Below are 114,012 nucleotides of genomic sequence, written 5' to 3'. Positions count from 1 at the left end.
CTCTCGTCTTCCGCGCCAGGGGCATGGACTCCCCCGAAGCCGATGCTCAAGCACATAGGACGATCGCCGCGGCCAAGAACAAGAAGGCACCTCAGCTGCCCAACCTTGATGCAGGAGTCGACCGCGACGAACTGGGCACCGGTCTGGGCGCATCGCTGTCGAGCTTCGGATTCTTCTCCTCGGGCGCGCTCATCCCGATCCTGCCCTATATCTTCGGCATGTCCGGCCTGCCCGCGGTGATTGTCTCTGCGGGCCTCGTCGGCATCGCGCTCCTCTTCACCGGCGGCACCGTCGGCCTGCTCTCAGGAACCGCTCCGGCACCACGTGCGCTGAGGCAGCTTGCGGTGGGATTCGGAGCAGCGGCCGTGACCTACGCTCTCGGGCTCCTCTTCGGTGTCAGCACAGGCTGAGCACAGCCGAGGCTCGGCGAAGGTTTCCCGAGAACCTAGACTGTCGGTATGACCGATGCCCTTGTCCTCATCGACCCTGCCGCGTCCACCGTCGAGGTGGCCGATCTCGGTTCCCCGCAGCTTCCCGTCACGGATCTGTCGGCACATCGTGGCGACGGCATCTTCGAAACCGTTCTCGTACGCATCGGCGGTGGAGTAACCGTGGTGTCTCATGATCGCCATTTCGCGCGATTCCGCGCCTCCGCCTCGGCGCTGGGCCTGCCCGATCCGGAACCGGAATTGTGGGACCGCGGTCTCAACACCGTGATCGCCGAAGTGCTCGCAAACGATCCGACCATCACCGAGTTCGGGGTCCGCTACGCACTTTCACGCGGAACCCAGAACTCAGACGGAAGCCAGAGCCCTCGGGGGTGGGCATTCAACGTTCCCGTCGACGAGAAGATCAGGCGAGCACGAGCACAGGGCATCTCCGCCGTCAGCCTCGATCGTGGCTACGATGCCTACCTTGGAAGTAAGGCACCCTGGCTGCTCATCGGGGCCAAGACCTTGTCCTATGCGGTCAACCAGGCTGCCAGCAGGTATGCGGTGGAGCAGGGTGCAGATGAGGCCCTGTTCGTCTCCCATGATGGCGTCGTCCTCGAGGGTCCGACATCCAACCTCATCATTCGCCGAGGCGAGCGCCTCCTCACACCGCCCCCGGAAGCAGGCCTGCTGTCGGGGACGGCCCAGCGGCTGGTCTTCGACCATGCTGCAGAGCTCGGACTCAGTGCCGAATATGCGGACTTCGGCCTCAACGACGTGATCGAGGCCGATGGCGCTTGGTATGTGTCCTCGATGCGCACGGCCGTGTCACTCACCCAGCTGGACGGGAACCCGATCCCGCGGGACGAGAAGCTGACGGCGGAGCTTCAGAAGCTGATCATGGCCGGTTGACGCCATCGGTCGGATCCGCTGGCGACCGGTCTGCTTCGCGTCGGTTCGCTGTGGGCCGATGAGACGGCACGATCACCGTCAGGACCAACGCGAGGATGCATGCGCCGCAGCCCGCGAACCACAGAATCCAGAAGATCTCAGCGAGCAAGGGGAAAAGCCCCAGAATAAAGCTCAGCGCGCCGAAAACGAACAGCCCGGTGATGACCGTGACTTTCCATTTGCTGAGCATCCCTGCTCCCCTCGTGCACTGAAGCTTCACTCTACCGGTCGCGTGAGCCCCGCACATCCCTCGAAAGTATGAAGTTCTGCCTCCTGCGTATGAGTGGATCGCCTGCGCTAGTGTGGTCACGTACGGATTCGCACCCCAGCGACATCTGCGCGACAGATCATCGTCGCAGGCACAGCGTCTAACGAAAGGACACGAGCATGGGAAAGCTCGCATGGCAGGTCATCGGCGTCGGAGCGCCCATCGTGGCAACATTCGCGGCTCGCAAGGCGTTGACCTTCGCTTGGGAGAAGTCGACCAAACGTCCCGCACCGAACAACCCCGTCGATGACGAGATCTCGATGTCCGAGGCCCTGGCCTGGACCATCGTCTCCGGCGTCGGTGTCGCCGTGGCTCGGCTCGTCGTGCAGCGTATTGCCACCAGCGCAGTGCGCAACAGCTTCGGCGACGAGGCTCTGCCCAAGAAGTTCCGCAAGCCGATCGAAGAAGACGTCGACTGACCAGTCGGCACCACTGATCGTTCAGCACCGCCGACCAGACAGCCTCGCTGATCACTCAGCCGTAGAGCCGGTCGACGATCCCGGCCAGATCCGCAACAGCGATCTGGCCGGGTGCCGACGACTCCCCCAGCTGCGCAAACGTTGCGCAGCTTCCGAAATCCGCGCCCATGACCCGACTGGTTCTGCCCAGCTGACCCATCGAGATTCCGAGTACGGGAACCGCAAGAGCCTCCTCCGCGAGTGCGGTGGCCCTCAGGAGCTCCGCGACATCCGCACGGGTCCCCGGCATCATCGCAATCTTCGCCACATCTGCCCCAGCCGCAGCCATCCTGGTGAATGTGGCACCCAACACCTCGGCCGAGTCCGTTCGGGCGAAATTGTGATGTGAGGCCACCACCGACAGCCCCCGGTCGTGCGCCATGTCGATGAGCTCTGCCGCACCTCTGCGATCGATTTCGACATCGAGTGCCCACGTGGTTCCTGCAGTCGGGATCGCCGGCCCGGACGCTCCAGACAGTCCGGACGATTCAGACAGCCCGGTGATGATTGTCGTGAGAATCTCTGTGTAGACGTCTTCGCTCACATCGGCACTACCGCCCTCGAACCCCGTCCGCAAGGTGATGAGCACCGGAAGCCCTGCCGTGCTCACGTGCGCGGCCAAGCCCAGAACCGCCTCGGCGAACTCCTGGGGAGCAGCCGCGCGGGACCCCGCACAGCACTCTTCCGCGATACTGGCGAGCACGGGATCGATGCGCCATTCGATGACGTCGACGACTCCGGTATCGGTGATGGCCCTGCACTGCCGTGCGATCTCCTCGGGTGCAGTTGCTTGGACAGGAACGATGATGGCCGGGCGCCGCGGATCGACAGCAACCCGGTGGCCTGCGGCATCATTGAGGAACGGCAATTGCTTCATGGCCCAAGCCTAGGTGCTGGGGCCCCGCACCAGTGAAGAGGAACACCACGTGGAGACCAGGGACCATCTCACCATCATCACGCGGGACGGGTTCCCGCTCGCGATCCAGGTCAGCGGCCCACCCGAGGCACCGGCCCTGCTCCTCCTCCAAGGGCAGTCGAACTCTCACGAATGGTGGGACGAATTGCGCTCGGACTTCGAGCCCCAGTTTCGCACCGTCACCTTCGACTACCGCGGCACCGGCGGCAGCCGCGGCGAACTGACCGAACTCTCGACTGCCAGCTTCGCCGCCGATGCCGCCGAGGTTCTTGACCATATGGGCATCACACGCGCTGCCGTCTACGGAACGTCGATGGGTGGGCGCATCGCTCAGATGCTGGCATTGAACTTCCCTGACCGCGTCAGCGCACTGGCCCTGGGGTGCACAACGCCCGGTGGACCGAAGTCCGTCAAACGGCCCCGGGAGGTGGGTCAGTCCTTGGCACGACTGCGCGGTCGTGAACACACCCAATACCTGTTCTCGCTGTTCTACACCCGGAACTGGACTGTGGCCCCGAGGTACAGCAAACTGCTCGGCGATGACACGATGACCACCCAGGAGTCCGCGGCGCATCTGCGCATCAGCGCCGGACACAATGCCTGGGACCACCTGCCGGAGATCGCTGCGCCGACCCTCATCGTCCACGGCGACGAGGACCTGATGAATCCCGTCGAGAACGCACACCTGCTGCATGAGCGCATTCCGGGTTCCCGGATCCTCATCTGCCCCAGTGGTCGGCACGGCTTCTTCGAAGAGTTCGCCGAGGTGGTCAACCCCGAAATCATCGGCTTCCTGGGTGCTGCTTCCTGAGTGCCCCCTGGGCCGCAGCGGGTTCTCTTCGAAGAGCTGACAGCCTTGTTCCACATCAACAGTCGCCATCATGTAACAAATCGGATAAGGCCATACCTATGTGCCTCAAGCACAGTTTGTAACAATCAAGTAACGCCTGTTTGCGCATCATCCCAGGTCAGAGGGGTCGTCAAGTCCGCCACTCCGCGTTCTATCGACAAAACTACTGCCGAAAACTCTGAATATATCTACAATGAGTAGTGAGATATCCGTGTGCGGTGAGGCTAGTGAGCGATCGACCCAGTTCGGACCGACCACAACCGCATCGCAAAACGGGGGTGCAGCCTCTCGTTCTTGCGGAGAGTCAAGAATGTAAGGAGGGAATCACGTGAGCGTTGTCAAAGCGACAAACGTCTACAAGGTCTTCGGCAAGCGCCAGAACGAAGTCGTCAAACGACTCGAACAGGGCGCAGACCGCAAAGACCTCACCAAGCTCGGCACAGCCGCAGTCATCGATGCCAGCTTTGAAGTCGAAGCGGGCGAGATCTTCGTTGTCATGGGTCTGTCCGGTTCAGGCAAATCGACGCTGATCCGCACGCTCAACGGCCTGTGGTCGACCACAGCGGGATCCGTCGAGGTCCTCGGCACCGACCTGGCCAAGGCGGATGCCTCCATGATCCGCGAGGTTCGCGGCAATCATGTGTCGATGGTGTTCCAGCACTTCGCGCTGCTTCCGCACCGTACGGTCCGAGAAAACGCCGCCTATGCCCTCGAAGTCCAAGGCGTGGCGAAGGCGAAGCGCCTGGAGAAGGCCGAAGAATGGCTGAAGACCGTCGGTCTTGACGGTTGGGGAGACAAGTATCCCCAGCAGCTCTCGGGCGGAATGCAGCAGCGCGTGGGCCTGGCCCGCGCACTTGCCGCCGAAACCGACATCCTGCTCATGGACGAAGCGTTCTCCGCTCTCGACCCTCTGATCAGGCGCGAAATGCAAGAACAGCTGGTCGAACTCCAGTCTCGCCTGAGCAAGACCATCATCTTCATCACCCACGACCTCAACGAGGCGATGTTCCTCGGCGATCGGATCGCCGTCATGCGCGATGGTCGGATCGTCCAGATCGGAACCGCGGAAGAGATCCTCACCGAACCAGCCGATGACTACATCGCCGAGTTCGTCCAGGACGTCGACCGCACCCGTGTCCTGACCGCCTCGTCGATCATGCGCGAGACAAAGGCGACGATCAACATCGATTCGGGACCACGTCTGGCGATGAAGACACTGGAGGACAACAACTCCTCCGGTCTCCTCGTCCTCGATGACAGCAGAACGGTGTTGGGGCTGATCAGCGACCGAGCTGTAGTCAAAGCCGTGCGCGAGGGCCACCAGACGATTCATGAGATCGTCGAGAAGACAGACCTGTATACGGTTCGCCCCGACACTCCGATTTCTGAGCTCTTCGCGCCCAGCTCCACGGCCAAGGTGCCGCTGACGGTTGTCGATGACAACAGCCGGCTTCTCGGGATCATCCCCCGCGTCGCACTGCTCAACTCAATGGCCGATCCCGGACCGTCGACGGGCGAGATCCCGACCGTCGCGGATGCGCCTGAGCCGCTCCTCGAATCGCCGACTGCCGGAGCATCGGATAACGACGAAGCTGCAGCATTCGAGAATGAGCAGAACACCCCGAGTGCCGTCGCCGGCGCTGTGGCAGAAGCAGGCAGCGACATCACAGGAGATTCCAACAATCCTGAAGGGAGGAACCTCTGATGGACTTCATGAATCCCCGGCTTCCGCTCGGTAGCTGGGTCAGCAGTTTTCTCGACTGGTTCACGAGCACGTTCCAATGGCTGCTCGATTTCATCAACCTGGTTCTCGGGGGCCTGTACGACTTTCTGTATATGGCCTTCTCTTCGCCCATCTACCTCGTGATGATCCTGATCTTGGCGGTCATCGCCTATTTCTCGGCCGGGTGGAAGGTCGCGGTGTTCACACTCATCGGCTTCTACTTCGTTCGCGCCCTCGATCAGTGGGACAACACGATGTCAACGCTTGCGCTGGTCATCGTCGCAGTCATCGTCGCGCTGCTCATCGCCATCCCTCTCGGCATTTTGTCTGCGAAGGTCAGCTGGGTCTCGACCGTGGTCAAACCCGTCCTCGACTTCATGCAGTCGATGCCTGCCCTGGCCTACCTAGTGCCGGCGATCCTCATGTTCGGCATCGGTCAGACTCCAGGCGCGATCGCGACGATCATCTTCGCGCTGCCGCCCGGCGTCCGCCTCACCGAGCTGGCGATCCGCCAGGTCAACTCCGAAGTGGTCGAGGCCGGCCAGGCCTTCGGTGCATCACCGGGACACATCCTCGGCAAGATTCAGATCCCTCTGGCGATGCCGACGATCATGGCCGGCGTCAACCAGGTCATCATGCTCGCACTGTCGATGGTCGTCCTCGCCGGCATGGTCGGTGCTGGTGGTCTCGGTGGTGCCGTCGTCGGCGGAATCAGCTCACTCAACGTGCCACTCGCCGTCGAAGCAGGCCTGGCAGTGGTCGTCGTAGCAATCTTCCTCGATCGAGTCACGGCCGCGCTCGGGCAGAGAACACCCATTGAACGGGCCCGAAAGGCCGAAGCAGCATCTTCCTGATCCATGCAGTTCAAGCAACAAAGGAGAAACTCATGAAAACGACAACATTGACCAAGCTCGGCGGAATACTCGCCGCCAGCGCCCTCGCTCTTACTGCCTGCGGTGCTTCCAACTCGGGTGGTGAACCTGCCGGCGGCGGCGACGACGAGACCAAGGCAGGGGACCGGGACTGGTCCGACTGCAAACCGGGCGACGGTTCGAAGGACGTCGCTGGAACCAGCGATGACGACAAGGACGTCTCGCTCGGAATCTTCAACGGCTGGGATGAGTCCTATGCCACCATCTACCTGCTCAAGAACGTCCTTGAAGACGACGGTTACAAGGTCAAGACCGATGAACTCGATGCCGGACCGATGTTCACCGGTGTGGCTCAGGGGGATATCGACTTCTTCACCGATGGTTGGCTGCCGCTGACGCACGCCAACTACATCGAGCAGTTCGGCGACGATCTTGTCGATCACGGCTGCTGGTATGACAATGCGAAACTCACCATCGCCGTCAACGAGGACTCACCGGCCAAAACCATCGGTGACCTCAAGGACATGGGAGACGAGTACAACAACACGCTCTATGGAATTGAGGCCGGCGCGGGTCTGACGAAGACCACGAAGGAAAAGGCGATTCCTGAGTACGGTCTCGACAAACTCGATTACAAGATCTCGTCGACTCCAGCCATGTTGGCACAGCTGAAGAAATCGACCGATGCTGACGAGAACGTGGCCGTGACCCTGTGGCGTCCGCACTGGGCCTACGATGCTTTCCCGATTCGTGACCTCGAGGACCCGAAGAATGCCATGGGTGACGCCGAGAGGATCTACAGCTTCTCCGGCAAGGATGCGGCAGATCAGCACCCCTACGTCTCACAGCTGCTGCAGAATCTCGTCCTCGACGATGACCACCTGGCCAGCCTCGAGAACCTCATGTTCTCCGAGGACCACTACAACGGCAAGGACCACGAGAAGGCCGTTGCCGAATGGCTGAAGGACAACCCGGACTTCGTCGACACGTGGAAGAAGGGCGAGCTCGCCAAGTAATTGAGCCATCCGACCGCTGGGTCGAATGACAGTCAAGCAACTGGCTGAGCCTAAAGATAGCGAGATGAGGGAGTGTTGCAGACGGTTGTCTGCGACACTCCCTCATCTTCTGCGCTGAGACTCTTCGTCACAGGCTTCCCAGCAGGCATGCTCACAAGTTGGCTGTCTGGCTCTGAGGGTCCTGTGGCACTCTCGACCGATCCCTACGCGTGCGCTAAGTTGTCTGTGACGGGCTCGGCAGATTCCGGAAGCATTAAGAGCTGATGTTGCTGATTCGACGGGGTGGAGGAGGTGCGTGATGGTCAAGGCCACGGTGACCACACCCGTCGGCCCCATCACCGTCTCCAGCAACGGATTGGCCATCGTCCGCGTCGAGTGGTGTGAACCCGATGCCAGGCCTGTGGGCAACGCCGCTATCGACACCGAACCCGAAATCCGCCCCGGAACCGATATCAGAATCGACTCGAGCACCGATGCCTCCGACCCTCTTCTCACCGAAGCGATTCGACAGCTTCGCGCCTACTTCGACGGAACCCTGAGAGCCTTCGATCTGCCCCTGGATCTGGGCCAGATCTCTGAAACTGCACGCAGGGTGCTGACCACCCTCGATGAAACGGTCGAGCCTGGCACCACCGTGACCTACGGCGAGCTCGCCCGGCGAAGTGGGACAGGAATCCACGCACGAGGGATCGGCAGCATCATGGGAATGAACCCCCTTCCTGTGGTCATCGCCTGCCATCGCGTCGTGGCCAGCGACGGGCTGGGCGGCTATTCCGGCGGCCGCCGAGGCAACGCACTGGACACGAAGCGCTGGCTGCTCGAGTTCGAGAATGCGCTTCCTCCAACACTGTTCTGAGCAAACCCGGCGCAGCCAGCGCTTCGTGAGAATCAGCCTTCGAACAGGCTCTGCCCGATGTACTCCCCCTCTTTGACCCCCGGCGGAATCGCCCACACAGTCGACCCGATCGGCGTGGTCCACTCATTGAGCAGATCCACCTCGGCGAGGCGGCGTTGAATCGGCAGGAACTGCCGGGCGATATCGGCCTGGAACGAGGCGAACAGCAGTCCAGCACCCTCCCCCGCACCTGTTTCATAGTTGAACGTGCGGCGGTGGATCTGCATCTCTGGGTTCAACCCATCGCGGGCCCGGGCCACATGCGCCGCCGCCGAGATCTTCGTCAGACCCCGCTTGTCGACCGCGTCGAAGTCGGGGACATCGAACTCGTCCACACCCGACAGCGGTGCTCCGGAGCCCAGCGTGCGCCCGGTCGCGAACTCCCGAGCCGGTCGGTCGGCCTTGTCCCAGGTATCAAGGTTCATCGCAATATCACGCAGCACCAGGGTCGTTCCCCCGCGCATCCAGTCCGGCAGATGAGCGCCGAGGTCGTCCGGCGGTGCCCCACGCGCAGAGTGCACCGCGTCTGCCCGTCCGGTCCCCTGCCCCCAGACGATACGTGCGAAGTCCTCAGATCCCGGCCCCGGATTGGCCGTCCCATCCAACTGCCCGAAGAGGTTCCGTTGGGTCTTTGCCTCCCCCTGGCTGCCGTAGGAACGGCGGAACCCGTCTCTCTGCCAGGCCACCTCGGCGAAATTCCGAGAATCCTTCCACAGCATCCGCCGGGCGTGAGCCAAGGTCAGCGGATCATCACCGCAGATCTGCAGGAGCAGATCCCCGGTGCACCGGTCAGGATCGAGATCGTCGATCGGGAACTTCTCCAGCGGGCCCAACCACTTCGGCACAGATTCCTCACCCGCCAGCTTGACGAGCCCTCGTCCGAATCCGAACGTGATGGTCAGGCGCGCGGGGTCATGGGCGAGCTCGGGTTCGGAATCGGCCAACGGCCCGCTGCCCTGGGTCAGGGCAGCGGCATCCGCGGTGAGCAGCCTCAGCCAACGCATCACATCGCCGGCCTTGCTACCGGGCTTCAGGGTCAATGCCAGGAAGTGCGCGTGCGCCTGGGGCGTGGTTTCGACCCCCGACTGGTGGGGAGCGTAGAACGGTTCGGTGACCGGACCGTTGGCTCCGCGCAGATCCCGCGACGGCATGGCCTCAGCACGATCTGCGGCACCGGAGCGGCCCGCGCCGAAACCGGCGAAGGCGCCGATGGCTCCAGTTCCCCCAGCCACAGCCGCCGACGCGATGAGACGCCGGCGGCTGAAACCAAGATGTCGAGGTGCGGGATCTGCAGATGGCCTGCCTGTGTTGTCGGGATGGTCATTGTGACCAGAGTGCTCAGGTTGGGGCTCAGTGGTCACCGTGATCCCCATGGTCCATCTCGTCATGATCCTTGTCGCCGTGGTCCATGTCCTTGTGGTCCATGTCCTTGTGGTCGGCGCCGTCGCCTTCGTCGTCGGCCTCGCCCGGAGCGTAATTCTCCTGTGCCCCGGAATAGTCCTTGGCGATGGCGGTCACCGGGATGGTCTGCTGATCGGCGGTAACGAGGTCGAGTGAGATCTCTTCGCCTGGTTTGATCGGCTTCGCCAGACCCATGACCATGATGTGGTCACCACCTGGTTTGAGACTCAGAGACTTTCCCGCAGGGATCGTGAAGCCGCCCTTCTTCTCCTGCATCGACATGCCTCCCGAGTTGTCCTCGAGAGTCTCGTGGAGCTGGACCATGTCGGCGTCATCGTATTTTGCGGCGACGAGGTTGATGTCCTTGTCGCTGTTGTTCGTCAGTTCACCGAAGACCGCGGTCATGCCGTCGTCGGCGGCCTTGACCCAGGCATTGTCGAGGCTGAGGGAATCGGCGCTGGCCTGGGAGCTGCTCGTCTCCTCGGGCTCGCTTGCCGGGCTCTGGCCGCAGGCGCTCAGCCCGATCATGGCGGCAACGGACAGGGTGGTCATCAGGGTGGTGTTCTTTCGCATTTCGTCTGCACTTTCAGCGTGTCGGTGCAGCCGGGCACCGGTCTCGACGAGCGTCGGCGCGGTCGTGTTCAGACACACGGAACGACTCGTCTAGGACAGTGCGTGGCTGTCACCAATGATGAGTGGGGCGGCGGTGTCTCCGCCGCTGGTGAAGTTCTGAGCTCAGACGAGTGCGGGAGGCCCGCGTCGATAGTTGGGCCCGACGACGGCAGAGGTGATGGTCTGCGGCAGGTGGAAGGCGACCTGGACGAGGCGTGCTGGGGACTCAGCCAGTACGCCGACCGCCTCGGCGAGTGCCCGGAGTACGGTGGCGACTGGCCCCAGCGCCAGCTGCAGGATGGTGAGGATGATGTCCTCGCCGCGTTTGAGGGCCACTGCGGTGATGATGACTGCGACGGCGTGAGCGAGCACCATGGCCAGGCTCGCACTCGACCCGTCACCGGCCAAGTGCGACATCGGATGGGACATCGGCGCAGTCTGGTCTAGGTCGAGGGCGCCGGTCCCGTGGTTCATGTGCTGGTGGCCCATGGACGCTCCAGGCGCCGAAGCACCGGCGGAGGCGGGTGCGGCAGTGAACCAGCCCATCGACAGGTGCATGAGGACCTGGCCGAGGCTCAGCAGCGATCCCAGGGCCCAATACCCGAGCCGACGGCCGGCGAGGATCATCGCCGACCACAGGACGAGGATGAAGACGATCCCGATGCCGATGGGAGAGGCCGTGCCGCCGGCACCGACGTGCATGAGCACGGCCAGCAGGGTCGTCATGAGCGCGGCGAAGAAAGCACGAACCGACTTGTTCGACCCGGTCATGCCTCTCCTCTCCTTGGCGTGCTCACGCGAATGGCATCATGGCTGAGTCTCAGGCGACTCAAAACTTCTACTCAGTGTAGAACGAAGATGTCCGGCAACGCCAGAGGGGAACCGGCCATCACCCGAGCTGAGTCGGACGGTGCCGTTTGGTCAGAGTCGTCGGAGGCTACATCCGCAGCCAAGTGTCAGCGGTCTTCTTGATCATGGCACCGGCTTCTTCGGCCTCATCCAGCCAGGTCACCGGCCGGCCGTCGGAGTCGATCACTGCGTCGGAGAGGACGATGACGTCGAAGTTGCAGACGAGTGCGGCCATCGCCGAGGCGCGCACAGATCCCGGCAGCTCACCGGCGCCAGTGACGTCAGACGTACCAGCGCCGTCAGAGGCCTCTGTTGTGTCCACGCCGTCCGCAGTGTCCGGACCGTCTGTGGCGTCCGCCGTGACCGGGCCGTCAGAGGAGTCCACGTCTTCCGGGCCATCCGCGTCGCCGGACGTTCCGACTGTGCTCACGTCCCCACCGGCGATGACGATGCGGTCAACGCCCATGTCGTGGAGGCCCGGGGCCAGGTCGCGGATGCCGTCGAAGACGTCGGGCTTCTCCGAGCGCAGTACGAGGTCTTCCTCGTCGGGCACGAAGATGGACAGTTCCTCATCATCGACGTCGACGAGTTCGTCCTTCGTCGAGGCGAATATGAGAACACCGCCGACTGTGCGAGTGCGGCCGACGATGTCGACTAAGATCTCGGCGTGATCGTCGGAGATGTAACTGGCGTCGTCAGTGTCAATGAGGAGCAGGGCATCCATGTCTCCTATCGTGCCATGTTCTCTGTTCGGATGCTCATATCCGCGTTCAGCAGCAGGTAGTCAGCGGGCGTTCCGACTCGCAGCAGACTGTGCTCGTCTTCGGCGATGAGCCCCAGTGCCCGCAGCGGCACCAGGCTCGCGGCCCGGACCGCTTCAAGCGGGCTCATGCCCACCTCGGTGACTGCCCTCATCACCGCTTCATCCATGGTCAGGGTGGAGCCGGCAATCGATCCGGTCGAACCGTTCTCGCCCAGCAGGCGTGCCACGGAATCGTCGACCTGCACCGGCAGCGAGCCGAGCATGTATCGCCCGTCGGCCATCCCCGTCGCGGCCATGGCATCGGTGATCAGTGCGATCCGCCCGGGCACCAGCCTCGTCAGCATTCGCGCAGGTGGCGCCGCCACATGCACTCCGTCGTTGATGAGTTCGAGCGTGACGTGTCCTGCCTCGATCGCGGCGAGGATCGGACCAGGTGCGCGGTGATGAATGCCGGGCATCGCGTTGAACGTGTGGGTGAGGATGCTCGCGCCCGCGTCGAAGGCCCGTGCCGCTTCCTCATAGCCGGCCGCGGTGTGCCCGATGGCCACGCTCACCCCCGCCGAGGCGAACCGTGAGATCGCGTCGAGTGCACCGGGCAGTTCAGGAGCGATCGTGATCTGGGCCAGCGTTCCGTCAGCAGCCGTGAGTATCGATTCGACCGCCTCCGGGGTGGGCGACGTCAGCACTTCGGGTGCGTGTGCACCCTTGAAGTCCGGGGACAGGAACGGCCCTTCGGCATGCAGTCCAAGCACGCCAGGCCTCTGCCTCACCAGCCTGGCTCCAGTGGTCAGGGATTCACAGAGGCCGGCGATCGTGTCCGAGACGAAGGAGAGTGCGAGCGCCCGGGTTCCGTGTCGACGGTGGACTGCGAGCACCTCATCGAGTCCGGCTTCTCCGTCTTCGGCACTCGACCCTCCGGCCCCATGGCAGTGGATGTCGACATAGGCGGGGGCCAGGTATGCTCCTCCTGCGTCGATGGTCCTCACCCTCGCCGAGGTGCTCAGGTCCTGCCAGCCCGAACCGCGGCCGCGTGCGATGACGACTCCCCCGGCCTCGGCGAGCCAGTCATCGGCCGATTCCCCGGCGAAGCCGACCGGATCGCCGTCGAGGATGATGGTGTTGTGGATGATCGTGTCCGCGGGCGTCGTCGTGTTCACCTGGGTGCTGTCTGTGGTCATCGGTCCGGCTTCCGCCTTCACCCCAGAGTGCGGGCGCGTTGGGCGTCGATGTCGAGGACGTGCCTGTCGAGGAACGCCAGGACCGTGCGGTACCAGACCTCGGCGTTGCCGCGACCGGCCACCCAGTGGCCCTCATCGGGGAAGTACAGGAAGCGGTGCTGTGTGAGCCCCTCTGCGTCCAGGGGTGTCTTCGAGACGGTCAGCAGGTCGTACCAGAGTTCCTGTCCCTGCCCGATCGGCACCCGGTAGTCCTTGTCGCCATGGATGACGAGCATCGGCACCTCGATCCGGTCGGCGAACAGGTGCGGCGAATACGTCCCCGACTGTTTCCGCATGGCCACATCCCAGGAGGCGTTGTCGGTGGTGCGGCCCATCGACGTCGTGTTCCACAGGGAGGCGTGCGTGATGATGCAGGTGAACCGGTCACCGGTGTGCCCGGCCACCCAGTTCGCCATATACCCGCCATAGGATCCGCCGGCCAGCGCGGTGCGCTCTGCGTCGATGTCGGGCCTCTCGATTGCTGCATCGGTGAGTGCGAGGATGTCCGTGAACGGTGCCCCGCCCAGCTCCTGCTGACCGCGGTCGATCATCGACTGACCGTAGCCGGTGGAGATCGCCGGATCCGGCAGCAGCACCGCGTATCCGGCTGCGGTGAAAGGTCCCGGGTTCCACCGATACGTCCAGGAGTTCCAGGATCCCCAAGGCCCGCCGTGGGCGAAGACGACGAGTGGGAACGGTCCTTCCCCGTCGGGCAGAGCCAGCCAGGCTCGCACCTCTGTGCCGTCGTCACCAACGGCGGCCACCTCGGTGAGGGTGCCCGACGCGTCGATGACGCTGCCCGGGTTGGCGAGCTCGCTGATCTGGCCCGAGACCAGGTCGATGGTGATGGGCAGAGGTGCGACGTCGATCGCCGAGGCAATCGCCACGACCGTGAGTCCCTGCACCTGCAGTCCGGCAAAGGCATATTTCTGGCCCGGACCGCCCACCAGCCGCCGAGGCTGTTCATCGGTGACATCACCGATGAAGACACTGCCTCGCCCGTGATCGTCGGCGGTCGCCACGATCGTCGAATCATCGGCCCAGACGGGATCGAACCAGTGGTCGGCCTCGGGCCACACCGTCTTCAATGACCCTGTGTCGAGGTTGAGGAGCGTGAGCGTGGCGCGAAGATTGGTCGTCGGCGTCCAGAACTGCTCCCGTGTGAGCAGCGCACGGGTTCCGTCGGGACTGATGGCATCGATGCTGTATGCGTGATCGGCGGCAGCCTCGACCAGCAGGCGAGGTGCGCCATGCTTGTGCAAGTCGATCTGCCAGATCTCACTGGCCTCGAGCTGACCGGGGATCGGCTTCTCGACCTGGATGAGGACGAATTGCGCTTCCTCGTCGACGGCCCAGTCGACGAGGCGACCGGATGGCAGCTCAAGATAGCGAAAGGTGAGTCCGGTGGACGCCGCGGTCCTCGATGCTTCGCTGGAACTGATGGTGTCGGGAGTGCTCGCATCTGATGTGGTCGTGTCGAAACTGGCAGCGTCTGCCGTGACGTTCGCAGCGAGGTCCTCGTCGAACTCGTCGGTGACCGTGTTCAGGTCTGCGATTGCGAGTCTCTCTCGCCCTGGTCCCAGGTCGTGGTCCCAGCGACGGATGGGGAAGCCGGAGTGCAGGATGCCACTGACCTTTGACTCACTGCGTTCCTGGCTGTATTCCCGGTGCTCGTCTTCGTTCGCGGCCCAGGTGTGGACGGGGAACTGCACGAGCATGGACTGACCTTTCACCTCGATCCGGGTGAACCCACCGTCGTGGTCGGCCAGCTTGCGCGCCTCCCCGGTCTCCGGCAGGGCCCAGAGGCTCGGGCTCGCGGCGTCCTTGCCGTCTTCACCGGTGCGTTTGGCCGCGAAGTAGATCGTTCCGGTCTCACCGATCGCGGCCGCGCCGATGGACTGATCACCACGGGTGATTCGGCGCGGACTCTCCCCGCCGATGTCAGCAAGGTGGGAGAGGTAGGTGCTGCCCTCGGCGTTGAGGAAGGAATACTGGGCGATGACACGGCCGTTCCGGTTCGTCAGGAGGCCTTGTAGTCGGCGGGCATCGAGGAGAGCAGTCACAGCGTCGTTGATCGTCATGATCCCATCCTAGGATCATCGGCGATGTTCGGGCCTGCAAACGTCTATTTGAATCTCGGCGCGGGCACCAACTCATCGTCGATGGTGACCGTGGGCAGCATCTTCTTGAACTCGTCTGCGGCTTCCGTGTCCGATTCGAGAGCGCGCATCTCGACACCGATGTCGACGAGGCGCCCATTGGTCTTGTACCCGATCCGGGCCCCGTACATGACGGTCGGCTCCTGGTTGATCGCGAAGATCTCCGTCGGGCCGAGCACACCTTGGAAGGACCAGTAGGATCCGGCCGCAAGGCTGCCTGTGCGTTGAGAGATCACCGAGGAGTCCGGCTCCGAGAACGTGTATTTCTTCTTCGCATCGACAATCGACTGCGGAGACTCGTCGTAGCCCTTGGTGCAGTTGATGAGGATCGTGTCGCTGTCGGCGATCGAGGTGCCGCGGGAGAACGAGTGGAACTCCTCGCTGGCCGATGCCTCCGACCAGTCATCTGTCATCGCCACGCTGACATCGACCGGGCATTCGGCACCGAGGTTGACCGAGACTTCCTTCATCCCGTCGGGAATTCCGTCATCAGGGGGTGGGGTGGTGGGGTTCTCGCCGGCCTTTTCGTGCACAGCCACGCTCACGGGACCAGAATCCCGTTCCGCAGTGCGAATCTGCAGAGCAGAGCAGCCACTGAGGGCGAGGCTGAGCAGTGCCGCTCCTGTCACGACCGTTCGCGCCTTCGCAGCATGTCTCTTCACCGTTCATTCCTCGACCGCAGCTCACGGCGGCTCTGTGGCTGCTGTGCCGCATCGAGCTCTTGCATCTGCGGTGGGTGCTCCGGGGGGTGCTGCGGTCCCGACTGCGGACCACCGAAACCCTGCACAGGCCCCGACTGGGGTCCAGGGTGGGGGCCTGGCTGCGGAGTCGACGGTGGACTCACCGGTCCGCGACCTACACCTGGCCCCGGCTTGAACTGGGAGTGCTGACCGGAGTCCGGTGGGAACCCGCCGCTCAGCGATTCTCCGGTCGAACGGTGGACGAGGTTGCCGTCGACGCGTTCGAGGCGCCGTTTCGAGGTTCTTCGCGGAGAGCCCAGGATCCGTCCCTGAAGCTCGGCCTCGTTGGGTTGCCTGGGGGGTAGGAATCCGGGGGTCTGCCCCGAAGCGGGGAGCTGCACTGGCTGGACCGGAAGAGATCCGGCCGCGGCATGCCCGACCTGATCGGCCATCGGCGGCACGGTCACCTGCGCGGCGTCGCCGAGCACCGGCAGCACCATGCGCACCGAGGTGCCCACACCCTCCTGGCTGAACAGCTGCACCGCACCGCCGTGGCGGGTCACGATCGCCCTGACCAGTGACAGTCCCATGCCGGAGCCGGCAACCGCACGGACACGGGAACCGCGCGAGAGCTCGTCCCAGACCTGCTCCTGCTCGGTCAGAGGTATGCCGCTGCCTGTGTCGGCCACCTCGACGACGACCCACCGGTGGCTGTCGATGACCTGCTCATTGGCACGCAGTTCGACGACTTCGGCCTGAGAGGAGTACTTGAGCGCATTGCCCAACAGATTGAGGATCGCTGTGAGCAGCAGATCTTCCTCACCGGCGACGTCGGGCAGACGCCAGGGAGCACGGGCGACCGTGGCCACGATCATGCGATCTTCGGCGCCTGGTGCTGTGGAGGCATCCTCGACGGCCTGATGGATGAGCCGATCGAGATCGACTCGAGAGTATTCGATGATGCGGGTCTCGACGTCGGCGAGTTTGCGCAGGTCGGCCAGAAGACGCGCGACTCGCCGCGAGGAGACGTCGACCTGTTTGGCTGATGCTTCGACCTCGGTGATTGAGCCACCCTCGCGGACGACGTCGCGGATGCTCGCGGCGGAGGTACGCAGCGCGGTGAGCGGGTTCTTCAGCTCGTGGTCCAGACGAATGAGCATCCGATTGCGTTTGGCCAGGGAGTCCTCGCTCGCCGCTGTCTCGATTGATTCCCGCAGCGCGGCCTCACGTGTGCGCAGATGTCTCCAGCCGAAGTACGCACCGACGGCCACGCCTGCCAACACGAGGACCAGCAGAAGCAGGAACAGCCAGATCTGGATCTCGAAGACCAGAAAGTTCGTCATAGGGTCCTCTGACCCTCTTCGCCTCGGACCTCACCGACGAATCGGTAACCCCGACCCTGCACGGTGGCGATCCACCGAGGTTCGGCGGCGTCCTCTCCGAGGACACGGCGCAGTTCGGCGACACGGGAATCCACCGCACGGGTGCCCACAGCCTCTTCGAAGCCCCACAGGATCTCGAGCAGACGGGAACGTTCGATGAGTTCGTCCTTGTGGACCATAAGGTATTCCAACAGGGTGAAGCCCTTAGGGGTGATGACCAGTTCGCGAGTGCCCATCCAGGCGCGTCGGCCCACACGATCGACACGCAGACCGAAGCTCGAGGCCAGCACGGGAGCAGTGGCCAGGGGTGGCCCGTCTGTGCGAGTCCGACGCAGCACTGCGCGGATGCGTGCCACGAGCTCGTGCGGATCGAAGGGTTTGTTGAGGTAGTCGTCGGCACCCTCTTCGAGCGCCATTGCCCGCTCGACGGCCTCTCCAACCTGGGTCAGCAGCAGAACCGGGACCCAGTTCTCCTCCTGGCGTAGCCGTCGCAGAACCTGTCTGCCATCGGCACCGGGCATGAGCACGTCGAGGACACAGACGTCGGGATTGTGCCGGTGGATCTCGTCGAGGGCCAGCAGACCATCGCTGGCGGCGAGCACACGGAACCCGGAACGTTCGAGGAAGGGGACAACGGCGCCGAGCACATCGGGTTCGTCATCGGCAACCAGCACCAAGGGCTGGGGTTCTTGCTGATTGTCAGCCGTCATTGTGGTCCGTTCCGATTCCTTTTCTGCGTTCCCATGCGAGTTCTCTGGCCTCTGCCCGATCGACCGCCTCGGCGAGTTCATCTCGGTACAGCATAGAACGACGCAGGTGTTTGGTGCGATAACCGGCGCGCCCCACCATGTGCGTGGCTACGGGGATCGTGACGAGCTGGAAGGAGATGATGATCGCCAGCGTCGTCACCGTCGCCCATGTCGGGTATTGGATCGCGATCGCAACAGCCACCACAATCAGCCCCAGGACCTGGGGCTTTGCACTGGCGTGCATGCGTGAGAGGAGATCGCCGAAGCGCAGCAGACCCAACGCTGCGGCCAGGGACAGCACCCCGCCGAGGAGGATGAGCACCGCAGAGATGATGTCGAGGATCATCGACTTCCCCCTTCTTCGGCGTCGGGATCGGTTCCCTGGTCAAGGCCCACTGTCACGGGCTCTTCGCCTTCTTGCACGGTGATGGCGTCGGGGCCGTCGGCGACATCGGAGATTCCGCGGGCCACGTCATCGGGCCACTCCTCACCGTCCTCGGACTCTTCCTGCCGGCGGGTCCCGGCCTCGCTCTGGCCATCATCGGCTGATTCCTTGGGCATGTGCCAATCGGAGCTGGAGAAGTCACTGAGCGAGCCGACCTCGGCGCCGGGGGTCATGGAATCGGACTTCGACACGTACCGGGAGACGCTGACGGATCCGACGAAACCGAGCATCGCCAGCACGACGAGCACGGGCAGGAGATCCGTACGGCCGGACAACGCCATGAACCCGCCCAGACCGCACATAATCGAGGCCAGAACGACGTCGGTGGCGATCATGCGGTCGAGAATCGAGGGCCCCCGGACAATGCGGTAGAGGGCCATGATCGCCGAGGCGGCCAGCAGCACCGAGGCCACGACGACGAGGGCATCGAGCACGATCTGACTCATCGAGCACCTCCGTCGTCGTCGGCCATCGGGTTGGGGTACGCTTTCAGCGCGGCGAGGTCCCGGTGCGATCCGAGCGCCCGGATGAGCAGCTCTTCGATGTGATAGACCTGCTCCTTGGCAGAGAAGATCTTCTCCTCGGAATCGCAGTCGAGGACGTGCAGGTACAGGATGCCCAGCGCCCGATCGCTGTCGATGATGATCGACCCCGGGATGAGGCTGGCGGTGTCGGCCACGAGCGTCATCAGCAGATCCGAGCTCGTGCGCAGGTCACAGGCGATGACCGATCCGGAGCCCACCGCGCGAGAACGGAAGGCGAACCAGGCGACCTCGACAGAGGCCTGAAAGAGTGAGTACAGGAACCACAGCCCGTAGTTGAGGGCGTGGATGATATTGAAGCGGCCTGACAGCACCACCGGCGGCAGGTAGAACACTCGGGTCACGACAAGGGCGAGGACGACGCCGGTGAGGATGTGCATGATCGACACGGAGTCCCAGAGCATCACCCACAGCACCACGAGGAAGAACACCAGCACGAGCTGCTGGACGAAGCTTCGCCCCTTCGCCATCCGGCGCGGTCTGCCCTTGCTCACGAATCATCACCTCCGAGCACATTCGTCACATAGCTCACCGGTGATTGCAGATTCTCCGCGGCACGGTCCGACAGGTCCCACAGTGGGGCGGCGAAGACCGTGAGAACGATCGAAGCAACTACGACCATCGTGGTGGCCGCGAACATCGATCCCGGCACGCCGATCTGCGACTTCCAGGGCTTGCCCGCGAGCTTGGCCTTCCTGCGTTCGGCGAACTCTGCGACGAGTTCCTCGTTCGGCTCCTCTGCATCCGCGGGGTCGCGCCAGAAGGCCAGGTTGAAGGTACGTCCGATGACGTAGAGGGTGAGCAGGCTGGTCACCGTACCGGCGGCGATGAGGGAGACAGCGAGCCAGTCATGGGCGGAGAAACCGGCGGCGAAGAGCGCGACCTTGCCGATGAACCCGGAGAACGGCGGGATGCCTGAGAGGTTGAGGGCAGGGATGAAGAAGATGATCGACAGTGCCGGTGAGAGCACCATGAGCCCACCCAAAGACCGTGTCGAGGTTGACCCACCTCGCATTTCCACCATTCCTATGGCCAGGAACAGCGCGGTTTGGACGATGATGTGGTGGACCGTGTAGTAGATCGCGGCAGAGAGCCCGACAGTCGTCCCCAGAGCCACGCCGAAGAGCATGTAGCCGATGTGGGAGACGAGGGTGAAGGACACAATCCTCTTGATCTCCGACTGGGCGATGGCGCCTAAGATTCCGACCACCATCGTCAATGCTGCCGCTATCAGGAGCGGCACTCGCAGGGAGGACTCGGCGAACAGAAGTGTCTCGGTGCGGATGATCGCATAGATGCCGACCTTCGTCAGCAGGCCCGCGAAGACCGCGGTCACCGGCGCCGGAGCGGTCGGATAGGAGTCGGGCAACCAGAAGGACAGCGGGAAGATCGCGGCCTTGATGCCGAAGCCGATGAGCAAGAGGACATGCAGGATCATCTGCACATCCAACGGCAGTTCGCTGAGCCGCTCGGACAGCTGCGCGATGTTCACTGTTCCGGTCGCAGAGTAGATGACGCCGATCGCTGCCAGGAAGATGACCGAGGACACGAGGGAGATGACGACGTAGGTCACGCCCGCCCTGATGCGCTCGGCAGTGGCGCCCAGTGTCAGCAGCACGTAGGAGGCGACGAGGAACATTTCGAAGCCGACGTAGAGGTTGAACAGGTCACCGGCGAGAAAGGCGTTGGCGACACCCGCGCACAGCACCAGATAGCTGGGGTTGAACACGGAGATCGGGGTCTCGTTCGAGTCGTCGTTGGCGTCCTGGCTCAGTGCGTAGACGAGCACGCACAGGGTGACCAGGGAGGACACGACGAGCATGAGCGAGGAGAGCCTGTCGGCGACGAGCACGATTCCAGCCGGCGGCTGCCACCCGCCGATGGCCACGACCTGCGGACCGTGGGCGTCGATGCCGAAGAGCATGATGAGCGAGATGATCATGACCGCACTGAGGATCAGGATCGACACGATGTTCTGCGCCCGCGAGTACTTCGACAGCACCAGCGCCAGCCCGGCACCGATGAGGGGCAGGAGGACAGGCAGCGGCACAAGCACGGGAAGGAGATCGATCATATGTTCTCCTCTGTCTCGGTTCCATCGGAGCCTTTGCCGCTCTTGTTCGCCGAGGTGGTCCCGGTCCTGCCGATGCGCGCGCTGTTTGCGCCCTTGCTCGCGATGTCCTCGGCGGCCTCACGCTCATGAGGCGTGCCGTCGTCGTCGAGATCGATGGCGCCGGTGATGGGACTCTCGGCCTCATCACCGAACTCGGTGTCGTCGTAGTCCGTGCTCGCCTCCGCCTCGGAGTCGATCATCTTCGTGATCGCCACCTGCAGGTCGGCGGTGTCGTCCTCCAGCGAATCAGCTCGAACCAATCGCCAGGAGCGATAGATCATGGCGAGCAGGAACGCTGTGACGGCGAATGTGATGACGATGGCCGTGAGGATGAGCGCCTGTGGCAGCGGATCGGACATGCCCAATGTGGACAGGTTCTGCCCGTCGGTCAGCGGTGGGGCTCCCCTGCCTGCGGTGAGGATGATGAGGAGGTTGACGCCGTTGCCCAGGAGGATGAAGCCCAGCAGCACACGGGTCAGTGAGCGTTCGAGCATCAGGTAGATGCCGCAGGCGAAGAGGAACCCCATCGCCAGCACCATGATGAAGGGCAGAGTCATAGCCGTCCCCCTTCGGCGCCGTTGTCCACATCGAGGTGGTTGACACGGTCGAGGATCGAGGAGACGGCGTTTTGTTCCGCCTCGGCACTGAAGGTCTCCGACAGGTTATAAGACTGGTTGAGCCGTGTGGTCAGCACCATTTCGTCACGCTCCTGGTGCAGGTCCACCTCTGCGCCCAACGACCTCAGAATGTCGAGCATGAGCCCGACGACGATGAGGTAGACGCCGATGTCGAATAGTGTCGAGGTTCCGAACGACAGATGCCCGAGCACCGGAACGTCGCCTTCGAGGTAGACGGACTTGAACACGGTGTCGCCCCAGATCCAACCGCCGACACCCGTGAGCACGGCCATGATCATTCCGGTTCCCAGCATGCCCGACGGGGTGAAGCGGGCGGCCTCGGCAAGTTCGAACTTGCCACCGGCGAGGTAGCGCACGACCAGCGCCAGACCGGCAACGAGCCCACCGGCGAAACCGCCGCCGGGCTCGTTGTGGCCGGCGAACAGGAGGTAGAGGGAGAAGATGAGGACCGCGTGGAAGATCAGCCGGGCGGTGACCTCGAGGATGATGGATCGGTTGCGGGGGGCCAGTGTGCGTCCGGCGATGAGCCAGGAGATCCGGCGCTGCGTCACATCCTCGCGCCCGGGGTCGTGGAAGTTGCCGACCTCCTCGGGGACCGGTTGGAATCGCACGCGCCCCTGCAGTTCGGTACCGTCGCGGCGGGAGACGAAGCGATGGAGATGTCCTTCGCGTCCGCGGACGAAGATCAGTCCTGCGATTCCGGTGCCGGCTGCGACGAGGACCGAGATCTCTCCGAGGGTGTCCCAGACGCGGATGTCGACGAGGGTCACATTGACGATGTTCTTGCCGTGGCCGACTTCATAGGCGAGCTGGCCGAAGTCCACGGACACCGGGTCGCTGACACGGACGCCGGCGGCGATGAGCACGACGAACATCATGGTCACTCCGACGGCGGCACCGATGATGGCGCGCCAGGCCGGGGTGAAGCGTCCGGTGCTCTGACCGATCCGGGCCGGAAGCCGGCGCAGGACGAGAACGAAGACGACGATCGTGATGGTCTCTACGAGAACCTGGGTCAGAGCCAGGTCCGGTGCGCCGACGAAGGCGAAGTAGGCGACCATGGCATAGCCCGAGATTCCGGTGACGACCACGGCTGTGAAACGCTTCTTGGCCCGGGTCGCTGCGACCGCGACGATGATGAGGACCGCGGCGACAATGAAGTCGAGTGGGGTGTCGACGAGTTTGAATTCGATGTTCCAGGTGTCGTTTGAGATCACCGCGAGGCCGATGCCTGCGACCAGGACGAGGTAGATCACGCTCTGGTAGAACGGCAGCGAGCCCCGCTGGGTGCGGGAGGTGACCCACAGGGCCAGCTTCTCCATCCAGCTGATCAGCTTGCTGTAGAGGTCGTGGAAGTCCAGACCGGAGGGCAGTGTCGATTGGACCTTGGCGAAGGAGTCGCGGACGAAGAAGAGAAGGAGGCCGACGGCGATCGTGACCGCAGACAGCGCCAGCGCCGGTTCGAGTCCGTGCCACAGTGCCAGATGGTAGTCGCCGTCGCGCGAGTCGATGACTGGCAACGTCGAGGTCCAGGCTGCGAAGCAGCCGTCGATGAAGCCGGCTGCGGGGCCCAGCCCCACGGTGAGGGCGGTAAGCACGATCGGGGAGATGATCAGTGTGATCTTCTCGTCGCGGCGGGCGATGTCGTCGACACCGTCTTTACTCGAGAATGCGCCCCAGACGAACCGAGCCGAGTAGGCCACGGTGAGCATCGAGCCGATCATGATGCCGATCAGCGCGATGATCGAGGCCTTGTCTGGTGAGGACAGCAGAGTCGAATAGACGGCTTCCTTGGCGACGAAGCCGAACAGCGGCGGCAGGCCCGCCATCGACGCAGCGGCGATGGTGGCGCAGACGGCCACGATGGGGAATGCCTTCCAGCCTCCGGAGAGCTTCGTCAGGTCACGCGTGCCCGCACGGTGGTCGATGATGCCCACGCAGAGGAACAGGCAGGCTTTGAACAGCGCGTGCGCGATGAGCATCGCCAACGCGGCTTTTGTGATGTCGGGCGTGCCGAAGGAGGCCATCGTCGTGAGGAATCCGAGTTGGGACACCGTGCCGAAGGCGAGCAGGAGTTTGAGGTCGGTCTGTTTGAGGGCCTGCCAGCCGCCGATGAACATGGTGAGCAGACCCAGCGTGAGCAGGGTCTCCGACCATCCGGGCAGCGCGTGGTAGCCCGGTGACAGACGCAGGACGAGGTAGATTCCGGCTTTGACCATCGCTGCCGCATGCAGGTAGGCACTGACCGGGGTCGGTGCGGCCATGGCACCAGGGAGCCAGAAATGGAAGGGAATGAGTGCAGACTTCGAGACTGCGCCGACGAGAATGAGGATCACGGCCGTGACGATGATGGGCCCGGTGTCCAGGCCGAGGCTCGCGCGCTCCATGAGTGCAGAGATCTGGCCCGTTCCGGTCGCTGACATCAGCAGGATCATGCCCACGAGCATGGCGAGTCCGCCGGCTGTGGTCACGATGAGTGCCTGCAGAGCAGCCTGTCGGGAGCGGCGACGGGACTGGCTGTGGCCGATGAGGAGGTAGGAGAAGACCGTGGTGCCCTCCCAGAACAGGTAGAGCATGAGGAGCTCATCGGCGAGGACGAGCCCATACATCATTCCGGCGAAGGCCATGAAGACCCCGGCGAACCGGGCCAACCCCGGCTCATCGGGCGGGAAGTAGCGAGCACAGTAGACGAAGACGAGGGCCCCGACGCCGGTGACCAAGAGACTCATGATCCAGGAGAGTTCGTCGAGGCGGAAGATGCCGTCAAGACCGAGGGCCGGCAGCCAGCCCATGCTCTCGACCCACGGTGAGCCTGCAGACCCGACGATGGCGGGAGCCTTGGCCAGGCTGAGGATCAACCCGGCGAGCGGCACCAACGCAAGAAAGAAGAACCCGTTGCGACCGAGGCGTTTGACCAATGGGAACGCAATGACAGCAGCCCCGAAGAAGGCTCCTGTCATGGCTATCACCGGCGGACACCTCCGTCATTTATATAATTTGCCAAAATGTAGCGGTCACCAGTATTTTCTCATGACAGACTGCGTACCTCCCAATCACCGAGGCCGTTCACGGCAGTCATGCTGAACACATTCTGCTCAGATTCCACCCGAGTTCTGCTCGAATCGGGACACTCGCCGACCCTGGAACAGGGCCCTCGGTGGGGCTGGAATCGATTCTCCGGCGAGCCTCGCCCACAGGCCTGGGCAGGAGCCTGCGTCAGCTGCGGAGTTGGCTGCTCGTGACGAGGAACCCGGTTTCGTCCAAGCCGGTGCCGTCACAGCCGATGAGCAGTTCTGCTCCGATGCTGTCGACGAGGCCGGCGACCTCGTTGCGCATTCGCCGAAACCGTCGAGTCTGGATCGGCTGGTAGCGCTGGGACTTCGCATCCATCCAATGCACGTGGTACTCGATGAGCGGCGTCTGACGATGCTTGGCAATGATCGGCGGCACCCAGTCAGCCTCCGACACCCGCACCTCGATGATGCCGGCCGCCTCACTGATCTCTCCGAGGGGGACGAGGAGCGAATAGCCATCGAGGACGACCGGCGCCGAGGCGTCGAAGAGCGGATCGTCGATCGTGGCCTGGGCGAGGACCGCCTCGTCGGGCGTCGGCAGCGCCTGCTGGAAGGCATGCGGAGCGTGCTTGCGGACAAGCGACAGCGCAACATCGGGCTCGAGCCAATACGACGAATAGAGATAGAGGTCGATCTTCGCTTCCGGGTCAGGCACGATGACCCGAGTCGGCAGGTCCGCCTCGTCGGCGAGGCGAACGCCCGTATGCAGGCGTGACGCGATGGCCAGGATGAGGCTGAGCGTCCGCTCCTCCTCCCGGTCAGGCAGTCCTGCCGGAAACGCCTCATGAAGTCCGTCGGCATCGCTGAACCAGTCCGGCGGCGGGACCGGCTCACGGTCCCGGGGGCAGTCGATGACAACCGCGTGACGAGCCCAGTCGGGCAGCTCGAGCGCGGCGATCGTGGCTGCATCGAGGTCGACCCCCTCACTCAGACGCGAATGCCGGCTCAGCTTCAGCTGACGATTGTCGTCCAGACGGGGAGCGACATCGGGAAGCCTGTTGTGCACGAGCGCGAGCACATCGGAGACCTCGACCCCGTCGCCGAGGAGAAGCAGATGGAAACCGCGCAGGTCCGCCGAGACGTCCGTGTCACTGACGCGCTCGGCAGCCTCACGCTGCATCCGCAGCTCTCGGCGAGTGGTCACACGTCCCTCCGATAGAAATTGAGATGCGAACGGGAGGCGGTGGGGCCCTGTTGGCCCTGATAGCGATTGCCGGTGGCCTGCGAGCCGTAGGGGTTGAGGGCAGCCGAGCTGAGACGGAAGAAGCAGAGCTGGCCGATCTTCATTCCCGGCCACAGAGTGATGGGCAGAGTCGCGACGTTCGACAGTTCCAGTGTCACGTGACCGTTGAACCCGGGATCGATGAAACCGGCCGTGGAGTGGGTCAGCAGCCCGAGGCGTCCCAGTGATGACTTGCCCTCCAACCGCGCGGCCACATCATCGGGCAGGGTGACGAGTTCGTGCGTAGCGGCGAGCACGAATTCGCCCGGGTGCAGCACGAACGGCTCTCCCGGCGCCGCCTCGACGAAGCGGGTGAGTTCGGGCTGATCGAGACTCGGGTCGATGACCGGGTATTTGTGGTTGTCGAACAGACGGAAATAGCGGTCCAGACACATATCGACGCTGGCGGGCTGGATCAGAGAAGGGTCGTAGGGGTCGAGGGCGATGCGTCCGGAGTCGAGCTCGGCGCGAATGTCGCGATCGGAAAGGAGAGTCACGTATCCGATGGTAGTCGCCCAGGGCGCAGGAGTGCAGTGAGCTGCGATTGCGAGGGAGCGAAAAGCCTCACAGTCACCGCAACACGCGGAATTAGGTAACGAATCGGTAACAATACACGCTGTTTTTGCTGGTTTTCTCCCGTGTGTCTCCCCATAGGCATCAGTGAATGCTTTAGAGTTGGGAGCTGTACGAACCCGAGCACGATGGTGCCTTCCTCTTCTTAAGCCAAGGAATGCCGGGAGTTCCATCGCTTTTCGTGGGTTGACAACAATCGAAAGGCATTACTGTGAAGACCTCGCGTCTTGTGCTTGCCCCCGCAGTAGCCGTTGCATTGACAGGTCTTGCTGGCGCTCCCGCGTTCGCAGCGACAGAGTCCGCTACGGTGCCGGCAGGCCCACTCTGTGCGTATGATGACGCGCAGCAATCACCCGACCCCGATTCCAAGGTTCCCGACAGCTCGGACCCGCAGGCGACACTGTCTGATGCACAGGTGACCCGGGCCGACATCGCGGACGACAAGAAGGGCATCGGATTCTCCGGCACCGGCTTCACCCACGACAACAAGGCGACCGTCACGGTCGTCGGCACCGATGGGTCCAAGTACTCGCCGGAGACCAAGCTGACCGTCGACGATAAGGGCAAGGTGTCGGGCACCTACTTCTTCTCCGTCACGGACAACGCCAAGGTCCCTGCGGGCAACTACTCGCTCTACCTCACCGATGAGAAGACCGAGAAGGACTCCTCGAAGGTCTCCTTCGAGGTCGTGCCCACCGCCTCGGACATCGATGAAGACGCCAAGGGCCCCGATTGCACCCCTGCAACCGGACCAGCCCCAGCGCCATCCGAGACCAAGACCGAGGAGCCGTCTGAGACCGCCACCTCGACTCCGACCAAGACTAAGACGGAAGAGCCGAGCGAGACCGCCAAGCCGTCTCCCACCGAGTCGAAAACGGACGAGCCGAGCGAGAAGCCCACGGAGACCAAGCAAGCTCGGAAGCCCGCGGCTCCGAAGCCGGCCGAGACAGAGACCAAAACTCCGGAACCGACGGAAACTGAGACCGAAACTCCGACTCCGGAACCGACGGAAACTGAGACCGAAACTCAGACTCCCGAGCCGACCGAGACGGAATCCGAGACTCCGGAACCGACGGAAACCGACGACTCGAACGACTCGAACGAGTCGACCGACGGCGATTCCGAGTCCGACGAGCCTGAAGACGCGTCCACGTCTCCGACCAACCCCGGCACCGATGAAGGTGAGAAGAAGGGCGCGACCACCGCGACCCAGGCACTCATCATCGATCCGACCGAGATCAGCTCCGAGGACTTCCTCAACGAGGGCATCAAGCTCGGCATCACCGGCGCCCAGCCGGGTGAGAAGATCACGATCACGGTCGAACATGCTCAGGGCAAGGTCGATCGCTACACGATGACCAAGGAAGCCGATTCTGAGGGCAAGGCGACGTTCGGCGTGCAGGCGAAGGTCAAGGCTGTGCTGGGAACATACAATGTGCGGGCCCAGGCCGAGAGCTTCGACAGTCCACAAGGCGGCAACTTCACCGTCGTCACCAACGGCACTTCGGTCGATGAGGGCGGAGAGAGCGGCAGTGACCTGCCCCGCACCGGTACCGAAATGACCGGATTGGCGCTCGGCGTCGGACTCCTCGTCGTGGGTGCCGCAGCTGTCGTCATCACTCGTCGGCGGATGACCGCCTCCGACGATCCTGCGGAGTTCTAAGATCCGTTGAACGATGAATTGTCCCTAGCGGGGCTGCACCTCGGCAGACACCAGATCGATCTTGGTCGTCTCCGAGCAGGGACAATGCTCGGTCTCATGGGCAGCACGGACAGCACCACTGAGGTGGTGCTGTCCGTTGCTGCGCGCTCCGAGGTCGCACCTCCACCGCAGTTCCCGACCGGACTCCGCTCGGGCCTCACGCGTGTGCGCAGGTGGGTCAGAGCATATCTTCGCAAGGCCAATGCCGGATCTGGGGAGGCGGCATTGGCTCTGGCGTGCACGGAGTTCGGGATCAAACCCGAACTGCTGGGGCGCCGGCTCGGCGAACTCGATGCCAGTGAGCGTGCGAAACTCGGCCTGGCCGTGGCATGGGCGAGCGGCTCAACGTGGTTGACCTTCATCGACCCCTTCGCATCTGTCCCCGGCCATGTGCGGGCAGGCCTGCGCGGTCGTCTGGCCGACCTGGCCGCCGCACACGGCCGTGGGATCGTCTTCACCTCGAATACGCTGACCGACTTCACCGTCGCCGAGGCGGGGGTGGCCGATATCGAAAAAGGCGAGCTCGTCGCGTTCGGCACACTGGAACAGGTCGTCACGGAGCCCAGGGGCTCACTGCCGGCCGAGCTCAGCGGGGTCAACGTCTATTCCGGGCTGGCACGCAAGGGCTGGTTGTCGATCGGCCACTCTGCGGTGAAGGCTCGGACCGAACTCGACGGGAAGGTCTTCGTCACCCTCGGGTGGCGCAGTGCGCTCCTGTCATTGGACGAACACGACGCGGCGTTCACCTCGGCGACGGTGTTCGAAGCCATCGTCATCGGACTGCGCGATCGTGGTTCCTGCCTGCAGGCGAAGCTATCACCGGTGGACACGGAGATGGGTCTCGCCCTCGACGTGGACCTGGCCGACTTGGCCGGGGTTTGCGGGGGTGAGAGCGGATTCGGCGTGCTCCATCCCAGCCTCGGCGAGTCGATCGCCGCCCTGCGTGCCGCCGTCAAGGTCGGCACCCATGTGTTCGTCGAGGTCGATACCTCGGCACTGCACGCCTACCCGGTGGAATGATCCCCAACTGCACGCTTCCGACTCCCCTGATCCGTGTGCCGGCAGTTCATGAAGTCGGATGGCGGGCAATTGGCATTACACTGAAATTCCTTCATCCCCCACCGATTCAGGAGAAGCAATGCGAACTTCGCGCAGGCTTCTGATTTCGGCGCTCCTGGTCATCGTCCTCACCGCGGCTGCAGTTCCCCTCCTCAACCTCACCGTCTACACTCCTGCCCGCGCCGCTGAAGCCTATATTTCGGCGATCGAGGACGCCAACGCCGAGCGTGCGTTCTCCTACCTCGCCTCCCCCACCCCGTCGTCGACCCTGGCGCTCAATCATGATGTGCTCGCCGCCGCCCCTGACCTGCCACGGGATGCTGAGGCGACGACGGTCTCGATGGACGGCGACCATGCGAAGGTCTCGCTGAGCTATGTTCTGTCGTCGCAGACGCGGACGGTGGATCTGTCGATGGTGAAGCTGACGGCAACTGCCGGACTGTTCGACCGGTGGGCGATCGAGCAGGAGAAGTGGCCGAGCCTCGACCTGCAGGTCGAAGGGTCATCAACGGCCACGGTCAACGGCTACGGAGTCGCCGCGGGAACGGTTCCCGTACTGTTCCCGGCCACCTATCTCGTCGGCTTCGATGCGACCTACCTCAAGTCGAAGCCAGAACGCGCCGAGGTCACCGCACCGACCGATACCGCCCAGATCGCACTGTCGCCCGAACCCACGGCGAAGCTGGAGCAGGCTGTCACCGAGCAGGTCACCGAGCATCTGCAGAAGTGTGTGAAGTCGAAGACCCTATTCCCCTCAGACTGCGTGTTCGGCTATGAGACAGACAACGAAATCCTCGGGGACGTGAAGTGGTCTCTGGCACGCGAACCTCAAGTCAGCCTGACCGCCTCGGGCAACGATCTCGAACTCACCCCATCCACGGTCGAGGTGCGCATCCAGGGACGCTATCGAGACATCGTCACGGCGGCCGAGTATGACTTCGACGAGACGCTCTCCTTCGTCATGGGAGGCTCCGTCGTCGTCAAGTCCTCGCAGGTCCGCTTCGCTCCGCGCCGCCTCGGCGACGTGACCGTGAAATAGCAGATCAGCCGCGAGCAGGCTGCGGAGGGCACGGCGCCGGGACCTCAGCGCCGGGACGTGCTGACCGCGACCACCGGGCGGGACGAAGCCCCTCGTCAGTGTGGACTTGCGTGCGAGAAGTTCGCGATTTTCGCACGCAAGTCCACAATGACGAGCAGTCTGCGGGCCGCTTCGCAGGCCTTAGGCGCCGCGGAGGTCGAGGGTGAGCTCAGCAGGTGCATCGGCGACGAGGTCGACGGGGATGCCCCAGTCCTGCTGGTACAGATGGCATGCGGCATGCAGGGGGATCTCGCCTCCGGGTTCACCGTCGCAGGCGGCGGCCCGTGCGGTCACGTGCAGGACCCCGGATTCGAGTTCCGGGTTGATGACGATGTCCCGGCTCAGACCCTCTGCGCTTCCGCTGCCGGTCACGATGAGCTCCGGTGGTGTCGACGAGACCTGCAGATACGTGGGGTCTCCCCACCGCTCGTCCAACTTCTGACCTGCTGGAACGGTGAAGCTCACACTCACTGCCACCGGCCCCGAGGCGATTTCGGTCGACGGTCGTTTGCTGGTGAGCGCACCCTCGTCGACTCGCTGGGCGTCCTTGGGCAGCTTCACTCTGGTCAGGGCGTGCGCGGCGGATTCGACGATGAGGAGTTCGGCTTCGCTCACGTTTGCTGCATCGACGCCCACGGCGCTGGGGTCGGCGGCTTCGCCGGGGTCGGCGGTTTCGCCAGGGGCGGCCGGCTCGAGGACGAAGATGTCGGAGGGCTCGCGCAGACCGCGGGCCAGGGTCGAGACCTCGTTCGTGGTGAAGTCGTAGCGGCGGATCGCCCCGTTGTAGGTGTCGGCGATCGCGATCGACCCGTCCGGCAGGCTCCGCACACCCAGGGGGTGCTGCAGCCTGGCCTCAGCGGCGGGACCGTCACGGAATCCGAAGTCGAAGAGCCCCTCGCCGATCAGCGTGGACACGGCTCCGGTGCTCGGGTCGAGGCGACGGATCGCGGAGGTCTCAGAGTCGGCGATGAACACGTCACCGTCAGAGCTGAGGTCAAGGCCCGATGTCTGCGCGAACCACGCATTCTCAGCGTCGCCGTCGGCCAGTCCTTCGTTCATTGTGCCCGAGAGCAGGCGGATCAACCCGGTTTCGGGATTGAACGACCAGATGGTGTGGTTGCCCGCCATCGCCACAACCACCTCGGCGGTGGAAGGGACGAAGAGGACGTCCCACGGCGAGGACAGCTTCACGTCGAGTCCGGGACCGTCGTAGCGGCCGAGTTCGCCGTGGGCCCCGACCACGTTGTCGATCGCGCCGACCATGTGCTGCGCACCTGTGCCGGCGATCGTCGTCACAGCTTCGGTCTCGAGATTGATGCCGCGCAGGGTGTGATTGACGGTGTCGGCGAGGACGAGGTGATACCCGGCCTTCGTAGCCACGTCATCGGGAAGGACGGCGATGCCCCCGGGTTCGCTGAAGGACGCCTGGGTGAAATCGCCGTCGTCTGCGCCGCGTTCACCGGTGCCGATGCGGCGGATGATCGTCTGTCCGCTGGAGTCGTATTCGACGAGGCTGTGGTGTCCCGAATCGGCGACGAGCAGGTTGCCGGAGGGCAGTGCGGTGACTTTCCCGGGGTAGAAGAGCTCGGTCTCCGGTGCTGGTGGTGGCACGTATGGGCCATCGCCGGAGTGCAGTGTGCCCTTCGCCGAGTGCTCTACGATGAGGCCTTCGATGATCTCGCCGAGTCCGGCGCCGTGGCCTTCGCCCGACAGGGTCGCTACCAGGTAGCCCTCAGGGTCGATGACGGCCAATGTGGGCCAGGCCCGGGCGGTGTATGCCTGCCAGGTGACGAGGTCGGGGTCATCGAGGACGAGGTGTTCGACCTGGTAGCGTTCGACCGCCTGGTCGACGGCCTCAACGGTGCGTTCGAACTCGAACTTCGGGGAGTGGACGCCGATGATGACGAGTTCTTTGCTGTACTTCTCCTCGAGCGGGCGTAGCTCGTCAAGGACGTGCAGGCAGTTGATGCAGCAGAAGGTCCAGAAGTCGAGCAGGATCACCTTGCCGCGCAGGTCGGCCAGGCTCAGTTCTTTGCCTCCGGAGTTCATCCACCGGCGGCCGATGAGTTCGGGTGCACGTACCTTGACCTGGTGGGCGGAGCTTGAGGATTCCTGCGAGCTGGCGTTCATGGCTCCATCTTCACAGATTCAGGGCCGCGGCGGGAGACCCCGCGTCATCATGTGACCAATACCCCAAGTCGCTGTCACGTAGAGGCGCCCGCTGCGACCTTGTTCAGGAGTAGTCGCGGGCGCCGAAGATGCTGGAGCCGACACGGACCATCGTCGCCCCCTCGGCGATTGCCAGTTCGAAGTCGTTGCTCATGCCCATGGACAGCTCGGTCGCTGCAGCGGGCATGGCTCCCGAGGCGAGGAGCTTCTGACTGAGTTCGCGCAGCTCTGCGTAGCTTGGGCGGATCTCTTCCGGTGTGCGTCCGGGCAGACCGATCGTCATCAGACCACGCAGTCGCATCCGTGAGTGGCCCCGGAGTTCAGAGATGAGAGCCTCTGCCTCATCGGGGGCGATCCCGGACTTCGAGTCCTCGCGCGAGGTGTTGACCTGGACGAAGAAGTCCATGCTCTGGTCGAGGACGTCGAGGCGGTTGTTGATCTTCGTTGCCAATTCCAGGTTGTCAACGGACTGGATGCAGTGCGCATGGCGCAGCGTGTGGTTGACCTTGTTCTTCTGCAGAGGGCCGATGAGGTGGGCTTCATGGTCCAGGTCGGCGAGGTCGTCCGCCTTGCCGACCAGTTCCTGTACCTTGTTCTCGCCGATGAGGGTGAACCCATGCTCGAGCGCCACTCGAATCGTCGCAGCCGGTTGAGTCTTGGTCGCAAGCAGAACTTTCACATCTGCACTCGTCCGACCGCTCACCTCGGCGGCGGTCGCTGCACGCGTGGCCACCTCGTCGAGGTTGTCTCTGATGGAGGCAATGGCGTCCGGGGCCAATGATTCCGGTGTGTTCTGTGGTTCGGATGTGCCTGGGGAACTCATGCTTCCAGTCTTACATGTCCCCGCCGAAGTTGCAGGTCGCGGTCATAGGGCGGGGGCGTACGCGCACAGCCGGCGTGGTACGGGAGCCAAGGGGGCGCGCAACGGCGAACGGTCGGTAAGTCACGGTCGAAATCCGCAGGCGGATCGACCATCCCTTACCGACCGTTGCCTATTGCCCAGTAGTTACTCGGGCAGGCCTGCTGCCTTGGGGTCGATGTTCCTGATCAGCGCCGAGGTGTCGAGGCCCTCGAGGCCCTCGTCAACGAGCTTCTGCAGCTGAGCGTGGACAAGCTGCGCGGCCGGCAGGTCGAGACCCTGGGTCTCGGCACCGGCAAGGGCGAGCCCGACATCCTTGTGCATGAGCGCCGTGGCGAAGCCGGGCTTGAACGCGTTGTTCGAAGCTGCGGTCTCGGTCACTCCGGGCACGGGGTACCAGGTGCGCAGCGGCCAGGAGTCACCGGATGAGACCGTCGCAATATCGTAGAAGACCTTCGGGTCCAGCCCGAAGCGCTCGGCGAGGACGGCGCCTTCGACGACGCCCTGCAGGCTGATCGAGAGCATCATGTTGTTGACGATCTTGGCGGCCTGACCGGCGGCCTCACGACCGGCATGGAACATGTTGCCGGCCATCGGTTCGATGAAGGACTTCGCCTCGGCGACATCCTCATCGGTTCCGCCCAGCATGAAGGTCAGCGTGCCTGCTTCTGCACCGGTGACACCGCCGGAGACCGGGCCATCGACGAAGCGGAAACCGGCCTTGGCCGCCTCGGAGTGCAGGGCACGGGCGGAGTCGAAGTCGATCGTCGAGGAATCGACGAGGAGGGTCTTCGTGTCAGCATTGGCCAGCACGCCGTTGGGCTCCAGGTATGCGGTGCGGGCATGTTCACCCTTCGGCAGCATCGTGAAGACGATGTCGGCACCGGCGACCGCCTCGGCGATCGAGCCCACGGCAGTCACACCGTGTTCAGCAGCCGCGGCAACGGCCTCTGGCACGAGATCGAAGCCATTGACCGTGTGACCGGCCTTCACCAGGTTCGCTGTCATCGGACGACCCATGTTTCCCAGGCCGACCCATCCAATTGTCGACATAATATGCCTCCTCGCATCATGTTCTTCAGGTGGTGCAGTGTTTCCCCTCACAGTACGCCAGTCACTGAGGCAACATCGGTCGCGCAGAATCACATATTCCGCACCGGATATGTGCGCGCACGCAGATAGGATGGAACCACTATGGCTTCATATGCACCTGGCGGATCCGGTTCGCAGATCTCTCCCGAAGATCTGCTGACGCTGCTTGCCGTGGCCCGGTTGGGCAAGTTCACGGCCGCCGCGCACAGCTTGGGCCTCAACCACACGACAGTGTCCCGACGCATCGCCGCGCTGGAGAAAGCCTACGGCGAGCGAATGCTCGTGGCCTCACCGGACGGCTGGGAGCTCAGCACTGCCGGACGCCACCTGCTGCCGGTGGCCGAGGACATCGAATCCGCACTGGGACGCATCGACGCTCACGCCAGCTCCGCCCTGTCCGGAACGATCCGCCTGGCCTGCCCGCAGGCCTTCGCGCTTGAATTCGCGGTACCGGCCCTGGCCCAGCTGCAGCGCAGCCATCCCCGTCTGCAGTTCGAGCTCATCACTGCCACCCAGCGGGCCCGACAGTACCGCTCGGGCGTCGACATCGAGGTCGTCGTCGGCAGGCCGGAGGCACCACGCAGCGTCGCGAAGCACATTCGCGACTATCGTCTCCAGCTCTACGCCTCCCGCGAATACCTGCAGTCCCACACGACGCCGATGACGCTTGACGATCTTGCCGAGCACCGCCTCATCTACTACATCGAGAACTCGCTCCAAGTCGATGACCTCGACGAGGCGGGCAATGCACTGCCGCGCGGCAAGGGATTCTTCCGCTCCACCTCGGTGCATGCGCACGTGCTCGCCACATCGAACGGAGTCGGGATCGGGATCCTGCCCGACTTCCTTGCTGCCGGCAACAGCCGCCTCGAACAGGTGCTGCCCGAGGAGTTCTCGAAACCCGTCTCCTACTGGGCCTCGGTCCGCCACGAATCCCTGCGCAATGCAGGGGTCCGCAGCGTCCTCGAAGTCCTCTGAGTCAGGCGGCGGACCAGCCTCCGTCGACACTGTGTGCGCTGCCGTTGATCACGGCGGCAGCGTCGCTGGCCAGGAACAGCGCCAACGCAGCGATGTCGGCAGGTTCGGCGAGCTTCGGCACTGCAGAATGGCCGAGGAAGACCTGGTCGAGGACCTCGTCTTCGCTGATGCCGTTCGTTGCCGCCTGATCGGCGATCTGGCCCTTGACCATTGGCGTGAGCACATAGCCGGGATTGATCGCATTGCAGGTCACACCGTGTGGACCGGCTTCCAGTGCAGTCGTCTTCGTCAATCCCATGAGCCCGTGCTTGGCCGCCACATAGGCGGATTTGTTCGCCGAGGCGCGCAGGCCGTGGATCGAGGAGAGGTTGATGACCCGCCCCCACCCCTTCTCATACATCATCGGCAGCGCGGACTTGGTGAGCACGAACGGCGCTTCGAGCATGAGGGTGTTGATGAGTCGCCATTCCTCGAGCGGGAATTCCGTGATCGGGTGGATCCGCTGGATGCCGGCGTTGTTGATGAGGATGTCGACGTCGAGATCGACTCCATCCAGCGCCGAGGTGTCGCCGAGGTTGACCGTCCACGCCTCACCCCCGATGTCGCCGGCCACTGCTTGCGCAGATTCAGCGTCGACGTCGGCCACGATGACGTGTGCTCCCGCTGCGGCGAAGGCTTCGCTCATCGCCTTGCCGAGGCCGGAGGCTCCCCCTGTGACGAGGGCGCGCTTGTTGCTGAGATCGACCATTGCTGTCCCTTCGATCGTTGTCGTGAGTCGAGCGTGTTGTCCGCTGTCGTGCATTCGGGCGGTACCGATGTTCATCGGAACCGCCCGAAGACCGAACTCACAGTTGTGTATTCGAGTGTTGAGATGTGCTGATCAGCGCTTCGCCGCGAGGCGACGGTCCTTGTCCACCTGGTCGAGTGAACGCAGATCGATGCCTTTGGTCTCCCGAGTGAACAGGAGTGCGACCATCGAAATCGCAGCGGCGATCAGAACGTAGACCGCGATCGGCACCGAGGAGTCGAATCGCTGCAGCAGTGCTGTGGCGATGATCGGTGCGAACGAGCCTGCCACGATTGCCGTGACCTGATAGCCCGTCGATACACCGGAATTGCGCATGCGGGTCGGGAACATCTCCGACATGATGGCCGGCTGACCGGCATACATCAGGGCGTGGAAGACGAGGCCCAGCAGCAGCGCCAAGAAGATCAGCAGAGCGTTGCCGGTGTCATACATCGGGAAGGCGAAGAAGCCCCACGTAGCGGTGAGGGCGATGCCGATGCCATAGGGCATCTTGCGTCCGACCCTGTCCGCCATCGCGCCGACCAGAGGCACGAGTACGGCATGGATCGCGTGAGCTCCGAGCAGGAGCCCCAGAATCTCATTCGCCTCGACCCCGACCGCGATCGACAGATACGTGATCGAGAACGTGACGACGATGTAGTAGTGGATGTTCTCCACGAACCGCAGTCCCATCGCGGCGAAGACCTCACGCGGGTAGCGCTTGAAGACGGCCTTGACTCCGTAGTCCACCCCTTCTTCGATCTCTTCAGCCAGGACCTGTTCGAAGATCGGAGCGTCGGAGACACGGGTGCGGATGTAGTAGCCGATGAGGACGATGATGGCTGAGAGCCAGAAGGCCACACGCCAGCCCCAGGACAGGAAGTGCTCGTCGGTCAGGGTCGCGGTGAGCACGAAGAGAACGCCCGTTGCCAGCAGGTTGCCCAGGGGCACACCTGACTGGGGGAAGGACGACCAGAAGCCGCGCTCCTTGTCCGGTGCGTGTTCGGCGACGAGGAGAACTGCTCCTCCCCATTCGCCGCCGACGGCGAAGCCTTGGACAACGCGCAGCAGGACGAGAAGGATCGGAGCGAAGGGCCCGATCTGATCGAAGGTCGGCAGACATCCCATGAGGAACGTGGCTGCCCCGACGAGAACGATCGACAGCTGCAGCAGCTTCTTGCGTCCGTACTTGTCACCGAAGTGGCCGAAGACGATGCCGCCGATGGGTCGAGCGATGAAACCGACCGCGTAGGTGGCGAAGCCGGCCAGAATCGGCGTCAGAGGGTCGTCCGACGGCGGGAACAGGATGTGGTTGAACACCAGGGTGGCGGCCGAACCGTAGAGGAAGAACTCTTACCACTCGACGACGGTTCCGGCCATCGAGGCGGCGACGACCTTGCGCAGCTGTGCGCGGATCGACTTCCTCTCGGCATTGCTCGAAGAACTCATGACTCTCCTTGATTTCTACGATCCGCATCACCGTTGCATGCGCGGATCGACTTTCTGTGGGGTCTCAGCCCGTGGGGACGTGTGCCCGCAAGCCCCTGCTATGCGACTTCAGGTCCACGCCATTGGCACGAACTGCGCGACGCTGTGGATAAATATGATCCATGCAACAGTGTGCGGCATCTGACGAGGGATCGGGTGCCGAAAGGGCTCGAATCAGGGAATTATCTGTACACATTCCCGCACATGAGGTGTGCGCTCATCTGCTTCTGAGGCCAGTGTTCGCGTCGCGCTGGGCCATGTTGGCGAGCATGTCGTTGTAGGCGCGAAGTTCCGCGTCGTTGGTGCGCGCTTCGCGGCGGTCGACGCGCTTGGCCTCTCGATCCGAGGACTTCGACCACTGGAAGGCGACCATGATTGCAATGAACAGGGTGGGGAACTCGCCGATGCCCCAGGCGATTCCGCCGCCCAACTGTTGGTCTTCGATCGCCGAATACCCCCAGTCGGCGCCGATGTTGCCGAACCAGTCGCCTTCGATGAGGACCTCTGAGCTCATGATCGAGATGCCGAAGAACGCATGGAAGGCCATCGTGATGAGCAGCATGAGCAACCGCAGCGGAAACGCCGGGCGCTCCACGCCGGGATCGATGCCGATGAGAGCCTGTGCGAACAGATAGCCTGCGCCGAAAAAGTGGATGATCATCAGCTCATGGCCGAGGTGCCATTCGAGCGCATACTTCATCACGCCCGAGTAGTAGAAGATGACGAGGGAACCAGCGAAGTTCACGCTTGCGAATATCGGGTTCGCAAAGAACCGCATATACGGGGTGTGAACGAGCCACAGCACCCATTCGCGGATCCCACGCGAACCGTCCGTGCGTGCTTTCGTCCCCCGCATGAGCATCGTGATGGGTGCGCCCAGGACCATCGGCAGGGGCACCACCATGATCAGGAGCATGTGCTGGATCATGTGTCCGGAGAACTGGATTTCGCCGTAGACACGGGCACCGCCGGAGGTCACGTAGACGAGGAAGATCATGCCGACCAGCCAGGAGACCAGGCGATGGATCGGCCAAGAGTCGCCTCGGCGCCGGAGATTGATGAAACCCACGATGTAGGCCGCGGACAGGCCGACGGCCACGACGACCCACAGCGGGTCCAAGGACCACTCGGTGAAGTAGCGGGCAAAGGTCGGCGGGGGCGGAAGCGGTTCGCCGGTGAGGATCTCTGCCGGGGTCGGATCGCCCACGGGCTCCTGTGAGACCGGGGGCTGGGACCGTGACAGAGCGACCGCGAGACCCATCGTGGCACCGAAGATGACGAACTCCACGACGATGAGGCGCCAGAATTCCCTGGTCGCCGAGGCGGCGGCACCCAAACGTCGGATGACGAACTGACGATGCCAGAACCCGACGAGACCGAGCAGAATCGTCGCGATCGTCTTCGCCACGATCACCTGCCCGTAGGGAGTCATGAGGTCAGCGAGGCTGTGGACACGCAGCAGCGCGTTCACAACACCGGAATAGGCAACGATGGTGAAGGCGACGAGCGCGAACGACGAATAGCGTTCGATCGTGGTGCGCAGCTGGTCGGAGTGGGCCAGATCCGACCCCAGGAGGGCGATGACGAAGAGGCCGCCCAGCCAGATGGTGACGCCCAGCAGATGCAAACCGATGCTGTTGACGGCCTGGGTGTGTCCGGAGGCCTCAGCAGAGTGGCCCATCAGCGCCAGGGGGATCATCACGCCGACGCCGAGGACGCCTGCCACGGCGATGCCGAGGTAGCTGCGCGTGCCGAAGCACAGGGTCGAGGCGACGGCGATGAGGACGACGATGAGAGTCCAGAGTTGCCCGAAGGCGATCTGGGTCAGGAACACGCCGAGCTGATTGGAGAAGTCAAGGTAGGCCTGAGCGCCGACGGTGTCGGCGAAGGTGAAGACGAGGACGGCCACGGCGGAGATCGTCCAGGCGACCGATGACACTTCGGCGATCTTCAGCGTCTTCTCCCAGAGCGCGTTGAGAGGGGCCTCTTCGGAAGTGCCGGACTTCGCGGCTTCGCGACGCGGCTTCGTGTTCCGGCATCGCCCCTGGGTGCGGGGCAGGATGAGGAGGGCGAACATGAGTGCGCCCAGAGTCAGCGCCATCGATACGTTGAAGACGAATTTCGCGGCCGGCAGACCGAATCGGACATACGGGCCGGGATCGTTGAGGAGTGTCGCCTCCGCTGCTCCGGTGAAGAGCATTGCGACCACACCCACCGCAACACCGACGATGACGACGAGGGGAACGACGGCGCGAGACGTGAATCGGGTGACCGATTCGAAGACTTGAGTGCTCACTGGGGGCAGACCGCCGCATCATTCATGGTTCAAGGATATCGCCGGAGTCTGAAACCAAGCCAACTGCGAGGCCCGGACGTGCTCGAGATCTCGGTGAGGAGACAAGAAATGACCCGGACCACATGGTCCGGGTCATTTCACGCTGATGCGCGAGGCTCAGTTAGGGCTGCCAGCAGCAGCTTTCAGCTTCGAACCAGCGGACAGCTTCACGGAGTAGCCGGCCTTGATCTGGATCTCTTCACCGGTCTGCGGGTTGCGTCCCTTGCGAGCGGCACGTTCGGTGCGCTCGACAGACACCCATCCGGGGATGGTGAGCTTTTCACCCTTGCCGACGACGTCAGAGAAGACATCGAAGACACCATCAAGAACGTCCGAAACCTGCTTCTGGGTCAGTCCGGAATTCTCTGCAACTTCTGCTACGAGCTCACTGCGGTTCTTAGCCATAAAAGTGTCCTCCTTAGGACAAGTCGGTCGGTTACCGGTCCGTTTTTCCGATAACGAACTTCCTCGAGATTACCAGCTGGACTTCGTGATGCCGGGCAACTCGCCGTTGTGCGCCATTTCGCGGAAGCGCACACGGGAGAGACCGAACTTGCGGAGGTAGCCGCGCGGACGACCATCAACCTGGTCGCGGTTGCGCACACGCACCGGTGAGGCATCGCGAGGAAGCTTCTGCAGTCCGAGGCGTGCTTCTTCACGCTGCTCGTCGGTGCTGTCTGGGTGTGTCAGCTGACGCTTGAGCGTCGCACGACGCTCCGCGTAGCGCTCAACAATGACGCGACGCTGCTTGTCGCGTGCGATCTTTGACTTCTTAGCCATATGCGCTCAGCGCTCCTCTCGGAAATCGACGTGCTTACGAACAATGGGATCGTACTTCTTGAGCACCATGCGATCCGGGTTGTTGCGGCGGTTCTTGCGGGTCACGTAGGTGAACCCGGAACCAGCAGTCGACTTGAGCTTGATGATGGGACGAATGTCCTGTGCTTTAGCCATCAGAGCTTCACTCCCTTGGCAATGAGTTCGCCGACGACGGCGTCAATTCCGCGCACGTCAATCACCTTGATGCCCTTGGCGGACAGGTTAAGGGTGACGCTGCGACGCAGAGACGGAACGAAGTAACGCTTTTTCTGAATATTCGGGTTGAAACGACGCTTGGTGCGTCGGTTCGAGTGGGACACATTGTGTCCGAAACCAGGGACGGCCCCGGTTACTTGGCAGTTTGCTGCCATGACTCTCCTCCAGTTCACAAGTTACCGACTCTCGAAGCAAGCAGGTCGGCGTGGGATCCACGCTCGCTTGCGCCGATGTCGGAAGACATCAACAAATTTTCACGAATGCTGCTCGGCCGGACAAGTGCCCGACCACCTGCCGGACTGCTGCCCGGCATGCGGCGTTCGCAATGAAAATTGTGTACGCCAAAACAGGTTTGCCCGTTTGGGCGAGATGTCTCACCAGCGCTGAAGCCGTAGCCTGTGAGAGATTGGCCGAAGCTGGAGTGCAGCGGTGGGTGAGCACCATGTTGGTCTCAGCAGATCAATCGGTGATCGAACGGCTACGACACAACAGATAACAATCTTAGAGAGAAACAGGCCTTCAGGGCAAATTCACTGAATCTCCGTCGCGGAACCCCCTGGAGGTGTCGCCGCCGAGGATCCGAGAACGCGTTGTGCCCGGATTCGCGGGGCGAACACCGTTTCCCACCCGCACTCATCCCGCACGCATGTTCGCGCCCGCGATCCAGTACACAACGCATCCTGCTCTGGCTCGTGTTGAACACGTGCCGATGTCGTGCCAAGGTAAGAAGATGATTGCCACCACACCTGGCACTCAGGAGGACCGATGAGCGACGTTCCACCGAGGCCGCGAATCCGTCCAGCGACCAGTGATGACTGGCAGAAGGACCAATCGGATCGTGCCAGTCTGACCTCGTCGCCGGGCCAGGAGTCCGCCCCGAGTGCTGCTGACTTCGACAACTCGACCTATTACGAGTATCTCGAACGGCACACTGGCGACGTACCCGTATCCAAAAATCGCTCGCGCAACGCCTTCACCCCAGCGGGGGCCTCCCCGTTCCAGGAACAGTCTCAGAACTCACCCGGACAGCCCGAGCACGGCTCCGACGGCCCGACGTCCGGGCAGATCCCGCTCCACCCCGCACCGGCTGCGAAGAAGGGCAATGGGGCGAAGATCACCGTCGTCATCATCGTCATCATCATGGTTCTCGCGCTCCTGGCCTTCTTCGGAGTGCGCTGGTTGGCACCGTCAACGGGAGCCGTGCCTGTCGACTTCGGCGGTGACGAGACCGGATCGGCCTCCCCCTCCCCCTCCGAGCCTCTGGTGCAGCCGACAGCGAGTCCGCAGGAGGCCCTGTCGGCCTACACGAAGGAAGGCACCGCGAAGGCCGAAGACCTCGAAGGACAGTGGGTGACGCAGGTCAGCGCGAAGGATGTCGGCCTGGAGGCCGAGGGCAAGACGTGGACAGCACAGGACATCGTGGACGAGTTCGAGACCAATCGCGTCAAATACCCGGGTGCAATCCTCATCCACAGCGGCGACTGGGATTCCTACAAGGACGACAACTACTGGGTCACCATCATCGACACCCCCTACAGCGACCCCGAACCCGCACTTGATCAGTGCCGCTCCTGGGGCCTGGACCGCAACCACTGCCTTGCCAAACGTCTGGTCAAGGACGGAAGCCCGACCGACAACAGCGCCTACCTCGACGAGTAGTGTCCTGGAACACGTTTTTCGGTTCAGAGTCCGTGGCCCCGACACCGGCGTTCGGCTCAGGTTGTGATCAAGAACCACCTCGGCGCCGGCGGCTGTGCCGACGTTGCCCGCTCCCCCGCACATGAAGACGCTCTGGCCGAGGGCGAGCCGGCCGTGTTCGAACCAGCCCAACCATGCCGTCGTCGCGGGGCGGGCCAGCGCCACGAGGCGATGGGCGCTGCTGCCGTTCGCATCTGTTCCGACACCTGCCGAAGGCGGGGCCGGGTAGAGCCGGTCGTCGGGGACGACTGCATAGTCGGAGTATGAGCCCTGCCGTCCGCCCTAGCCCAGACTGCTGCACCACGCGGCCTGACCAGGTAGGAGAGCTCCTCCCACGGGCGCGCCGACAACGGTGCCCACCAGGCCCCTGCCCAGAACGAAGGGCAGGGGTGTCGAGGTGGGGAACCAACCGGAATGCACAAGGGCGTCCACGTGGTTGAGGCTGGCCGCGCTCACCTCGCTGAGGTAGTCGGTGGGTCCCGGAACCGGGTCCGGAAGGTCACCGTACCGAATCTCGTCGACCTCGCCGAGGTGATTGACGTAGGCGGCTTTCATGCCTGTCCCTGCCGGCTGAGAGCCGTCTCAGGCCAGCAGCAGCGTCGGATCCTCCAGTCCGCGGCCGACGTCGGCAAGGAACTTCGAGATGATCTCGCCATCGACGACGCGATGGTCAGCACTCACCGACAGCGTCGTGATGTCACGTGGAACGATCTCGTCACCGACGACCCACGGCTTCTTCCGGATCTGCCCGAAGGCCATGATCGCGGCCTCGCCGGGGTTGATGATCGGAGTTCCCGCGTCGACGCCGAAGACACCGACGTTCGTGATGGTGATCGTGCCGCCTGACTGGTCGGCCGGAGGCGTCTTGCCCGAACGAGCCAGGGCAGTCAGATCCTGAATGCCCTGAGCCAGGTCGGTCAGGCCCATCGCGTGTGCGCCCTTGATGTTGGGCACGATCAAGCCACGCGGGGTGGCCGCGGCGATGCCGAGGTTGAGGTACTTCTTGACGACGATCTCTTCGCCTTCAAGGCACGAGTTGATCCGCGGGTTGCGGGCGACAGCCCAGGCCACAGCCTTGGCCACGAGCAGCAAGGGAGAGACCTTGATGTCCTCGCCCAGGAACTTCGTGGACTTGAGCTTGCGCACGAAGGCCATCGTCTCGGTCACGTCGACGTCGAGGAACTCGGTGACGTGGGGCATCGTGAACGCGGATTCGACCATGGCCTTGGCCATCATCTTGGCCACGCCCTTGAACGGGATCCGCTCCTCGAGTTCATCTGTGGAACTGGCCCCCGCCGAAACGGTTGCGGCCCCGGCGCTCGAAGCTGTCGCTGCGGTGGCTGCTGCGCCGGTGCCGCTGGCCGCGGCCTTGACGTCGTCACGGGTGACTTCGCCGCGCGAACCGGTCGCAACGACCGTGGCCAGGTCGATGCCGAGGTCCTTTGCGAGCTTACGCACGGGAGGCTTGGCCAGAGGTTTGTCCGCCGAGGCGGTGCCCGGTGTCGTGGCTTCGGGCGGTGCCTCTGCCACAGGAGCTTCCGGTGCCGCTGACGCTGGAGCTTCCGGTGCGGCAGGCGCCGCGGTCGAGCTTGCCGGGGCCGGAACACCTGCACCCTTGCGGGGGCGGCGTTTCGACGAGGCTGCTTTGGCGCCGTAGCCGACCAGGGTGGCGCCGCCTTCGGCGTCGCCTCCGCTCTCGGTCGAGTCCTGTGCGTCTCCTGCAGCAGGTGCCGATGCTCCTGCGGCCTCGGAGCTTCCGGTGGAATCGCCGCCGCCGAAGCGGATGATCGGTGTTCCGACCTCGATGGTCTGGCCCTCATCGACCAGCAGAGCCTCGACCGGTCCGGCCTGAGGGCTCGGCAGCTCGACCAGAGACTTGGCCGTTTCGATCTCGACGAGGATCTGGTTGACGGTGACTGTATCGCCGACGGCGACCTTCCACGAGACGAGGTCGGCCTCTGTCAGGCCCTCACCGACGTCAGGAAGAGAAAATTCAAAAGACATATCAACTCTCCTTGAGTCAGTAGGCCAGTGCCCGGTCGACACCATCGAAGATGCGATCCAGGTCGGGCAGGTAGTGCTCTTCCATCCGCGAGCCGGGGTACGGCGTGTGATAGCCGCCGACTCGGATGACTGGAGCTTCGAGGTTGAAGAAGCAGCGCTCAGACAGGCGTGCCGCGATCTCGGAGCCGAGCCCCAGGAAGGTCGGCGCCTCGTGTGCGACGACCAGGCGGCCGGTCTTCTTCACGGACTTCTCAAGTGTTGTGAAGTCGATGGGACTGAGGCTGCGCAGGTCGATGAGTTCGACGCTCTTTCCTTCGTCTGCCGCGGCTGCCACGACGTCTTTGGCCGTGGGCATCAGTGGGCCGTAGGCCACCAGGGTGACGTCGGTGCCTTCGGAGACGACACTGGCATCGTGCATTCCCAGGCCACCGCGGTTCGCGGTGTCCACGTCTCCGCGCAGCCAGTAGCGGCGCTTGGGCTCGAAGAACATCACCGGGTCGTCGCTCTTGATCGCTTCCTGCATCATCCAGTAGGCGTCATGGGCGTTCGACGGTGAGACCAGGCGCAGTCCAGCGTGGTGGGCGAAGACCGTCTCCGGGCTCTCCGAGTGGTGCTCGGGTGAGCCGATGCCGCCGCCGTAGGGCACGCGGATGACGAGCGGCATTCGCTCCTTGCCCAGCGTGCGGTTGTAGAGCTTGGCGACCTGGGTCACGATCTGGTCGTAGGCCGGGAAGATGAAGGCGTCGAACTGAATTTCGATGACCGGGCGGTAACCGCGCAGCGTCATGCCGATCGAGGTTCCCACGATGCCAGATTCGGCAAGTGGCGCATCGATGACCCGCTGCGGACCGAAGTCCTTCTGCAGGCCTTCGGTGACGCGGAAGACGCCGCCGAGCTTACCGATGTCCTCACCGATGAGGACGACCTTCGGGTCGTCCTCCATGGCTTTGCGCATTCCGGCCGTGATGGCCTTTGACAGGGGAAGTTTCTCCATCAGGCCTCACCTGCATCGGCGAATGAGGCCTGGTATGCGAGGAATTCCGCACGTTCCTCATCGACGAGGGGGTGAGGTTCGGAGGTGACATGGGCGAACATCTCGACGGGATCGGGATCTTCCATAGTCATGCAGTTGTGGCGGATGCGGGCGGCAAGAGTGTCGGCCTCAGCGTCCACCTCGGCAAAGAACTCGTCGGCGGTGTCCGTGTGGTTGTCGAGGTAGGCCCGAAGTCGCTTGAGCGGGTCGCGGTCCTCCCAGATCTCTTCCTCTGCCCGATCACGGTACTTGGTCGGGTCATCGGCCGTGGTGTGGGCACCACGACGGTAGGTGAAGGCCTCGATGAGCATTGGACCGTTGCCGGCGCGAACCGAATCCAGGCTGGCCCTGGCCACGGCGTACATCGCGATGATGTCGTTGCCGTCGACGCGCAGGCCGGGAACACCGAATCCTTCGCCGCGCTTGCACAGCGGTGCCGCGGACTGGACGTGGGTGGGTTCGGAGATGGCCCACTGGTTGTTCTGGCAGAAGAACAGCACGGGTGCGTGGAAGGCTCCGGCGAAGGTCAGTGCCTCTGAGACGTCACCCTGCGAGGTCGCTCCGTCGCCGAAGCAGGCGATGGCCACTGTGTCGCGTTCCAGGTCGCCGGTGCCGACGTCGCCGTCCATGGACACGCCCATGGCGTAGCCGGTGGCGTGCAGAGTCTGCGAACCGATGACGATCGTGTACGTGTGGAAACGGTGTTCCTGAGGGTCCCAGCCGCCGTGGTCCTGGCCGCGGAACATGCCGAGGAGGGTCTCCGGTTCGACACCGCGAGTGTAGGCGAGGCCGTGTTCGCGATAGGTCGGGAAGACGAAGTCCTGGGGGCGAGCCGCCCGTCCCATTCCGATCTGGGCTGCTTCCTGACCGAACATCGGCGCCCAGAGGCCGAGCTGTCCTTGACGCTGCAGGGCCGCACCCTCAGCATCGATGCGGCGCACCAGGACCATGTCCCGGTAGAAGCCGCGCAGATCCTCATCGGTGAGTTCTGCCGCGAAAGCGTCATATTCACCGGATTCGACGCGATTGCCGTCTTCGGTGAGCATCTGGATCATCCGAGGTTCCGATGACTGACTGTGGGCAGTCCCGGTTCCCACTGAAATGTTGGAGGTCATTTCAGTTCTCCTTTGTTCAAGGTCCAAGCGCACCGGAGGTGACCAGTGGCGGACGGTGTCCTGCGGACGGGATCTCTGGTGTGAGTTCTCGCCCTCGAGTGATGTTATTCACAGGTGTTACCACGATACCGAATCCACCGACTGCATGCCACATCGGCAACGTGCGTCGAGCGCCGATTGTTATGGTTCGGTTCAGCCTAGGAGTCGAATTTCGCGCGTGTGGTTCACGTCCAAAGGGTTCCATGCCGAATTGTCGATCGTCGCAGAGTTGGTCCAACGTCCGACAAACGCACGTCCGAGCTCTTCAGAGCCTCACCTCGCCGAGGTGCGGATCGGATTTCGCCGAGGCCGGGATCGGAATTCGCCGAGGCTGCGCTGGCTTTTGGCCACGGTCATGTCCGTGTGCGTTTTCCCTGGTAGTCCCTGGTTTCCTTGAGGTCGCCTGTGAAGAACCCTGAGTTCTTCGCGGTGAATCGGTTGAGACCTGCATGGCCGGCTGCGAGCATGAGCCCGATCGAGGCACTGTAGGCGGCCGAAGAATGCGCGGCTCCGGCGGAGGCGAACAGTTCGTCGAGTTCGGCATCGGTCCTGCCCTTCAGGTTCGGGGCTCGGCGCAGCTGCTCGGGATCGTAGTCGACGGTGATCGTCGACCAATGGTCTTCAGCCGGATTCTCGTTGCCGTCGAGGTCGGGCACCAGGTCCTGTTCGTGCTCGATCGAGAGGACGTCGATGCCCTCGTCAACTGGGAAGTCTGAGATCGGCGCGCCCACGGTGACGAGCGCGGTGACATTCACCTCGGCCAAGAATGCCGGGTCGGCGGCCAGCGAGCCGGCAGTGATTCCACCCTGCGAATATCCCACCAGCATGACCTCGGCATCAGTCGCGATATTCGCATTGGCGATGGCCTGGCGGACCATCTCCGCCATGACGGTGTCGTTGCCGGCCATTGCCTGCACGTTCGTCGTCAGATCGGTGGTGTTCGAACCGGCGTCGGGCGACCAGTCGGTCGTCGCAGGAACGTAGACGATATAGCGAGTAGTGCCGTCGGGGGAAGTGATCTCTTCGATCCGGACTTGTCCGGAGTCGGCGCCGCGGTGGCGGTCTGCCTCCCTGCCGTAGAGGTCTTCGAGGTCGCACGGCGGTTCATCATCGGCCGGAGTGATTCCCTTGGCCCTCCAGACCTCCACGTCCGAGGGCAGGAGCAGTCCGAACATGTTCGCACCTCCCAGGATCCACGCCGTCATCGATGACGAGTCGTGTGGCCACAGCGCGTGATCGCCCTCGGTGGCCAGCACCGTCGGCGGCAGCCCCATGAAGCCGACGACGATTCCCGGCAGCACGTGTTCGATGACGGCTCCGGAGACATCGGAGTTCTCGAACACGAGTGCGACGAAGGTCTCCTTGGCCGCCGCCTTCGTCTGCGCCAGGTCGATGCCGAAGTGCTTGGCAACCACGTCGTCGAGGCCCGTGACGTCGAGGAACTTCACCCCCAGGTAGATCGGGGCCGCGACCGCGAGCCCGATCGGAATGAGCACTGGCAGGCTGATGGCGATCACGCGACCGGTGACGTAGCCGAAATAGTCGAGCAGCCCACCGAAGGTGTCGCTGATGCCCTTCTCTGCCTGCCGGTAGGCAAGGGCCGCGGCTCTGACGGCGAGGACGGTGGCTTCGAGTTCGATGAGCACGACCGCCGCTTGGTGGTGGTAGACGACCCGGCAGGCGTCGAGGTTGATCGCCGTGAGTGGGGCGGGGACCTGAGTCAGGAGTGTGGCCAGGTCGAAGTCGGCGAGTGATCCTTCCGCAGACAGGTCAGCGATGTTGCCGCAGATGCGCTGAAGTTCGTCTCCGCTGGAGTCTGCCCGGTCATCGATCCTCAGCTGCGGACCGCCAACGGTTCGGGTCGCGATCATCACCGGCGGCCGGTCGTCGACGGTCGCTTGGCGCTCGGAGATCGCTGGGTCACCGTCGTCCGGAGCAGAGTCAGGGTCGCCGCAATCATGACTCGCACCGCATCGGCTTCGAGGTTGTGTTCAGTTCCCACGGTGATCGTCTCCCCGTCGCGCTCCAGCGTCGGCCGAGCCCAGGTTCCGTCAACTCTGTGCAGGAACTCCATCCCGGCGACTTTGGCCTCGCTCAGGTAGGTCAGGGTGAGCACACAGTCCTTCTCGACCAGAGAGCACAGCTCCTCGGTGACCTGTCCGAGCTCCTGAGGTCGGAGGCGTCTGAGGAGCTCGAAGCCTTCGAACTCTTCGAAGCCCTCACCGTGCAGTACCAGAATAGCCAGGCAGATGTCATCGCACAGGGACACCTCGAGGTGGGCGGTCTCATCTCCGGAGCTGATGACGATGGTGATCCGAGAGCGGGTGAGATTGAGCTCGGCTGCGAAACCGGTCAGCCAGGCAGTGAGCACATCGAGCCCGCGCTTGGATTTCCTGTCGGCGGAGTCCCCCAGCATCACCGTTTCCGCGACCTCCTTTCCGGCGCCCGTGGCCACGACCATTGCCGCTTCCCGTGCCGAGGTGTCTTCGGCAGCGTCCGCACGTGGCATCAGCTCGTGGGGCCAGAGTGCTCTCAGCCGCTCGGGAAGCCCCATGATCCGTGCAATGTCGACGGCAAACCACTTGCTGCCCCGCACTTCTGCAGACTTCCCCGGCTCAATCGCAGCCTTCCCCGGCTCGGCCGCCGGCTTCGCCCTATCGCTCATAGCTGAATCCGACCTCCCACTGAGACGACCTGCAGATGCAGGTCGTAGGCTTCGGCGAGCTTGTCGGCCCTGTCTGCGAGAGCGATGATCGAGTCCGAACACGTCAGCAGGCGATCGCCGAGCATTCGTCCTGCTGGGGAGTCCCACCCTTCGACCTGCCGACAGTTCTGCGCCAGTCTGCGCAGCTCGTTTGCTCGCCGCCTCCACCCGTCCCGGTTGAGTGCCAGCTCATCGGTGATCACTGTCGTCCTCCCCTTGCGATTAGGCTTCAGCCTTCACCGTACGAATCGCCACCTTCGGCCGGAAGCTCTCAGATTCCTCTTGTGGAAACCGGTCGACGTTCCACAAGCTTCCGGTGTTGAAGTCGCGGCCGAATCCACAGCTGGAAGAGCACGAGTCACAATCGGGTCTCAGCCCTCAGCAGGACCGCCTGGTGGTCGGTTCCGCGTTCGTGAGCGGCTCATGAGAAAATGGGGCCATGCCGACCGTTTCGCTTGCTGACATCTCGCCCGCCATTGCTCTCGGACCCCTCGATGGTCGATACCGCAAAGACACCGCTGACCTCGTCGATCACCTCTCCGAGGCGGCCCTGAACCGTAATCGAATCACCGTCGAGGTCGAGTGGTTCATCCACCTCGCCCAGAACTCCGTGATCGACGGCGTCCGTCGTCTCACCGAGCACGAGGTCACCGAACTGCGCAGCTTCGCGGAGAACTTCGATGCTGAGACGATCGCCACCCTCGCCGCCCATGAGGCCGTCACGGTTCACGATGTCAAGGCCGTTGAGTACACAATCAAAGAGGCGCTAGTCGAAATCGGCGCAGACGATCTCAGCGAGCTCGTCCACTTCTGCTGCACCTCCGAGGACATCAACAATCTGTCCTGGGCCCTCGGCATCAAGGGCGCCACCGTTGATGTGTGGCTGCCTCGCGCGAAGGCACTCATCGACTCATTGGCCGATACCGCCTCGGCGCTGGCCGAGGTCCCCATGCTCTCCCACACCCATGGCCAGCCGGCGACGCCGACGACGATGGGCAAGGAGCTCGCGGTGTTCGTCCACCGCCTGCGCCGCCAGTATGAGCGGATCGAGGCAAGCGAGTTCCTCGGCAAGATCAACGGCGCGACCGGCACATACTCGGCCCATCTGGCCGCCGTGCCCAGCGCGGATTGGCCGAAGCTGGCCAAGACCTTCGTCGAAGGCAGCCTGGGGCTGACATTCAACCCGCTGACCACGCAGATCGAATCCCACGACTGGGATGCGGAGCTCTTCGCCGACATCGCACGGTTCAACCGCATCGCCCACAATCTGGCGACGGATATGTGGACCTACATCTCGATGAACTACTTCAAGCAGATCCCCGTCGCCGGCTCCACCGGATCCTCGACGATGCCGCACAAGGTCAACCCGATCCGCTTTGAGAACGCCGAGGCGAACCTCGAGCTCTCCTGCGCACTGCTCGACTCACTCGCGTCGACCCTGGTGACCTCGCGGATGCAGCGAGACCTCACGGACTCGACCTCACAGCGCAACATCGGCGTGTCCTACGGCCACTCGGTGCTGGCGCTGAACAACCTGATCAAGGGCCTCGACAGGCTCGCGATCAACGAGGAGGCGCTGGCCGCCGACCTCGACTCCAACTGGGAGGTCCTCGGCGAGGCGATCCAGTCGGTCATGCGCGCCGCCGGCCTGCAGGGTGTGCCGGGCATGGACAGCCCCTACGAGAAGCTCAAGGAGCTCACTCGCGGCAAGCGCATCACACAGGCCGATCTGCAGTCCTTCGTCGCCGGTCTCGGAGTGCCCGAGGCAGAGACCGAACTGCTCACCGCGCTGACTCCGGCCACCTACGTCGGCGTCGCCGCGCAGCTGGCGCATTCAGAGGTCTCCGACTGGAAGGCTGCGACCGAGTAGAGACAAGAAGCGCTCCTGCCCGACTCGAATCGGACAGGAGCGCTTCGACTCAGGGTGCTCGAGTCGCAGGGTCTTCGAATCTCAGGGCGCTGGGATCTCGAAGTCCTTGGTGTATTCGTCGATCTCCTCGTCCGAGCCGATCACCTTGGCGCCGGCCCGCTGGTACTGCATCTTGTAGGTGTCACGCTTCTCTTCCGGGAAGTAGGCGATCCAACCGGTGTGCTCGCCCCCATCCCGACGGGAAACATCCTCGTAGGGGGAGAATCCGGCTTCGTCCATCTCCTCGGCGATCATACGAGTGTCGTTGTTCCAGTACTCGGCTCCGTCGTCGTAGGAGATCTCGAAGTCGCCCATCGAGACCAGCCCGCCGAATTCCTCGCCGGGAGCAACTGTGACCTGGAGGAGGACGATCTCTCCGCCCTCTTGCGCCACGTCGGCCTTTTCGCTCGACGGAAAGTCGCGCACAGCCGAGACGATTTCGATCGTGTCTCCCATGTCCGGGTCCTCGATGGTCTCACCGATGGTGACTTCGGTCTGCTCAGCCACGGATGCACCAGAGTCTGAGGAGTCCGCAGTCTCATTGGCAGATTCCAGTGCTGTAGGTTCTTGTGTCTCCTCCACCTGAGTCTCGTCAGCCGATGCCTCTTCATCGGTGCCCGGGGAGCAGGCGGTGAAGGTGAGCACGCAGCTGAGTGCGACTGCGCTCGCAAGGAAAGTTCGATTCGATCGTTTCATGACGCTCCTTTCAACAGGATGGGTATCTGAGGGGACCTGAGCCAAACAGATGCAACAACACGATTGAGTCTAGGCAAAAGGGTGAGCAACTCGTGCTTCCGCCTGTGCCAGATCTGCAACGCTCACGTCACCAAGGCGCCGTCGAGGCGCGCAGAACTGAAACTGCCAACGAGAATGCCTGCCGAGCGGACTCAGGCAGGGACCAGCTCGCGATCCTTGTCGACCTCTGCCAAGGGCCGGCCCGCCATATTGCGCGCCAGGAACAGGGTCGGCACGCCGGCCACGACGACGATGACGGTCGCGTAGACCGCCGGCGCAAGCGTGAAACCGGTCGAGCTCATCAGCGCGGTCGCGATCAGCGGTGACAGTCCACCGAAGAGGACCGTGGCCACGTTGTACCCGATCGCCATTCCGGAGAACCGGCTGGTTCCGGTGAACTGCTCGGGCACCATGGCCGCTGCCACAGCACTCCAGCCGGCGGCCGGCACGGCAAGGAACGCAACGCCGAAAATCGCGACTCCGGAGTTCCCATCGGCCAGCAGCGCGTATGCGGGAACGGTGGTGAGGATGAATACGGCCATGAGCACAGCCAGCGTCCTCTTCCGCCCGAACCGGTCAGAGGCGACGCCGAAGAGCGGCGTGATCACGATCGCAACGACGGCCGCGATCGTGCCCAACGCCAAAGATCCGGAGCTCTTCACATGCGCGACCTCTTCGATGTAGGTCGGCACATAGGTGATGTTGAGGAAATAGCTGACCGAACCGATAGACGAGATGAGGAACGCGACGAGGATCGCACGCGGCTGCTGGATGAAGGCGATGATCAGCGGCGAGCGCGTGTGCTTGACCGCTGGCTTCTTCTTCTCTGCGGCCTGCAGGCGTTTGAAGGTGTCGGTCTCCTCCATCATCTTCCGCAGCGGCACCATGATCGCGGCGAGGACAGCACCGAGGATGAACAGGGCTCGCCATCCCCACGAGCTCATCGCGTCGGGGGTCAGCAGGTTGGCCAGCAGGGCACCGGATCCCACTGCTAGCAGGGCACCGACTTCACTGTTGGCCGCGGCCCAGCTGGCTGCGAGACCACGCCTCTTGCTGCCGGCCGACTCCATGAGGAAGACCATGATGCCGGTGTACTCAGCGCCGACCGAGAAGCCCGAGAGGCAGCGGAAGAAGACCATCCCGACCCCGGCCCAGATGCCGATCATGTCGTAGGTCGGCATGATCGCGATACCGAGCATGGCAACGGCCATGAGCACGGCCGAGACGACAAGAGCGGATTTGCGTCCCACCCTGTCGCCGAGGTGACCGAAGACCATCGCACCCAGCGGTCGGAACAGGAACCCGGCGGCCCCGACGCCCAGGGTCAGCAGGAGAGAATCGGTGCGATCGCCGAAGAACTCCTTGGTCAGGATCGTCGCGACGTAGAAGTAGATCGAGAAGTCGTACCACTCGACGATGGTGCCGAAGGCCGCGACCATCATAGATCGCCGGCGCCCCTTCTCCTTCTGCGGGCTGTTGACAGCTGCGGGGTCCGATTGGGCTTGAGATTCGAATTCCGACATCGACGATTCCATTTCTTCAGAAATGCTGCGACAGTTCTTCCCGCTGCGTCAGCTGAGAGCCGACCGTTTGGACTTTACTCCTGACCACCCTACGTCTTCTCGCCCCGTGCAGTCAGTGTCCGCTGCTCCGTTTTTCCGTCTTCACCGGTCCGTTCATCCGTCCGCCTTCGCCCAGGCTCGCCGGATCAGGCTCGCTCGAGCCCGAACAGTGAATCCGTGAATCGATTCCCGAACATCGCCTGCGGATCCAATTGCTCTCGCAGCTCGCCGAAGTCGTCGAAGCGGGGATAGAGGTCGCTCAACTCGGCCGCACCCAGGGTGTGGATCTTGCCCCAGTGCGGCCGACCTTCGTGACGGCGGCAGATCTGTTCGACGACACGGAAGTACTCGGCGAAGTCCTCCTTGATGAACCGGTGCACGGCGATGTACATCGTCTCGCGCCCGTAAGCCGTCGACAGCGGAACGTCGTCGGCGGCCGCGGATCTGACCTCGATCGGGAAGGAGATCTTCCACCCTCTCGACTCGATGGCGTCTCGGATCTCCTGGATCACCTGGGCACCGGCTGCGAAGGGAACCGCGTACTCCATCTCATTGAACCGCACCCTCCGAGGCGTCACGAAGACATCGTGGCCCGGTGCCCGGTAGGTCCTGTCCGAGACCGCAGATTGAGCGATCCGATTGATGTGCGGGACGAGACTGGGCACTGCGGCGCCGAGCTCGACGGCGAGCCGCAGCGCGCCGTTCTCCACCACCTCCTTGTCGAGGAGGTTGAGGAACTGGTTGCGCACCCCCGCCTCGGCGAGGTGACCCGGGCCGATCTCGCCCACACCGACGCGGGTGTTCGTCTTGGTCAGAGCGGTGTCGGTGTGCGGGAACCAGTAGAACTCGAAATGGTCGGCCGCACGCATCCGAGGTTCGAGCTCGGCCAGCAGCTCGTCGATATCCGTCACGACCTCCTCGGCGATGAGGTCGAAGGAAGGCACGCACTGCACCTCGATCTGGGTGACGATGCCCAGCACGCCGAGGCTGACGCGGGCCAGGTCGAAGATCTCCGGTTCACTCGTCGTTGACAGGTGGCCAACGGTGCCGTCGGGTCCCATCAGCGAGAGACCGGTGACGGTTCCGGCGAATCCGGTGAAGCCGAGCCCGGTCCCGTGAGTGCTCGTCGAGATCGCTCCGGCCAGCGCCTGCGGGTTGACGTCGCCTTGGTTGGCTAGGGCCAGTCCGAAGGGCGCCAGCAGGGCCGGGATATCGCGCAGCCGGGTACCCGCGTGGAAGCGCACCCGCCGGCTCACCTCGTCGACGGTGATGATTCCACTGATGTGGTCGAGGTTGATCATCACGTCGTCACCTGCGGCGACGGGGGTGAATGAGTGCCCGGCACCGACGGGCCGGACACGTTGACCGGCCTTGGCCGCGGACTGCAGAACCTCGCTCAGCTCCCCCGCCGAAGTGGGTCTGACGAAGGTGTGCGGATGGGCGTGGACATGGCCCGACCAGTTCCGGAACAGCCTTCGTGTCGTCATCTCGGACCCGCTCACAGCACCCATCCTTGTCCACGATAGGTCGCCCAGGAGTCGATGACTTGCGAACCGGAGATGACGAGGAATTCGTTGAAGTGCTCGGCGAGTTCACCGGCCTTCGCATGCCGGAACCAGACCAGGTCGCCGATGCGAAGGTCCTCCGTGCCGGGTCCGGTGAGTGGAGTCTGGACTTCGCCTGCGCCTTCGAGACCCGCGTATTCGAGTCCCTGGGGCCAGGCGATCGTCGGAACGCGGTCAGCGCCGGGCACGCCCGAGGCGATGAAGCCGCCCTTGAACACCGTGACCCAGCCAGGCCCGGGACGACGCACCACCGGAGTGACGAAGTAGGCGGCCGGCTCGTGCTGGAAGTGGGTGTAGCCGTCGAAGAGCCCCGGGGAGAAGAGCCCGGAGCCCGCGGCCAGTTCTGTCAGTGTGCCTTCGGCGGCGCTGGACTCGAAGGACCCGGTGCCGCCGCCGTTGACGAATTCGAGTTCGGCGAGTTCACGCACCGCGTCGATGACACGTCTGCGCCGCACCCTCAGCTCTGCGATCGAGCATTTCTGCATGGCGCGCACCACAGCCTGCTTAGCCGTTGCCCCGGCATCGGCGGTCCCGGCGATCTGTCCTTCATAGGACATCAGGCCGACGAGGTCGGTCTCGGGACGAGCGATGACATGTGCGGCGAGATCGACGGCAGATGCAGAATCTCGGATCGGCGAGCGCCTGGCCCCGATGTGGACCCGACCGCCCAGCACCCCTTCGCCGAGGCGATACGACGCATCGACATCGAGGCACAAGCGCACCGCCTGTGCGCCACCGGCTGCCGCCACGTCGCTGCGGGCACTGTCGATGATGTCGAGGTGGGTGGGACAGTCGATCATCAGCGTGATGTTCGCCGCGGCCCCCGCCTCGGCGAAGAGCAGCTTCAGGGCGCCCCGATCGACCGTGGGATAGCCGACGAGGATGTCGCGGACTCCACGGGCGTGGAGAGCCAGCGCCTCCGGCAGAGAATAGGCGAAGACACCCGAGTAGCCCGGGTGGGCGAGCGCACGGTCGATTGCAGCGGGAGTGCGCAGCGACTTCGAGGCGACGCGGATCGGCAGGCCCTGTGCGCGCTGGGCCAGTGCGGTGACGTTCGCGTCGAACGCATCCAGGTCCAGGACAGCGGTGGGAGACTCCACCCCACGCAAAGCGTGACGCAGTTCACGTGAAACCATAGAGATACTGTAGCGTAAGTTGGCAGTTCTCCAGGCCGCATTCCACCCACTCACGACGACACGGAGGCATGATGAACACGGACGTCACCAGCACCGTCACGCCCACTTCCGACCTCACCCAGGGCACGGATCGCCTGCGTGAATTCCTCGATACGGACCCCTACGCTGAGGCTTCGGGCAGCGGTGAGCCCCACGTCGGTCCCGACCCATTCACCGGCGCGGAGCAGCCGCGCTTCACCGCCAACACCACCGGTGATGTCGACCGGGCATTCACCTCCGCCCGCATCGCCGGACGCGCCTGGGCCGCCCGGTCCCCCGAGCACCGCTCCCGGGTGCTGCTGCGCCTGCACTCGGCGCTGCGTCGGCATGAGGATCTGCTCCTCGACATCATCCAGTACGAGACCGGCAAGGCTCGCATCCACGCATATGACGAGATCCTCGACACCTACAACGTGTGCCGTCACTACGGGGTCACCACCCCGACCCGTCTGCGCCCGCAACGTCGCCGCGGCGCCGTCCCCGGCCTGACCCGCACCGAGGTCACCCGCACTCCCCTGGGCGTGATCGGGTTCATCACGCCGTGGAACTATCCACTCACTTTGGGCGCAACCGACCTGTTCGCGGCCTTGGCCGCCGGCAACGCGGTCGTGCACAAGCCCGACAGCCAGACGACGCTGACGGCGATCATCATGCGCCGGCTGGCCATCGCGTGCGGTCTGCCCGCCGAGGTGTGGCAGCTCGTTCCCGGACAGCGGGGCGACGTCGGTCCTGCCCTCATGGCCGGTGCCGATGGGCTCTCCTTCACCGGGTCCACGGCCGCTGGGCGCTCGATCGCCGCCGAGGCGGGTCGCGGTCTGCTCCCGACCGCTCTTGAGCTGGGTGGGAAGAATCCGATGCTCGTCCTCTCCGATGCCGATCTCGGTTCCGCCGTCGACGGGGCGGTCCGCGGGTGCTTCTCCTCGGCCGGGCAGCTGTGCCTGTCAATCGAGCGCATCTACGTCCATGAGGACCTGTACTCCGAGTTCTGTGCCCACTTCGCCGAGGCGACCCGGAACCTCGAGCTGAGCGCCGACTACTCCTACGGCCCGGGCATGGGGTCCCTGGCCGGGCCCAAGCAGCTCGCCCGGGTCAGCGAGCACGTCGAGCAGGCACGAGCCAGCGGGGCTCAGGTCATCGCGGGTGGCCGACCGGTGCCGGAACTGGGCCCGTACTTCTATCTGCCGACCGTGCTCACCGATGTCAGTGAGACAGCCGAACTGTTCACCGAGGAGACGTTCGGACCTGTTGTGGCCGTGTATCCGGTGTCCAGCGACGCCGAGGCGATCGCCCGAGCCAATGATTGCGAATACGGTCTCAACGCCAGCGTCTACTCCCAGTCCCAGGGACTCGAGACAGCCCGACAGGTGGAGGCAGGGATGGTCAATGTCAATGAGGCGTACGTGGCGGCCTGGGGCTCGATCGATGCTCCTGCCGGCGGGGTCAAGGCTTCAGGTCTGGGTCACCGGCATGGCGTCGAGGGCCTCTACCAGTTCATGCACACGCACAGCATCGCTGAGCAGCACCTGGTTCCCATTGCCCCGTTCGGCCCGCTTGATCAGTCGCGGTTCGCCCGCACCCTGACCACAGCCTTCGATCTCATGCGTGCCCTGCGAATGAAGTGATTCTCAGCTGCTGGTGAGCGCACACCTCAGTTGAGCGCTGCGAAGAACCTCTTCGCCACCGGCACAGCCGCCTCGGCGCCGAATCCTCCGTCCTCGACGAGGACGGCCACGGCCACGTCGCCCTGATACCCGGCGAACCAGGAGTGGGTGCGCGGCGGGGTCTCATCACCGTATTCGGCGGTACCGGTCTTGCCGTGGACCGGTTCGCCGGGGACGTCGGCCAGCGTGCTGGCGGTGCCTTCGGTCACAGCGCGGCGCATGAGCTCCTGCATCGTCGTGGCTGCGTCGGCGTCGATCATCTGGTCGCTCTCGCTCCCGTCCTCGCTCCCGTCCTCGCTTCCGTCCTCGCTTCCGTCAGGCAGAACGAGGAGCGGACTGACCGTGTCACCCTCGGCCACGGAGGCGGCCATCACCGCCACCGCCAGCGGGCTGGAGACGACCTTGCCCTGACCGATCATCTGCGCCGCGTGTGTCACCGCGTCATCATCGCTGGGAACACTTGCCATCTTCGCACCGATTCCGAGATCGACGTCATCCATGCCCAGGCTCGATGCAGCATTCGCCACATCCGAACCCGAAACCTTCTTCGCGGCATCGACGAATGCGGTGTTGCAGGATTCGGCGAAGTCGTCTTCGAAGGCCACCTCACCCAGGACATGGTCTTCGGCGTTCTTGAAGCTCTTTCCATCAACTGTCGTGGTCTTCGGACAGTCGAGAGTCGTCGTCGCCTCGACTCCTGATTCCAGAAGGGCCAGGCCAGAGGCGACCTTGAATACGGAGCCGGGCGCGTACTGCCCGGTCAGCGCCCGGTCCCAGGCGGCACCTTCCGGATCCTGGTTGGCCACAGCGATGACGTGACCGTCGCTGGGTCGGATCGCCACGAGCGCCGTTGGCTTCTTGCCCGTCGCAGCCGCTTTGTCCGCGGCCTCCTGCACGCCGACGTTGAGTGTCGTGGTGATGTCCTCGCCGTCGTGTTCGGGGAATTCGTGGACGAGGACGGGGTCTCCGCCCGCACTGCCGTCGTCGGCATCGGTGATGATGATCTCTTCGCTGCCCGGCCCGCTCAGCTGTTCGTCGAAGGCCTTCTGCAGTCCGCTCTTGCCCACGACGGACCCACCGGTGAGCTTTCCATCCGATGCCTCGACCTCTTCGGCACTGGCCGCTCCAGCCGTTCCCAGCGTCGGGCCGGCGAAGTCCTTCTTCCGACTCAGCGGCTGGGTGTGCGTGTTGAAAACGGTGCCGGGCAGGGAGTGAATCGTGTCCTTGACGTTCTTGTAGTCGCTCTCGCGCAACGTGATGACGGGAACGAAATGCTCGGGTTCGGCCTTGTCGATGCGCTCCTTGAGCGCCGTGAGATCGATATCGAGTTCGTCCTTGAGAGTGGTGAGAGTGTCCTGCGCGTCTTTGCCACCCTCGTCCTCCGCCTTCTCGAGCTTGGCCGGGTGGATGCCGACATCGATGACCGTGCCCTCGGCCATCAGCTCTTCGTCGCCTTCGCCGAGGATCGCGCCGCGTTCGCCGGGGTGCCTCTTGGAGACGAGGACTCGTCCGTCTTCGAGGTCCGGATGGAGCACCTCGGGGGTGAGCTCCGCGGACCAGAGCAGACCCTTCTTGTGCAGAAGAAGCTCGGAGGTGTACTCCCAGGGGTCATCATCCTGGTTCGTCCACGTCCACGTCAGTTTCGCGACCATATCGTCACCGCGCTTCTCGGTGCCGTTGAGCTCCACCGTGCGCTTCTTCATGCTCTCATCGAGGGCCCCGAGGGCCAGTTCGTGCAGCTTCTTCGCAGTCTTCTTATCGGACCAGACGTTCGATTCGATGGTGGGGCTGTTCAAGTCGGCGGTGGCGTCTTCGGCAGCTGTATCAGCCCGCATCGGCAGTGCGAGGAAGGCGAAGACGCCTGCGCCGGCCAGCAGCACGACGACGATTGTGATGGCCAACCAGGTTCTGAGCTTCTTCGTCATGAGTCAATCATCGATGTAGTTGGCCGGGAAGTCCACTTGCCGGACGGGGATGCCGGAGGGTGGTTCAGGTGTCCTCGGTGAGGACGGTGTATTCGAGCACCGGTCGCCCGGCTGCCCCATACCGGGGCCGGCGGGCGAGCATACCCGCGTCGGCCATGGCCTCCAAGTACCGGCGCGCGGTCACTCGGGAGACACCGAGACCAACGGCGACCTCGGCGGCGGACTGTCCGGGCTTATCGCCGAGGACGGACTTCACTTCGGTCTGCACGGCGTCCGGGACACCTTTGGCGGTCGCGGCCACCGTGTGGGTGCGCAGCGCGGCGATCGCGGTGTCGACGTCGGTCTGGGTGACCTCACCCTCGGTGCTGTCCCCGCCGAGGCTGTTGCGGAAGGAGGAGTACGCCTCAAGTTTGGATTTGAAGATGGGAAATGTGAACGGTTTGATGATGTATTGGGCGACGCCGTAGGACAGCGCCTCCTGCACGATCTGCATGTCCCTGGCGGCGGTGACGGCGATGATGTCGACATCGACGCGGTGACCGCGGATGGCACGGCAGACCTGCAGTCCATGGCCGTCGGGGAGGTTCATGTCGAGGAGTACGAGGTTGATGGCCTCGGCGTCGAGGCCGTAGATCTTTCCGGTCAGAGCAGCCATCGCCTGAGTGGCGTTGTTCGCCACTCCAGCTATGTGATACCCGTCGATGCGGTCAATGTACTTCGCGTGGGCTCGGGCGGCGACTGCCTCGTCCTCAACCACGAGCACACCGATGCTCGACTCAGGCGCAGATGTATCTGACATGCCGCCAGTCTAACTGTCGCCATGACGGGGATCCTGGGGTTTCTGTTCCAGGCTGGGCACATCTCTGGCACAGGTCTGGAAGGCGTCGCGGCGGCAGACAGAACGGGTGGCGCAGCTGTCAAGCCAGGCGCAACCGTCAAACCGGGCTCAGTCGGCGGGCCCAGGCACTAGTCGCAGTCCCTATCTCAGGCGCGTTCGAAGACCGCGGCGATGCCCTGGCCCCCGCCGATGCACATGGTTTCGAGCCCGTAGCGGGCGCCACGGCGCTCCATTTCGCGCAGCAGCGTCGCCAGGATCCGACCTCCGGTCGCACCGACCGGGTGGCCCAAGGAGATTCCGGATCCGTTGACGTTGAGGCGGTCGAAGTCGTCCTTGCCGAAGCCCCATTCCCGGGTCACGGACAGCGCCTGGGCGGCGAAGGCCTCGTTGAGTTCGATGAGGTCGATGTCGGCCAAGCTCAGCCCGGCCTTCTCGAGTGCCTTCGCGGTGGCCGGGACGGGTCCGATGCCCATGGTCTTCGGCGGCACTCCGGCCACGGCCCAGCTGACCAGGCGGCCGAGCGGCTTGAGTCCCTGCGCTTCGGCTGCGGCGCGGGTGGTGACAATGGAAGCAGCAGCTCCATCGTTCTGTCCCGAGGCGTTGCCTGCGGTGACTGTTGCCCCATCATCGCCCTTGCCCAGGATGGGGCGCAGCTTGGCCAGCTTGTCGATGCTGGTATCTGGACGGATGTGCTCATCAGCGTCCACCTGGTGTTCGGCGACCTTCCGGGAGGCGGGGATCGTCACCGGCACGATCTCTTCGGCGAAGCGTCCGTCCTTGGCTGCGGTAGCTGCACGCTGGTGTGAGTTGAATGCGAGCTCGTCCTGCTCATCGCGGCCGATCGAGTACTCGCGGCGCAGGTTCTCTGCGGTCTCGAGCATGCCTCCGGGAACGGGGTAGTTCACTCCGCCCGGAGTGGTGCGGCCCCGGCCCAGGGAGTCGGTGAATTCGGCGTTGCCGCCGCGCACACCCCAGCGGATGGTGTCGTTGTAGAAGGGGGCGTGGGACATCGATTCGACACCACCGGCGATGACGAATTCTCCGTTGCCGGAGCCAACGACCAGTGAGGCGTCGATGACTGCCTGCAGTCCGGAACCGCAGCGGCGGTCGACCTGTTTGCCCGGCACAGTCACGGGCAGGCCCGCGTCGAGCGCAGTGACACGGCCGATGCAGGGAGCCTCGGAGGTGGAGTAGCCCTGCCCCATGATGACATCGGCGACGAGGTCGGGATCGAGTCCGGTTCTGGCGATGAGCTCGCGGACGACGGTGGCGGAGAGTTCGTGGGCGGGGATGTCGCGGAACTGTCCGCCGAATCCTCCGATCGCGGTGCGCAGCGGTTCACAAACGACGATGTCCTGGCCCATGGTTCCTCCACTCGATTTCGCTCACACCGATGACACGTTGTCATCGGCCCGGCATTCCTGCACAGCCTATGCCGGATCCACACGATGGAGAGGAGATGTTTCATTCAGTGGGACATCGCACATCACCCTTGGCCGTCTGCTCGGCCAGGTCAGTCGCGGTCGTCGCACACGATCCGGATCGGCCCCGTGGGCGGGTTGCCGGATGGCTGCTGGTTCGATGAAGGCGACACTGAGGATGGGGGTCCGGACGCCTGGCCGAGCGCACCGGGGTCGAGGTATTCGCGATCGGGCAGCCACACCGTGAGCACAGCACCCTTGAAATCGTCGCAGTCCTCACCGCGGCCCGCCACGTCGACGGCCCCGCCAAGGCGACGGATCGCCTGGACGACCAGAGATAGTCCGACCCCGCGGGTGCCCGTCTCCTGCCGGCCGAGTCCTTTGTCGATCTCGACACCGTCGTGCTTGGTTGACCACCCACGTTCGAAGATCGCGTCGACGTATTCTTCGTCAATGCCCGGGCCGTCGTCGCTGACCTCGATCGTGAAGCCGCCAGCACCGCCTGCACCGCTCAGGTGCACATGCACCCTCTTGTCCTCAGAAAGTACATCTCGCCTGCTCAACGCGTCGAATGCGTTGTCGATGAGATTGCCGAGGATGGTCGCAAGGTCACGGTCGTCCCCGCCGAGGCGGCCCGAGAGTTCCGCTGTATCCACCGTCATATCGATGCCCACCTCGGCGGCTTGGGCGATCTTCGACAGCAGCAGAGCTGAGAGCACGGGGTGGTCGAAGCTCATCTGCCCATCGCCGGTGACCCGGTTGAGGTCGTCGAGGTCCTTGGCCGCGAATTCGATCGCCTCGTCGACATGTCCGGTCTCCAACAGGGAGACGACCATATGGAGTCGGTTGGAGTATTCATGGGTCTGTGCGCGCAGAGAGTCGGAGAACGATCGGACGGAGACGAGTTCACCGGAGAGTTCGGCGAGTTCGGTGTGGTCGCGCATCGTCACGACCCAGGTGTCGCTGGCGGCATCGGTGGGCTGCTGGTTGACGACGAGCACCCGATCGTCGGTGTAGTGGATCTCATCGCGGGCCCACCTGCCAGACGAGAGCAGATCGATGAGGGCATCCGGCAGATTGAGGTCACGCAACGCGATTCCGCCGACCGGTGAGGTCGCCCGGACGGAATCGTCGGTGGCTGCGATCTGCTCACCCGTGGACTCCTCTCCCGTGGCGGGCAGTCCCAGGAGTTCGCGCGCATCGGCGTTGATGAGAACGATGCCCGTCGAGCGATCGACGAGCAGCAGACCTTCCGACACGGCTTTGAGCACCGAAGAGTAGAACTCGAGCATGCTGCGCAGCTCAGTGGCGCCGTAGTTGCCGGTGACTCGGCGCAGGCCGCGGGAAGTCACCCAGGAGGCGGCGATGCCCAGGAGCAGAGTGGTGATGGCGATGCCGATGAGCCAGTTGCCCTGGGCCAAGAAGCCCTCCCGCACCGAATCGGCTGAGTTGCCGACGATGACTGCCCCGACGACGGTATCGGGGCTGATGTCGTCGACGCCGAGATGCTTCGCGAAGACCGGACTGATGACGTACACCGTGCCCCCGCCCGGGCCTCCGTCGTCGAGGAAGCGGACGATGGACTCGCCGTCGGCGACCCGCGAACCGTCGATGGCCGTGGCGAGCTGATCAACGGAGTCATCAGGCACGCCTCCCGAGTTCGAGGACACGATGCTTGCTTCGTTGCGCTCCTGTCGGTTCGACGAACCCAACGACGGTGGGGTGACCAGGTAGTCGAGGGGGGCGACCGCGGCCACATCGAAGTCGTATTCGCTGACGACGTTGTCAAGCATCATCTCGACGTTGCCCTGCGAGCCCTCGTCGATGAAGTTGCCTGGACTGGCCTCACCTGACCCGACAAGGCTCAGCGACATCGACATATTGTCTGCCGCGGAGCGCAGCAGATCCTGCTCGCGCTTCTGGTTCAGCTGGGAGAGCTGGATGTAGAGGAGACTCGTGGTCAGCACCATGATGCCCACGAGCATGATCGAGTTCGCGAACATGATGCGTCCGGCCACGCCGAACTTCATTCGTCGGCTCACACGTGCCACTGGTCCTGACTGTCCTCCTGACAGTCCTCCTGACATTGCGGCACGCTGATCCTGGGGCATGGATCCATTCTGCCACCCGCTGCGCCCACGCCCCGGTCAGCCGCGTGCGGAATGCCCAGGCTCGAGTCAGTCAGAGTCGCAGACTCGAGTCAGTCAGAGTCCGAGGCTGATGGGCCCGGAGGGAACGGCAGAGCACACGAGCACCTCATCGGCGGTGATTCGCGCGGCAGGCTCGACCGGGTAGATGACCGCCCCGGCGGCCAAGGACACGGCGCAGGTGCCGCACGAGCCGCCACGGCAGGAGTTGTCGGCCTGCAATCCGCGGGCCTCCAAAGCCTCGAGCAGGGTTCCCTGCTGCGGTTCCCAGAGGAAGCTGGTCCCCGAATTCTCCAGAGTCACCTCGGCGGGCGGGCACTGGGCGATGGTCTCGTCGACATGTCCGGTGTTCGGGGAGGCGAAGATCTCCTGATGCACAGCCGGGACTCCCGCCTCAGCGCTGGCGTCGAGCACCGCGCGGGTGAAGTCGGCGGGTCCGCAGATCATGACGTTGTCGCAGTCTCTCAGCCAGTCGACGAGCTCGGCGTGGCCTGGTCTGCCCTGGCTCGCGGTGTCATGGTGGTGGGCTTCGACCGGAATCTGCCGAGACCGGGCACGTTTCTGCAGGCGATCCCAGAGGCAGGCCGTCCGGTGGTCTCGGTCGACGTGGAAGAGCTTGACCTTCTCCGTGCCAGACGACTCGGCCCCGCGCATCAGTCCGAGGCTCGGCGTGATGCCGATGCCGGCGGTGACCAGCGCGGTCGTGCCGCCGAAGACGCGGTCGGCGGTCATGGTTCCGTGCGGCCCGGAGGCGAGGATGACCTGCCCGGCTCCGAGCTCGGCGACCGCTCGAGAGCCCTTGCCCTGGGTGCGCACCGCGATCGAAACGATGTCATCGGACACGTCCGTGATCGTATAGGTTCGCCAGAATGGTTCGCTCAGCTCGAGGTGGACGCGCAGGTTGGTGCCGGGTTCGTCGAATTCACGGATCCAGCCCTGATCATCGCGCAAGGAGACCTCGACGATATCGTTGCAGATCTGCTGGCTGCCCAGCACCGTCATGAAGCGCGGAGTCCGCGCAGTCTTGACGAGTTCGCGTGGGGCCTCGCCTTCGATCTCGATCCGATCACCGGTGCTGACCAGTCCGGATTCGAGGATTCGGCCATAGATGCCGCAGTGCAGGTGTCCGCAGGCCGACACCAGGACCCGAGGGACGTTGACGTCGACCTCGGTGGTGGCAGGGTTGACCGTGGTCGCCGGGCAGCGTTCGATCGCCTGGGTGATGGCTAGGCGCACCCCGCCGAGGCGGACGATCTTGCCGATGAGTGCGAACTCTTCGAAGGGGGCGAGTCCGTCGACGAGCACATTGCCGCGGAAGCGCAGTGGGTCGAGTTCGGTTTCGTTAGGCGCCAGGGCCGCCTGCCCGTCGGCGGTCTGGGAGATCGCCGAGACCGTGGCCGGGTTGATGATCGAGACACCTGCGGCCTGCGAGTCGAACATTCCCTGGTCCGCGACACTCAGTGCGCGTGGGAAGTCACCCTGCGGGGGTATGCGTGCAGCGAGGAAATCTGCCGAGGCGGCCCGTGAGTCCTGGTCATCCGTGTGGAACGTCGTGGACTCCCCCGTCGGGGACGTCAGGGTCACGGCCGCCGGCGGATCGGCCGCGGTCGCCATCGAGGGTTCAACCGCCTCGACCTCGGGTGCGGACTGAACAGCGGCTTCGGCAAGGTCGATGGCCACCTGCCATTTCTGCAGGTCGGTGTTGTTCTTGAGCACAGTGAAGGCGGAGTATCTGTGCCAACTGTTGGCAGGGACGTCGAGGCTGCCGTTGGTGAACGCTGCGATGCGGTCGCCGCGGATGCCTCGGTCGGTGCGCACATCCGCCTCGGTGATCTCTTCGGCAGGGAATCCCTTGACGGGGAATCGGAACAGTCTGGCAATGCGCATGATTCGATTGTAGGAGCTTGGCGCCATCGGGTGCCCACGGTGAGACCAATCGCACAATCGCCGGGACTGCGTATACTCTCTTGAACAGTACCCTACAGGGGTATAGAGTATCGTCATGACTGAGCAACATGGATACACCCCGCAGAAGGACGCCCTTGCGAAGCGGATGAAACGGATCGAAGGTCAGGTCCGTGGGATCGGAAAGATGATCGATGACGACAAGTACTGCATCGACATCCTGACCCAGGTCTCCGCAGCAACGGCCGCGCTGCACGCGGTCTCCATCAACCTCCTCGAAGAGCACATCGCTCATTGCGTGGTCGACGCCGCATCCTCAGGGGATGATGACGCCGCCCGCAAGAAGATCGAAGAGGCTTCAGCCGCTATTTCCCGGCTCATCAAGAGCTGAGGACACAGCATCGGCGTACCTGCCGGTTGACACACGAAGACAGGAGACACATCATGCTGACCACCACCATCAATGTCACCGGAATGACCTGCGGCCACTGCGTGGGTGCCGTGAAGGAAGAGCTCGGGGCGCTGCCCGGAGTCACCGAGGTCACCGTCGAGCTCAACGCCGGCGGGGACTCCCCCGTGACCATCACCTCCGAAGGGGTCCTCGACGATGCCGCGATCAGCGCAGCCGTCGATGAAGCCGGCTATGAGGTGAACTGATGTCACGCGAGGTTGATCTCGACATCACGGGAATGACCTGCGCATCGTGCTCGGCGCGCATCGAGAAGAAGCTGACACGCTTGGACGGAGTCAGCGCGGAGGTCAATCTTCCGCTCAATTCCGCCCATGTTGTCGTCGACTCCGAGCTCTCCGACGCGGACCTGACTGCCGCCGTCGAGAAGGCCGGTTACGGGGCCACGGTCACAACCGCCTCGGCGAGCGGACCTGAGATCGTCGACTACGACCCCAGGCATCTGCGGCCGCGGTTCATCGGATCCCTGATTCTTGCCGTGCCGATCGTGGCCGTCTCCATGGTCATGAGCTGGCACTTCACTGGCTGGCAGTGGATCGTCGCGATCCTCGCGCTGCCCGTGGTGACCTGGGGCGCGTGGCCGTTCCACTCCGCAGCATTCAAGGCCGCACGGGGCCGGTCCACGACCATGGACACCCTGGTCAGCGTCGGAATCATCGTCGCCAGCCTCTACTCCTACATCACCTTGGGCCGGGCTGTCGGCGACGGCTACGGCTGGCAGATCCCCGAGGACTATCATGTGTGGTTCGAGGCCGCGGCCGCGATCACGGTGTTCCTGCTCATCGGCAGGCTCACCGAGGACCGGGCGAAGAGCCGGGCCACCGCCGCACTCAAGGCACTGCTCGGACTGGGCGCGAAGTCCGCGAGCGTGCTGCGCGAACGCACTGACGACTCGCCGACCTCGGACGCCGACGCTGCGCACTCCAGCACCGATCATCGGGTGGAGGTCCAGGTCCCGATCGACGAGCTCACCGTCGGCGATGTCTTCATCGTTCGCCCGGGCGAGAAGATCGCCACCGACGGCGAGGTGATCTCCGGTCACTCCGCGATCGACGAAGCGATGCTCACCGGCGAATCCGTTCCGGTCGAGGTCGGACTCGGCGACTCGGTCACCGGCGCCACGATCAACGCCTCGGGCGTGCTCGAGGTCCGAGCCACCCGAGTCGGGGCCGATACGACTCTGGCCGCCATGGCCGATCTGGTCAGCCGCGCGCAGACGGGCAAACCGGCTGTGGCGCGACTGGCCGACCGGATCTCGGCGGTGTTCGTGCCGACCATCTTCGCGATCAGCGCTCTCACACTCCTGGCCTGGGGACTGATCACCGGGGACTGGGCGATGGGCCTGCACGCCGCACTCACGGTCCTCATCATCGCCTGCCCCTGTGCACTGGGCCTGGCCACGCCGACGGCTCTGGCCGTCTCATCCGGACGCGGTTCCCAACTGGGTATCCTCGTGTCCGGACCCGAGGCGCTCGAGTCGACACGTTCGATCGACACCGTCGTCCTCGACAAGACGGGCACCCTGACCACTGGTGTCATGTCCTTGCAGAGGACGCAGCTGGGTGACGAGGACTTCGCGGTTCTGGCTCGTTTGGAGTCACAGAGCGAACACCCCGTGGCCCGCGCTATCGTCGAGGCTTCGATTGCGACGATGGACAAAGTCGCCGAGGCGCCCGGCAGCAGCAGCGCCCCCATCGACCGCTCGGGCATTGAGGGCTTCGATAACATTCCCGGTGGCGGCCTGCGGGCCACGATCGATGGCGCCGAGGTGCTCGCCGGTCGCCCGGATCTGCTCCGGGAGAGCGGGATCGACGTCTCGTTCCCGGCCGAGGATGTGCCCACCGGTGCCACGATCGTCGCCCTGGCCATCGACTCTCAGTTCCGTGGTTTGACCTTCGTCTCAGATGAGATCAAGACCGGTGCCGCCGAGGCGATCGACGAACTGCATACGCTTGGCATCAGCACCGTCCTCCTCACCGGGGACAACGCCCCGGCCGCCGAGGTGGTCGCGGGCAAGCTAGGCATCACCGAGATCCGTGCCGACGTCCGCCCCGAAGGCAAGGTCGCAGTGATCAATGAGCTGCAGGCTCAAGGGCAGGCCGTGGCCATGGTCGGTGACGGCATCAACGATGCCGCGGCCCTGGCCGGTGCCGATCTGGGCATCGCGATGGGATCGGGCACCGATGCGGCGATGGCGGCCTCCGACATCACCATGGTGCGTTCGGATCCGCGTCAGATCCCGCAGGCGATCCGCCTGTCCCGGAAGACTCTGGGGCTGATCAAGGGCAACCTGTTCTGGGCCTTCGCCTACAACACGGCGGCCGTCCCGATCGCCGCGTTCGGTCTGCTCAGCCCGATGATCGCCGGCGCCGCGATGGCGTTCTCCTCAGTGTTCGTCGTCCTCAACAGCTTGCGCCTGCTGCGGTTCAAGTAGAGCGCCTCAGCCCTGGATACGCGACTGCCGGTCGCCCCATTCCAGGTTGCGGAGTTCGAACTTCTGGATCTTGCCGGTCGAGGTCTTGGGCAGAGTCGCGACGATCTCGACCTCGCGCGGGGCCTTGTACTTCGCGATCTGAGTGCGCACATGGTCGATGACCTCAGCCTCGGTGACCGGCTGGCCCTCACGCACGATGATGAATGCCTTCGGCCGTTCGCCCCATCTGTCGTCGGGCACGCCGATGACGGCGACTTCGAGGACTGCCGGGTGCGAGGAGATCGCCTGTTCGATCTCGACGGTCGAGATGTTCTCTCCGCCGGAGACGATGATGTCCTTCGAACGATCGCGCAGTTCGATGTAGCCGTCCTCATGCATCACGCCGAGGTCACCGGAGTGGAACCAGCCGCCCCGGAAGGCCTCCTCGGTGGCTTTCACATCGCGGAAATAGCCCTTCATCACGTTGTTTCCGCGCATGACGATCTCTCCGATCGTCGCGCCATCGGCCGGAACGTCGACGAGTTCGTCCCCTGAATCGATGGTGACGATGCGGGCCTGATCGGCCTGGACCATGCCGACTCCCTGCCGTGCGCGGAGTCTGGCTCTGGACTTGTCATCGAGGCCAGCCCACGAATCCTGCCACTGGCACACCGTGTACGGGCCGTAGGTCTCCGTGAGGCCGTACACGTGCACGATCTCGAAGTTCAACGCCTCCAACTGCCAGATGAGGGTCGGACTCGGCGCGGCACCCGCCATCGTCGCGGTCACCGCCCGATCGAGAGAATGCGCCTGTTCGGCGTTGATGACCGTGCTCATCACGGTCGGAGCACCGTTGAGGTGCGTGACTGCGTGACGGCCGATGAGATCCCAGATCACCTCACCGCGGACTTCCCGCAGGCACACCTGAGTGCCGCCGGCAGCGGCCAACGCCCAGCCCGTGCACCAGCCGTTGCAGTGGAACATGGGCAGCGTCCACAGGTACACGCTGTCGCCGTCGTGTTCGGAGTGGATGACCTCGCCGAGAGCGTTGAGATAGGCGCCCCGGTGCGTATACATCACACCCTTGGGCCGTCCTGTCGTGCCTGAGGTGTAGTTGATCGACAACGTCGCTCGCTCGTCCTCCACGCGCCAGGTGAACTCCTCAGTATCGTCCTTCGCACCAGCCAGGAACTCGTCCAGGCTGGTCACGGCCGGTGAGGACGAATTCGGGCGAGCCACCTCGGCGGAGGTTTCGATCGTTGTGTCCTCGACGTCGACGATGGCCTCGACCGTGTCGAGATCATCGATCACCGGCGAGACGCTGGGCCACAGCTGCGTGTCCACCACCAGCAGCTTCGCCTGGCTGTGGTTGCAGATGTAGCGAACCTCCTCGGGAGCCAGCCGGGTGTTGATCGGCACCAGCACAGCACCGGCCAGCGGCACCGCAAAGGCTGCCATGAGCGCCTCGGGGAGGTTTGGCATGAGGTAGGCGACTCGATCGCCGGGCTCGATGCCCGCCGTGCGCAGAGCATGCGCGCGGGTCTCCACAGCCGCGGCGAGTTCCCGGTACGTCATCTCCTGGTCGTTGTAGACCACGGCGCGCTTGTCGGGAAAGACTTCCGCGGAGCGGCGCAGAAAGGACAGCGGCGTAAGTTCTGTGTTCCACGTCTCCATGGGGAAACCCTACGTCACCGGGGTGAGCCTCAGCTGACGATCCTCACCTGAGGATCACTCAACTCACCTGAGGATCGGGTAGGGCTCACTTGAGGATCGGGTAGTACTGATCGTCATTCTGGGTGTCATTGCGCATCACCCAATTGAGAATGCAGGCGAAGGCGCTGACCAGGACTAACGCGGCACCGGCATAGACGAAAGCGAATCCGAAAGCGGTCGAATCCTGCCAGGCGCGGGTGACGATGATCGACAGGATCAGAACTGCGACGCCGCAGACGAGCCCCACTTTGAACGCATCCTTGTAGGACACGGTGCTGGTGGATCTTTTCTCAGACTTCGATGCTGCCATACCCCCAGCGTACCGACCTCAGCTGAGAAACGGTGCACCGAGGTCGACCGGTGGCCCGGAGGCGGTGTGAGGAATCGGGCGTGCCTGACTCGCCAGAATTGGGACGTGGGTGGACTACCCGGGCAGAACACGCAAAAATGTCTACGTGCCCACCCCCATTCGGCGCCCCTCCGATGAGGTGTCGCGCGCGCTCAGATCGAGCCAGGTCGTCCCTGGTCAGAAGTCGCGCCCGCGCACAGCCAGCAGAACAGTGATCGCAATCGTCCTTGCGACGATCACGCTGGTGGGCATGACCGCATGCGGCCCGGACAGGGGATTGCGGGTGGAACCGGAAGGTGAGACATCTCCCACTCAGTTCGAACCTGCGAATTCGGACTCGGGGCCACCCGATGAACCCTTCTCGCTCAAGGAGATCCGCAAGGCCATTGTGGACGCCTCGGGAATCGCGGTGACGGGGAAGGCAACGGAGTCTGCGCGAGTCATCGCCGACTGCAGGGAATGCCTCAAATTCTCGACACCCTTCCTCAGCGGCGATAAGAAGTTCCAACTCGTCACCGTGGCCAACCCGAAGCAGAAGAGCGAGATCGTTGCGGGCGCCGTCATCAGTGAGAAGGACGGCGAACCACGCCTTGAGCTGATCGCCACCGGCAACCAGCTCAAACTCAGCCCAGGTAAGAATGGGACACTGGTGGTGCAGGAGGCGATGTATGCCGACGGCGACGAGGCCTGCTGCCCTTCGGGCTGGTCGGTGCAGGTGTTCCGCCTGCATGAAGGTAGATTTGAACCGGGTCAACGCTTCACGCGGCTTAATGGAGAAACGTAATGCATATTGTTCTGGTTGAGGATGACGAGGTCATCCGGGAGACGACCCAGATCGGCCTGGAACGGTTCGATTACACGGTGTCGGCATTCGCCGACGGTCGCGAGGGGTACGAGTTCGTCGCTGCACATGGTGCCGACGTTCTGCTTCTCGACCTCATGCTGCCCACCATGAACGGCGCATCGATCTGCCGGGCCGTGCGTGAGCGATCCACCATTCCCATCATCATCATCTCCGCACGCTCGGATGCGATCGACATCGTCCAGGCGCTCGAAGCCGGAGCCGACGACTACCTCACCAAGCCCTTCGACATGCAGGTGCTCAATGCCCGCATCCGTGCCGTCGTCCGCCGCTTCATCACCACCGGCACCGACAGACTCGGCTACTCCCCGACCACCGAGATGGACGAGGAGCACGAAACCGTGATCGGTCCCGGCGGCATGATCACCGGGGACGGCATCCCCGAGGTGCTCGGCGCCAGCCCCGGCATGGACACCCGCGAACGCCTCAAGGCCCAACTCGAGTCCGACGACACCTTCCTGGGTGCGGGCGGAAAATTCACCTCGACGGACATAGACGACGGTGGAGACGAGCAGATGATCGGCGGCGACGTCACCGTTCCTCCCCGCCCGGACGGCTCACCGGTCATGCAGTCGGACTCCAACCAGGGCGGCTATACGAACGCGGGCGAGAACCACAGCGGCAGCGTCGACTCCGACAGCGAGCTCGGTCCGTTCCGGACGCGGCTGGGTTCGCTGGTCCTCGACACCGGTCGCCTGACCGTGGAGATCGACGGCGAGGAAGTCCACCTCACCCCCACCGAGCTGCGCGTCCTCCTGCTCCTGACCGAGCAGCCCGAGCACGTCTACTCCCGTGAGAAGATCGCCTTCACCGTCTGGGGCTACGAATGGGCCGGCGACTCCCGTGTCGTTGACGTCCACATCCAGCGCCTGCGGAAGAAGATCGGCGCCAACATGATCGAGACCGTCCGCGGATTCGGGTACCGCTTCGCGGGCTGATCGCATGTCACTGCGCTGGAAGATCTCCCTGCTCATCGTTGCCTCGGTGATCATCGCCGTGCTCTCCTGCTCCATCGTGCTGCGTCAGTCCGCGGCCCGAGCCGAGGATGACCGCATGCGTTCGACCGTGACCGAGCAGCTTGCGAACTCCGTCGCCATCTTCTCCGAGACCGGGGTGCTCACCCTCAACGCCCGCATCGACGACCCTGCACTGCCCAAGGATGCACGCGCCCAAGCGCTCAAGGGCCAGAGCGTGACGATGCGCTCCGAGGTCGACGGGGAGGAGATCGTGTGGGCGGCCGCCCCGATCGAGGTCGGCACCTACACCGAGGTGATCTCCGTGCGCGCCTCAACCGCGGACAGCCAGGAGCTCATCGGCCGCATCGACCAGGCACTGTTGGTGGGCATGATCGGCTCCGCGCTGGTCGTCGGCGGCGTCGGCTCCATCGTGGCCGGGCGCATCTCACGCAGGCTGACTCTGGGCGCTCAAGCCGCGCGGAAGATCGCGGCCGGAGACACGAGCATCAGGATCGCCGATGTCGTCGACGACACGGACCAAGAGGTCGCGGCCTTCGCCTCGGCGGTCGACACAGCCGTGACACGGCTGACCGAGCGAATCGACTCCGAGCAGCGCTTCACCGCTGACCTGGCACACGAGATGCGGACCCCGCTGACCGGCCTCGTCAACGCGGCCAACCTGCTCGAGGAGGATTCGCGCCCCGCCGAGCTCGTCAAGGACCGAGTGCAGCGCATGCAGGTCCTCGTCGAAGACCTGCTCGAAGTCTCCCGCCTCGATGCGGGTCGCGCGAACCCCGAGTTCACCCGCGTCAACATCGACCAGGCGGTCCGGTCGCTGTTGGGAACCCTGACCGCCTCCGGTGCCCTGTCTGACCATGAGATCGACACTCACCTGGCAGCGCTGAACTCGACACTGGTCACCGATGTTCGCCGCTTCGAACGCATCATCTCAAACTTGCTGGTCAACGCGATCAAGCACGGCGGGGACCCGATCCGCCTGGAGACGAGCACCCGCAGCATCACGATCACCGACTCCGGCTCCGGCTACCCGCCTGACATCGTCAACACCGGCCCGACCCGCTTCGTCTCCGCCGGCGGCGGAGGCATGGGCCTGGGGCTCGTGATCGCACAGGGACAGGCCCGTCTGCTGGGCATTCACCTGACTTTCAGCAACGATCCGGTCACCGGTGGTGCACGCACCGAAGCGATCTTCCCGGATCCCGAGGCCCAGGATGAGGCGCTCAAGCAGTACCTCGAATCCATCTGAGGGGTAATCGGGTCAGCTTCGCAGTGCACAGTCAGCTGCGCAGCGCGCGGGAGACCTGAGCTGCTTCCGGTGGCTGTCAGCCAGGTGTCATTGTGGAGTTGCGTGCATTCTCGCGAGCTTTTTCGCACGCGCGCCAACAATGACGGTACGTTCAGCGGCAACTGGCTGCGCGTGGCCAACAGCCGCACGCAACGGGCGCGCCTGGCTATCGGCCGCGCAGAGCGCGGGAGTATCGCCTGCGGTAGATGATCTGGGCAAGTCGGACGAAGGGTTCACCGAGGCGCCAGATCCCCATTCCGGCTCGGGAGACAGAGCGCAGCACGAGGAAGACTCGACCATCGGGAGTGTGGGTGAGGATAAATGACTCCTCGCCGGTGATCGGATGCCCAGGCTTCGTGCCATAGGTGAAGCCACGACGTGTTTCGGACTCGAAGACCTCGATGACGCGGGCCGGCTCTGGCAGGCGGAACGGCCCGATCCGGACGAAGATCGTCGGCTCCTGTCCGGCCCGGACCCGCGGGCAGCCCGGCCCGGAGCCGGTATGGGAGCCGGTGCCCATGCCCAGGGAGTCCGTGTCATCCCCCGGAACCTGGACACCGATGTCGAATCCACTGCGGATCTTCACCTCCCAATGCAGCAGTTCCTCCGCGCAGCGGTCGAAGGTGTCACGACCATGACCGACGAAGAAGGCCGATTCGAAGTCCCGGTAGCCTGCCGGTCGGTCGATCCACCGGGGTGAGAGCGGCTGAGTCAGAGGTTCCATACCACCAACCTAGCCGAATCCCGGACACACCGGTGCCAAGTCCGATGCGAACAAGTAAGGTGCCAAGTACCGGCATTCCTTCAATCGAATGTCCGCTAAGAACACGCCTGACACTCTCTGCGTACGACAATCACGGATCAAAGGAGAACGAAGAATGCGCACACTCAATGGAATCGATGAGATCACCTCGCTCGTCGGCACCGAATTGGGCTCGTCCGAATGGACGACGATCGACCAGGAGGCGATCAACACCTTCGCCGATGTCACCGACGATCACCAGTGGATCCACATCGACGAGCAGCGCGCGGCGAAGGGCCCGTACGGTTCGACGATCGTCCACGGCTTCTTCACTCTGTCACTGATCCCGAAGTTCTCGAGCGAGATCTTCACCATCGAAGGTGTGTCCATCCGCGTCAACTACGGCCTCAACAAGGTTCGCTTCGCTCAGCCGGTGCCGGTGGGCTCTCGCCTGCGCGGCACCGTCAGCGTCAACGAGGTCATTCCCGGAGACAAGGGCACCCAGGTCATCCTCAAGCACGTCATCGAGATCGAGGGCGAAGAGCGTCCTGCGTGCATCGCCGAGGTGGTCACCCTCCTCGTCGAGTGACCTGAGCGTCACTGTACCGCCGTCCGAGCCGAGGTCTGCCCTCAGCTCGGACGGTAGTCGTCGAGCATCTGCGCGACGCGGATGTAGCCCAGATGCGAGTAGGCCTGCGGGTGGTTGCCCAAGTGCATCTCCGCGACCGGATCGTACTCCTCGGCCAGCAGCCCGGTCGGCCCCAGCAGGTTGTCCACCTGCCGGAACAGGTCCCAGGCATCGTCGATGCGTCCGACCTTGATGAAGGCTTCGACGAGCCAGGTCGTGCAGATGTGGAATCCGCCCTCAAGGCCGGGCAACCCGTCGTCGTAGCGGTAGCGGAAGACCGTCGGTCCCACCCGCAGTTCACGTTCGATGGCGTCGACTGTCGAGATGAAGCGCGGATCATCGGCGGGCAGCAGACCCGAGAGTCCCACGAACAGGCACGCCGAGTCGAGATCGGTCTCGCCGTAGGCAACGGTGAAGGCCCCGACCTCCTCGTTGTACCCGTTCTCGAGCACATCGTGGGCGATCTCCTCGCGCAGCTGCCGCCAGGCCCCGGGGAGTTCACGACCGAAGCGTTCGGCGATCTGCAGCGCCCGATCGACCGTCACCCAGCACATCACACGCGTGTAGACGTTGTGCTTGGGCGGCCGCCTGGCCTCCCAGATGCCGTGATCGGCCTCGAACCACCGCTTGCTCACGGCCTCGACCATCTGGCAGGTCAGTCGCCAATAGGAATCCGGAAGATCGCCGAGGTGCTCGCTGAGCTCGTTGAGGAGCTCGGTGACCGGCCCGAAGACGTCGAGCTGAACCTGATGTTCGGCCGCGTTGCCCACTCGCACCGGCCGGGAACCCGCGTATCCAGGCAGATGGGCCAGCACCGCCTCGGTGGTCAGGGCGGAGCCGTCGACGGCGTAGAGCGGGTGGAGCTGTTCAGGAGACACAGTGCGGGCCAGGATTCCCGTGAGCCAGGACAGGAAACCCTCGGCCTCACCGGTCGATCCCAGCGCGAGCAGGGCGCGCACGGTCATCGAGCCGTCGCGCAGCCAGGTGTAGCGGTAGTCCCAGTTGCGCACGCCGCCGATGCCCTCCGGCAGGGAGGTCGTGGGTGCGGCGAGGACTCCCCCGGTCGGTTCGTGACAGAGGGCGCGCAGGGTGATGGCCGAGCGGATGACCTCTTCGCGGTGGTGGCCGGGGATGTTGAGCGTATCGACCCAGTTGGTCCAGAAGTTCAGGGCGCGTTCGCGCACATGGTGCTCTCCGCCGGTGGCCATGTACCTCGCGTCACCGGTTCCGGTGCCGCAGGCCAAGACCAGCACGACGGCTCCTCCGGGTTGCTGCGAAGGCACAACGACCGCCTCGGCGGTGTGAGACTGCCCGACATCGCTGATCTCGAAGTCGATGCCCGGTGCGATCAGGGAGATGGGCTCGGAGGTCCCCAGCACCTGCACTCCGTCGTCGGTGCGCACCATCTGCGTCGGCACGGTCGCATAGTCGAGGCGTGGGGCGAAGCGGATCCGGGCCGAGGTGTCGCCGGTGAGCACGCGCACGACGATGGTGTCATCACTGTTGGCATCGACCGGGGCGAGGTAGTCGAGGCAGCTGAGCCCCGGCCACCGGGTCTCCAGCAGCGTCGAGTGGGTGATGTAGCGCTGCGTCAGCGGCGCGGTTCCGGCCTCTGTTTCGACAGCGAAGAACCCGGCCGCCTCAGCGCCGAGGATCTCGGAGAACATCGATGAGGAGTGCGGCAGCGGGTGCGGCATCCAGCAGATGCGGCCGCCCGGGTCCACGAGCGCCGTCGACTGCCCATTGCCCAGCAGGCTGTGCCGATGGATCGGGGTCGCGCGCCTGCCGAAGAGCCAGGATTTGCGCAGCTCGTAGATCGCAGCGAGGACGACAGAGACCTCGGCCGGTGAGCTGATCCGGTAGTCGGCGTGGGTATCGCCGGGTTCACGGCCGACCTTGAGCCCCAGATCCTGGTCCCCGAGTGTTTCGAGTGCGAATTCGTCTGCGGTGTCGTCGCCGATGAACACGACCACCTCGGCGCCGGTCTGCTGCCGCAGGCGCTGCAGAGCCTCGGCCTTGGACGAGGGGACGACCGAGAGGTCGATGACCTGCTTGCCCCGAGTCGGGAAGATCACGTGGGCCTCGACCAAGTCGTTGACCGCGTCTTCGACCTCCTGACGTTCGGACTCGTCGAGTCCGCGCAGGTGCACGGCGGCACCGGTGGTCTTGTGTTCGATGATCGTGGTCGGCAGGGTCTGGAAGACGTCTCGCCGGAGTCCGTCTAAGGCGGTGCGCTGCTCCTCGTCGAGGGTGTCGATGGCGACCGTGTCCGTCTCTCCACCATGGGAGCCGAAGAGGTGGACCTCCCGCGGCAGCCGTGACATGGCCGCGAGGTCGCGCAGGCTGCGCCCGGAGATCACCCCCGCCGAGGTGGTCGGAAGCAGAGCGAGCGCGCGCAGTGAGTCGACCGAGGAGTCCAGCGGGAACGCCTGACCTGGCAGGTCGACGATCGGTGCGATGGTGCCGTCGTAGTCTGTGGCGATGAGAAGCGAGGAGGAACGAGAGACCTCGAAGAGGCGGCGGAAGAGTTCCGGGGAGAGTTCGCGGCTGGCCTCGGCCAGGTCACCCAGGAGGCCGGATGAGCTGACGGAGGCGGCTATCGGAGTCAGCGGAGAAAGATTCTCGTAGTCATGCTCGACGGTACTCATCTCACCTCGGTCTTCTCGAGTTCGGCTGTGGGCGTCGGGTGACGTGGGTTGTGCCGGCTGCGCGGCCTGGCTCAGTTCTTGTCCTCGGGAGCCTCGGGCGTGCCGGGAGCGTCGTGGACGTCTGGGTCATCGGCTTCGGCGGCGGGGAGTCCGTCGACGAATGGTTCTTTGTCGGCTGCGATCTGCTTGGCCTTGCTGATGCGCGAGTAGCCGCCGATGATGAAGATGACGCCGGCGATGAGTGTGGCCACACCGGTGAAGCCGAGGATCCACAGCGCACCGAATCCGTCGCCGAAGATGAGGATCACACCGAGGAGTACATGGCAGGCGGCCGCGATGAGGAAGTCCGAGGCCATCGGGTGGGACTTGAGCTGACGATAGTTGTACAGCTCGATGAGCCCGTGCAGCAGGGCCCAGATACTCAGTGCCGCGCGCAGTTCCGCGGGTTGATCTGCGAGGAACAGGAACACGATCGCGGGGATCGTGATGACAACTTGACCATAGACCGCAGTGCGGACACTCAGCGGCGCGCGGAGGCCTTGGTAGACAAGGGCGAGAGCGAACAGCACCAGGTAGCTGATGGAGAGGATGTCGACGATGTCGACGCCCATCGACAGGTGCTTGGGGCTGGCGGCATCGCGTGGCCAGAAGACCGTCGCGAAGCCGAAGGCGACGCCGAGGATTCCGCGGACGACCATCGGAGCACCGAGTGCCTTCGACTCGGAGATGGCCTGAGGCAATGCCTCGGGTCGCGGTTGCGTGGACTCGGTGCGCGGTTCGTCGGTACTCATCACGACACCAGTTTAGGTCTCTCACCTGAGTCTGTCTGGTGTTGGCCTGGACACAACCTCCTCATGTATTTACGTAATTACGTACTTTGTGTATTCTGGGCTTATGAGTTCGTCGTCGAAGGGTCAATCCGCACGCACGGTCGAGGAGCGCGTGGCCGAGCTCGAGCGCAAGATCGCCGAGCTGGAGAATGCCGTTCCCACGACTGCACCGGCTGCCGAGGCTGAGTCCGATCGGGCGCCGAATGGCACGAAGAGCACGAACCCGACCGCTGATGACGACACCTTCTGGGCGCTGAACGGCCTCATCGATCGAGCGGGAGACGAGGGTGGAGTCGTCTACACCGGACATACCACTCCCCCGGGTGGGGAATCTCCGGTGTCCTGGCAGATGGGGCTGCCGTCGGCAGCGATCAATGACCTCAATTTCGCCGAGGCTGCCCCCGCCCTGGCAGCACTGGGCCACCCGGTCCGCCTCGAACTCCTGCAGGCCATCTATGAGGGGACGACTACCGTCGCCCAGCTCGGCGAGGACGAACGATTCGGCACGACCGGCCAGATCTACCACCACATCCATGCCCTGGCCGGGGCAGGCTGGCTCGAGAACTCGCGCCGAGGCCACTGGCGCGTACCCGGTCAGAAGATCATTCCCCTCCTCACCCTCATCCTCATCGGCACTCACTGACACGCAGACACGCACTGACACTCACTCAGGAGCCCCCATGAACACCGCCTCCGCGAACTCCAACAATCCACATCCACGCTCGACCTCAGAAGAGCCGCGGGCTCAGCGGACATGGATCGCGGTGCTCGCCGCTGCGATCGCGGGGGTCCTGCTTCTGCTCATCACTCCGTTTCCACGTGGGTTCCAGGGCGAGACCACCGGCGACGCCGCTCTGGTCAGCCAGGTCGAGAACGCCCTCGACAGCGGACACTGGCACCATGTGGCAGCGGCGAAGATCGACGGCGATGACGTCACCTGGGGAGGGGTCGGTGCTGACGAGACTTCGGGGTTCGAAATCGGATCGATCACGAAGACCATCACTGCAGCGCTCTACGCTGATGCGATCGAACGCGGGGAGATCGACGAGGAGACCAACCTCGGCGAGGTCTGGCCCGAACTCGACGGTGAGGTCGCCGAGGTGACTCTGGCATCGATCGCCACGCAGCGTTCAGGACTGCCCGCTCAGGAGCCGGCGCGGAGTTTCGGTGATGGCCTGGCGACATTCCTATCGGGCTATATCCATACCGACCCTTATCGCGGGACTGCGACGGACCTCGTCGACTCGCTCAAGGACGTCGACGTGGGTGAGCAGGAGCCGGAGTACTCGAACTTCGCATTCGGGATCCTCGGACAAGCACTCGCGACGGTCACGGACTCCAGCTACGGCGATCTCGTCAGGGACCGGATTACGGAGCCCTTGGGAATGACGGACACCTACGTGCCCGGATCGGCGGAGGGACTCTCGCATGGCTACACGGCGTCCGGATTGCCTGCAGCGCCATGGACGCTGGGCGGGACTGCGCCCTCGGGTGCCATCAGATCAACTGCCCACGACATGAGCATCTGGCTGCGCGCGACGATGGACGGGTCCGCCCCAGGTGCGAGTGCAGTCCAGCCGCGTGAGGCTTACGACGAATCGGATCGAATCGGCTGGGCGTGGCTCACCACGAAGGATCGCAGTCCCAATCTCACCTGGCACAACGGCGGCACGGGCGGGTACCGCTCGTTCCTCGGTTTCGATCCGAAGACGTCGCAGGGGATCATCGTCCTCGCCGAGTCGGCAATCTCCGTTGACGATGCCGCCGACGTGATCTCAACACGTGAAGCCTCGGTGGCAACCCGGCACTCTGCGCAGGTACACGGCGATCAGGCAGGAGCGCACTCATGAATCCAGAACTCTTCTCTCAGATCGCATGTGCGATCGTCATCGGCTGGGGTGCCTTCTCTGCGATCAAGGCTTCTCGAGCTCTCACCCGGACCGTGCTGCTGAGCAATGTCCTCGTTGCTCTCGCCATGCTTCTGCTTGTCCGATTGATTGCAGACTACGGTGGTTGGACATCTTGGTTCATCTACGTCTGGATACTCTGCCTCGGCGGGTACGTCTTCGGCGTGTATCTGGCAGCGAGGGCTTGGTCGCAACTTCCCTGGGCCGCCGATGGTGCAGCGGCCAAACGGTCAGAGGTGACCAGCCTCGGAGTATCGAGCGTGATGACGGCGGCTGCTGCGGGTGCGCTGGTGATTCCCGGGTTCATGCTGGGTTGAGACTGCCGATGGCACGCGACGGTCGCATTTCACCTGAGCTTCATGTGTCGGCGACCTACGGGAGCTGGCATCGAACTAGTTTCGTTGTATGAGCCCATTGCCTAAAGAAGGTCGTCGTCTCCCGCGATTGTGGATATACGCCGCCATCGGCGCCGTCGTCGGTGTTATCGCGGGACTGACCACAGAGCCTGGGTTGGTGATCCCGTTCGCCATCTTCGGCTTCGCCATGGGGATGGGGATCTATTGGATCCTGCGTGGCGACGGTCCGGCCGAGCCACGGACCACCGACACCACTCGCGGAAGCAACGGCGAGGGCGAGGACTGTGAGGTTCAGCGATAAGTGGCGGTGCTTTTCCATTGCACAGTGGCGATGCAGATGATTTAGGGGCTCGGCATGTCCTGGTATGTTGCGAGCATGAGTGATCAGCAGCATCAGCGTTGGCAACGAGGCGACAGAATTTTCTGGACTTACCGCGACCCAGACTTTCCCGGACTCGTGGATCAACGGCCAGTAACTGTAATCGCTGATGATGATCAGCACCTTGCCGTGTGGATGGCCGCGGGGACACGAATGCTCTATCAAGTCAGTGCTGATGGGCAGGACCTGCGCTCCCTCAGCGGGACAGATCGCTTCACCGCCCCACGAGCCCAAGCAGTCAGAAACTGGGTAGGCTCCGGGATACTTGCAGTCTTCCAGCCAAACACCATGTACTCTGTCTGGTTCTTCGAGACAAAGGCGGGAATCCGTAACTCCTATTACGTGAACATCGAAGAAGAATTCACACGGTCGGATTCCGGCATCGAAACCTCAGACCTCGTGCTCGACGTTCTCGTCAGCCCTGATCGCATCTACGCTTTCAAAGACGAAGATGAACTTGAGCTCGCCCACCGCGCCGGGGTGTTCTCGACAGCCAAGGTGGAGCAGATCAGACAAGTGGCACAGCAAGCCGTGAAAGATGTCGAGCACTGGGAATTCCCGTTCAACGCCGGATACGAGGGCTTTCAGCCGGACCCCGATTGGACCGTGCCAACTTTGCCTGCCGATGCCAACTGGGAGTTTGAAGATGTCGCAGGAGGAGACTAAGTGGGAGACTGTTGATCGCCGCCAGATTCACCAAGGGCGTGTAGTGCTTTTCGAGCACACCGTTACTCTCCCCGACGGTTCGCAAACTCACTACGAGGTCGACGAGAGTGTTCCATTCGCGGCCGCGGTTCTTGTCGTTAACGGCGATCACGTATTGGTCACTCGGCAGTATCGTTACCCGATAGATCGCTGGATCTTCGATCTACCTGCCGGTGGAGCCGAAGATGGCGAGGAGCCGATAGACACGGCCCGTCGCGAACTTGAGGAAGAAGCGGGGATTGTGCCGACAAGCTTGATGTCCCTCCATACCTTCTTCTTGAACCCTGGCCGGGCAAGCTGGCCCGTGCACCTCTTCTTTTCGTCAGAGGCAACGATAAAGGGGACCGCAGCTCGAGACGATCCGGCGGAGCAGGTTAGCGCTGTTTGGCTACGTGTAGAGGAGCTGGATTCGATGATCACAAAAGGTGAAATCGTCGATCCAACGCTGATCATTGCGCGGACGATGGCCGCAAGTCGCGGACTTATGTCGCCTCTTAAACCTTTAGTTTTATGAGACGTCAGATCCACCTCGGCGTGACTTCAGCTGTGAGTCGCAGAGGTAAGTGGCGTGGTTTTTGCAGCGCTTAATGGCCGATGAGAAGGGCCTGACGCGCGGCTTCAACAACCTCGGGTGTCAGCACATCGAGATCGTTCACTGTTTGCACGCGTTCGATCTGGGTGAGTAATCGGTCGACGAGACGGAAGTTGCCGGCAGTGATCCGAACGATGGTCGCGATGGCGGTCGCGTGAGCCACACCGCCGTCCGCTGCGTCGCCTGCCGCGGGGAGCCGTCTGGCCAGGACTGCAGTGAGTTCGTCCGGGGACAGGTGGCGGTACTCGTGGGCGAAGCCGATGCGACTGTAGAGCTGCGGGTAGCGAGCGAGGCGTTTCTCGATCCCAGGCATGCCGATGAGGATGACGCCCATGTGGTGATGGTCGAAGTAGTCACGGACCTGCTCAAGGCCGGTGGTCTTGAGGCGGTCGGCTTCATCGATGATGAGCAGCTCGGTGCGCCCGCTCGAGCGGGACTGGGTGTGGACGTAGGGGTCGACAACGCCGTGTTCGGCGAAGTCCACGGCAAAGGAGATTCGTTGGCAAGCACGCGGTAGCCCTTGATCGATCTGGCGCGGGGTCGCGGCGACGGTGGGGGTGAAGAACGCGGTGCGAGCATCGAGCACCCGTTCCGGTACGGGGCCGAGGTCCTCGGTGAAGATGGAATCCCATTGTTCCCAGTCATCGGCACCGGCGTAGTGCCGGGCGGAGAGGGTCTTGCCGACCCCCGGTGGTCCCCAGCACAGGCCGATATAGCGGTGGGTGCGCACCGCGTCGGCGAACTCGGCGAAGCGACGGTGCTCATGAGTGATCTGGAAGGGCGGCAAGTCGGGTCGTGGCGGGGCGCTGGCGTTGACCTCCCCGAAATCGTCGAGAAGGAATCGGCGACCGTCGTCGCCTTCCTTGAGAAGGCTGTGTTTGGACTTATTCGGTGGCATAGAGACGCAATCCGTGTCGTGGCGGGACTTCGTCGACGCTGACCGGTTCCACCGCGGGAGGTTCAGGTGGGACGTACCGGGTGTCGGTCGGCAGCGCGTCGGCCAGGCTGCGGCGGTGTCGCAACTGTCGCTTGAGGTCACGGCGTCGCCTCGACCGGGCAGCCTGTAGCTCACGCAGTGAAATGGAATCGGCGGCGAGCTCGGGAGCGATCGCACGGCAAAGAAACTCGTCGTTGAAGTAGACACGGATCTCGCCGACATCGCGCGGGTTGAACCGGACGGTGACATGTTCGCCGACATAGGCGGCCAGCACTGGGGACACGTACCGAGTGGAGGCGAACTGGATTCCGTCGCGTTGGACCTTCCGCGTGGTCGCCGCAGTCAGCAGAAGCAAGTCCAGGTCCTCCGGTCGCGCCGGGGCGCGGGGAATGAAGCCGGAGGCTGCCCAGCGGTGGGCCGGCGCTTGGTGAGTTTCGGAGTGTGGACGCTGGTGATACTCGGTGACGATGAACCGTTCCAGGATCGCGTCGAGCTGCTCAAGACTCAGCGTCGGGGTCGTGAGGGGTTCTCCCTTCGTTCCATGCGGGATATGTCCGGGCAGGTGCGGTAGGAGCTCGGTGGTGATGGAGCCGTAGAACCGCTCGATCTTCCCGCGTCCCTGCGGAATACCGATCCGGGAGTGGACGAGCTGGATCTGCGTGTCCAGGCAGACCCGCTCGAGGCGGGCGGAAGTGAAATCCGAGCCGTGATCGGAGTAGAGCACATCGGGCAGGCCGCAGACGGGCCAGGCAGGATTCGTCTTGTGGTGGACCGCTTGGTGCAGGGCCAGCGCCGTCTGCTCGGACGACGGGGCGCCCAAAAAGAGGGTGTAGCCGGCGACGGCACGGGAGTGGTCATCCAGCAGCACCGTCAACCACGGCCGCGCTGGGGTGCCGGTCGTGTCGAGGATCGCGATGTCGAGGAGCGTGTGGTCGGCCTGCCATTGCTCGTTCGGGCGTGCTGCGGCACGGCGGAGAACGGCTTCGAACTGGTCCCGGTACGCGGCATCGCCGTGCTGAGCGAGCGTGCGCAGGCCCGGATCGATGGCACCGATGATCGCCCGGACGCTGGAGTAGCTCGGCGCGGTCAGTCCCTGATTCTCAGCGATGTCGCTGACGCGGCGATGAACGAATGCAGCCGTGGGCTCAGGACGGCGAAGCGCCAGAGCTTCGATCATCTCCACCAGCTCTGGCGGTATCCGCCTCGTCCCGTGATCGGCGCGGCGGAGGCGTTGCAGGCCACGGGAGGCTGGGTCAGCACGGTACTGCGCGGCCCAGCGTGCCAGTGTTCGCACTGGCACGCCTGATTCCGCAGCGATCCGTGTCCAGGGGGCACCGTCCTGGTGCTGGCGCAGCAGAGTGAGTCTCTCCTGTGGGCTCATCTGCGCCATGACGATCACCTGCGTAGGTTCAGGTCTCGGGGCCTGGGTCGGCCGCAGGCTCCGGGCCGGCGGTCACCGATTCGGGAGGCCGCGGTGGCAGATGGCGGTATAGGCTGGTACGGGTGATCCCGGTCTTGGCCACGATCTCGGCCATCGTGTGCCCGAGCGTCCGCAGGTGCTCCGCGTAGGCCAGCTTGTCCGGATCCACCACAGACGGCCGCCCGACGCGTCGGCCTTTCGCGGTCGCCATCGCTCGGGCATGGGCGGCGCGCTCCAGGGTGTAGGTCCGTTCCATCTGTCCGAACAGCGCCAGCAGCACCACGGACAGCTGGGCCATCGGATCGTCCGGGTTGGAGGAGTCCACTTTGATCGGGTCGGCGAGGTTCCGCACCCCGATGTTGCGCTCAGAAAGATCATGGATCAGGTTCAGCGTGTCGCGCACCGTTCGCCCGAGCCGGTCGAGGGTGTGGACGACGATCACGTCACCATCGCGGGCATACTCCAGGACCGCGCGCAGGCCGGGGCGATCGACCGTGGACCCAGACTTCTTGTCCACATAGATCCGTTCGGCCGCGATGCCGGTCTGACCCAGAGCATCGATCTGCCGGTCCAGGTCTTGCTTGACCGTCGAAACCCGCGCGTACCCCAATTCCATACGTCGATCATACCAAAAGCTGATTCTGTACGGGATGGATGGGATGCCAATCTGGGCCGTACTTGTGGGACGGAAATTCATGCCCGGGAGCGATCGATGCGGATGTTCGTCTTCGGTGTCCCAGAACCAAGGAACTGGGACGTCCAGTTTCCAAAGCTGTCTGCACGGAATGCCGTGAAGCCGACTGAACGTTAGCCTCGGCAATCTTCATTTCGCTCGTCAACCGCGGGCAGGGCCTATAGACTGAAAGCATCGGCCAATGAGGCGATTTTGGCTTCCTATAATGCCGACTGCAGCAGAACACATAGTTCAAGAATGAACAATCAGGGGAAGGAAGGTTGACCATGTCAATCGCAGGAAAGGTCGCATTCGTCACCGGAGCGGCGCAGGGAATCGGTCAGGCCATCGCGCTTCGGCTCGCTCAGGACGGCGCCGATCTCGCCCTCTTCGACCTGAAGGGGGATACCCTCGGCGATACTCAGACCAAGGTGGAAGCCGAAGGTCGCCGGGCGATCAGCATCGGCGGAGATGTGACGGACAAAGCCGGTTTCGAGGCAGCGGTCAATCGCACGGTCGAGGAACTCGGCGGGTTCGACATCATCGTGAACAACGCCGGGATCGCTCAGGTCAACAGCATCGAAGAGATCACCGAGAAGGAATTCGACACGATCTTCAACATCAACGTCAAGGGCGTGCTCATCGGCACGCAGGTGGCGGCGGTCAAGTTCAAGGAGCTCGGACACGGCGGCAAGATCATCAACGCGAACTCCATCGCCGCGCACGAGACCTACCCGATGCTCGGACTCTACTCCGCGACCAAGCACGCAGTGCGAGCGATCACCTCGACTGCGGCCAAGGAACTGGCCAGCGCCGGTATCACGGTCAACGGCTACTCCCCCGGCATCGTAGGAACCGGCATGTGGGAGGAGATCGACCGGCGGTTCGCTGAGCTGACCGGTGCCGAGATTGGTGCGACCTACAAGACGTACGCTGAGGGAATCGCGCTCGGGCGCCCGTCGACCCCGGAGGACGTCGCGAAGTTCGTGTCGTTCTTGGCCGGTCCGGACTCCGACTACATGACCGGTCAGACCCCGCTGATCGACGGTGGCTTGGTCTACCGCTGATCAAGCCCTCCGCCAGGCCCGGGGCGATCCACTCTGCATCGAGCCGCCTCAATTGCCGCACCGCCATTTACCGGCGCGAAAACCCCGCCACTTGCCGTTGCGACTCACAACCCAGCTCGTGCCGGCGCCGTAGTCACCAAACGCGGCGTCGCGTAAAGCTGTAGGTTTCCGCGACGTAGTGCGGCCGATCGTCTTCGGGCGCTAGCGTGGAACGATGAGAGACGCGCGGGAGGCTCTAGTTGAAGCTGCGCTGTCCCGGTGGCCGGAGCACCAGTGGCATGCGGGCGACTTGCATCACGGGGCCTTCCATCTCGTACTGACCGCCCCTGACGGCCCATCGATTCGCGCCACACTCGGCCAACGCGGACGCGAACGCAGTCGACGTGAGGCGAACACGCTCTTGACCCTGGAAGCGGCACAACTACCGCTCACCATCCCGCAAGTCCTCGACGGCCCTCACTGGGCGAAACCTCCACGGACATGGATCACCTCTCTAACCACAGTGCCAGGGTCGCCTGCCGCTGATCTGACTACCTGCTCGGCCCAGAGGATCTCCGCCTATGCAGCAATCTTGAACACGTTCCGAGCAGCGTCATCGGCATGCGATTCTTTGCCCCCGGTGAGAGCGTGGTGCGGCGGAGACCGATGGCCGGACATCGTGCAACGCGACTTGATCCCACGACTCGGAACGCCAGTCGGCGGTGTCGCCGCGGAGCGGGTCGAGACCTTGCTCGAGGCTGAAAGCCATGTGGCGTCCACTCTCTGCCACGGCGACTTCGGCCCTCACAACATTCTGTGGTCCGAGGAGAACGTTGCTTCTGTCATCGACTTCGACCATGCCTGCATGGGCGATCCCGCAATCGACATCGCACCACTCATCAGCTTCCATGGTGCGTCGCGCTTGGCATCACTCGACTCAGTGGAGACAGTTCGAAGAGCGATGCTCCACCGCGCCACGCTCCCACTACAGGTCGCCGCTTCTGCGCATCTAGCCGGGCTAGGTCAGCTCCGAGACCACGCTCTTGCGAACTTCGCCCACCGCTCTGCCGAACGCACCCTGTTCGACCCCAACGGAGAGACACCAGATTGACAAGAGGCGCACCGCGCCAAGTAGCGCTGCGAAAACCCCGCCATCAACCGTGCACACCCACAGATTACTCATCCGCAGCCGTCGGCGGGCTTCGTCTCATTCGACTGTCTCATTCGCTAGAGTCTCAACTAGAGGAAGCAGAATGGGTTTTGAGAAGAGGCGGGGATGGCGAGTCTGGGGTACGCGCGTGTCAGCACAACGGAGCAGAGCGCGGACTTGCAGATCCGCGCCCTTGAAAGCGCGGGATGTCTCAAGGTCTACACCGATCACGGCATCAGCGGGACGAAGGCCAAGCGCCCCGAGTTGGAGAGGCTGCTGGACAATGCCCGCGCCGGGGACGAGCTGGTCGTGTGGAAGCTCGACCGACTGGGCCGCAACACCCGCCAGCTGCTCGACCTCGTCGACTCCCTCGAGTCCCAGGGCATCCACTTCCGGTCACTGACTGAGGGGATCACCACGACCGGACCGATGGGCAAGGCCATGCTCACCGTCATGTCCGCCTTCGCCCAACTCGAACGCGACCAGCTGGCCGAACGCACCCGAGCCGGCCTGGCGGCCGCCGCCGCCCGCGGACGCAAGGGCGGCCGACCGGCCGTCACCCCCGACACCGAGAAAGTGCGGCAGGCTGGCCAGTACCGGCACGCCGGGCTCACTCCCCCGGAGATCTCCAAACTGCTGGGCGTCAGCCGGGCCACCGTGTACCGCTACCTGGCACTGGTGCCCGACGAGGCCAACAGTTTAGAGGAGGCGGCCGAGCCCCGAGCGTGAGGAGAGTCGAGCACTTGCCGTGCCGCCTCACAGTTGCTTATGAGCGTACGAGGCGGGCGATGGCGTCGGTGGCTTCCTTGATTTTGGTGTCGGCGGCTTCTCCACCGTGTTTCGCTGCGTCTACGACGCAGTGTTTCAGGTGGTCATCGAGGAGCCCTAGTCCGACGTTGCGGAGGGCGGAGGTGAGTGCTGAGATCTGGGTGAGGATGTCGATGCAGTACTGTTCCTCGTCGACCATTCGCTGGATGCCTCGGGCTTGGCCTTCAATGCGTTTGAGGCGGGCTAGGTATCGATCCTTGTCGGTGATGTAGCCGTGGGTGGTGTGGCATTCGTCGGTTGAGGTGTCGGGGGGGGGGCGGTGTGAGGTCCATCGTCGTATCTTCCGTTGTCGTGAGTTCCGGGCGGGTTGCCGCCCCGCTAGGACTGGCGTATTCGGCGGGGTTCGCATCAAAGAGCGCGCTGCACGTGTCGCAGCACAGCCAGTACCGCTGACCGTGGTAGTCGCGGTACAGCCCTGCTTCTTCGGCCTGCGCCTTGACGACAGTGGCGCCGATCATGACGGGGCACTCGGCAACATCTGCGGTGGACACTTGGGCCACGTCTGCGGGCGAGGGGCCGTGCCCACCGCATGCGTTGCTGGCACCGGGTGCTGCATGGTCGTGGTGATTGTGGAGTGTCATGAGAGCGTCCTCTTCCGTCAGTTCTGCTGGGTGGTCAGCTCGCGGTCGCTCCGCACTGCAGTGGTGCTTGGCGCTTCCGCGGTTTGGGATTTGAAGGTTTGAAGCCGCAGGCTGTTGCTGACGACGAAGATGCTGGAGAAGGCCATTGCGGCGCCGGCGAGCATCGGGTTGAGCAGTCCGAGAGCTGCCAGCGGAATCGCGGCGGTGTTGTAGGCGAAGGCCCAGAAGAGATTGCCCTTGATCGTGCCGAGTGTTTTGCGCGCCAGTCTGATGGCATCGGTCGCCGATCGCAGGTCTCCCCGGACCAGTGTGATGTCTGCGGCCTCGATCGCGACGTCGGTGCCGGTGCCCATCGCCAGACCGAGATCGGCCTGGGCCAGTGCGGCCGCGTCGTTGACGCCGTCGCCGACCATTGCGACGACCCGGCCGTCTTCCTGCAGTTGGGCGACCACTCTGACTTTGTCGGCGGGCAGCACCTCCGCGATGACCTGTTCGATTCCGACCTGGGATGCGACGTGCTCGGCGACGGTCGTGTTGTCACCGGTCAGCAGCACGGGTGTGAGGCCGAGAGCGCGGAATGGGCGATGGCTTCGGCGCTGGTGTCCTTGATCTGGTCGGCAACGGTTAGAACGCCTCGGGCTTGACCGTCCCACCCGACGACGACTGCGGTGTGCCCCTTGTCCTCGGCGGCTATTTTTGCGTGCGCCAGGGCGCTGGGCAGGGTCAGGGACCAGTCGTCGAGCATGGTGGTCCGGCCGACGACGACGAGGTGACCATCGATGACAGCCTCGATCCCCTTGCCCTCGCGGTTGGCGAAGGACTCGACGTCGGGCAGCGTGCCGAGCTGCTCGGCGGCTGCGTGCGTGATGGCGCGGGCGATCGGGTGTTCGGAGCCGGCCTCCGCGGCACCGGCCAGGCGGAGCAGCTCCTCGACGGTGACGCCTGCGGCGGGGTGGACCGTCTGCAGGGTCATGGACCCGGTGGTCACGGTGCCGGTCTTGTCGAGCACCACGGTGTCGACCTTGCGGGTCGATTCGAGGACCTCGGGGCCCTTGATGAGGATTCCCAGCTGGGCGCCGCGTCCGGTGCCGACCAGCAGGGCGGTGGGGGTGGCCAGTCCGAGTGTGCAGGGGCAGGCGATGATGAGGACGGCGACAGCGGCGGTGAAGGCTGCTGCGGGTGGGAAGCCGGCACCGAGCCAGGCGCCCAGCGTGGCGACGGCGATGGCGATCGCGATCGGGACGAAGACCCCGGAGATGCGATCGGCGAGGCGTTGGATCTCGGCCTTGCCGGATTGGGCCTGTTCGACCAGTTGGGCCATCTGGGCCAGCTGGGTGTCTGACCCGACGCGGGCGGCCCGCACGAGGAGCCGGCCTCCGGAGTTGACGGTTGCGCCGGTGACGGTGTCGCCCTCGCTGACCTCGACGGGCATGGATTCACCGGTGAGCATCGACTCATCGACGGCGGAGCTGCCGGCGACGACGACGCCGTCGGTGGCGATCTTCTCACCCGGGCGGACGACGAACTCATCCCCGACGGTCAGGTCGGCGGTCGGGATGCGCACCTCCGTGCCGTTGCGCAGCACGCCGACGTCTTTCGCGCCGAGTTCGAGCAGGGCACGCAGCGCTGCGCCGGCTTGGCGTTTGGAGCGCTTTTCGAAGTAGCGGCCGAGCAGCACGAACATGATCACGCCGGCACCGACTTCGAGGTAGATGCTGGAGGCTCCGTCGGTGGGTTCGACGGTCAGCTCGAAGGCGTGGGTCATGCCGGGTTCTCCTGCGGTGCCGAAGAACAATGCGTAGAGCGACCAGGCCAGCGCCGACAGCGTGCCGACGGAGATCAGGGTGTCCATGGTCGCCGCACCGTGACGGAGGTTGATCCAGGCGGCGCGGTGGAACGGCCAGCCGCCCCAGATGATGACCGGGGCGGCCAGGGTTAGGCACAGCCACTGCCAGTAGGTGAACTGCAGGGCGGGGATCATCGAGATGAGAATGACCGGCACCGCCAACGCGACGCTGATGAGCAGTCGTTGACGCAGCACCTCCAGCTCGCGGTCTTTGCGGTCCGCTCCCGTGGAGTCGCCGTCGTCGGCGGGTCCGGCAGACGCGGGCAGCTGGGCCTGATAGCCGGCGTCCTCGACCGTGGTGATCAGACGCTGGGGGTCGAATCCGGCAGGTGCGGTGACTCGGGCCTGCTCGGTGGCGTAGTTGACGCTGGCGCTGACACCGTCGAGCTTGTTGAGCTTGCGCTCGATCCGGTTTGCGCACGAGGCGCACGTCATGCCCTCGATGTCGAGCTCCACGGCGACGGTCTGCGGTTCGGAGTCGCGAGCCAGCGATGTGTCAGAGGGCTGGACGGCCATCAGGCACCTTCCTTCTCGTGGTGGTCCTGCTCAAGGTCTTGCATCCAGGACTCCACGAGGGAGTTGGGGATGAAGGCGCTGCCCGCGCCGTACGCGGCGGTGAAGACCGCCAGCAGTACGGCCGCGTACAGCGTCAGGCGGATGCCGGGACTCACGCAGGCACCGCCTGGTAGCCGGCCTCCTCGACCGCCGCGACGACCGCCGCGGAGTCGACGCCGGCTTCCGAGGTGACGACGAGCTGTCCGGTTTCGTGGGAGACCTCGACATCGGTGACGCCGGCGATCTCCTGGACTTCTTCCCGCACCGACATCTCGCAGTGACCGCACGTCATACCGCGGACAGAGAACCTCGTGGTAGCCATTCCGGACCTCCTTCAATGAATACCCCCAGCGGGTATCACATTCACCAGGTATACCCGACGGGGGTATCCAGGCCAAGGGTGTTTCGAATCGCGGAGGCTGCCGAGGTGGATCTTCACCAAATCTTCAAGGCTCGCGGGGTTTAACGGGTTCGAAATTTGTGGCAGGCTTCAAATAGCACCCCCCCGGGCCACTCAAGCGCCGTTCAGTGTCCCGTGACGAGCCCAAGAAATAGTAATCATGCGGGGCCTGTACCCACGAGTTCATGTCAGATGGTTGAGGCCTGGATGGAGGTACGAAGTGACTGCTGACGTTGTGGAATTGACACCGAAGCCGAGCGTTGTCGTCGCGCTCGGAGGCAATGCGCTGCTACGCCGTGGCGAGCCGTTGGAGGCGGCGACTCAGGCGCGAGCTGTACGGGAGGCAGCAGCGGTTCTCGGTGCGGCTTCACTTGAGCGGCGCCTGGTCATCACGCACGGAAACGGTCCACAGGTCGGGCTGCTCGCGCTCATGAACGATGCTTACACCGAAGCCGAGCCCTACCCGCTCGATGTTCTCGGTTCGGAGTCGATGGGCCAAATCGGCTACATGCTGGAGATGCAACTCGACAACGTCATCGACCACCAGGACACGGTCGCGATAATCACTCGAACTGTGGTGGACGAGCGTGATCCCGCTTTCGGGTCACCGACGAAGTTCATCGGCCCCCTCTACGGCGAGGACGAGGCTCACACGTTGGCCGAACAACGCGGATGGACGGTCAAACTCGATGGAGACCGCTGGCGGCGGGTGGTGCCCTCGCCTGAGCCGCGGCGGATCGTGCAGCTCAGCGCAATCCGCGCACTGGTCGAGAGCGGCTTCCTCGTGGTGTGCGCTGGTGGCGGCGGCGTGCCGGTGACCGAGAACGCGGACGGCCGCCATCGCGGCGTGGAGGCAGTCATCGACAAGGACCTCGCCTCATCGCTGCTCGCCAGTGAGCTGGATGCCGGGATGCTGGTGCTCGCCACGGACGTCGATTCGGTCTACGAGGGCTTCGGAACACCCGGGCAGCGGGCGATCACCCGCGCGACTCCCGCCGGGCTGGCCCGCGGTAACTTCCCCGCCGGGTCGATGGGCCCGAAGGTCGAAGCAGTCGCGCGGTTCGTTGATCGCACCGGTGGCCGCGCGGCGATCGGGAGTCTCGGCGACCTGCCGGAGATCCTCGCTGGCCGCGCGGGCACACAGGTCGCCGCCGACGGCCCGGAGATCGAGTACGCGCAGGGGAGGTCGCCAGCATGAGCAGCACAGAGGAGACTGAGCGAGCGGACCAACAAAGGGCCATCCGGTTTCCCACCGCGTTCACCGTCCTAGCCCTCGTGCTGCTGTTGGTGTGGATCGCGTCGTTCTTCATCCCGTCCGGTTCATACGAGATTGACCCCGAAACCGGCGGCCCGATTCCCGGGTCGTATCGCGAGCTCCCCTCGTGCGACACCGTCGGTGAGGGCGAGCAATGTATCGACAAGTCGCTGGGCGCGCAGTTCACGCGTCTGTGGACGGCACCGCCGAACGGCCTGTACGGCATCCAGGACGAGGCGGGCGAGGTTGGAGCCGATCTGAGCGGTATCCTCTTCGGCTCGGCACAGATCTTTCTGTTCGTGCTCGCCGTCGGGGCCTTTGTCACTGTGACGATGAAGACCGGGGCCATCCAGACAGGGATCGGCCGCCTGGCCATGCGTTTCCGAAACACTGGCTGGGCGCTGATCGCGGTGCTGATGCTCGCCTTCGCCGTCGGCGGCACGACATACGGCATGTGGGAAGAAACACTCGGATTCTTCGCCCTGATGGTGCCTCTGGTGCTGGCGCTGGGTTACGACCGTCTGGTCGCGGCAGCAATAATCATCTTCGGCGCCGGCACCGGTGTCCTCGCCTCAACGGTGAACCCCTTCGCTACGGGCGTCGCCTCGGACGCGGCCGGGATCAGCGTCGGCGATGGCATCGTGTTGCGCGTGATTCTCTGGGTTGTGCTGGTGACGGTCGCGATCGGGTACGTCGTTCTCTACGCGCGCCGCGTCAAGGCTGACTCGTCGCGATCGATCGTCGGCATCCCGCCCGAGGACCGGCAAACCTCAGCCGTTGAAGTGACGGACATCCCCCAGCTGACCGTCCGTCAAAAGGCTGTCCTCACGGTCTTCTTTCTGGCGTTCGCGGTCATGATCTACGGCTTCGTACCGTGGGGCGAGCTCATGACAAACTTGTTCGGTTCATCGTGGCCGCTGCCGACGTTCCCGACGTTCTACTTCACCGAGGCGTCGATGCTGTTCTTCGTGATGGCGGTCGTGGTCGGCCTGATCGGCAGCCTCGGTGAGCAGGGCACAGTAGACGCGATCGTCGAGGGCGCCGCCGACTTCCTCAGCGCTGCACTCATCATCGTCCTCGCCCGCGCCGTGACCGTGGTCATGACCAACGCCGCGACCACCGACACGATCCTCAACTGGACCGAGGACGCGGTGCAGGGCGCCTCGGGAGGCGTCTTCGGGGTGCTGGCCCTCCTTGTCAACCTGCCAATAGCCTTCCTGGTGCCGTCGTCGTCCGGGCACGCGACGCTGGTCATGCCAATTCTTGCGTCGCTAGCGGACTTCGCCGGAGCACCGCGCGCCATGGCCGTCACCGCCTTCCAAGCCGCCTCCGGAATCGTCAATTACATCACCCCCACGTCTGCAGTGGTCATGGGCGGCCTGACGCTGGTCAAAGTTCGATATGACCACTTCCTCCGCTTCGCCCTGCCCCTCATCGGAATCGTCCTTGTCCTAACTGCCGGCCTGCTCATGGTCGGCACGGTATTGAGCTAACACACAAGAGAGGAGATCGTCATGCCATTTCACGTCGACTCGGAGGTCGGAAAGCTGCGGAAGGTGCTCGTGCACGCGCCTGGTCTCGAGCATCGCCGATTGACGCCGACTAACGCCGAGGACCTGCTGTTCGACGATGTCATGTGGGTCAAACGCGCGATCGCTGAGCACGAGGAGTTCTGCACCGTGCTGCGCGATCATGGTATCGAGGTGTTCGACACCGAGGATCTGCTCGCCGAAACACTCGACATTCCCGAGGCGCGCCGCTGGGTCCTCGGGCGGGTGCTCGACGAGCGCCATGTCGGCTCCTACCTGGCACGCCGACGGTCCGAGTGGGCAGAAACCGCCGCCTCGAGGGAGATCGCAGATTACCTCATCGGCGGTGTGGTCAAGTCCGACCTGACCGCAGGGGAGGGCCTGACTTATTTCAGCAGCGAACACAGTGACATGCTGCTCCCTCCGTTGCCGAACTTCATTTTCCAGCGCGATCCGTCGTGCTGGATCTACGACGGCTACACCCTGAACCCGATGGGCGCTCGCGCGCGGCGGCCTGAAACTGCGTTCATGCAGGCCATCTACCGCTGGCATCCGATGTTCGCCGACCAGGACATCCCGATTTGGCACGGTGGGGTTGAGGAAGATTGGGGCCGCGCGACTATCGAGGGCGGCGACGTGATGCCGATCGGCAACGGCGCGGTGATGATCGGGATGGGAGAGCGGACAGCGGCCCAGGCCGTGACTATGGTGGCTCGCGAGCTGTTCAAGGCTGGCTCAGCGCGGCTTGTGTTCGCCGTGATGCTGCCGAAATCGCGGCACTACATGCACCTCGACACGGTCATGACACTGGTTGATCGCGACGTGGTGACGACTTTCCCGGAAGTCGTGGAGGGAGCACGGGTGTGGGCGATTCGACCCAGCGACGACCCCGACGTGCCGGTCGTTGAGCCATTCGGCGGTGGTGTGATCAAAGCGCTCGAACACGCACTGGAGGTCGGCGAAATGCGCGTGGTCCCGACCGGCGGCGACCCGTTCGAAAGCCAACGGGAGCAGTGGAACGACGGGAACAACCTGCTTGCGTTGGAGCCGGGCGTCGTCGTCGCCTACGACCGCAACGACGACACGAATGCACGGCTGCGCAAAGCCGGCATCGAGGTACTCGAAATCTCTGGCTCGGAGATCGGCCGCGGCCGGGGCGGCCCGCACTGCCTCAGCTGCCCGATCGAGCGCGACGCCGCCTACTGAAGCGAAACAGACGCCGCCCAATCAGATCGCAACAGGAGACTCAATGTACAACCTGCGCAACCGCCACTTCCTCAAAGAGATCGACTTCACCACCGGGGAGTTGACGCACCTGCTGCGGCTCTCCGCCGCACTCAAGGCGGCGAAGTACGCCGGCACCGAAGTCCCCCACCTGCAGGGCAAGGAGATCGCACTGATCTTCGAGAAAACGTCCACCCGAACCCGGGCCGCATTCGAAGTTGCCGCCTATGACCAAGGTGCGCACGTGACATACCTAGACCCGTCGGGTTCCCAGATGGGCCACAAGGAATCGATCGCCGACACCGCCCGCGTTCTCGGGCGTCTATACGACGCAATTGAGTTCCGCGGCGCGGCTCACAGTGAAGTCGAAGAGCTGGCAGCGAACGCCGGTGTGCCGGTGTACAACGGACTCACTGACGACTGGCATCCCACCCAAATGCTGGCCGACTTCCTCACCATGTATGAGGCTGCTCGCAAGCCCTACGACGCAATCTCCTACTGCTACATGGGCGACGCACGCAACAACACCGGCCGGTCGCTGCTCATAACCGGCGCCATCATGGGCTCCGACGTCCGCATCTGCGGTCCCAAGGAGCTCTGGCCCCCTGACGACGTCATTCAGATCGCCTCTCAACGTGCTGAGGCGAGCGGCGCCAGAATCACACTGACAGACAGCCCTGATGAAGCGCTCCCCGGTGCGGACTTCGTCTATACCGACGTGTGGCTCTCGATGGGCGAGCCAAAGGAGGTCTGGAGCGATCGCGTGAGCCAACTCGCCGCCTACCAGGTCAACCGTGCAGCAATAGAGAAGACAGGGAACCCACAGGCCAAGTTCCTCCACTGCCTGCCAGCATTCCATGACAAGAAGACGAAGCTTGGCCGGGAGATCATGGAGCAGACCGGCATGGATGACGGACTGGAGGTGACCGACGAAGTGTTCGAGTCGCCACAGAGCATCGTCTTCGACCAAGCCGAAAACCGGCTCCACACCATCAAAGCCGTACTCGTCGCGACACTCGCCAACGTGTAAAGCAGTGAGCGTTCTCCGCGAGTCAGGCCATCGTGATGCTGGTCCGACGCTGGGTTAATCCATGGTTTATATCTCTGCCCCCGCGAGGGCCAACCTCGTGGAAATCCACGTAGCGAGCACAACGAAAACCCATTCGAGCCTGTGAGCCCGGGCTCGTCGACGTTGGTGCCACAATCTCGAACGGCCTCGCCCACGCCCTAAGTATCAAACAGCACGGGGCACTGCTCGCCTCCCAAGAGGAATGCACTCAAGTTGTAGTCGGTCCGGCCGCGGGCCTGATGTTCGGAACTGACCAGTGATGCCTGTGGCCTGACGACACGACAGAGTACGGCCCATGAAATTCTTTGATGGATCTTCAAGGCGCAGAGGATCCAGTCCTTACCGTCGGCCATCTACGCTTTCTCTAACGGGAGGCGAAGCCCGCCGTTCACATGACTCGACATCAGCGGCATCACGGTCGCAGGTGAGGTGACGACAGGAAATCTATCCTGGGAGTGGCAGATCCAAGCTTGCGCTCAGAGGTCTGGGAACGGCCTACCGTTGGTCAGGACTCGTCGAAACAGAAGGTTCTCAGATGGATTCAGAGAAATTGGAAAGAATCAGGGGCGGTGCGGGTTTCATCGCGGCGTTGGATCAGAGCGGGGGCAGCACGCCGCAGTCGCTGAGGCTCTACGGGATCAGCGAGGATTCCTATTCCAGCCCGGCGGAGATGTTCGATCTGGTGCACCGGATGCGCGCCCGTATCATCACCAGTCCGGCGTTCGACGGTGAGCGCATCCTGGGGTCGATCCTGTTCGAAGACACGATGGACCGGGAGATCGACGGGCGTCCGACGGGTGAGTACCTGTGGGAGGTGAAGGGAATCGTGCCGTTCCTCAAGATCGACAAGGGACTGGCAGCGCAGACCCACGGTGCCCAGGTCATGAAGCCCATCCCCGAGCTGGACGCCCTGCTGACCCGCGCGGTGGGCAGGCGCATGTTCGGCACGAAGATGCGCTCGGTCATCAAGGCGCCCGGAGGTGGGCTAGATGCCGTCGTCGCCCAGCAGTTCACCATCGCGCGGCAGATCCTGCGGTTCGGGTTGGTGCCCATCGTGGAGCCCGAGGTCGACATCCACTCCCCCGACAAGGCCGGGGCCGAGAACCAGTTGCGCACTGCCATCCGGGAAGAGCTCGACGGGCTCGGCGAGGATCAGCCGGTCATCCTCAAACTGAGCCTGCCGGAGCGTGATGATCACTACCGTGAGTTCGTGGACCATCCCCGGGTGGTGCGGGTGCTGGCGCTGTCGGGCGGCTATTCCCGCGCGGAAGCCAACACTCGCCTGGCCCGCAACCCGGGGATGATCGCCAGTTTCTCCCGCGCCCTGACGGAAGGGCTGACCGCCGGGCAGAGCGATGCAGAGTTCGACGCTGCACTGGATGGAGCGATTGCGTCGATCGTGGCTGCCTCACGCACCTGACGCACCTTGTCGGGGTGGATAAGCCGATGGCTGCCGGGAGCATGGTCGCTCCCGGCAGCCATCGCATCTCTCTGTCGGCTCGTGATACTCAGTCGCGGGCTAGTGATTTCACGAAATCGCGGCGGACCCCCAGCGCTGTGTCGGTGCGGTGAATGGATTCTTCACCGTCCTCGACCGGACCGGCCAGGGCGCGGATGGCGTCGATGTTCTCCGGGGTCACGATGGCCTGGTTGTCGACCGTGTACGTGCAGAACAGTTCGGTGCCGTCCACGGTGAGGATGTCTTCCCAGACTGCGACCTCGTACATGTCCCCGCGGGGCCTGCCGAGGTCCTGCATCAGCTCGGCGGTGCTGTTGACCGCCACGATGCCATCGGAGCGGCGGACGACCGCGATCCTGGGCACCGTCCGGAACGCCTCGAGGACCTCGGCCTTCTCGACGGGGCGGGTGAGCTCGATCGTCCAGTAGTGCAGGTGGTTCTGGGTATGGGCCCCTTTCGCTGCCATGGTGACGACGTCGAGGTCAGGGACCACCGACTGGGCGTCGGGTCCCTGGTGGCTGGGAATGCGTCCCTCGGGGACGATCGTGTTCATGATCCCGGAGTGGTCGGACTCCCAGGGGTCGGTGGCGCGTCGGATGAGCACCCCGCGCGCCTTCGACAGCAGCCCGACGTTCTTCAGCGCGGTGAGGGTGCGCACGGTCGCGGTGGTGTTGCACGAGACGACCCGGGTGGTGTCGCGGCCGCGGGCGGAGCTGTAGTTGGCATGAGCCACGAAGGAATGTCCCGTCAGATCGTGCTTCTCCCCGCCCTGAAACACGGACTTCACTCCATGCGCCCGGTAGAGGTCAAGGTTTCCGGCCCCGACCTTGGCCGGGGTGCTGTCCACGACGACATCAACCTGATCGAGCAGGTCAGGCAGTTCACCCGCCACGGCATGCCCAGAGGCGCGCATCTCCTGATAAGCCTCGGAGGTGGAGGCGAAGACGGGGATGTCACGCGCGGCGGCGGCCGCGACCCGGTAATCGGCGGTGATGTCGCTGACGCCGATGAGTGCCATGTCGTCTTGGGCCCGGACGGCGTCGGCGACGCGTTTGCCGATGACCCCGTACCCGTTCACCGCGACTTTGATCTTGGTGTCCATGCTCATTCCTTTCGAGGTGGTGCGCTGGCGTGACTCCCGGTCGGCTCGTCACCGGGTGGTCAGAGTTCGTCGAGCATCGTCTTCATCTCCTGGATCTCTGCTTCCTGGTCTTCGATGACCTGCTCGGCCAGGGCTTTCGCCTGCGGGTTCTGCCCGTCGGCGACCTGCTGTTCGGCCATTTCGACGGCACCCTCGTGGTGTCTGGTCATCTGTTCCAGGTACAGCTTCGCGGCCTCCGTGCCGGTGGCGTCTTCGAGCTGCTGCATGTCGTCTTCGCTCATCATCCCGCTCATGCCGCCGTGACCGCCCATCTCACCCATGTCACTATCGCCCATGGGCTCCTGGCCCCAGGCTTCGAGCATGGCGTTCATCCGGTCGATCTCAGGCCCCTGCGCGTCGATCACGCCCTGGGCGAAGTCGGCGACGTTCTGCGGGATGTCATCCTTGGCCAACAGGGTCTCGCTCATCTCGACGGCCTGCTGATGGTGCGGGATCATCATCTGCGCGAACATCACGTCGGCGTCGTTGTGCTCCTCGGAGATCTCTCCTTCGGAGCCGGCGGTGTCGGTGGCGACCGAGGTCTCAGGGGCGGGATCTTCCCCTGTGCTGCCGGGGTCGGCGTTCCCGGCGCATGCCGAGAGGATCAGCGTGCCGGCGACGGCTGCCGCAACTGCTAGTGGTGTGCGCTTCATGATGTGACCTTTCCTTGGTGGTGGACGGTTTCTGGTCGGGACGTCTCAGTCGGGGTTGGTGCCAGGCGGGCCGGGTTGAGTTCGGTGCGGCGCAGCAGCTGGGCGTTGAGCGCGACGATGATCGTCGACAGGGACATCAGGATCGCGCCGACGGCCGGGGAGAGCACGAGCCCGATGGGGGCCAGGACTCCGGCGGCCAGCGGGACGGCGAGGACGTTGTAGCCGGTCGCCCAGGCCAGGTTCTGGATCATCTTGCGGTAGCTGGCCCGGGACAGGTCGATCATCGACAGCACTGCTCGCGGGTCGTCGCTGGCCAGTACGACCCCGGCCGATTCCATCGCCACGTCGGTGCCGGCCCCGATGGCGATGCCGACGTCGGCACGGGCGAGGGCGGGGGCGTCGTTGACGCCGTCGCCGACCATCGCCACCGACAGTCCCCTGTTCTGCAGGTCGATGACGGCGGAGTCCTTGTCCTGCGGGAGCACTTCGGCGAAGACCTCGTCGATGCCGAGGTCGCGGCCGACGGCGTCGGCGACCTGCTGCGCGTCGCCGGTGATGAGCGCGACCTTCACACCGCGTTCCTGCAGGGCGTGGACTGCGGCTCGGGATTCCGGCCGCACCTGGTCCTCCAGGGCGACCGCCCCGATGATTGTCCGGTCCTGGACGATGTGCAGGACGCTGGCGCCGCGCTGGGTCCATTCCGCGACGTCGGCTGCGATCTCGGCTGGTGATTCCAGTCCGTAGTCGCGCAGCATGTTGGGACCGCCCACGGTGATCTCGGAACCATCGACGATGGCGCGGACCCCGCGACCGGCGGCGGTGGTGAACTCGCTGGCCTGCAGGCGCGCCGAGGCCGCTTCCGGGTTTTCGGCTGCCGCTGCGGTGATCGCCCGTGCCACCGGGTGTTCGCTGTTGGCCTCGGTGGCGGCGGCCAGCGCCAGCACGCGGCCTTCGCTGATTCCTGACACATGCGCGGTCCCGGTGACTGCGTGCGCGCCCTGCGTGAGAGTGCCGGTCTTGTCGAATAGCGCGATATCGATCGAGCGCATCCGCTCCAGCGCGAGCCGGTTCTTGATGAGCAGGCCTGACCGGGCGGCCTTCTCAGTCGAGATAGAGATCACCAGCGGAATTGCCAGTCCGAGTGCGTGCGGGCAGGCGATGATCAGCACTGTGACGGTGCGGATGACGGCCTGGTCGGGCGCGCCCAGCAGCGTCCAGATGAGCGCAGTGATGATGCCGGCCCCCAACGCGAACCAGAACAGCAGCGCTGCGGCACGATCGGCCAGCGCCTGCGCCCGCGACGACGATGCCTGCGCGTCAGCGACCATCCGCTGAATGCCGGCCAGGGCAGTCTCGCCGCCGGTGGCTTCCACGGTTAGACGCACCGCGTTGTCCGTGGCGACGGTGCCGGCCACGATCTTGTCACCGAGCTCACGCGGGACAGGTTTGGACTCACCAGTGATCATCGACTCATCGAACTCGGCGTGCCCGTCGATGATGCGGCCGTCGGCAGGCACCCGGGCCCCGGACCGAACCAGCACCGTGTCACCCGTCTGCAGTTCGGCGATCGGGACGGTGACGATCCCGGACTCGGTGACCTTCTCCGCCTCGTCGGGCAGCATCTCAGCCAGCGCGTCAAGGGCACCGGATGCCGCACCGAGTGCCCGCATCTCCAGCCAGTGCCCCAACAGCATGATGGTGACCAGCAGTGCCAGCTCCCACCAGAAGTCGAGCATGAAGTCGCCGATGCCCAGGCTGGTGGCCCAGGAGGCGACGAAGGCCACGGTGATGGCCATCGCGATCAGTAGCATCATCCCCGGCTGCCGTGATTTCAGCTCATTGAGCCCGCCCTTGAGGAAGGGCGTGCCGCCGTAGACGTAGATGACGGTGCCCAGCACCGGGGCGATCCAGGCCGAGCCGAAGAACTCGGGCACCTGGTAGCCGAGCAGGTCGGCGACCATGTGGCTGAAGATGACGACCGGCACCGACAGGATCAGGCTGACCCAGAACCGGTTCCGGAACATCGCAACGCTGTGCCCGGCGTGCTCCCCGTGGCCTGCATGCGCGTCATGGTCGTGTCCGGCATGACCACCGTGGGCCGGTGCCGGGCGTTCATCGAGGGCGGAGTGGCCGTGGCCCTGCGGCATCGCCTGTCCGTGGCTGCCCGCGTCGAGGTGATCGTCGTGGTGATGGTGGTGGTGCTCCGGATTGCTCATCGTTGTCCTTCACAGTCAGGGGATGGGTAGCCGATCAGGCTTCTGTTCCGGGGTATCCGGCCGCGGCAAGCGCCGATTGCAGCGCCGCCGTGTCCACCGGTGCGCTGCTGGTCACCGTGACGGTGGACCGGCCGTGGGGCACCAGCGTGACGTCCACCTGGGCGTTCGCATCCAGTGCGTGTACGGCCTGGGTTACTCGCGAAGCGCAGCCCTGGCAGGTCAGCCCTTCCACAGCGAGTGTGACCGTAGAGGTCGGCTCCGCACTGTTGCCAGTTGCGTTTGTAGTGGCGGTGTCGGCTGGTGCGCAGCAGGCACAGCCTGTCGATGCGAGGGGCAGCTGGCGGGAGGATGCGGTCATGATGTGCTCCTGACTAGTGGGCTCGGAGAGGTGGAGAGAGCCTCCAACAACCCGACTATACCCCCATGGGGTATGTGAGTAAAGGTGTTTGTTCTCACGGGTAGGCCTTTCCGGGGGTGCGGGGCAGTTCGATGGTGAACTCGGAGCCGTGTCCGGGGCCGGCGGAGGAGGCGGTGAGGGTGCCGCCGTGGGCTGCGATGAGGGCATGGGAGATCGTCAGGCCGATGCCGGAGCCGCCGTGGTCGCGATCGCGGGCGGTGTCGCCGCGGTAGAAGCGTTCGAAGATGTGGGTGAGCTGGTCGGCGGTCATGCCGTCGCCGGTGTCGGTGACGCGGATGAGCACGGTGTCGCGGGTGTTGGTGGCGGTGAGGGAGACGGTTCCCCCGGGTGGAGTGTGGCGCAGGGCGTTCGACAGGAGGTTGTCGAGGACTTGTGCCAACCGTTGCCGGTCGGCGATCACGGTGCCGGCTCGGGGGTCGGCTGTGGTGGTGAGGGTCACGCCCTTGGCTGTGTAGCTCTCCTGGACTGCGGCAGCAGTGCTGTCGAGCAGGTCGGCGATGGGTACGGGGGCGGGGTCGAGGTCGATGCGGCCTTCCTCAGCGCGGGAGACATCGTCGATGTCTTCGACAAGGCGTGTCAGGCGTGCCAGCTGGTCGGCCATCACGGCGTGGGTGGTGGGGTTCCACTCGACGACCTGGTCCTGCAGCCCCTCGAGGTAGACGGAGATGACCGAGACCGGTGTGCTCATCTCGTGGGCGAGGTCGGACAGGATGCGTTGCCGCGTCTCTTCGGTGCGGGTCAGCTGGTCGGCCATCGTGTTGAACGCTCGGGCCAGGGAGTCGAGTTCGACGCCGGCGCCGACCACCGGGACGCGCACATTGTAGTTGCCGCGGGCGACTTCGGCTGCCCCAGCGGTGAGCTGTTCCAGCGGGGTGCGGATCGTGCGGGAGAGCAGGAAGCTGGCCAGGAGCGCGCAGGCCAGACCGGTGCCCAATGCCACCGCCAGGGTGATCAGGTTCGCGTCGCGGTAGGCCTGCTCGACATGGAACAGTTCCGAGGATCCCCCCGGGATGCCGGCCATTTCCAGGTGTTCGTGGAACAGCGGGGGCCCGGCCACGGTGGCGACTGCCACCGCGCCGAGCAGGCTTGCCGCCACCACGATCAGCTGCGTGGCGAACAGGCGGGTGGCCAGGCCGGAGTTGCGCAGCCTCATCGGAGCACCATGCGATAGCCGACGCCGCGGACGGTCTCGATGAGGCCACCACCGTCGGGCTCTTCACCGAGCTTGCGCCGCAGGTGGCCGATGTGGACATCGACGATCCGTTCATCGCCGACCCAGGATGTGTCCCAGACGGCGTCGATGAGCTGCCGGCGGGAGAGCGCGCGGTGGGGTGCTGCGGACAGGGCGACCAGCAGGTCGAACTCGGTGCGCGTCAGGGGAAGCACCGCATCGTCGCGGCGGACCTCGTGGCCGGCGAGGTCGATGGTGAGCTCGCCGACGACGCGGACGGGGTCCTGGGGTGGGTTTCCGGTGCGGGGACGCCGGAGCACGGCGTGGACTCGGGCGACCAGTTCCCGGACGCTGAAGGGTTTGGTGATGTAGTCATCCGCACCGGCGGCAAGCCCCATGAGCTTGTCGTTCTCACCACCTCGGGCGGTCAGGATCAGCACGTAGCACTCCGACATCGCCCGCACGCGGCGGCAGACCTCGATTCCGTCGAGCCCGGGCAGTCCGAGGTCGAGGATCAGCACGTCCGGCTCCTCGGCCCTGACGCTGTCGAGCGCCTGGACTCCGGTGTGTGCCTGCTCGACGTGGAAGCCGTCTCGGCTCAGATAGGTCGCCACCATCTGCGCCAGAGGCTTTTCATCCTCGGCGACGACGATGCGTCCGCCAGGGTGGTGGTCGGTTCGTTCAGTCCGCATGTACCCAGTCTGTCCCCAGTTCAGGTGGCACACAGTCCTCAGCGCCCTCTGCGGCCGGAATCTTCGTCAAACCTTCAAATGCCCGGGTCTGTCCCGCGCTCGGGGGGTCTGGTGATGTCGATGCTCGTGGCGGCCTCGGCCGGGCAGGTGCGCTCGATCTGCAGCGTGGAGAAGTAGATGTCGAACCGGTCGGTGAGCAAATCGGTCGCCTGTTCCAGGACGGCCTCATGCTGGGCCGGGTTGGCCACGTGCAGGTGCGCGGAGAAGACGGTGCGCCCTGAGGTGATGGTCCAGGCGTGCACGTGGTGGACGTCCTCAACGCCGTCGATCTCCTCCAGCGCGGCGATCGCCGCCGGCAGGTCGAGGTGTTCGGGGGTGCCTTGCAGCAGGATTCGCAGGGCCGACCGGATGATGGTCCACGACGCCCACAGCAGCACCACGCCGAAGACCATGCCCAGCAGCGGGTCGATCGCGAGGAAGCCTGTCAGTTGGATGACCACCGCGGAGATGATGATGATGATGCTGCCGACGAAGGTCTGCAGGATGTGCCAGAACGCGCCCTTGATGTTCAGGTTCGTCTTCTGACGTTGGTAGAGCAGCCGGAATGCGATGAGCTCGGTGACAATGCCGCCGGCGGCCACCCAGAGCATCACCGTGGTGGGCAGCTCGATCGGGTCGGCCAGCCGCATGGCTCCCATGTAGAACACGTAGGCGGCCATCAGGGTGAGGAAGAGTCCGTTGAACAGGGCCCCGATGATCTCTGCGCGGGCCCACCCGAAGGTCTCCTTCGCAGTGGCGGGGCGTTGGCTCAGACGCTGGGCGACCAGCGCGATCAGCACCCCGCCGACAGCCGAGAACGTGTGGAAGGCATCGGAGATCACCGCGACCGATCCGGACCACAGCCCGATGACCAGCTCGATGACGAAATACACTCCCGTCAGCCATCCCGAGATGCGCAGCGCTCGGCTGTCTCGTCCGGTGGGGAGGTGTGTACTGTGGCTGTCTTGGCTCATGGCTTCTTCCTAGGGGAGTTCGCGGGGATGTGATAACGGCGGTCGCGGTGGCGTCTCTCCGGCGGCCGGGCTTCCGGCAAGGTCGACTTTCCAGACGTCGCCAGGCCCGAGTGTCCTCTCGATGCCCTCGGCACAGATCCGCACCGGATCGACGGAGCAGGGCTGAAGGCGTATCGTCATCGTCTGCTGGTCGAGGTCGACGGCAAGCGGCTGTCCCCGGAATCTGAGTTGGAAACTGACGGCATCCAGCCCGTCGGGAAGCACCGGGTGCAACCACAAGATATCGGCGCGAGTCTCCACGCCGCCGTAGCAGCGCAGAATCATATCGGCGGTGCCGGCCATAGCACCGATGTGAACGCCTTCACGTGTCGTTCCGCCTTGAGTGTCGGCGAGGTCGGTTTGGAGGGCCTGTTCGAATATTGACCATGAGTGCTTCCGATCAGTTCGTGCAAGAACCCAGGCGTGGACGACGCGGCTCAGGGTCGACCCGTGGCTGGTGCGGTCGAGGTAGTAGCGGACTGTGCGTGGGATCGCGTCGGCAGGCAGACTGTACCCCAGGCGCTCGAGGACCCCGCGGAGTTCTTCGGCGGAAAACAGATAGAACAGCATGAGGACATCGGCTTGTTTCGAAAGCTTGTACCGGTTGGTCGTGTCACCTTCGGCTTGCAGGATGAGGTCCAGGCGGCCGATGTTGGCGTACCGGGTGCGGTAGTGCTCCCAGTCGAACTCTTCCAGCGCTTCATAGCCTTCGAACTGGCTGATGATGCCGTCGGTCAGCCACGGCACTCTCAGTCGGCGGCTGATCCTGTCCCAGCGCTTCGTCTCTCCGTCGGTCAGGCGCAGGCGGGTCCATAGGTCGCCGCAGTCGTGCCCGGCCAGCAGGGCCACGACATCTTGTGCTCGGGCCAGGACCCAGGCGGCAAGCACGTTGGTATACGCATTGTTGCGAAGCCCCTCACCGGGCGCGCCGGGATAACCGTCGTGGAACTCGTCCGGTCCCATCACGCCGGTGATGTCGAAACGATCATCGCGAGAGTCGTGGATCGAGACGCTGCTGAATAGGCGCGCGACTTCCACGATCATCTCAGCGCCGTAGTCTGCGAGGAAACCCACATCAGCTGTGGACTGGTAGTACTGCCAGGTGCTGTAGGCCACCCCCAGCCCCACATGCAGCTGTCGGTGGGAGTTGTCCGGCATCCACTGCCCGTTCCTGACGTTGAACAGGGCAGGAGGAGTCTCTTCCCTCCCGTCGCTGCCTGACTGCCATGGAAACAGGGCACCGTCGAGTCCTGCTTCGCGGGCAGCCTCACGGGCCGTGGGCAGACGCCGGTGCCGGTACAGCAGGAAAGCCCGGGTCAGCTCGGGCCGACGCAATGTGAGCATCGGGAAGACGAACAGCTCGTCCCAGAAAATATGGCCCCGGTATCCTTCGCCGTGCAACCCTCGTGCGGGCAGTCCGGCATCCAGATCAGGATCCGCCGCCGCGACGGTCTGCAGGACGTGGAAGATGTGCAGGTTCAGCGCCAGCTGCTGGGCCACGCCGGTCTGCAGGCCAACACCGAAGCGCGCCCATAACTGGTTCCAGGCCTCCTCGTGGTCCGCCAGGAGCTGGTCGAAGTCAGCAGTTCTTCTGATCCTGCCGGCCGCATCCAGGGCGGGAGTGGAAATCCCGCGGTCCCTTGAGGTGGCGGCAGCGACGGTCTTGCTGAGTTGGACCGCAGACCCGGCTTGCACCTGAACGAGAATCTCCTGTCCAGTCCGTGTCCCCGGGTGATAGCTCCGAGCCGCCTCTACCGTGGCAGGGCTGATCCGGGTACGCGCTGCCAAGGCGACTGCCACGAGGGACTGACTGGTGGTCGTGCTGTGAAGCACCGTCTCCTGATCGAGCTGCTGCGACTGTCCGGCAGTCAGATGCGCATTGGGAAGATCGCGATCGGCGAGGACGTTGGCGTTGGTGACGTCCCCGTTCACTGCGGAGTCGATCCTCAGCTCTCCGGACCAGTTCTCTGCCTCTACCGTGATTTCGAGTGCAGCCACCCGCGGATCAACCACCGAATGCAGCTGGCGCGAACTCACGCGGGTGATGCGGCCTTCGTCATCCCGGTACCGATTGGTGCGCTCAAGCACTCCCCTGCGCAGGTCGAGCACCTGACGGTGGCTGATCATCTCGGGACTGCAGGGTCGCAGGTACGTCCCGCCGACCGGCTGTATGCGCACGTAGGTCCAATCGGGCATGTTGACCAGGTGCTCGACCTCGCTGTCCCGGCCTCCCAGGTCGGACATCAGCCTGTTGTACACCCCGGCGAAGTAGGTCCCGGGATAATGCGTCCCGTCGGCGACGCTGCCCAATGCCGCCCCCCGAGTCGCCCAGTACCCGTTGCCCAACGTGCACAGCGCTTCCCGGGTCTGTTCCTGCGCCGGGTCGAAGCGGTCGTAGATCAGCCTCCACCCGTCGGCCGGATGGACGTCGGCGCCCCCGCACCACCACCGTCGTTGCCGGGCACTCCGCGAATCCTCGCAGGCTGGTTCCGGGAGGTGCTTGAGGTGCATGATTCTCGCTGCTTCCCTGTCTTCCGCAGATGACTCCGGCCCATCGGCATCCGCCCGTGAGCTTTCATCGGTGACGGCGCGCGGACAACAAGCGTCGGCGCGCACTTCCGACGGTATCGACGATCTTCCGGGGGGTGAAGCGCTTCCGTGTGAAGATTCGTTGAAGAACCCACAGCCGCTTGCTGACCGCCGCTGATCTACGTCACGGCTTTCTTGGCCGCCCCTGGGCTTGGGATCTGAGGGCTTCCGGAGAGAGCACGTGAGGAGTCGGCTCGGCTACCGAGGATGAGGAGGGTGAGAAGGACCCCGTACACGGGCAGGTGCCCGATGAGTTCGGCCGTGCCGAACAGGGCCAGGGTCGCGGTGAAGGGGACGGCGGTCACGAGGGCGATGAGCTGCGGCAGGGCACCGGAGATCAGCAGCAGGCCCAGGGCAAGTTCGACCCCGCCGGCGATCAGTGCGAAGCTCTCCGGGGTGACGCCGAGGGGCGCCAGGACGTTGAGCACTGGCACCTGCACGAGCATCGCCTGGGCCATGTCCGGGTTAGCGAGCTTTTCACTGATGGCCAAGCCGATCAGCGACACTCCGGCCCCGAGCTTGAGCGCCAGCCCTGCTCTGGACAGCGTCCGGGCATCGAGCGCACCGCGGGAGCCTTCCGTTGCGCGCGGGGGCAGGACGAAGAGGAACACTGCGCTGCCCACGAGTACCGCTGTACTGGCCACCGATTCCCACCCGGAGGCAACGGTGATGCCGGTGGCGGCAAGCACGATCGCGACGGCTGCAATGCGCACGAAGACCCCGGCGATCAGCATCACGCCCACGATGATCTGCGGCACGAGCAGGAGGGCTTCCCACCTGTCCGGCGCTCGAAAGGTGGGGCTGAGGACCGCACCGGAGAAGGAGAGGACAATCAGGCTGAGACCCACATGCAAGGCCAGAATGCGCGGCGCCCACGGTGCCAGCACCGCCAGGAGGCGTGCCGGTTTGAACGCTGACAGTTCCGGCACCGACAGCCGCGAGGCGGCGGCCCGCCCCAGGAGAGTGACCACGACGGCCACGACGACTCCAAGCAGGACGCCCGGGCGCAGCAACGCCGCACCGTCGACCGGATAGTCCTGAGGGTCAGCAACGAACCACTGCTGATGTGCGACAGCCGGGGTCACGCTGCCGGCTGCGATGAGAACTCCCCCGACGAGCGCGACCACAGCGCGCCTGACGACCGTGAGCACAGCAGTGAACCTCCAGAGGGGGCAGGCGTGGCGGACGGTCTCAAGTATGTGGCCCGAGAACTGCGCGACCGCCCCGCCACCAGGCCGTGAACCGGCATTCTTTATCAAAGCTTCAAGAATCCCGGTCGTTTCACCATCTCCGGCTCGACCAGAATGGAGGGAGTCGTTTTCCTGCGAGTTGAAGAAGAAGGATGCTCTCACCTCTGTCGCGTCGTTCGATGATCCGCCGGTCAGGCTCGTGACCGTCCTCCTCGCACTTGGCCTGGCCGGGTGCGGCAGCGATGCCGACGAGTTGGCCGACCAGGTGCCGGAGGTCAATGAGCAGGGCTATATTTCCGGGGCCGGGGTCATCACCCAACTGCCCATCGGTGAGCGGGGTGAGCCGATCGAGTTGGCCGGTGAGTACACCGACGGCACTGCCTTCGACCTTGCCGACTGGCGTGGAGCCCCGGTGGTGCTCAACCTGTGGTACGCCGCCTGCCCTCCGTGCCGCAAGGAAGCCCCCGCACTGCAGGCCAACTACGAGCGATACCAAGCCGACGGCGTGAAGTTCTTGGGCATCAATGTTCGCGATGAGGCACTGGCCGCCGACGCGTTCGCCAGGACCTTCGATCTGACGTTTCCGTCCATGCTCGATCAGGACGGGCTCGGTGTGGCAGCACTCGGTGCGGTGCTGCCCCCGCAGGCGGTCCCGTCCACCGTGGTCCTGGACGCCCAGGGCAGGGCGGCGGCGCGGGTGATGGGAGCCGTGGACGAGTCCACCCTCAAAGCGTTGATCGGCGACGTGCTGGACGAGCCGGCATGACACTCACAGCCTCCATCGGTGAGACCTTTTCGCAGACCGCCTTGTCCGGTCCGATGCTGTTGGCGATCCCGGTGGCCATCCTGGCCGGGGCGGTCTCGTTCTTTTCCCCGTGCGTCCTGCCGCTGGTCCCCGGCTACGTCGGCTACGTCACCGGGTTGGGTGCCGCCGCGTTGACCGACCGGAAGATCAGCCGGGTCGTCATCGGGGTTTCCCTGTTCATTGTCGGCTTCGCCGCGGTCTTCGTGTCGATGGGCCTGGCGTTCAGCCTCGCCGGTGTCTTGCTCAGCCAGTGGGCCGATGTCCTCAACCGCGTGATGGGTGTCGTCGTCATCATCGCCGGCATCGTGTTCATGGGCGGGATCGGCATGTTCCAGCGCACCGCCCGCATCTCCAAGCGTCCACCCGCCGGGCTGTGGGGTGCCCCCGCCCTGGGCGCCACCTTCGCCTTCAGTTGGGCCCCGTGCATGGGTCCCACACTCGCGGCGGTGCTGGCGCTGTCGACCAGCTTCGGGGTAACCGGCACCGACGGCATCTGGCGCGGTGCCCTGCTGACGCTGATGTACTGCCTCGGACTGGGAGTGCCGTTCATCGTCGTGGCCGTGCTCATCGTCAAGGGCACCGGCAGGCTGCAGTGGGCCAGAGACCACCACCTGCTGATCAGCCGGATCGGCGGGGCGATGCTCATCATCATCGGCGTGCTGCTCGTCAGCGGCGTCTGGACCCAGTGGGTCAACAGCCTGCAAGGCATGATCGGCGGCTTCGAAACCATCATCTGACACACCCCCGCCCACTCAGTGAGACCACGCATTCGCAGTCCTCACTCCTGCGCATGCTGACCCTCGGGCACCCGCCCGAACGACAAGGAGATGAACGTGAAACGAGTAGCGATCGCTGCAGCGACACTCTCGCTGGTGCTGGCAGGATGCGCGCCGGCAGCAGACTCCGAACCATCACCCAGCACCGGCTCGCAGGCTGATCTCCTTGCCACCTACGACCTCGACAACATGGATACGTTCGAGATCATCAACCATCTGGACCAGCTCGAGACAGCCGACAGGCCTGTGGACCTGATCGCATCCGTCTATCCCGATGAGCTGGTGCTGACCGACAACACGCAGGAAGTGACCCTGGACCTGCCGCAGAACCTGTCGTACCTATCGATCGCCCCCTACGTCGACCAGACACATGACTGCTTCTACCACAGCCTGACCACCTGCCAGGGCGAGCTCAGCAACACAACCGTCGACGTCCAGATCACCGACAGCACCACCGGTGAGACCGTGGTCGACGAGCAGGTGGCCACCTTCGACAACGGGTTCATCGGCTTCTGGGTGCCCAGCGACATCACCGGCACCATTGAGATCAGCCACGACGGCCGGACGGGCGCCTCGGACTTCACCACCACCGACGACGGCGCCACCTGCATCACCGACCTGCAATTCACCTAAAAAGCAGCGGTGGGCGAAGCGAGACCGTGACCATGAAGCCGTTGCATCAGGAACGGGCGGCAACATCGACGCGGCAGTCCGACTCCACCAGCGGATCCGGCGCGCCCGGAGCGACCCCGCCGACGAAGGCAGCACCGGCCGACATCGGGTTCGTGGGGCTGCTGCGGTGGGCGTGGCGGCAGCTGACCACCATGCGAGCGGCGCTGATCCTGCTGCTCATGCTGGCGCTGGCCATCATCCCGGCTTCCCTGCTGCCCCAGCGCATCCAGGATCCGGCCCGGGTGGCAAGCTTCATCGAGGACAACGGGCAGTGGGGAGAAGTCCTCGACACCTTCCAGCTGTTCGACGTCCACTCATCGGTGTGGTTCGCCAGCATCTACATCCTGCTGATGGTCTCGCTGGTCGGCTGCATCCTGCCCCGCACCCGGCAGCATCTCCGGGCGATGCGCCAGGAGCCGCCGAAAGCGCCGCGCCGTCTGACCCGGATGCCGGGGTATGCCAGCTTTGGCCCGCCGCTGGGCACCTCGAGCAAGGAGCTGCTCGACGCTGCTGAGCGGCTGCTGAAGAAGCGCGGCTACCGCACCGTGAGGCACCCGGACCACATCGCTGCCGAGCGCGTCTATCTCCGGGAGACGGGGAACCTGGTGAATCGCCCCGGGTCTGTTAGAGGCTTGCAAGTGCCGTGCCGGCGGTCGCCGGCACGGTCTGGTGGTGATGGTAGATGTCCTCGAGCTCGACGGGTGGGATCATGCCGATCTCGCCGTGGAGACGTCGGTGGTTGAACCAGTCGATGTACTCAGCGGTCGCGATCTCAAGCTCGTCGATGCCCGTCCAGGGGCCGTGGTTACGGATCAGCTCGGCCTTGAACAGCGAGTTGAAGGCCTCGGCCAGGGCGTTGTCGTAAGATTATCCGGCTAATCAACGTCAGTTTGGTGTTTTGGCCGGTTAATGAAGTCAGTCGCGCAGGCGGCGTAGCTGTTCTTCGTGGCTGCGGATTTGTTCGGCCAGAGTATTTACCGCCGCCCGTAGCGT

At 64.2% G+C, this 114,012-nt stretch carries 104 protein-coding genes and 3 pseudogenes (1 of these 107 only partly in view); 40 read left to right on the top strand and 67 right to left on the bottom strand.

Going from position 1 to position 114,012, the window contains the following annotated elements; genetic code table 11:
- Positions 1-410, top strand: partial view of a VIT1/CCC1 transporter family protein gene (locus BANT918_RS12510; protein WP_101620626.1) — the 3' portion only. 694 nt of this gene lie to the left of the window's left edge; the window shows 410 of its 1,104 coding nt (coding positions 695-1,104); the start codon falls outside the window, past its left edge; the stop codon is at positions 408-410.
- A gap of 48 nt (positions 411-458) precedes the next feature.
- Positions 459-1,343 carry an aminotransferase class IV gene (locus tag BANT918_RS12505; RefSeq protein ID WP_101620560.1) on the top strand — a complete coding sequence of 295 codons (885 nt, stop codon included), beginning with the start codon at positions 459-461 and terminating at the stop codon, positions 1,341-1,343.
- On the opposite strand, the gene BANT918_RS12500 is transcribed toward BANT918_RS12505, so the two are convergent.
- Entirely contained in the window at positions 1,330-1,572 is a 243-nt protein-coding gene (locus BANT918_RS12500) for a hypothetical protein (RefSeq protein WP_145996985.1), read from the bottom strand. The two genes, BANT918_RS12505 and BANT918_RS12500, sit on opposite strands and share 14 nt — an antisense overlap.
- 197 nt (positions 1,573-1,769) lie before the next feature.
- Here BANT918_RS12500 and BANT918_RS12495 point away from each other — a divergent pair, with 197 nt between their 5' ends.
- Positions 1,770-2,069: a DUF4235 domain-containing protein gene (locus BANT918_RS12495; protein WP_101620558.1), complete on the top strand. Its 300-nt coding sequence runs from the start codon at positions 1,770-1,772 to the stop codon at positions 2,067-2,069.
- Between the two features lie 55 nt (positions 2,070-2,124).
- On the opposite strand, the gene BANT918_RS12490 is transcribed toward BANT918_RS12495, so the two are convergent.
- Positions 2,125-2,985 (bottom strand): type I 3-dehydroquinate dehydratase, encoded by an 861-nt coding sequence (locus BANT918_RS12490; RefSeq protein ID WP_233430479.1) that lies wholly within the window; start codon positions 2,983-2,985, stop codon positions 2,125-2,127.
- A gap of 49 nt (positions 2,986-3,034) precedes the next feature.
- Here BANT918_RS12490 and BANT918_RS12485 point away from each other — a divergent pair, with 49 nt between their 5' ends.
- The 5 genes from BANT918_RS12485 (at position 3,035) to BANT918_RS12465 (ending at position 8,341) form a co-directional block, all read left to right on the top strand.
- A complete protein-coding gene (locus tag BANT918_RS12485; protein WP_101620556.1) occupies positions 3,035-3,835 on the top strand; it encodes an alpha/beta fold hydrolase in 801 nt (266 codons plus the stop codon).
- Positions 3,836-4,202: 367 nt separating this feature from the next.
- Complete coding sequence (locus tag BANT918_RS12480; RefSeq protein ID WP_101620555.1) at positions 4,203-5,579, top strand: quaternary amine ABC transporter ATP-binding protein; 1,377 nt, start codon at positions 4,203-4,205, stop codon at positions 5,577-5,579.
- Entirely contained in the window at positions 5,579-6,451 is an 873-nt protein-coding gene (locus tag BANT918_RS12475; protein WP_101620554.1) for an ABC transporter permease, read from the top strand. Before BANT918_RS12480 ends, BANT918_RS12475 begins: the two co-directional genes overlap by 1 nt.
- A 32-nt stretch (positions 6,452-6,483) precedes the next feature.
- On the top strand, positions 6,484-7,485 hold the full coding sequence (locus tag BANT918_RS12470) for a glycine betaine ABC transporter substrate-binding protein (protein WP_101620553.1): 1,002 nt from the start codon (positions 6,484-6,486) through the stop codon (positions 7,483-7,485).
- 298 nt (positions 7,486-7,783) lie between these two features.
- Complete coding sequence (locus BANT918_RS12465; protein WP_101620552.1) at positions 7,784-8,341, top strand: methylated-DNA--[protein]-cysteine S-methyltransferase; 558 nt, start codon at positions 7,784-7,786, stop codon at positions 8,339-8,341.
- Positions 8,342-8,373: 32 nt separating this feature from the next.
- Here BANT918_RS12465 and BANT918_RS12460 read toward each other — a convergent pair whose 3' ends face one another.
- The 17 genes from BANT918_RS12460 to dcd all read right to left on the bottom strand — a co-directional run bounded on the left by BANT918_RS12460 (position 8,374) and on the right by dcd (position 26,723).
- On the bottom strand, positions 8,374-9,768 hold the full coding sequence (locus BANT918_RS12460) for a Dyp-type peroxidase (protein ID WP_233429468.1): 1,395 nt from the start codon (positions 9,766-9,768) through the stop codon (positions 8,374-8,376).
- Positions 9,731-10,354 carry a copper chaperone PCu(A)C gene (locus tag BANT918_RS12455; protein ID WP_101620625.1) on the bottom strand — a complete coding sequence of 208 codons (624 nt, stop codon included), beginning with the start codon at positions 10,352-10,354 and terminating at the stop codon, positions 9,731-9,733. Before BANT918_RS12455 ends, BANT918_RS12460 begins: the two co-directional genes overlap by 38 nt.
- Positions 10,355-10,516: 162 nt before the next feature.
- Positions 10,517-11,164, bottom strand: coding sequence for a hypothetical protein (locus BANT918_RS12450; protein WP_101620550.1), 648 nt, complete (start codon positions 11,162-11,164; stop codon positions 10,517-10,519).
- A 166-nt stretch (positions 11,165-11,330) separates the two neighbouring features.
- Complete coding sequence (locus BANT918_RS12445) at positions 11,331-11,966, bottom strand: hypothetical protein (protein ID WP_101620549.1); 636 nt, start codon at positions 11,964-11,966, stop codon at positions 11,331-11,333.
- 5 nt (positions 11,967-11,971) lie between these two features.
- Positions 11,972-13,183 (bottom strand): N-acetylglucosamine-6-phosphate deacetylase, encoded by a 1,212-nt coding sequence (locus tag BANT918_RS12440; protein WP_101620624.1) that lies wholly within the window; start codon positions 13,181-13,183, stop codon positions 11,972-11,974.
- A 17-nt stretch (positions 13,184-13,200) separates the two neighbouring features.
- Positions 13,201-15,303, bottom strand: coding sequence for an alpha/beta fold hydrolase (locus tag BANT918_RS12435; RefSeq protein WP_101620548.1), 2,103 nt, complete (start codon positions 15,301-15,303; stop codon positions 13,201-13,203).
- Between the two features lie 44 nt (positions 15,304-15,347).
- Positions 15,348-16,043, bottom strand: coding sequence for a hypothetical protein (locus tag BANT918_RS12430; RefSeq protein WP_101620547.1), 696 nt, complete (start codon positions 16,041-16,043; stop codon positions 15,348-15,350).
- On the bottom strand, positions 16,040-17,404 hold the full coding sequence (locus tag BANT918_RS12425) for a sensor histidine kinase (protein WP_101620546.1): 1,365 nt from the start codon (positions 17,402-17,404) through the stop codon (positions 16,040-16,042). Before BANT918_RS12425 ends, BANT918_RS12430 begins: the two co-directional genes overlap by 4 nt.
- Positions 17,401-18,153, bottom strand: coding sequence for a response regulator transcription factor (locus BANT918_RS12420; protein ID WP_101620545.1), 753 nt, complete (start codon positions 18,151-18,153; stop codon positions 17,401-17,403). The genes BANT918_RS12425 and BANT918_RS12420 overlap by 4 nt, the downstream gene beginning before the upstream one ends.
- A complete protein-coding gene (mnhG, locus tag BANT918_RS12415; RefSeq protein ID WP_101620544.1) occupies positions 18,143-18,538 on the bottom strand; it encodes a monovalent cation/H(+) antiporter subunit G in 396 nt (131 codons plus the stop codon). The genes BANT918_RS12420 and mnhG overlap by 11 nt, the downstream gene beginning before the upstream one ends.
- The gene (locus BANT918_RS12410; RefSeq protein ID WP_101620543.1) at positions 18,535-19,083 is read right to left on the bottom strand and encodes a monovalent cation/H+ antiporter complex subunit F; all 549 of its coding nucleotides are present in this window, start codon (positions 19,081-19,083) and stop codon (positions 18,535-18,537) included. The genes mnhG and BANT918_RS12410 overlap by 4 nt, the downstream gene beginning before the upstream one ends.
- Positions 19,080-19,673 (bottom strand): Na+/H+ antiporter subunit E, encoded by a 594-nt coding sequence (locus BANT918_RS12405; RefSeq protein WP_233430478.1) that lies wholly within the window; start codon positions 19,671-19,673, stop codon positions 19,080-19,082. Before BANT918_RS12405 ends, BANT918_RS12410 begins: the two co-directional genes overlap by 4 nt.
- Positions 19,670-21,253, bottom strand: coding sequence for a Na+/H+ antiporter subunit D (locus BANT918_RS12400; RefSeq protein WP_101620541.1), 1,584 nt, complete (start codon positions 21,251-21,253; stop codon positions 19,670-19,672). Before BANT918_RS12400 ends, BANT918_RS12405 begins: the two co-directional genes overlap by 4 nt.
- Positions 21,250-21,849, bottom strand: coding sequence for a Na(+)/H(+) antiporter subunit C (locus BANT918_RS12395; RefSeq protein ID WP_101620540.1), 600 nt, complete (start codon positions 21,847-21,849; stop codon positions 21,250-21,252). Before BANT918_RS12395 ends, BANT918_RS12400 begins: the two co-directional genes overlap by 4 nt.
- Complete coding sequence (locus BANT918_RS12390; protein WP_101620539.1) at positions 21,846-24,890, bottom strand: Na+/H+ antiporter subunit A; 3,045 nt, start codon at positions 24,888-24,890, stop codon at positions 21,846-21,848. Before BANT918_RS12390 ends, BANT918_RS12395 begins: the two co-directional genes overlap by 4 nt.
- A gap of 256 nt (positions 24,891-25,146) precedes the next feature.
- A complete protein-coding gene (locus tag BANT918_RS12385; RefSeq protein ID WP_101620538.1) occupies positions 25,147-26,148 on the bottom strand; it encodes a hypothetical protein in 1,002 nt (333 codons plus the stop codon).
- Positions 26,145-26,723, bottom strand: a complete 579-nt coding sequence (gene dcd, locus BANT918_RS12380; protein ID WP_101620537.1) for a dCTP deaminase — start codon at positions 26,721-26,723, stop codon at positions 26,145-26,147. Before dcd ends, BANT918_RS12385 begins: the two co-directional genes overlap by 4 nt.
- A 383-nt stretch (positions 26,724-27,106) precedes the next feature.
- Here dcd and BANT918_RS17780 point away from each other — a divergent pair, with 383 nt between their 5' ends.
- The 3 genes from BANT918_RS17780 (at position 27,107) to BANT918_RS12365 (ending at position 30,599) form a co-directional block, all read left to right on the top strand.
- A complete protein-coding gene (locus BANT918_RS17780) occupies positions 27,107-28,462 on the top strand; it encodes an LPXTG cell wall anchor domain-containing protein (RefSeq protein WP_101620536.1) in 1,356 nt (451 codons plus the stop codon).
- A gap of 96 nt (positions 28,463-28,558) precedes the next feature.
- Complete coding sequence (locus BANT918_RS12370; RefSeq protein ID WP_233430477.1) at positions 28,559-29,521, top strand: ABC transporter; 963 nt, start codon at positions 28,559-28,561, stop codon at positions 29,519-29,521.
- Between the two features lie 118 nt (positions 29,522-29,639).
- A complete protein-coding gene (locus BANT918_RS12365) occupies positions 29,640-30,599 on the top strand; it encodes a hypothetical protein (protein ID WP_101620534.1) in 960 nt (319 codons plus the stop codon).
- Between the two features lie 180 nt (positions 30,600-30,779).
- Here BANT918_RS12365 and BANT918_RS12360 read toward each other — a convergent pair whose 3' ends face one another.
- From BANT918_RS12360 to mmsB, 3 genes are all read right to left on the bottom strand, one after another.
- A complete protein-coding gene (locus BANT918_RS12360; protein WP_101620533.1) occupies positions 30,780-32,768 on the bottom strand; it encodes an NHL domain-containing thioredoxin family protein in 1,989 nt (662 codons plus the stop codon).
- A gap of 103 nt (positions 32,769-32,871) precedes the next feature.
- Entirely contained in the window at positions 32,872-33,630 is a 759-nt protein-coding gene (locus BANT918_RS12355; RefSeq protein WP_101620532.1) for a YggS family pyridoxal phosphate-dependent enzyme, read from the bottom strand.
- Positions 33,631-33,813: 183 nt separating this feature from the next.
- Positions 33,814-34,770: a 3-hydroxyisobutyrate dehydrogenase gene (gene mmsB, locus BANT918_RS12350; RefSeq protein ID WP_324761573.1), complete on the bottom strand. Its 957-nt coding sequence runs from the start codon at positions 34,768-34,770 to the stop codon at positions 33,814-33,816.
- A gap of 90 nt (positions 34,771-34,860) precedes the next feature.
- Between mmsB and BANT918_RS12345 the strand changes: the two genes are divergently transcribed.
- Positions 34,861-35,736: a LysR family transcriptional regulator gene (locus BANT918_RS12345; RefSeq protein WP_101620530.1), complete on the top strand. Its 876-nt coding sequence runs from the start codon at positions 34,861-34,863 to the stop codon at positions 35,734-35,736.
- Position 35,737: 1 nt separating this feature from the next.
- Here the strand turns inward: BANT918_RS12345 and BANT918_RS12340 are convergent, their stop codons facing one another.
- From BANT918_RS12340 to rpmB, 7 genes and pseudogenes are all read right to left on the bottom strand, one after another.
- Positions 35,738-36,484 (bottom strand): 3-hydroxybutyrate dehydrogenase, encoded by a 747-nt coding sequence (locus tag BANT918_RS12340; protein ID WP_101620623.1) that lies wholly within the window; start codon positions 36,482-36,484, stop codon positions 35,738-35,740.
- A 132-nt stretch (positions 36,485-36,616) separates the two neighbouring features.
- Positions 36,617-37,972 (bottom strand): annotated as a pseudogene (locus BANT918_RS12335) (MFS transporter).
- 256 nt (positions 37,973-38,228) lie between these two features.
- The gene (locus BANT918_RS12330; RefSeq protein WP_101620529.1) at positions 38,229-40,307 is read right to left on the bottom strand and encodes a cytochrome c oxidase assembly protein; all 2,079 of its coding nucleotides are present in this window, start codon (positions 40,305-40,307) and stop codon (positions 38,229-38,231) included.
- 156 nt (positions 40,308-40,463) lie between these two features.
- Positions 40,464-40,751 carry an HU family DNA-binding protein gene (locus BANT918_RS12325; RefSeq protein ID WP_101620528.1) on the bottom strand — a complete coding sequence of 96 codons (288 nt, stop codon included), beginning with the start codon at positions 40,749-40,751 and terminating at the stop codon, positions 40,464-40,466.
- Between the two features lie 69 nt (positions 40,752-40,820).
- A complete protein-coding gene (gene rpsN / locus BANT918_RS12320) occupies positions 40,821-41,126 on the bottom strand; it encodes a 30S ribosomal protein S14 (protein ID WP_009882241.1) in 306 nt (101 codons plus the stop codon).
- Positions 41,127-41,132: 6 nt separating this feature from the next.
- Positions 41,133-41,300 carry a 50S ribosomal protein L33 gene (gene rpmG, locus BANT918_RS12315; protein WP_101571628.1) on the bottom strand — a complete coding sequence of 56 codons (168 nt, stop codon included), beginning with the start codon at positions 41,298-41,300 and terminating at the stop codon, positions 41,133-41,135.
- Complete coding sequence (rpmB, locus tag BANT918_RS12310) at positions 41,300-41,536, bottom strand: 50S ribosomal protein L28 (protein ID WP_101620527.1); 237 nt, start codon at positions 41,534-41,536, stop codon at positions 41,300-41,302. Before rpmB ends, rpmG begins: the two co-directional genes overlap by 1 nt.
- A gap of 610 nt (positions 41,537-42,146) precedes the next feature.
- On the opposite strand from rpmB, the gene BANT918_RS12305 reads away from it, so the two are divergent.
- Positions 42,147-43,040, top strand: a complete 894-nt coding sequence (locus tag BANT918_RS12305; protein ID WP_101620526.1) for a protein kinase — start codon at positions 42,147-42,149, stop codon at positions 43,038-43,040.
- A 321-nt stretch (positions 43,041-43,361) separates the two neighbouring features.
- Here BANT918_RS12305 and BANT918_RS12300 read toward each other — a convergent pair whose 3' ends face one another.
- From BANT918_RS12300 to BANT918_RS12270, 7 genes are all read right to left on the bottom strand, one after another.
- On the bottom strand, positions 43,362-43,634 hold the full coding sequence (locus BANT918_RS12300; protein WP_101620525.1) for a hypothetical protein: 273 nt from the start codon (positions 43,632-43,634) through the stop codon (positions 43,362-43,364).
- Between the two features lie 27 nt (positions 43,635-43,661).
- On the bottom strand, positions 43,662-45,083 hold the full coding sequence (locus tag BANT918_RS12295; RefSeq protein WP_101620524.1) for a dihydrolipoamide acetyltransferase family protein: 1,422 nt from the start codon (positions 45,081-45,083) through the stop codon (positions 43,662-43,664).
- A 16-nt stretch (positions 45,084-45,099) separates the two neighbouring features.
- Positions 45,100-46,077: an alpha-ketoacid dehydrogenase subunit beta gene (locus BANT918_RS12290; RefSeq protein ID WP_101620523.1), complete on the bottom strand. Its 978-nt coding sequence runs from the start codon at positions 46,075-46,077 to the stop codon at positions 45,100-45,102.
- Positions 46,077-47,231, bottom strand: coding sequence for a pyruvate dehydrogenase (acetyl-transferring) E1 component subunit alpha (gene pdhA, locus BANT918_RS12285; protein WP_101620522.1), 1,155 nt, complete (start codon positions 47,229-47,231; stop codon positions 46,077-46,079). Before pdhA ends, BANT918_RS12290 begins: the two co-directional genes overlap by 1 nt.
- A gap of 392 nt (positions 47,232-47,623) precedes the next feature.
- Entirely contained in the window at positions 47,624-49,141 is a 1,518-nt protein-coding gene (locus tag BANT918_RS12280; protein WP_101620521.1) for a hypothetical protein, read from the bottom strand.
- Positions 49,141-49,935 carry a hypothetical protein gene (locus BANT918_RS12275; RefSeq protein ID WP_101620520.1) on the bottom strand — a complete coding sequence of 265 codons (795 nt, stop codon included), beginning with the start codon at positions 49,933-49,935 and terminating at the stop codon, positions 49,141-49,143. The genes BANT918_RS12280 and BANT918_RS12275 overlap by 1 nt, the downstream gene beginning before the upstream one ends.
- Positions 49,932-50,177, bottom strand: a complete 246-nt coding sequence (locus BANT918_RS12270) for a hypothetical protein (RefSeq protein WP_101620519.1) — start codon at positions 50,175-50,177, stop codon at positions 49,932-49,934. Before BANT918_RS12270 ends, BANT918_RS12275 begins: the two co-directional genes overlap by 4 nt.
- 236 nt (positions 50,178-50,413) lie before the next feature.
- Between BANT918_RS12270 and purB the strand changes: the two genes are divergently transcribed.
- On the top strand, positions 50,414-51,844 hold the full coding sequence (gene purB, locus BANT918_RS12265; RefSeq protein WP_101620518.1) for an adenylosuccinate lyase: 1,431 nt from the start codon (positions 50,414-50,416) through the stop codon (positions 51,842-51,844).
- 81 nt (positions 51,845-51,925) lie between these two features.
- Here the strand turns inward: purB and BANT918_RS12260 are convergent, their stop codons facing one another.
- The 4 genes from BANT918_RS12260 to BANT918_RS12245 form a co-directional block, all read right to left on the bottom strand.
- The gene (locus tag BANT918_RS12260; RefSeq protein ID WP_101620517.1) at positions 51,926-52,579 is read right to left on the bottom strand and encodes a transcriptional regulator; all 654 of its coding nucleotides are present in this window, start codon (positions 52,577-52,579) and stop codon (positions 51,926-51,928) included.
- A gap of 191 nt (positions 52,580-52,770) precedes the next feature.
- Positions 52,771-54,141 (bottom strand): MFS transporter, encoded by a 1,371-nt coding sequence (locus tag BANT918_RS12255; RefSeq protein ID WP_101620516.1) that lies wholly within the window; start codon positions 54,139-54,141, stop codon positions 52,771-52,773.
- Between the two features lie 185 nt (positions 54,142-54,326).
- On the bottom strand, positions 54,327-55,691 hold the full coding sequence (locus tag BANT918_RS12250; RefSeq protein WP_208618103.1) for a D-arabinono-1,4-lactone oxidase: 1,365 nt from the start codon (positions 55,689-55,691) through the stop codon (positions 54,327-54,329).
- The gene (locus tag BANT918_RS12245) at positions 55,679-56,881 is read right to left on the bottom strand and encodes an amino acid deaminase/aldolase (RefSeq protein ID WP_101620515.1); all 1,203 of its coding nucleotides are present in this window, start codon (positions 56,879-56,881) and stop codon (positions 55,679-55,681) included. Before BANT918_RS12245 ends, BANT918_RS12250 begins: the two co-directional genes overlap by 13 nt.
- A 71-nt stretch (positions 56,882-56,952) precedes the next feature.
- On the opposite strand from BANT918_RS12245, the gene BANT918_RS12240 reads away from it, so the two are divergent.
- Positions 56,953-58,542 carry a succinic semialdehyde dehydrogenase gene (locus BANT918_RS12240; RefSeq protein WP_233430476.1) on the top strand — a complete coding sequence of 530 codons (1,590 nt, stop codon included), beginning with the start codon at positions 56,953-56,955 and terminating at the stop codon, positions 58,540-58,542.
- 26 nt (positions 58,543-58,568) lie between these two features.
- On the opposite strand, the gene BANT918_RS12235 is transcribed toward BANT918_RS12240, so the two are convergent.
- The 5 genes from BANT918_RS12235 to BANT918_RS12215 all read right to left on the bottom strand — a co-directional run bounded on the left by BANT918_RS12235 (position 58,569) and on the right by BANT918_RS12215 (position 66,799).
- A complete protein-coding gene (locus BANT918_RS12235) occupies positions 58,569-60,506 on the bottom strand; it encodes a penicillin-binding transpeptidase domain-containing protein (protein WP_101620513.1) in 1,938 nt (645 codons plus the stop codon).
- Positions 60,507-60,570: 64 nt separating this feature from the next.
- Positions 60,571-61,305 (bottom strand): response regulator, encoded by a 735-nt coding sequence (locus BANT918_RS12230; protein WP_101620512.1) that lies wholly within the window; start codon positions 61,303-61,305, stop codon positions 60,571-60,573.
- Positions 61,306-61,490: 185 nt separating this feature from the next.
- Positions 61,491-62,708, bottom strand: a complete 1,218-nt coding sequence (locus BANT918_RS12225) for an acetyl-CoA C-acetyltransferase (RefSeq protein ID WP_101620511.1) — start codon at positions 62,706-62,708, stop codon at positions 61,491-61,493.
- 149 nt (positions 62,709-62,857) lie between these two features.
- A complete protein-coding gene (locus tag BANT918_RS12220) occupies positions 62,858-64,876 on the bottom strand; it encodes a sensor histidine kinase (protein WP_101620510.1) in 2,019 nt (672 codons plus the stop codon).
- A 93-nt stretch (positions 64,877-64,969) separates the two neighbouring features.
- Complete coding sequence (locus BANT918_RS12215) at positions 64,970-66,799, bottom strand: MOSC domain-containing protein (RefSeq protein ID WP_101620509.1); 1,830 nt, start codon at positions 66,797-66,799, stop codon at positions 64,970-64,972.
- 115 nt (positions 66,800-66,914) lie between these two features.
- On the opposite strand from BANT918_RS12215, the gene BANT918_RS12210 reads away from it, so the two are divergent.
- The 3 genes from BANT918_RS12210 to BANT918_RS12200 are packed head-to-tail and all read left to right on the top strand — an operon-like array spanning position 66,915 to position 69,720.
- Positions 66,915-67,208 (top strand): metal-sensitive transcriptional regulator, encoded by a 294-nt coding sequence (locus BANT918_RS12210; protein WP_101620508.1) that lies wholly within the window; start codon positions 66,915-66,917, stop codon positions 67,206-67,208.
- A 53-nt stretch (positions 67,209-67,261) separates the two neighbouring features.
- Positions 67,262-67,474 carry a heavy-metal-associated domain-containing protein gene (locus BANT918_RS12205; RefSeq protein ID WP_180957460.1) on the top strand — a complete coding sequence of 71 codons (213 nt, stop codon included), beginning with the start codon at positions 67,262-67,264 and terminating at the stop codon, positions 67,472-67,474.
- A complete protein-coding gene (locus BANT918_RS12200; RefSeq protein ID WP_101620507.1) occupies positions 67,474-69,720 on the top strand; it encodes a heavy metal translocating P-type ATPase in 2,247 nt (748 codons plus the stop codon). The genes BANT918_RS12205 and BANT918_RS12200 overlap by 1 nt, the downstream gene beginning before the upstream one ends.
- A 6-nt stretch (positions 69,721-69,726) precedes the next feature.
- Here the strand turns inward: BANT918_RS12200 and BANT918_RS12195 are convergent, their stop codons facing one another.
- Both BANT918_RS12195 and BANT918_RS12190 read right to left on the bottom strand, forming a co-directional pair.
- Entirely contained in the window at positions 69,727-71,373 is a 1,647-nt protein-coding gene (locus tag BANT918_RS12195; protein ID WP_101620506.1) for a long-chain-fatty-acid--CoA ligase, read from the bottom strand.
- Between the two features lie 85 nt (positions 71,374-71,458).
- Complete coding sequence (locus BANT918_RS12190; RefSeq protein ID WP_101620505.1) at positions 71,459-71,722, bottom strand: hypothetical protein; 264 nt, start codon at positions 71,720-71,722, stop codon at positions 71,459-71,461.
- Positions 71,723-71,972: 250 nt separating this feature from the next.
- Between BANT918_RS12190 and BANT918_RS12185 the strand changes: the two genes are divergently transcribed.
- Genes BANT918_RS12185 through BANT918_RS12175 form a run of 3 tightly spaced genes read left to right on the top strand, consistent with a single transcriptional unit; the run spans position 71,973 to position 74,846 of the window.
- On the top strand, positions 71,973-72,545 hold the full coding sequence (locus tag BANT918_RS12185; RefSeq protein WP_233429508.1) for a hypothetical protein: 573 nt from the start codon (positions 71,973-71,975) through the stop codon (positions 72,543-72,545).
- On the top strand, positions 72,545-73,561 hold the full coding sequence (locus BANT918_RS18025) for a response regulator transcription factor (protein ID WP_101620503.1): 1,017 nt from the start codon (positions 72,545-72,547) through the stop codon (positions 73,559-73,561). Before BANT918_RS12185 ends, BANT918_RS18025 begins: the two co-directional genes overlap by 1 nt.
- A 4-nt stretch (positions 73,562-73,565) precedes the next feature.
- A complete protein-coding gene (locus BANT918_RS12175) occupies positions 73,566-74,846 on the top strand; it encodes a sensor histidine kinase (RefSeq protein WP_101620502.1) in 1,281 nt (426 codons plus the stop codon).
- Positions 74,847-75,051: 205 nt separating this feature from the next.
- Here the strand turns inward: BANT918_RS12175 and BANT918_RS12170 are convergent, their stop codons facing one another.
- Complete coding sequence (locus BANT918_RS12170) at positions 75,052-75,609, bottom strand: DUF1990 family protein (protein WP_101620501.1); 558 nt, start codon at positions 75,607-75,609, stop codon at positions 75,052-75,054.
- Positions 75,610-75,763: 154 nt separating this feature from the next.
- On the opposite strand from BANT918_RS12170, the gene BANT918_RS12165 reads away from it, so the two are divergent.
- Complete coding sequence (locus BANT918_RS12165; RefSeq protein WP_101620500.1) at positions 75,764-76,216, top strand: MaoC family dehydratase; 453 nt, start codon at positions 75,764-75,766, stop codon at positions 76,214-76,216.
- Between the two features lie 41 nt (positions 76,217-76,257).
- On the opposite strand, the gene otsB is transcribed toward BANT918_RS12165, so the two are convergent.
- Positions 76,258-78,903, bottom strand: coding sequence for a trehalose-phosphatase (gene otsB / locus BANT918_RS12160; RefSeq protein ID WP_101620499.1), 2,646 nt, complete (start codon positions 78,901-78,903; stop codon positions 76,258-76,260).
- A gap of 71 nt (positions 78,904-78,974) precedes the next feature.
- Positions 78,975-79,694 (bottom strand): HdeD family acid-resistance protein, encoded by a 720-nt coding sequence (locus tag BANT918_RS12155; protein ID WP_101620498.1) that lies wholly within the window; start codon positions 79,692-79,694, stop codon positions 78,975-78,977.
- Between the two features lie 103 nt (positions 79,695-79,797).
- Between BANT918_RS12155 and BANT918_RS12150 the strand changes: the two genes are divergently transcribed.
- From BANT918_RS12150 to BANT918_RS12125, 6 genes are all read left to right on the top strand, one after another.
- Positions 79,798-80,376: an ArsR/SmtB family transcription factor gene (locus BANT918_RS12150; protein ID WP_035278396.1), complete on the top strand. Its 579-nt coding sequence runs from the start codon at positions 79,798-79,800 to the stop codon at positions 80,374-80,376.
- A gap of 37 nt (positions 80,377-80,413) precedes the next feature.
- Entirely contained in the window at positions 80,414-81,583 is a 1,170-nt protein-coding gene (locus BANT918_RS12145; protein WP_167389466.1) for a serine hydrolase domain-containing protein, read from the top strand.
- Positions 81,580-81,957 carry a hypothetical protein gene (locus tag BANT918_RS12140; RefSeq protein WP_096159535.1) on the top strand — a complete coding sequence of 126 codons (378 nt, stop codon included), beginning with the start codon at positions 81,580-81,582 and terminating at the stop codon, positions 81,955-81,957. Before BANT918_RS12145 ends, BANT918_RS12140 begins: the two co-directional genes overlap by 4 nt.
- A gap of 88 nt (positions 81,958-82,045) precedes the next feature.
- Positions 82,046-82,297: a hypothetical protein gene (locus tag BANT918_RS12135; protein WP_145996984.1), complete on the top strand. Its 252-nt coding sequence runs from the start codon at positions 82,046-82,048 to the stop codon at positions 82,295-82,297.
- Positions 82,298-82,372: 75 nt separating this feature from the next.
- A complete protein-coding gene (locus tag BANT918_RS12130) occupies positions 82,373-83,041 on the top strand; it encodes a DUF402 domain-containing protein (protein WP_069601218.1) in 669 nt (222 codons plus the stop codon).
- Entirely contained in the window at positions 83,022-83,594 is a 573-nt protein-coding gene (locus tag BANT918_RS12125; protein WP_069599206.1) for an NUDIX hydrolase, read from the top strand. Before BANT918_RS12130 ends, BANT918_RS12125 begins: the two co-directional genes overlap by 20 nt.
- 70 nt (positions 83,595-83,664) lie before the next feature.
- On the opposite strand, the gene BANT918_RS12120 is transcribed toward BANT918_RS12125, so the two are convergent.
- The 3 genes from BANT918_RS12120 to BANT918_RS12110 are packed head-to-tail and all read right to left on the bottom strand — an operon-like array spanning position 83,665 to position 86,645.
- A complete protein-coding gene (locus BANT918_RS12120; RefSeq protein WP_101620495.1) occupies positions 83,665-84,570 on the bottom strand; it encodes an AAA family ATPase in 906 nt (301 codons plus the stop codon).
- Positions 84,557-85,999, bottom strand: coding sequence for a Mu transposase C-terminal domain-containing protein (locus tag BANT918_RS12115; protein WP_233430475.1), 1,443 nt, complete (start codon positions 85,997-85,999; stop codon positions 84,557-84,559). The genes BANT918_RS12120 and BANT918_RS12115 overlap by 14 nt, the downstream gene beginning before the upstream one ends.
- Positions 86,000-86,018: 19 nt before the next feature.
- Positions 86,019-86,645, bottom strand: a complete 627-nt coding sequence (locus BANT918_RS12110; protein ID WP_101620493.1) for a recombinase family protein — start codon at positions 86,643-86,645, stop codon at positions 86,019-86,021.
- Between the two features lie 344 nt (positions 86,646-86,989).
- Between BANT918_RS12110 and BANT918_RS12105 the strand changes: the two genes are divergently transcribed.
- The 3 genes from BANT918_RS12105 to BANT918_RS12095 all read left to right on the top strand — a co-directional run bounded on the left by BANT918_RS12105 (position 86,990) and on the right by BANT918_RS12095 (position 89,627).
- A complete protein-coding gene (locus tag BANT918_RS12105; protein ID WP_101620492.1) occupies positions 86,990-87,769 on the top strand; it encodes an acetoin reductase in 780 nt (259 codons plus the stop codon).
- A 214-nt stretch (positions 87,770-87,983) separates the two neighbouring features.
- Positions 87,984-88,859 carry an aminoglycoside phosphotransferase family protein gene (locus tag BANT918_RS12100; protein WP_101620491.1) on the top strand — a complete coding sequence of 292 codons (876 nt, stop codon included), beginning with the start codon at positions 87,984-87,986 and terminating at the stop codon, positions 88,857-88,859.
- A gap of 165 nt (positions 88,860-89,024) precedes the next feature.
- The gene (locus BANT918_RS12095) at positions 89,025-89,627 is read left to right on the top strand and encodes a recombinase family protein (protein WP_101620490.1); all 603 of its coding nucleotides are present in this window, start codon (positions 89,025-89,027) and stop codon (positions 89,625-89,627) included.
- Positions 89,628-89,664: 37 nt separating this feature from the next.
- Here BANT918_RS12095 and BANT918_RS12090 read toward each other — a convergent pair whose 3' ends face one another.
- From BANT918_RS12090 to BANT918_RS12075, 4 genes and pseudogenes are all read right to left on the bottom strand, one after another.
- Positions 89,665-90,075 carry a metal-sensitive transcriptional regulator gene (locus BANT918_RS12090; protein WP_101620489.1) on the bottom strand — a complete coding sequence of 137 codons (411 nt, stop codon included), beginning with the start codon at positions 90,073-90,075 and terminating at the stop codon, positions 89,665-89,667.
- Between the two features lie 249 nt (positions 90,076-90,324).
- Positions 90,325-92,669, bottom strand: a pseudogene (locus BANT918_RS12080) (heavy metal translocating P-type ATPase).
- Positions 92,669-92,824 (bottom strand): hypothetical protein, encoded by a 156-nt coding sequence (locus BANT918_RS17455; protein ID WP_167389465.1) that lies wholly within the window; start codon positions 92,822-92,824, stop codon positions 92,669-92,671. Before BANT918_RS17455 ends, BANT918_RS12080 begins: the two are co-directional and overlap by 1 nt.
- Positions 92,821-93,030, bottom strand: a complete 210-nt coding sequence (locus BANT918_RS12075; protein ID WP_101620488.1) for a heavy-metal-associated domain-containing protein — start codon at positions 93,028-93,030, stop codon at positions 92,821-92,823. The genes BANT918_RS17455 and BANT918_RS12075 overlap by 4 nt, the downstream gene beginning before the upstream one ends.
- Positions 93,031-93,328: 298 nt before the next feature.
- Between BANT918_RS12075 and arcC the strand changes: the two genes are divergently transcribed.
- The 5 genes from arcC to BANT918_RS12050 all read left to right on the top strand — a co-directional run bounded on the left by arcC (position 93,329) and on the right by BANT918_RS12050 (position 99,605).
- Positions 93,329-94,306 carry a carbamate kinase gene (gene arcC / locus BANT918_RS12070; RefSeq protein WP_233430473.1) on the top strand — a complete coding sequence of 326 codons (978 nt, stop codon included), beginning with the start codon at positions 93,329-93,331 and terminating at the stop codon, positions 94,304-94,306.
- The gene (locus BANT918_RS12065) at positions 94,303-95,856 is read left to right on the top strand and encodes a YfcC family protein (RefSeq protein ID WP_101620487.1); all 1,554 of its coding nucleotides are present in this window, start codon (positions 94,303-94,305) and stop codon (positions 95,854-95,856) included. The genes arcC and BANT918_RS12065 overlap by 4 nt, the downstream gene beginning before the upstream one ends.
- Before the next feature lie 21 nt (positions 95,857-95,877).
- The gene (locus BANT918_RS12060; RefSeq protein WP_101620486.1) at positions 95,878-97,098 is read left to right on the top strand and encodes an arginine deiminase; all 1,221 of its coding nucleotides are present in this window, start codon (positions 95,878-95,880) and stop codon (positions 97,096-97,098) included.
- Between the two features lie 43 nt (positions 97,099-97,141).
- A complete protein-coding gene (argF, locus tag BANT918_RS12055) occupies positions 97,142-98,146 on the top strand; it encodes an ornithine carbamoyltransferase (protein ID WP_101620485.1) in 1,005 nt (334 codons plus the stop codon).
- A gap of 574 nt (positions 98,147-98,720) precedes the next feature.
- Positions 98,721-99,605, top strand: a complete 885-nt coding sequence (locus BANT918_RS12050) for a fructose bisphosphate aldolase (RefSeq protein WP_101620484.1) — start codon at positions 98,721-98,723, stop codon at positions 99,603-99,605.
- Between the two features lie 88 nt (positions 99,606-99,693).
- Here BANT918_RS12050 and BANT918_RS12045 read toward each other — a convergent pair whose 3' ends face one another.
- The 9 genes from BANT918_RS12045 to BANT918_RS12005 all read right to left on the bottom strand — a co-directional run bounded on the left by BANT918_RS12045 (position 99,694) and on the right by BANT918_RS12005 (position 110,727).
- The gene (locus tag BANT918_RS12045; RefSeq protein ID WP_101620483.1) at positions 99,694-100,746 is read right to left on the bottom strand and encodes a type II glyceraldehyde-3-phosphate dehydrogenase; all 1,053 of its coding nucleotides are present in this window, start codon (positions 100,744-100,746) and stop codon (positions 99,694-99,696) included.
- 59 nt (positions 100,747-100,805) lie between these two features.
- Positions 100,806-101,438: a DUF305 domain-containing protein gene (locus BANT918_RS12040; RefSeq protein WP_101620482.1), complete on the bottom strand. Its 633-nt coding sequence runs from the start codon at positions 101,436-101,438 to the stop codon at positions 100,806-100,808.
- Positions 101,435-103,654: a copper-translocating P-type ATPase gene (locus BANT918_RS12035; protein WP_101620481.1), complete on the bottom strand. Its 2,220-nt coding sequence runs from the start codon at positions 103,652-103,654 to the stop codon at positions 101,435-101,437. The genes BANT918_RS12040 and BANT918_RS12035 overlap by 4 nt, the downstream gene beginning before the upstream one ends.
- Before the next feature lie 34 nt (positions 103,655-103,688).
- Positions 103,689-104,012, bottom strand: a complete 324-nt coding sequence (locus BANT918_RS12030) for a heavy-metal-associated domain-containing protein (protein ID WP_101620480.1) — start codon at positions 104,010-104,012, stop codon at positions 103,689-103,691.
- Between the two features lie 94 nt (positions 104,013-104,106).
- Positions 104,107-105,225 (bottom strand): sensor histidine kinase, encoded by a 1,119-nt coding sequence (locus tag BANT918_RS12025; RefSeq protein WP_101620479.1) that lies wholly within the window; start codon positions 105,223-105,225, stop codon positions 104,107-104,109.
- Positions 105,222-105,935 (bottom strand): response regulator transcription factor, encoded by a 714-nt coding sequence (locus BANT918_RS12020; protein ID WP_101620478.1) that lies wholly within the window; start codon positions 105,933-105,935, stop codon positions 105,222-105,224. The genes BANT918_RS12025 and BANT918_RS12020 overlap by 4 nt, the downstream gene beginning before the upstream one ends.
- A 74-nt stretch (positions 105,936-106,009) precedes the next feature.
- On the bottom strand, positions 106,010-106,948 hold the full coding sequence (locus tag BANT918_RS12015) for a cation diffusion facilitator family transporter (RefSeq protein WP_101620477.1): 939 nt from the start codon (positions 106,946-106,948) through the stop codon (positions 106,010-106,012).
- A 9-nt stretch (positions 106,949-106,957) separates the two neighbouring features.
- Positions 106,958-109,498, bottom strand: coding sequence for a glycoside hydrolase family 65 protein (locus tag BANT918_RS12010; RefSeq protein ID WP_101620476.1), 2,541 nt, complete (start codon positions 109,496-109,498; stop codon positions 106,958-106,960).
- Positions 109,499-109,695: 197 nt separating this feature from the next.
- Positions 109,696-110,727, bottom strand: coding sequence for a hypothetical protein (locus BANT918_RS12005; RefSeq protein ID WP_101620475.1), 1,032 nt, complete (start codon positions 110,725-110,727; stop codon positions 109,696-109,698).
- 178 nt (positions 110,728-110,905) lie between these two features.
- Between BANT918_RS12005 and BANT918_RS12000 the strand changes: the two genes are divergently transcribed.
- The 4 genes from BANT918_RS12000 to BANT918_RS11985 all read left to right on the top strand — a co-directional run bounded on the left by BANT918_RS12000 (position 110,906) and on the right by BANT918_RS11985 (position 113,762).
- The gene (locus BANT918_RS12000) at positions 110,906-111,532 is read left to right on the top strand and encodes a TlpA family protein disulfide reductase (RefSeq protein ID WP_233430472.1); all 627 of its coding nucleotides are present in this window, start codon (positions 110,906-110,908) and stop codon (positions 111,530-111,532) included.
- Positions 111,529-112,308 carry a cytochrome c biogenesis CcdA family protein gene (locus BANT918_RS11995; RefSeq protein ID WP_101620473.1) on the top strand — a complete coding sequence of 260 codons (780 nt, stop codon included), beginning with the start codon at positions 111,529-111,531 and terminating at the stop codon, positions 112,306-112,308. Before BANT918_RS12000 ends, BANT918_RS11995 begins: the two co-directional genes overlap by 4 nt.
- Positions 112,309-112,404: 96 nt before the next feature.
- Positions 112,405-112,980, top strand: a complete 576-nt coding sequence (locus tag BANT918_RS11990; RefSeq protein ID WP_233430470.1) for a CueP family metal-binding protein — start codon at positions 112,405-112,407, stop codon at positions 112,978-112,980.
- A 32-nt stretch (positions 112,981-113,012) separates the two neighbouring features.
- Positions 113,013-113,762, top strand: a complete 750-nt coding sequence (locus tag BANT918_RS11985) for a cytochrome c biogenesis protein ResB (protein ID WP_101620472.1) — start codon at positions 113,013-113,015, stop codon at positions 113,760-113,762.
- 10 nt (positions 113,763-113,772) lie between these two features.
- Here the strand turns inward: BANT918_RS11985 and BANT918_RS18135 are convergent.
- A pseudogene (locus tag BANT918_RS18135) lies at positions 113,773-113,832 on the bottom strand (hypothetical protein); the annotation flags it as partial.
- Positions 113,833-114,012: the final 180 nt, after the last annotated feature.

This window comes from Brevibacterium antiquum CNRZ 918, from assembly GCF_900169145.1.
Taxonomy (GTDB): Bacteria; Actinomycetota; Actinomycetes; order Actinomycetales; family Brevibacteriaceae; genus Brevibacterium; species Brevibacterium koreense.
The sequence above is the reverse complement of the archived record's forward strand: the minus strand, read 5'-3'. Positions and strand labels throughout refer to the sequence as shown.

Excerpts from the sequence above, each read along its gene's own strand:
- BANT918_RS11995 (WP_101620473.1), top strand. The coding sequence starts at position 111,529 with ATGACACTCACAGCCTCCATCGGTGAGACCTTTTCGCAGACCGCCTTG.
- BANT918_RS12445 (WP_101620549.1), bottom strand. The coding sequence starts at position 11,966 with ATGGATGCCCTGCTCCTCATTGACACTGACGACGCCAGTTACATCTCC.
- BANT918_RS12220 (WP_101620510.1), bottom strand. The coding sequence starts at position 64,876 with ATGCCCCAGGATCAGCGTGCCGCAATGTCAGGAGGACTGTCAGGAGGA.
- mnhG (WP_101620544.1), bottom strand. The coding sequence starts at position 18,538 with ATGATCCTCGACATCATCTCTGCGGTGCTCATCCTCCTCGGCGGGGTG.
- BANT918_RS12245 (WP_101620515.1), bottom strand. The coding sequence starts at position 56,881 with ATGGTTTCACGTGAACTGCGTCACGCTTTGCGTGGGGTGGAGTCTCCC.
- BANT918_RS12140 (WP_096159535.1), top strand. The coding sequence starts at position 81,580 with ATGAATCCAGAACTCTTCTCTCAGATCGCATGTGCGATCGTCATCGGC.
- BANT918_RS12145 (WP_167389466.1), top strand. The coding sequence starts at position 80,414 with ATGAACACCGCCTCCGCGAACTCCAACAATCCACATCCACGCTCGACC.
- BANT918_RS12225 (WP_101620511.1), bottom strand. The coding sequence starts at position 62,708 with ATGGGCCAGGACATCGTCGTTTGTGAACCGCTGCGCACCGCGATCGGA.
- BANT918_RS12120 (WP_101620495.1), bottom strand. The coding sequence starts at position 84,570 with ATGCCACCGAATAAGTCCAAACACAGCCTTCTCAAGGAAGGCGACGAC.
- BANT918_RS12305 (WP_101620526.1), top strand. The coding sequence starts at position 42,147 with ATGAGCGACGTTCCACCGAGGCCGCGAATCCGTCCAGCGACCAGTGAT.
- BANT918_RS12240 (WP_233430476.1), top strand. The coding sequence starts at position 56,953 with ATGAACACGGACGTCACCAGCACCGTCACGCCCACTTCCGACCTCACC.
- BANT918_RS12275 (WP_101620520.1), bottom strand. The coding sequence starts at position 49,935 with ATGAGCGATAGGGCGAAGCCGGCGGCCGAGCCGGGGAAGGCTGCGATT.
- BANT918_RS12045 (WP_101620483.1), bottom strand. The coding sequence starts at position 100,746 with ATGGACACCAAGATCAAAGTCGCGGTGAACGGGTACGGGGTCATCGGC.
- BANT918_RS12165 (WP_101620500.1), top strand. The coding sequence starts at position 75,764 with ATGCGCACACTCAATGGAATCGATGAGATCACCTCGCTCGTCGGCACC.
- BANT918_RS12410 (WP_101620543.1), bottom strand. The coding sequence starts at position 19,083 with ATGAGTCAGATCGTGCTCGATGCCCTCGTCGTCGTGGCCTCGGTGCTG.
- BANT918_RS12435 (WP_101620548.1), bottom strand. The coding sequence starts at position 15,303 with ATGACGATCAACGACGCTGTGACTGCTCTCCTCGATGCCCGCCGACTA.
- BANT918_RS12390 (WP_101620539.1), bottom strand. The coding sequence starts at position 24,890 with ATGACAGGAGCCTTCTTCGGGGCTGCTGTCATTGCGTTCCCATTGGTC.
- rpmB (WP_101620527.1), bottom strand. The coding sequence starts at position 41,536 with ATGGCAGCAAACTGCCAAGTAACCGGGGCCGTCCCTGGTTTCGGACAC.
- BANT918_RS12260 (WP_101620517.1), bottom strand. The coding sequence starts at position 52,579 with ATGAAACGATCGAATCGAACTTTCCTTGCGAGCGCAGTCGCACTCAGC.
- purB (WP_101620518.1), top strand. The coding sequence starts at position 50,414 with ATGCCGACCGTTTCGCTTGCTGACATCTCGCCCGCCATTGCTCTCGGA.
- BANT918_RS12210 (WP_101620508.1), top strand. The coding sequence starts at position 66,915 with ATGACTGAGCAACATGGATACACCCCGCAGAAGGACGCCCTTGCGAAG.
- argF (WP_101620485.1), top strand. The coding sequence starts at position 97,142 with ATGTACAACCTGCGCAACCGCCACTTCCTCAAAGAGATCGACTTCACC.
- BANT918_RS12360 (WP_101620533.1), bottom strand. The coding sequence starts at position 32,768 with ATGAACGCCAGCTCGCAGGAATCCTCAAGCTCCGCCCACCAGGTCAAG.
- BANT918_RS12450 (WP_101620550.1), bottom strand. The coding sequence starts at position 11,164 with ATGACCGGGTCGAACAAGTCGGTTCGTGCTTTCTTCGCCGCGCTCATG.
- BANT918_RS12420 (WP_101620545.1), bottom strand. The coding sequence starts at position 18,153 with ATGACGGCTGACAATCAGCAAGAACCCCAGCCCTTGGTGCTGGTTGCC.
- BANT918_RS12455 (WP_101620625.1), bottom strand. The coding sequence starts at position 10,354 with ATGCGAAAGAACACCACCCTGATGACCACCCTGTCCGTTGCCGCCATG.
- BANT918_RS12150 (WP_035278396.1), top strand. The coding sequence starts at position 79,798 with ATGAGTTCGTCGTCGAAGGGTCAATCCGCACGCACGGTCGAGGAGCGC.
- BANT918_RS18025 (WP_101620503.1), top strand. The coding sequence starts at position 72,545 with ATGCATATTGTTCTGGTTGAGGATGACGAGGTCATCCGGGAGACGACC.
- BANT918_RS12090 (WP_101620489.1), bottom strand. The coding sequence starts at position 90,075 with ATGCGAACCCCGCCGAATACGCCAGTCCTAGCGGGGCGGCAACCCGCC.
- BANT918_RS12125 (WP_069599206.1), top strand. The coding sequence starts at position 83,022 with ATGTCGCAGGAGGAGACTAAGTGGGAGACTGTTGATCGCCGCCAGATT.
- BANT918_RS12295 (WP_101620524.1), bottom strand. The coding sequence starts at position 45,083 with ATGTCTTTTGAATTTTCTCTTCCTGACGTCGGTGAGGGCCTGACAGAG.
- BANT918_RS12395 (WP_101620540.1), bottom strand. The coding sequence starts at position 21,849 with ATGACTCTGCCCTTCATCATGGTGCTGGCGATGGGGTTCCTCTTCGCC.
- BANT918_RS12460 (WP_233429468.1), bottom strand. The coding sequence starts at position 9,768 with ATGACGAGATGGACCATGGGGATCACGGTGACCACTGAGCCCCAACCT.
- BANT918_RS12060 (WP_101620486.1), top strand. The coding sequence starts at position 95,878 with ATGCCATTTCACGTCGACTCGGAGGTCGGAAAGCTGCGGAAGGTGCTC.
- BANT918_RS12340 (WP_101620623.1), bottom strand. The coding sequence starts at position 36,484 with ATGGTCGATCTCAGCAACAAGCGCGCCCTCGTCACAGGGGGAGCCTCC.
- BANT918_RS12250 (WP_208618103.1), bottom strand. The coding sequence starts at position 55,691 with ATGGGTGCTGTGAGCGGGTCCGAGATGACGACACGAAGGCTGTTCCGG.
- BANT918_RS12345 (WP_101620530.1), top strand. The coding sequence starts at position 34,861 with ATGGCTTCATATGCACCTGGCGGATCCGGTTCGCAGATCTCTCCCGAA.
- BANT918_RS12025 (WP_101620479.1), bottom strand. The coding sequence starts at position 105,225 with ATGAGGCTGCGCAACTCCGGCCTGGCCACCCGCCTGTTCGCCACGCAG.
- BANT918_RS12110 (WP_101620493.1), bottom strand. The coding sequence starts at position 86,645 with ATGGAATTGGGGTACGCGCGGGTTTCGACGGTCAAGCAAGACCTGGAC.
- BANT918_RS12475 (WP_101620554.1), top strand. The coding sequence starts at position 5,579 with ATGGACTTCATGAATCCCCGGCTTCCGCTCGGTAGCTGGGTCAGCAGT.
- BANT918_RS12170 (WP_101620501.1), bottom strand. The coding sequence starts at position 75,609 with ATGGAACCTCTGACTCAGCCGCTCTCACCCCGGTGGATCGACCGACCG.
- BANT918_RS12505 (WP_101620560.1), top strand. The coding sequence starts at position 459 with ATGACCGATGCCCTTGTCCTCATCGACCCTGCCGCGTCCACCGTCGAG.
- BANT918_RS12130 (WP_069601218.1), top strand. The coding sequence starts at position 82,373 with ATGAGTGATCAGCAGCATCAGCGTTGGCAACGAGGCGACAGAATTTTC.
- BANT918_RS12190 (WP_101620505.1), bottom strand. The coding sequence starts at position 71,722 with ATGGCAGCATCGAAGTCTGAGAAAAGATCCACCAGCACCGTGTCCTAC.
- BANT918_RS12500 (WP_145996985.1), bottom strand. The coding sequence starts at position 1,572 with ATGCTCAGCAAATGGAAAGTCACGGTCATCACCGGGCTGTTCGTTTTC.
- BANT918_RS12370 (WP_233430477.1), top strand. The coding sequence starts at position 28,559 with ATGGGCAGCACGGACAGCACCACTGAGGTGGTGCTGTCCGTTGCTGCG.
- BANT918_RS12095 (WP_101620490.1), top strand. The coding sequence starts at position 89,025 with ATGGCGAGTCTGGGGTACGCGCGTGTCAGCACAACGGAGCAGAGCGCG.
- BANT918_RS12440 (WP_101620624.1), bottom strand. The coding sequence starts at position 13,183 with ATGACCACAGACAGCACCCAGGTGAACACGACGACGCCCGCGGACACG.
- otsB (WP_101620499.1), bottom strand. The coding sequence starts at position 78,903 with ATGAGTACCGTCGAGCATGACTACGAGAATCTTTCTCCGCTGACTCCG.
- BANT918_RS12365 (WP_101620534.1), top strand. The coding sequence starts at position 29,640 with ATGCGAACTTCGCGCAGGCTTCTGATTTCGGCGCTCCTGGTCATCGTC.
- BANT918_RS12495 (WP_101620558.1), top strand. The coding sequence starts at position 1,770 with ATGGGAAAGCTCGCATGGCAGGTCATCGGCGTCGGAGCGCCCATCGTG.
- BANT918_RS12355 (WP_101620532.1), bottom strand. The coding sequence starts at position 33,630 with ATGAGTTCCCCAGGCACATCCGAACCACAGAACACACCGGAATCATTG.
- BANT918_RS12470 (WP_101620553.1), top strand. The coding sequence starts at position 6,484 with ATGAAAACGACAACATTGACCAAGCTCGGCGGAATACTCGCCGCCAGC.
- BANT918_RS12290 (WP_101620523.1), bottom strand. The coding sequence starts at position 46,077 with ATGGAGAAACTTCCCCTGTCAAAGGCCATCACGGCCGGAATGCGCAAA.
- BANT918_RS12195 (WP_101620506.1), bottom strand. The coding sequence starts at position 71,373 with ATGGAGACGTGGAACACAGAACTTACGCCGCTGTCCTTTCTGCGCCGC.
- BANT918_RS12300 (WP_101620525.1), bottom strand. The coding sequence starts at position 43,634 with ATGAAAGCCGCCTACGTCAATCACCTCGGCGAGGTCGACGAGATTCGG.
- rpmG (WP_101571628.1), bottom strand. The coding sequence starts at position 41,300 with ATGGCTAAAGCACAGGACATTCGTCCCATCATCAAGCTCAAGTCGACT.
- BANT918_RS12325 (WP_101620528.1), bottom strand. The coding sequence starts at position 40,751 with ATGGCTAAGAACCGCAGTGAGCTCGTAGCAGAAGTTGCAGAGAATTCC.
- rpsN (WP_009882241.1), bottom strand. The coding sequence starts at position 41,126 with ATGGCTAAGAAGTCAAAGATCGCACGCGACAAGCAGCGTCGCGTCATT.
- BANT918_RS12280 (WP_101620521.1), bottom strand. The coding sequence starts at position 49,141 with ATGATCGCGACCCGAACCGTTGGCGGTCCGCAGCTGAGGATCGATGAC.
- BANT918_RS12230 (WP_101620512.1), bottom strand. The coding sequence starts at position 61,305 with ATGTCAGATACATCTGCGCCTGAGTCGAGCATCGGTGTGCTCGTGGTT.
- BANT918_RS12425 (WP_101620546.1), bottom strand. The coding sequence starts at position 17,404 with ATGACGAACTTTCTGGTCTTCGAGATCCAGATCTGGCTGTTCCTGCTT.
- BANT918_RS12465 (WP_101620552.1), top strand. The coding sequence starts at position 7,784 with ATGGTCAAGGCCACGGTGACCACACCCGTCGGCCCCATCACCGTCTCC.
- BANT918_RS12175 (WP_101620502.1), top strand. The coding sequence starts at position 73,566 with ATGTCACTGCGCTGGAAGATCTCCCTGCTCATCGTTGCCTCGGTGATC.
- BANT918_RS12155 (WP_101620498.1), bottom strand. The coding sequence starts at position 79,694 with ATGAGTACCGACGAACCGCGCACCGAGTCCACGCAACCGCGACCCGAG.
- BANT918_RS12235 (WP_101620513.1), bottom strand. The coding sequence starts at position 60,506 with ATGACGAAGAAGCTCAGAACCTGGTTGGCCATCACAATCGTCGTCGTG.
- BANT918_RS12040 (WP_101620482.1), bottom strand. The coding sequence starts at position 101,438 with ATGAAGCGCACACCACTAGCAGTTGCGGCAGCCGTCGCCGGCACGCTG.
- BANT918_RS12490 (WP_233430479.1), bottom strand. The coding sequence starts at position 2,985 with ATGAAGCAATTGCCGTTCCTCAATGATGCCGCAGGCCACCGGGTTGCT.
- BANT918_RS12205 (WP_180957460.1), top strand. The coding sequence starts at position 67,262 with ATGCTGACCACCACCATCAATGTCACCGGAATGACCTGCGGCCACTGC.
- BANT918_RS12200 (WP_101620507.1), top strand. The coding sequence starts at position 67,474 with ATGTCACGCGAGGTTGATCTCGACATCACGGGAATGACCTGCGCATCG.
- BANT918_RS11985 (WP_101620472.1), top strand. The coding sequence starts at position 113,013 with ATGAAGCCGTTGCATCAGGAACGGGCGGCAACATCGACGCGGCAGTCC.
- BANT918_RS12115 (WP_233430475.1), bottom strand. The coding sequence starts at position 85,999 with ATGGCGCAGATGAGCCCACAGGAGAGACTCACTCTGCTGCGCCAGCAC.
- BANT918_RS12400 (WP_101620541.1), bottom strand. The coding sequence starts at position 21,253 with ATGATCGATCTCCTTCCCGTGCTTGTGCCGCTGCCTGTCCTCCTGCCC.
- BANT918_RS12100 (WP_101620491.1), top strand. The coding sequence starts at position 87,984 with ATGAGAGACGCGCGGGAGGCTCTAGTTGAAGCTGCGCTGTCCCGGTGG.
- BANT918_RS12105 (WP_101620492.1), top strand. The coding sequence starts at position 86,990 with ATGTCAATCGCAGGAAAGGTCGCATTCGTCACCGGAGCGGCGCAGGGA.
- BANT918_RS12035 (WP_101620481.1), bottom strand. The coding sequence starts at position 103,654 with ATGAGCAATCCGGAGCACCACCACCATCACCACGACGATCACCTCGAC.
- BANT918_RS12015 (WP_101620477.1), bottom strand. The coding sequence starts at position 106,948 with ATGAGCCAAGACAGCCACAGTACACACCTCCCCACCGGACGAGACAGC.
- BANT918_RS12050 (WP_101620484.1), top strand. The coding sequence starts at position 98,721 with ATGGATTCAGAGAAATTGGAAAGAATCAGGGGCGGTGCGGGTTTCATC.
- BANT918_RS12010 (WP_101620476.1), bottom strand. The coding sequence starts at position 109,498 with ATGCACCTCAAGCACCTCCCGGAACCAGCCTGCGAGGATTCGCGGAGT.
- BANT918_RS12030 (WP_101620480.1), bottom strand. The coding sequence starts at position 104,012 with ATGACCGCATCCTCCCGCCAGCTGCCCCTCGCATCGACAGGCTGTGCC.
- BANT918_RS12255 (WP_101620516.1), bottom strand. The coding sequence starts at position 54,141 with ATGTCGGAATTCGAATCTCAAGCCCAATCGGACCCCGCAGCTGTCAAC.
- BANT918_RS12075 (WP_101620488.1), bottom strand. The coding sequence starts at position 93,030 with ATGGCTACCACGAGGTTCTCTGTCCGCGGTATGACGTGCGGTCACTGC.
- BANT918_RS12020 (WP_101620478.1), bottom strand. The coding sequence starts at position 105,935 with ATGCGGACTGAACGAACCGACCACCACCCTGGCGGACGCATCGTCGTC.
- BANT918_RS12065 (WP_101620487.1), top strand. The coding sequence starts at position 94,303 with ATGAGCAGCACAGAGGAGACTGAGCGAGCGGACCAACAAAGGGCCATC.
- BANT918_RS12135 (WP_145996984.1), top strand. The coding sequence starts at position 82,046 with ATGAGCCCATTGCCTAAAGAAGGTCGTCGTCTCCCGCGATTGTGGATA.
- pdhA (WP_101620522.1), bottom strand. The coding sequence starts at position 47,231 with ATGACCTCCAACATTTCAGTGGGAACCGGGACTGCCCACAGTCAGTCA.
- BANT918_RS12215 (WP_101620509.1), bottom strand. The coding sequence starts at position 66,799 with ATGCGCATTGCCAGACTGTTCCGATTCCCCGTCAAGGGATTCCCTGCC.